63 protein-coding genes, 2 tRNA genes and 1 pseudogene (1 of these 66 running past the window's edge) are annotated in these 85,466 nt (G+C 58.8%); 38 read left to right on the top strand and 28 right to left on the bottom strand.

The annotated features are described in order from the left end of the window. The 16 genes from IB213_RS17195 to IB213_RS17120 form a co-directional block, all read left to right on the top strand. Positions 1–540, top strand: a 540-nt coding sequence (locus IB213_RS17195; protein ID WP_255501969.1) for an EF-Tu/IF-2/RF-3 family GTPase, incomplete at its 5' end; no start/stop codon positions are given. A 13-nt stretch (positions 541–553) separates the two neighbouring features. Then, positions 554–629, top strand: a tRNA-Trp gene (locus IB213_RS17190). Between the two features lie 88 nt (positions 630–717). Further along, the gene (secE, locus tag IB213_RS17185) at positions 718–1,101 is read left to right on the top strand and encodes a preprotein translocase subunit SecE (protein ID WP_192408045.1); all 384 of its coding nucleotides are present in this window, start codon (positions 718–720) and stop codon (positions 1,099–1,101) included. Further along, positions 1,101–1,691 (top strand): transcription termination/antitermination protein NusG, encoded by a 591-nt coding sequence (gene nusG, locus IB213_RS17180; RefSeq protein WP_191722165.1) that lies wholly within the window; start codon positions 1,101–1,103, stop codon positions 1,689–1,691. Before secE ends, nusG begins: the two co-directional genes overlap by 1 nt. Positions 1,692–1,786: 95 nt before the next feature. Continuing rightward, on the top strand, positions 1,787–2,218 hold the full coding sequence (gene rplK, locus IB213_RS17175; protein WP_191722166.1) for a 50S ribosomal protein L11: 432 nt from the start codon (positions 1,787–1,789) through the stop codon (positions 2,216–2,218). A 1-nt stretch (position 2,219) separates the two neighbouring features. Continuing rightward, a complete protein-coding gene (gene rplA / locus IB213_RS17170; protein ID WP_191722167.1) occupies positions 2,220–2,915 on the top strand; it encodes a 50S ribosomal protein L1 in 696 nt (231 codons plus the stop codon). 231 nt (positions 2,916–3,146) lie between these two features. Continuing rightward, a complete protein-coding gene (rplJ, locus tag IB213_RS17165) occupies positions 3,147–3,671 on the top strand; it encodes a 50S ribosomal protein L10 (protein WP_191722168.1) in 525 nt (174 codons plus the stop codon). Between the two features lie 36 nt (positions 3,672–3,707). Next, a complete protein-coding gene (rplL, locus tag IB213_RS17160) occupies positions 3,708–4,082 on the top strand; it encodes a 50S ribosomal protein L7/L12 (protein ID WP_191722169.1) in 375 nt (124 codons plus the stop codon). A gap of 282 nt (positions 4,083–4,364) precedes the next feature. Further along, positions 4,365–8,477 (top strand): DNA-directed RNA polymerase subunit beta, encoded by a 4,113-nt coding sequence (gene rpoB, locus IB213_RS17155; protein WP_191722170.1) that lies wholly within the window; start codon positions 4,365–4,367, stop codon positions 8,475–8,477. Between the two features lie 123 nt (positions 8,478–8,600). After that, entirely contained in the window at positions 8,601–12,806 is a 4,206-nt protein-coding gene (gene rpoC, locus IB213_RS17150; protein ID WP_191722171.1) for a DNA-directed RNA polymerase subunit beta', read from the top strand. A 172-nt stretch (positions 12,807–12,978) separates the two neighbouring features. After that, entirely contained in the window at positions 12,979–13,494 is a 516-nt protein-coding gene (locus IB213_RS17145; protein WP_192408043.1) for a hypothetical protein, read from the top strand. Then, positions 13,491–14,873: a 16S rRNA (cytosine(967)-C(5))-methyltransferase RsmB gene (gene rsmB, locus IB213_RS17140; RefSeq protein WP_192408041.1), complete on the top strand. Its 1,383-nt coding sequence runs from the start codon at positions 13,491–13,493 to the stop codon at positions 14,871–14,873. Before IB213_RS17145 ends, rsmB begins: the two co-directional genes overlap by 4 nt. A gap of 4 nt (positions 14,874–14,877) precedes the next feature. Then, entirely contained in the window at positions 14,878–15,528 is a 651-nt protein-coding gene (locus IB213_RS17135; RefSeq protein ID WP_192408039.1) for a DUF4390 domain-containing protein, read from the top strand. Further along, complete coding sequence (locus IB213_RS17130) at positions 15,525–17,828, top strand: ATP-binding protein (RefSeq protein ID WP_192408037.1); 2,304 nt, start codon at positions 15,525–15,527, stop codon at positions 17,826–17,828. Before IB213_RS17135 ends, IB213_RS17130 begins: the two co-directional genes overlap by 4 nt. Positions 17,829–17,873: 45 nt before the next feature. Next, entirely contained in the window at positions 17,874–18,584 is a 711-nt protein-coding gene (locus IB213_RS17125; protein WP_191722176.1) for a response regulator, read from the top strand. A gap of 97 nt (positions 18,585–18,681) precedes the next feature. Next, a tRNA-Phe gene (locus IB213_RS17120) sits at positions 18,682–18,757 on the top strand. An 866-nt stretch (positions 18,758–19,623) separates the two neighbouring features. Here IB213_RS17120 and IB213_RS17115 read toward each other — a convergent pair. Next, positions 19,624–20,025, bottom strand: coding sequence for a Rid family hydrolase (locus IB213_RS17115; protein ID WP_191722177.1), 402 nt, complete (start codon positions 20,023–20,025; stop codon positions 19,624–19,626). A 987-nt stretch (positions 20,026–21,012) separates the two neighbouring features. On the opposite strand from IB213_RS17115, the gene IB213_RS17110 reads away from it, so the two are divergent. The 12 genes and pseudogenes from IB213_RS17110 to IB213_RS17055 all read left to right on the top strand — a co-directional run bounded on the left by IB213_RS17110 (position 21,013) and on the right by IB213_RS17055 (position 38,728). Continuing rightward, complete coding sequence (locus IB213_RS17110) at positions 21,013–21,339, top strand: DUF3649 domain-containing protein (RefSeq protein ID WP_225561177.1); 327 nt, start codon at positions 21,013–21,015, stop codon at positions 21,337–21,339. Beyond that, positions 21,336–23,024 (top strand): PepSY domain-containing protein, encoded by a 1,689-nt coding sequence (locus tag IB213_RS17105; protein WP_192408035.1) that lies wholly within the window; start codon positions 21,336–21,338, stop codon positions 23,022–23,024. The genes IB213_RS17110 and IB213_RS17105 overlap by 4 nt, the downstream gene beginning before the upstream one ends. Next, entirely contained in the window at positions 23,021–23,362 is a 342-nt protein-coding gene (locus IB213_RS17100; protein ID WP_192408033.1) for a DUF3325 domain-containing protein, read from the top strand. The genes IB213_RS17105 and IB213_RS17100 overlap by 4 nt, the downstream gene beginning before the upstream one ends. 193 nt (positions 23,363–23,555) lie before the next feature. Further along, positions 23,556–27,104 carry an exodeoxyribonuclease V subunit gamma gene (gene recC / locus IB213_RS17095; protein WP_192408031.1) on the top strand — a complete coding sequence of 1,183 codons (3,549 nt, stop codon included), beginning with the start codon at positions 23,556–23,558 and terminating at the stop codon, positions 27,102–27,104. Continuing rightward, positions 27,101–30,784, top strand: a complete 3,684-nt coding sequence (gene recB / locus IB213_RS17090; protein ID WP_192408029.1) for an exodeoxyribonuclease V subunit beta — start codon at positions 27,101–27,103, stop codon at positions 30,782–30,784. Before recC ends, recB begins: the two co-directional genes overlap by 4 nt. Beyond that, positions 30,781–32,862, top strand: coding sequence for an exodeoxyribonuclease V subunit alpha (recD, locus tag IB213_RS17085; RefSeq protein ID WP_192408027.1), 2,082 nt, complete (start codon positions 30,781–30,783; stop codon positions 32,860–32,862). The genes recB and recD overlap by 4 nt, the downstream gene beginning before the upstream one ends. 107 nt (positions 32,863–32,969) lie before the next feature. After that, complete coding sequence (locus IB213_RS17080; protein WP_192408025.1) at positions 32,970–33,350, top strand: hypothetical protein; 381 nt, start codon at positions 32,970–32,972, stop codon at positions 33,348–33,350. 74 nt (positions 33,351–33,424) lie between these two features. After that, a complete protein-coding gene (locus IB213_RS17075) occupies positions 33,425–33,937 on the top strand; it encodes a copper chaperone PCu(A)C (RefSeq protein WP_192408023.1) in 513 nt (170 codons plus the stop codon). A 122-nt stretch (positions 33,938–34,059) separates the two neighbouring features. After that, positions 34,060–34,959 carry a PhaM family polyhydroxyalkanoate granule multifunctional regulatory protein gene (locus IB213_RS17070; RefSeq protein ID WP_191722186.1) on the top strand — a complete coding sequence of 300 codons (900 nt, stop codon included), beginning with the start codon at positions 34,060–34,062 and terminating at the stop codon, positions 34,957–34,959. A 66-nt stretch (positions 34,960–35,025) separates the two neighbouring features. After that, positions 35,026–36,294, top strand: coding sequence for an FIST N-terminal domain-containing protein (locus IB213_RS17065; protein ID WP_192408021.1), 1,269 nt, complete (start codon positions 35,026–35,028; stop codon positions 36,292–36,294). Then, positions 36,291–37,601, top strand: a pseudogene (locus IB213_RS17060) (MFS transporter); the annotation flags it as partial. The gene IB213_RS17065 and the pseudogene IB213_RS17060, both read left to right, overlap by 4 nt. A 65-nt stretch (positions 37,602–37,666) precedes the next feature. Then, the gene (locus IB213_RS17055) at positions 37,667–38,728 is read left to right on the top strand and encodes a zinc ribbon domain-containing protein (RefSeq protein WP_192408019.1); all 1,062 of its coding nucleotides are present in this window, start codon (positions 37,667–37,669) and stop codon (positions 38,726–38,728) included. Positions 38,729–38,816: 88 nt separating this feature from the next. Here the strand turns inward: IB213_RS17055 and IB213_RS18435 are convergent, their stop codons facing one another. After that, a complete protein-coding gene (locus IB213_RS18435; RefSeq protein WP_192408017.1) occupies positions 38,817–40,259 on the bottom strand; it encodes a diguanylate cyclase in 1,443 nt (480 codons plus the stop codon). Positions 40,260–40,459: 200 nt separating this feature from the next. After that, positions 40,460–41,632, bottom strand: coding sequence for a tRNA guanosine(34) transglycosylase Tgt (gene tgt / locus IB213_RS17045; protein ID WP_192408015.1), 1,173 nt, complete (start codon positions 41,630–41,632; stop codon positions 40,460–40,462). Positions 41,633–41,739: 107 nt separating this feature from the next. On the opposite strand from tgt, the gene IB213_RS17040 reads away from it, so the two are divergent. After that, a complete protein-coding gene (locus IB213_RS17040) occupies positions 41,740–42,222 on the top strand; it encodes a universal stress protein (protein WP_191722192.1) in 483 nt (160 codons plus the stop codon). Positions 42,223–42,233: 11 nt separating this feature from the next. Here the strand turns inward: IB213_RS17040 and IB213_RS17035 are convergent, their stop codons facing one another. The 3 genes from IB213_RS17035 to IB213_RS17025 all read right to left on the bottom strand — a co-directional run bounded on the left by IB213_RS17035 (position 42,234) and on the right by IB213_RS17025 (position 46,332). Further along, a complete protein-coding gene (locus IB213_RS17035; protein ID WP_191722193.1) occupies positions 42,234–42,665 on the bottom strand; it encodes a hypothetical protein in 432 nt (143 codons plus the stop codon). Positions 42,666–42,914: 249 nt separating this feature from the next. After that, positions 42,915–44,087, bottom strand: coding sequence for a phospholipase A (locus IB213_RS17030; RefSeq protein ID WP_192408013.1), 1,173 nt, complete (start codon positions 44,085–44,087; stop codon positions 42,915–42,917). Between the two features lie 178 nt (positions 44,088–44,265). Further along, positions 44,266–46,332, bottom strand: coding sequence for an ATP-dependent helicase (locus IB213_RS17025; protein WP_191722195.1), 2,067 nt, complete (start codon positions 46,330–46,332; stop codon positions 44,266–44,268). 191 nt (positions 46,333–46,523) lie between these two features. On the opposite strand from IB213_RS17025, the gene IB213_RS17020 reads away from it, so the two are divergent. The 5 genes from IB213_RS17020 to IB213_RS17000 all read left to right on the top strand — a co-directional run bounded on the left by IB213_RS17020 (position 46,524) and on the right by IB213_RS17000 (position 51,491). Then, complete coding sequence (locus IB213_RS17020; RefSeq protein ID WP_192408011.1) at positions 46,524–47,471, top strand: AEC family transporter; 948 nt, start codon at positions 46,524–46,526, stop codon at positions 47,469–47,471. 184 nt (positions 47,472–47,655) lie between these two features. Beyond that, positions 47,656–49,185, top strand: coding sequence for a glycosyltransferase family 39 protein (locus IB213_RS17015; protein WP_192408010.1), 1,530 nt, complete (start codon positions 47,656–47,658; stop codon positions 49,183–49,185). A gap of 31 nt (positions 49,186–49,216) precedes the next feature. Further along, a complete protein-coding gene (locus tag IB213_RS17010; protein ID WP_191722198.1) occupies positions 49,217–50,242 on the top strand; it encodes a glycosyltransferase family 2 protein in 1,026 nt (341 codons plus the stop codon). Then, positions 50,239–50,658 carry a GtrA family protein gene (locus IB213_RS17005; protein WP_191722199.1) on the top strand — a complete coding sequence of 140 codons (420 nt, stop codon included), beginning with the start codon at positions 50,239–50,241 and terminating at the stop codon, positions 50,656–50,658. The genes IB213_RS17010 and IB213_RS17005 overlap by 4 nt, the downstream gene beginning before the upstream one ends. After that, the gene (locus tag IB213_RS17000; RefSeq protein WP_192408008.1) at positions 50,655–51,491 is read left to right on the top strand and encodes a ChbG/HpnK family deacetylase; all 837 of its coding nucleotides are present in this window, start codon (positions 50,655–50,657) and stop codon (positions 51,489–51,491) included. Before IB213_RS17005 ends, IB213_RS17000 begins: the two co-directional genes overlap by 4 nt. Positions 51,492–51,540: 49 nt before the next feature. Here IB213_RS17000 and IB213_RS16995 read toward each other — a convergent pair whose 3' ends face one another. The 3 genes from IB213_RS16995 to hemE form a co-directional block, all read right to left on the bottom strand. Continuing rightward, complete coding sequence (locus IB213_RS16995; RefSeq protein WP_192408006.1) at positions 51,541–52,698, bottom strand: asparaginase; 1,158 nt, start codon at positions 52,696–52,698, stop codon at positions 51,541–51,543. A 179-nt stretch (positions 52,699–52,877) separates the two neighbouring features. Beyond that, the gene (priA, locus tag IB213_RS16990) at positions 52,878–55,067 is read right to left on the bottom strand and encodes a primosomal protein N' (RefSeq protein ID WP_192408004.1); all 2,190 of its coding nucleotides are present in this window, start codon (positions 55,065–55,067) and stop codon (positions 52,878–52,880) included. Positions 55,068–55,480: 413 nt separating this feature from the next. Then, the gene (gene hemE, locus IB213_RS16985; protein ID WP_192408002.1) at positions 55,481–56,596 is read right to left on the bottom strand and encodes a uroporphyrinogen decarboxylase; all 1,116 of its coding nucleotides are present in this window, start codon (positions 56,594–56,596) and stop codon (positions 55,481–55,483) included. A 224-nt stretch (positions 56,597–56,820) separates the two neighbouring features. Between hemE and gltS the strand changes: the two genes are divergently transcribed. Then, on the top strand, positions 56,821–58,047 hold the full coding sequence (gltS, locus tag IB213_RS16980; RefSeq protein WP_370551232.1) for a sodium/glutamate symporter: 1,227 nt from the start codon (positions 56,821–56,823) through the stop codon (positions 58,045–58,047). 251 nt (positions 58,048–58,298) lie between these two features. Here gltS and IB213_RS16975 read toward each other — a convergent pair whose 3' ends face one another. Together IB213_RS16975 and IB213_RS16970 are read right to left on the bottom strand one after the other, a co-directional pair. Continuing rightward, positions 58,299–60,572, bottom strand: coding sequence for a protein-disulfide reductase DsbD (locus IB213_RS16975; protein WP_192407998.1), 2,274 nt, complete (start codon positions 60,570–60,572; stop codon positions 58,299–58,301). Positions 60,573–60,631: 59 nt separating this feature from the next. Beyond that, the gene (locus tag IB213_RS16970; protein ID WP_192407996.1) at positions 60,632–62,128 is read right to left on the bottom strand and encodes an MATE family efflux transporter; all 1,497 of its coding nucleotides are present in this window, start codon (positions 62,126–62,128) and stop codon (positions 60,632–60,634) included. Between the two features lie 88 nt (positions 62,129–62,216). On the opposite strand from IB213_RS16970, the gene IB213_RS16965 reads away from it, so the two are divergent. Then, complete coding sequence (locus IB213_RS16965; protein WP_370551231.1) at positions 62,217–63,083, top strand: creatininase family protein; 867 nt, start codon at positions 62,217–62,219, stop codon at positions 63,081–63,083. Here the strand turns inward: IB213_RS16965 and IB213_RS16960 are convergent. Further along, positions 63,065–63,697, bottom strand: a complete 633-nt coding sequence (locus tag IB213_RS16960) for a hypothetical protein (RefSeq protein WP_191722208.1) — start codon at positions 63,695–63,697, stop codon at positions 63,065–63,067. The genes IB213_RS16965 and IB213_RS16960 overlap by 19 nt on opposite strands. 117 nt (positions 63,698–63,814) lie before the next feature. Beyond that, the gene (locus IB213_RS16955; protein WP_192407992.1) at positions 63,815–64,486 is read right to left on the bottom strand and encodes a histidine phosphatase family protein; all 672 of its coding nucleotides are present in this window, start codon (positions 64,484–64,486) and stop codon (positions 63,815–63,817) included. Between the two features lie 99 nt (positions 64,487–64,585). Here IB213_RS16955 and IB213_RS16950 point away from each other — a divergent pair, with 99 nt between their 5' ends. Then, complete coding sequence (locus tag IB213_RS16950) at positions 64,586–67,090, top strand: TonB-dependent receptor plug domain-containing protein (RefSeq protein ID WP_192407991.1); 2,505 nt, start codon at positions 64,586–64,588, stop codon at positions 67,088–67,090. 123 nt (positions 67,091–67,213) lie between these two features. Next, positions 67,214–68,395 (top strand): cytochrome-c peroxidase, encoded by a 1,182-nt coding sequence (locus tag IB213_RS16945; RefSeq protein ID WP_192407989.1) that lies wholly within the window; start codon positions 67,214–67,216, stop codon positions 68,393–68,395. Between the two features lie 98 nt (positions 68,396–68,493). On the opposite strand, the gene IB213_RS16940 is transcribed toward IB213_RS16945, so the two are convergent. The 15 genes from IB213_RS16940 to flgF form a co-directional block, all read right to left on the bottom strand. After that, a complete protein-coding gene (locus IB213_RS16940) occupies positions 68,494–69,627 on the bottom strand; it encodes a DUF1513 domain-containing protein (RefSeq protein WP_192407987.1) in 1,134 nt (377 codons plus the stop codon). A gap of 4 nt (positions 69,628–69,631) precedes the next feature. Further along, positions 69,632–70,636, bottom strand: coding sequence for an imelysin family protein (locus IB213_RS16935; protein ID WP_192407985.1), 1,005 nt, complete (start codon positions 70,634–70,636; stop codon positions 69,632–69,634). Beyond that, entirely contained in the window at positions 70,636–72,105 is a 1,470-nt protein-coding gene (locus IB213_RS16930) for a di-heme oxidoredictase family protein (RefSeq protein ID WP_225561176.1), read from the bottom strand. Before IB213_RS16930 ends, IB213_RS16935 begins: the two co-directional genes overlap by 1 nt. 230 nt (positions 72,106–72,335) lie before the next feature. Further along, positions 72,336–73,526: an imelysin family protein gene (locus tag IB213_RS16925; RefSeq protein WP_192407983.1), complete on the bottom strand. Its 1,191-nt coding sequence runs from the start codon at positions 73,524–73,526 to the stop codon at positions 72,336–72,338. Positions 73,527–73,613: 87 nt separating this feature from the next. After that, positions 73,614–74,552 (bottom strand): PhzF family phenazine biosynthesis protein, encoded by a 939-nt coding sequence (locus IB213_RS16920; RefSeq protein WP_225561175.1) that lies wholly within the window; start codon positions 74,550–74,552, stop codon positions 73,614–73,616. 241 nt (positions 74,553–74,793) lie between these two features. After that, positions 74,794–75,978 carry a PLP-dependent aminotransferase family protein gene (locus IB213_RS16915; protein WP_191722213.1) on the bottom strand — a complete coding sequence of 395 codons (1,185 nt, stop codon included), beginning with the start codon at positions 75,976–75,978 and terminating at the stop codon, positions 74,794–74,796. A gap of 227 nt (positions 75,979–76,205) precedes the next feature. Beyond that, a complete protein-coding gene (locus IB213_RS16910; RefSeq protein ID WP_192407981.1) occupies positions 76,206–76,805 on the bottom strand; it encodes a LysE family translocator in 600 nt (199 codons plus the stop codon). Positions 76,806–76,982: 177 nt separating this feature from the next. Then, positions 76,983–78,221 carry an HDOD domain-containing protein gene (locus tag IB213_RS16905; RefSeq protein WP_370551230.1) on the bottom strand — a complete coding sequence of 413 codons (1,239 nt, stop codon included), beginning with the start codon at positions 78,219–78,221 and terminating at the stop codon, positions 76,983–76,985. Between the two features lie 35 nt (positions 78,222–78,256). Continuing rightward, positions 78,257–79,534: a flagellar hook-associated protein FlgL gene (gene flgL, locus IB213_RS16900; protein ID WP_191722215.1), complete on the bottom strand. Its 1,278-nt coding sequence runs from the start codon at positions 79,532–79,534 to the stop codon at positions 78,257–78,259. A 23-nt stretch (positions 79,535–79,557) separates the two neighbouring features. Next, the gene (gene flgK / locus IB213_RS16895) at positions 79,558–81,525 is read right to left on the bottom strand and encodes a flagellar hook-associated protein FlgK (protein WP_191722216.1); all 1,968 of its coding nucleotides are present in this window, start codon (positions 81,523–81,525) and stop codon (positions 79,558–79,560) included. An 18-nt stretch (positions 81,526–81,543) separates the two neighbouring features. Further along, a complete protein-coding gene (gene flgJ / locus IB213_RS16890) occupies positions 81,544–82,503 on the bottom strand; it encodes a flagellar assembly peptidoglycan hydrolase FlgJ (protein ID WP_191722217.1) in 960 nt (319 codons plus the stop codon). After that, positions 82,500–83,645, bottom strand: a complete 1,146-nt coding sequence (locus tag IB213_RS16885; RefSeq protein WP_192407979.1) for a flagellar basal body P-ring protein FlgI — start codon at positions 83,643–83,645, stop codon at positions 82,500–82,502. Before IB213_RS16885 ends, flgJ begins: the two co-directional genes overlap by 4 nt. Positions 83,646–83,666: 21 nt before the next feature. Beyond that, a complete protein-coding gene (locus IB213_RS16880; protein ID WP_191722219.1) occupies positions 83,667–84,407 on the bottom strand; it encodes a flagellar basal body L-ring protein FlgH in 741 nt (246 codons plus the stop codon). Positions 84,408–84,525: 118 nt separating this feature from the next. Next, positions 84,526–85,308, bottom strand: coding sequence for a flagellar basal-body rod protein FlgG (gene flgG, locus IB213_RS16875; RefSeq protein WP_191722220.1), 783 nt, complete (start codon positions 85,306–85,308; stop codon positions 84,526–84,528). A 36-nt stretch (positions 85,309–85,344) separates the two neighbouring features. Continuing rightward, positions 85,345–85,466 carry the final stretch of a flagellar basal-body rod protein FlgF gene (flgF, locus tag IB213_RS16870; RefSeq protein WP_191722221.1) on the bottom strand. It continues 616 nt past the right edge of the window, so only the last 122 of its 738 coding nucleotides appear in the window; its start codon lies off the right edge, out of view — the gene reads right to left on this strand; it ends in the stop codon at positions 85,345–85,347.

Raw genomic sequence — 85,466 nt, 5'->3', positions numbered from 1 at the left:
GAAGACGTGTTCTCGATCTCCGGTCGCGGTACCGTGGTGACAGGCCGTATCGAGCGCGGCATCATCAAGGTCGGCGAAGAAATCGAAATCGTCGGTATCAAGGACACTGTCAAGACCATCTGCACTGGCGTGGAAATGTTCCGCAAGCTGCTGGATCAAGGTCAAGCTGGTGACAACGTGGGCCTGCTGCTGCGCGGCACAAAGCGTGAAGACGTGGAACGCGGCCAAGTGCTGTGCAAGCCCGGCTCCATCAAGCCCCACACACAGTTCACTTCCGAAGTGTATGTGTTGTCCAAGGACGAAGGCGGTCGCCACACTCCTTTCTTCAACAACTACCGTCCTCAGTTCTACTTCCGTACAACTGACGTGACAGGCTCCATCGAGCTGCCAGAAGGCAAGGAAATGGTTATGCCTGGCGATAACGTGTCGATCACTGTGAAGCTGATTGCTCCTATCGCTATGGAAGAAGGTCTGCGCTTCGCTATCCGCGAAGGTGGCCGTACTGTTGGTGCCGGCGTTGTTGCCAAGATCATTGCTTAATTAGTTCGGGTTTAGGGGTATAGCTCAATTGGCAGAGCGTCGGTCTCCAAAACCGAAGGTTGTAGGTTCGATTCCTACTGCCCCTGCCACCATGTAGTGGTAACGCTAAGCCCGCCAGTAAATGGCGGGCTTAAGTGTCTTGTGCTCCAGCATAGTTGGAGTGAGAAAAAGTGAGATATGGCCACATCGCAAGTAGAAACAGTTCGCACAGGTGCCGATAAGATCAAGTTGGTTGGTGCATTGCTTTTGGTGGTTGCTGCAGTAGCCGGGTTTTATTTGCTATCAAAGCAAGGATCTTTTGCTCAATGGGGTGCGCTGACGGTGGGGCTGGTTGCTGCCGCCGCCACATTCTTGGTTTCTGAGCAAGGCAAGCAATTGCTGGCCTTTGGTAAAGATTCTTGGAAAGAAGTCAAAAAAGTAGTGTGGCCAACTCGCAAGGAAAGCTTGCAGATGACCCTCTACGTTTTTGCGTTTGTAGTGGTCATGGCACTGTTTTTGTGGCTGACAGATAAAACGCTTGAATGGGCTCTTTATGATCTCATTTTGGGCTGGAGAAGCTAATGACTGATTCGATCGAACCTGTGTCGGGTGAGGCCGGTGCGTCTGCTCCTGTCAATCCTGATCTGCGTTGGTATATCGTGCATGCCTATTCGGGCATGGAAAAGGCGGTAGAGCGCAATATTACTGAGCGCATTAATCGCGCAGGTATGCAAGATAAGTTTGGTCGTATTTTGGTTCCCACCGAAGAAGTGGTGGAAATGAAAAATGGCCAGCGCAAGACAACGGAGCGACGCCTATTTCCTGGCTACGTCTTTGTCGAAATGGTCATGGAAGATGACACTTGGCACCTGGTCAAGCATACGAGCAAGGTTACTGGGTTTGTGGGCGGTGCAAAAAATCGCCCAGCACCGATCTCTGAAGCTGAAGTTCAGAAGATTGTGAGCCAGATGCAAGAGGGCTCCGAAAAGCCTCGCCACAAGATTGAGTTTATGGTTGGTGAGTTTGTTCGCGTGAAGGAAGGTCCTTTCACGGACTTTAACGGTAGCGTTGAAGAAGTGAACTACGAGAAAAGCCGGTTGCGAGTTTCTGTGGCTATCTTTGGACGCTCTACGCCGGTTGAGTTGGAATTCTCTCAAGTCGAAAAAACTTGAGATACGTTTTTAGTCCCGCGTATTGAAACAAAGGGGCTGTAATCACGGGGAGCTGCACTTTGCTGTGTAGCGTTACTACCCGTTAGGAGCTAAAAATGGCGAAAAAAATCGTCGGCTTCATCAAGCTGCAAGTGCCAGCTGGTAAGGCCAACCCATCCCCTCCAATCGGTCCTGCGCTGGGTCAGCGCGGCCTGAATATCATGGAGTTCTGCAAGGCATTCAATGCGCAGACTCAAGGTGTTGAGCCAGGTCTGCCTTTGCCAGTGGTGATCACTGCTTTTGCTGACAAGAGCTTTACATTCGTTATCAAGACGCCTCCAGCAACTGTGCTGATCAAGAAGGCAATCAAGTTGGATAAGGGTTCTTCGAATCCTTTGAAGGCTAAGGTTGGCAAGATCACCCGCGCTCAGCTGGAAGAGATCGCTAACACCAAGATGAAGGACATGAACGCTGCTAACGTTGACGCTGCTGTGCGTACGCTGGCTGGTTCTGCTCGTTCGATGGGTGTGATCGTGGAGGGTTTGTAAAATGGCCAAGTTGACCAAGAAGCAAAAAGCCCTGCAGGGCAAGGTGGACTCCACCAAGCTGTACGCATTCCCTGAAGCTGTGGCTTTGGTGAAGGAAGCCGCTACTGCCAAGTTCGATGAATCCATCGACGTGGCTGTTCAGTTGGGCGTTGATGCCAAGAAGTCGGACCAAGTGGTGCGCGGCGCTGTTGTGCTACCTCACGGTACTGGTAAGACGACTCGCGTTGCTGTGTTCGCTCAAGGTGCTAAGGCTGAAGAGGCCAAGGCCGCTGGCGCAGACATCGTTGGTATGGATGATTTGGCTGCGATGGTTAAGGCTGGCGACATGCCTTTCGACATCGTGATCGCTGCTCCAGATGCTATGCGCATCGTGGGTCAGTTGGGTCAAATCTTGGGCCCACGCGGTCTGATGCCTAACCCTAAGGTTGGCACTGTGACTCCTGACGTTGCTACGGCTGTGAAGAACGCCAAGGCAGGTCAAGTGCAGTATCGCGTTGACAAGGCCGGTATCATTCATTCGACCATTGGCCGTCGTTCGTTTGACAACGATAAGCTGCAAGCCAACTTGGCTGCGCTGATTGATGCTCTGAACAAGTCGAAGCCAGCAACTAGCAAGGGTCTGTACCTGCGCAAGGTGGCTGTATCCTCCACCATGGGTGTGGGTGTTCGCGTTGAGACACAATCCATCGCAGCTTAATTGCTAAAATCTTTAGCTCGCCAGAAATGGCGGGCTAATGTGGTGGGCTGAATGCGTTGCTTGGCAGCGTCTTCAGGCCATCCAAGACCGCTGGTGTGGCTTGCCACTTAATACTTCCAGCGCAGATGGCGATCCCGCTGCAGATGGATAAATGTCCTTCTAACAGTTGGTCGCTGCAATAAGAGCGCACACAAAGGGAATTCTCAGCGTGTGCATTTTAAGGAGTAGACCTTGAGTCTGAATCGCAGTGAGAAAGAAGCGGTCATCGTTGAAGTGACCAGCCTCGCCGCTAAAGCTCAAACGCTTGTGATCGCGGAATACCGTGGCATCACGGTCGCCGACATGACCAAACTGCGTGCTGATGCTCGCAGCAAGGGTGTGAGCCTGAGCGTGTTGAAGAACACGCTGGCCCGCCGTGCTGTCGCTGGTAGCGCGTTTGAAATTGTGGCTGACCAGATGACTGGTCCTCTGATCTATGGCTTCTCTGAAGACGCAGTGGCTGCCGCTAAGGTGGTGGCCGACTTCGCGAAGACCAACGACAAGTTGGTAATTCGCGGTGGCGCTTTCGGTGGCAAAGCCCTGGACGTGGACGGTGTGAAGCAGTTGGCAAACATTCCTTCCAAGGAAGTTCTGCTGGCGCAAGTGTGCGGCTTGCTGATGTCCCCCATGTCGCGTACAGCCGTTGTGCTGGGTGCTCTGGCGGCTCAGAAGAGCGAAGGCTCTGCCGAAGTGGCAGCCGAAACAGCCGAAGCCTAAGCGCTCGGCAAACCAACAAATTTGTTAGGAAATCAAATGGCATTCGATAAAGACGCATTCTTGACCGCCCTGGACAGCATGACTGTTCTGGAACTGAACGACCTGGTTAAGGCAATTGAAGAGAAGTTTGGCGTGAGCGCAGCTGCTATGGCCGCTCCTGCTGCTGCTGGCGGCGGTGCTGCTGCTGCTGCTGAAGAAAAGACCGACTTCAACGTCGTTCTGACTGAAGCTGGCGCAAACAAGGTTTCCGTGATTAAGGCTGTGCGTGAAATCACTGGCCTGGGTCTGAAGGAAGCTAAGGATCTGGTTGACGGCGCTCCTAAGGTTGTTAAGGAAGCCGCTCCTAAGGCTGACGCTGAAGCTGCTGTGAAGAAGCTGATCGAAGCTGGTGCAAAGGCTGAACTGAAGTAATTCAGTCCAATCCTGAGGCTGGAGTGTCTGAAAAGGCACTCCAGCCTTTGGCGCTTGTGGATATGACTTTTAGAGCACACCAGAAAGCCGTGTTATTTAACGGTTTTCTAGTGTCTTCTGACAACCCGACAGCAGAAGACGCCTTGGTTCGGGCGATGTGCAATGCACCGCCGTCAGCCATGGTTGGTAGTGGCCAACCGCCAAGCCGGCAAAAAAGCGCTCGCCCATTTGCTGGACCGTGTCGTCGCAGACCCAGGACTCATGTCTTTGCCCGGAGATCTCATGGCCTATTCTTATACCGAACGCAAGCGAATTCGCAAGAGTTTCGGCAGCCGCGACAGCGTGCTCGAAGTGCCTTACCTGCTGCAGATGCAAAAAGATGCCTATACCGCATTCCTGCAAGCAGATTCAGCCCCCAAAAAACGTACGATGGAAGGCCTGCAAGCGGCTTTTGAATCGGCATTTCCTATCGTCTCCCACAATGGATTTGTGGAGATGAAGTTTGTTGAATACAACTTGGCCAAGCCTGCGTTTGACGTGCGCGAGTGCCAGACGCGTGGTTTGACGTTCGCGTCGGCTGTGCGTGCCAAGGTTCAACTGATCATTTACGACCGCGAGTCTTCGACCAGCCAGTCGAAAGTCGTCAAGGAAGTGAAAGAGCAAGAGGTCTACATGGGCGAAGTGCCCCTGATGACTGACAAGGGCTCGTTCATCATCAACGGTACTGAACGCGTCATCGTGTCTCAGCTGCACCGTTCGCCTGGTGTGTTCTTCGAACACGACAAGGGCAAGACGCACAGTTCGGGCAAGCTGCTGTTCTCGGCACGCATCATCCCTTACCGTGGTTCTTGGCTGGATTTTGAATTCGATCCCAAGGATTTGCTGTATTTCCGCGTGGACCGTCGTCGCAAGATGCCTGTGTCGATTCTGCTCAAGGCGATTGGTATGTCGCCCGAGCAAATCCTGACGCACTTCTTCGTCAACGACAACTTCCGCTTGATGGACAGTGGCGCACAAATGGAATTTGTGGCCGATCGTCTGCGTGGTGAAGTTGCACGCTTCGACATCACCGACAAGTCGGGCAAGGTCGTGGTTGCCAAGGACAAGCGCATCACTGCGCGTCACACCCGCGAGCTGGAGCAATCGGGCACCAAGTACGTCAGCGTACCTGAAGACTTCCTGATCGCCCGCGTGCTGGCCAAGAACATCATTGACCCTGATACCGGTGAAATCATCGCCAAGGCCAATGAAGAGCTGACCGAAGCTTTGCTCAAGAAATTGCGCAGTGCTGGTATCCAGGACATTCAGTGCCTGTACACGAATGAGCTGGATCAGGGTGCGTACATTTCGCAAACCCTGCGCACAGACGAAACAGCGGACGAGTTCGCTGCACGTGTAGCCATCTACCGCATGATGCGTCCCGGTGAGCCTCCAACCGAGGACGCCGTACAAGCTTTGTTCCATCGCTTGTTCTACAACGCAGACACGTACGATCTGTCGCGCGTGGGCCGCATGAAGTTCAACGCCCGCGTGGGCCGTGATGGCGCAACGGGTGCCATGGTGCTGTCTAACGAAGACATCTTGGCTGTGGTCAAGTTGCTGGTAGACCTGCGCAACGGCAAGGGTGAGGTCGATGACATCGATCACCTGGGTAACCGCCGCGTACGCTGTGTGGGCGAACTGGCCGAAAACCAGTACCGCACAGGTCTGGCACGTATCGAAAAGGCTGTGAAGGAGCGTTTGGGTCAAGCAGAGCAAGAGCCTCTGATGCCCCACGACCTGATCAACTCCAAGCCTATTTCTGCGGCTCTGAAGGAATTCTTCGGTGCATCGCAGCTGTCGCAGTTCATGGACCAGACCAACCCTCTGGCCGAAATCACCCACAAGCGCCGTGTATCGGCCCTTGGCCCAGGTGGTTTGACACGTGAGCGTGCAGGCTTTGAAGTGCGTGACGTGCACGTGACTCACTACGGTCGCGTTTGCCCTATCGAAACGCCTGAAGGTCCAAACATTGGTCTGATCAACTCGCTGGCGCTGTACGCTCGTTTGAATGAGTACGGCTTCATCGAGACGCCTTACCGTCGCGTGGTCGATGGCAAGGTGACGATGGAAATCGACTACCTGTCCGCCATTGAAGAAGGCAAATATGTGATCGCTCAGGCTAACGCCGAGCTGGACACAGAAGGCCGTCTGGTGGGTGATCTGGTGTCGGCCCGTGAAGCGGGTGAATCGACGCTGCTGTCGCCTGAGCGTGTGCAGTACATGGACGTGTCTCCTGCACAGATCGTGTCGGTGGCTGCTTCCCTGATTCCTTTCCTTGAGCACGATGACGCGAACCGCGCGTTGATGGGTGCCAACATGTCGCGCCAGGCTGTGCCTGTGCTGCGTCCTGAAAAGCCCATGGTCGGTACCGGTATCGAGCGCGTTGCTGCGGTTGACTCGGGCACGGTCGTGACTTCCAAGCGTGGCGGTATCGTGGACTACGTCGACGCCACCCGTATCGTGATTCGTGTCAACGATGAAGAAGCGGTGGCCGGCGAAGTGGGTGTAGATATCTACAACCTGATCAAGTACCAGCGTTCCAACCAGAACACCAACATTCACCAGCGTCCTGTTGTCAAGCGTGGCGACAAGCTGGCCAAGGGTGATGTGATTGCTGACGGCGCATCGACCGACCTGGGCGAAATTGCCATTGGTCAGAACATGCTGATCGCGTTCATGCCATGGAACGGCTACAACTTCGAAGATTCGATCTTGATCTCGGAACGCGTGGTGGCTGAAGACCGCTACACCTCGATCCATATCGAAGAACTCGTGGTGATGGCGCGTGACACCAAGTTGGGTGCGGAAGAAATTACCCGCGACATCCCCAACCTGTCTGAGCACCAGCTGAACCGTCTGGACGAGTCCGGCATCATCTACGTGGGTGCAGAAGTGCAGCCCGGCGATACGCTGGTTGGCAAGGTGACGCCTAAGGGTGAAACCACGCTGACGCCTGAAGAGAAGCTGCTGCGCGCCATTTTTGGCGAGAAGGCTTCGGACGTGAAGGACACTTCGCTGCGCGTGGACCAGGGTTCGTCTGGCACCGTGATCGACGTGCAAGTCTTCACCCGCGAAGGCATCCAGCGTGACAAGCGCGCTCAGCAGATCATCGACGATGAACTCAAGCGCTTCCGTCTGGACCTGAACGACCAGTTGCGTATTGTGGAAGCCGACGCATTCGACCGTATCGAAAAGCTCTTGCTGGGTCGTACTGCCAACGGTGGCCCGAACAAGCTGAGCAAGGGTGCCAAACTGGACAAGGCGTACCTGGACAGCGTGGAGAAATTCCACTGGTTCGATATCCGTCCTGCGGAAGACGACGTAGCTGCTCAGCTCGAATCCATCAAGAACTCGCTGGAGCAAACGCGCCACGAATTCGATCTGGCCTTCGAAGAAAAGCGCAAGAAGTTGACACAAGGCGACGAGTTGCCTGCTGGCGTGCTGAAGATGGTCAAGGTGTACTTGGCAGTCAAGCGTCGTCTGCAGCCGGGTGACAAGATGGCCGGCCGTCACGGTAACAAGGGTGTGGTCTCCAAGATCGTGCCTGTGGAAGACATGCCTTTCATGGCTGATGGCTCCACCGCTGACATCGTGCTGAACCCATTGGGCGTGCCTTCGCGTATGAACATTGGTCAGGTGCTGGAAGTGCACTTGGGCTGGGCGGGTAAGGGTCTGGGCCAACGCATTGGCGACATGCTGCGCGATGAAGCGGCAGTGGCTGAAGTGCGTGCCTTCCTGGAAGAGGTCTACAACTCGCGTGGCCGTAAGGAAGATCTGTCGCTGCTGAGCGATACGGAAGTCCTGAACATGGCTGAAAACCTGAAGACCGGCGTGCCATTCGCAACGCCAGTGTTTGACGGTGCCAACGAGCAGGAAATCAAGGACATGCTGAAGCTGGCATACCCTGATGACCTGAAGGCGCGCAAGGGTCTGACCGAAGCCCGCACACAGGCTTACCTGTTTGATGGCCGCACTGGTGAGCAGTTCGAGCGTCCAACGACCATTGGCTACATGCACTACCTGAAGTTGCACCACTTGGTGGACGACAAGATGCATGCCCGCTCCACAGGTCCTTACTCGCTGGTTACGCAGCAACCTCTGGGCGGTAAGGCTCAGTTTGGTGGCCAGCGTTTCGGTGAAATGGAAGTGTGGGCGCTGGAAGCTTACGGCGCCGCTTACGTTCTGCAGGAAATGCTGACCGTCAAGTCCGATGACGTGGTGGGCCGTACTAAGGTGTACGAATCCATCGTCAAGGGCGAGCACGCCATCGAAGCGGGTATGCCAGAGTCGTTCAATGTGCTGGTCAAGGAAATCCGTTCCTTGGGCTTGGACATCGAACTCGAGCGTTCCTAAGGCCTTATAAAAAAGTAAGCAGCCATCGCTGATAAGCAAAGGATTTGCGCATGATTGAATACGGAAATCAGCGCAAATACAGCGATGGCAGCTATTAATTTGGATGAAAAGGGAAAGAGTTACATGAAATCGCTACTCGACCTGTTCAAGCAATTCACGCCGGATGAGCATTTCGATGCCATCAAGATCGGCATGGCTTCGCCCGAGAAAATTCGTTCGTGGTCTTTCGGTGAAGTTAAGAAACCAGAGACCATCAACTACCGCACGTTCAAGCCCGAACGCGACGGCCTGTTTTGCGCCAAGATCTTTGGCCCTATCAAGGACTACGAGTGCCTGTGCGGTAAGTACAAGCGCTTGAAGCACCGCGGTGTGATCTGCGAGAAGTGCGGCGTTGAAGTCACACAGACCAAGGTTCGCCGCGAACGCATGGGTCACATCGATCTGGCCGCACCTTGCGCCCACATCTGGTTCCTGAAGTCGCTGCCATCGCGCCTGGGCCTGGTGCTGGATATGACACTGCGCGACATCGAACGCGTGCTGTACTTTGAAGCATATGTGGTGACCGATCCCGGCATGACCCCGCTGAAGAAGTTCGGCATCATGACCGAGGACGACTACGACGCTAAGCAGCAAGAATTTGGCTACGACGAATTCACTGCCAAGATGGGCGCTGAAGGTATCAAGGACCTGCTCGATGGCATTGATATCGACAGCGAAATCGAGCGCCTGCGCGGTGACTTGACCGGTTCTGAAGTCAAGGTCAAGAAAAACGCCAAGCGCCTGAAGCTGCTGGAAGCGTTCAAGAAGTCTGGCATCAAGCCCGGCTGGATGGTGCTGGAAGTGCTGCCTGTGCTGCCTCCAGACCTGCGTCCGCTGGTGCCACTGGACGGTGGCCGTTTTGCTACGTCCGACTTGAACGACCTGTACCGCCGCGTTATTAACCGTAACTCGCGCCTGCGCCGCCTGCTGGAGCTGAAGGCTCCAGAGATCATTGCTCGCAATGAAAAGCGCATGCTGCAAGAAGCGGTGGATTCGCTGCTGGATAACGGTCGTCGCGGCAAGGCCATGACGGGCGCTAACAAGCGTGCCCTGAAGTCTCTGGCCGACATGATCAAGGGTAAGAGCGGTCGCTTCCGCCAGAACTTGCTGGGTAAGCGCGTCGACTACTCCGGTCGTTCCGTGATTACCGTGGGTCCTTACCTCAAGCTGCACCAGTGCGGTTTGCCCAAGTTGATGGCGCTGGAGCTGTTCAAGCCCTTCATCTTTGCCCAGCTGGAACAGCGCGGCATTGCCACCACCATCAAGGCTGCCAAGAAAGAAGTCGAATCCGGTACACCCGTGGTTTGGGACATCTTGGAAGAGGTCATCAAAGAACACCCGATCATGCTCAACCGTGCGCCTACGCTGCACCGTTTGGGTATCCAGGCGTTCGAACCTATCTTGATCGAAGGCAAGGCCATCCAGCTGCACCCACTCGTCTGCGCGGCGTTCAACGCTGACTTTGACGGTGACCAGATGGCTGTTCACGTGCCTTTGTCGGTTGAAGCACAGATGGAAGCCCGCACTTTGATGCTGGCCTCCAACAACGTGCTGTTCCCCGCTTCGGGCGAGCCTTCCATCGTTCCTTCTCAGGACGTGGTGCTGGGTCTGTATCACGCCACGCGTGACAAGATCAACGGCAAGGGCGAAGGCATGGTGTTCATGGACACCAACGAAGTGCAACGCGCTTTGGATTCTGGCGAAGCAGAACTGCACGCCAAGATCAGCGTGCGCCTGCCTGAGTGGACCAAGGACAAGGAAACAGGCGAATTCGTCAAGACCGTCAGCCTGGTGGAAACCACCGTGGGCCGTGCGCTGTTGTCGGAAATTTTGCCTAAGGGCCTGCCTTTCAGCCACATGAACAAGGCGTTGAAGAAGAAAGAGATCTCCAAGCTGATCAATTCTTCTTTCCGCAAGTGTGGCCTGAAGGCGACCGTGGTGTTTGCTGACAAGCTGCTGCAAAACGGCTTCCGTCTGTCGACCCACGCGGGCTTCTCGGTGTCGATCGACGACATGCTGGTGCCTCCACAAAAGGCCGGCATTTTGGCCAATGCCGAATCCGAAGTGAAGGAAATCGAGCAGCAATACGTCTCCGGTCTGGTGACGTCGGGCGAGCGTTACAACAAGGTGGTGGACATCTGGGGTAAGGCTGGCGACGACGTGTCCAAGGTGATGATGGACCAGTTGAAGGTTGAAAAAACCATCGACCGCCACGGCAACGAAGTGGACCAGGAGTCGTTCAACGCGATCTACATGATGGCGGACTCGGGTGCTCGAGGCTCGGCCGCTCAGATTCGCCAGTTGGCAGGTATGCGTGGTCTGATGGCCAAGCCAGACGGCTCGATTATCGAGACGCCTATTACCGCGAACTTCCGCGAAGGCCTGAACGTGTTGCAGTACTTCATCTCGACCCACGGCGCCCGTAAGGGTCTGGCCGACACGGCGTTGAAGACAGCGAACTCGGGTTACTTGACACGTCGTCTGGTCGATGTGACGCAAGACTTGGTCGTGACCGAGCTCGATTGCGGCACCTCCAATGGCGCGCTGATGCGTGCCATCGTTGAAGGCGGTGAAGTGATTGAGTCCTTGCGCGATCGCGTGCTGGGTCGTACCACGGTGGAAGAGGTGCTGCACCCTGAAAACCGTTCGGTGCTGCTGGCTGCGGGCGTCTTGCTGAACGAAGACATCATTGAAGCGCTGGAAGCTCAGGGCGTAGACGAAATCAAGGTTCGCACTGCGCTGAACTGCGAAACACGCTACGGCTTGTGCGCCAAGTGCTATGGCCGTGACCTGGGTCGCGGCGGTATGGTGAACCTGGGTGAAGCAGTGGGTGTGATTGCTGCGCAGTCCATCGGTGAACCCGGTACCCAGCTGACCATGCGTACGTTCCACATTGGTGGTGCGGCTTCGCGTGCAGCGGTGGCCTCGAGCGTTGAAGCCAAGTCCAACGGTGCTGTCAGCTTTAACGCCACCATGCGTTACGTCAGCAACTCCAAGGGTGACCTGGTGGTGATTTCCCGTTCCGGCGAAATCGTGATCAGCGAAAACGGCCGTGAGCGTGAGCGTCACAAGGTGCCTTATGGCGCCATCTTGACCATCAAGCCTGACGAAACCGTCAAGGCCGGCAAGATTCTGGCCAACTGGGATCCATTGACCCGCCCGATCATTACCGAATACGCCGGTCAGGTGAAGTTCGAGAATGTGGAAGAAGGCCTGACTGTGGCCAAGCAGGTGGACGATGTGACCGGTCTGTCGACCCTGGTTGTGATCGACCCCAAGCGCCGCGGTTCTGCCAAGGTGGTACGTCCTCAGGTCAAGCTGATCGACGCCAACAACCAAGAAGTCAAGATTCCAGGCACCGATCACTCGGTGACGATCGGCTTCCAGGTGGGCGCGCTGATTCAAGTGCGCGACGGCCAAGAAGTGGGTCCTGGCGAAGTGCTGGCACGTATCCCTGTTGAAGGTCAGAAGACCCGAGACATTACCGGTGGTCTGCCTCGTGTGGCCGAGCTGTTCGAAGCACGTACACCCAAGGACAAGGGCACACTGGCTGAGATGACTGGTACCGTGTCGTTCGGTAAGGAAACCAAGGGCAAGATCCGTCTGCAGATCACCGATCTGGAAGGCAAGGTCTGGGAAGAGCTGGTTCCTAAGGAGCGCAACATTCTGGTCCACGAAGGCCAGGTGGTGAACAAGGGCGAATCGATTGTGGACGGCCCAGCTGATCCGCAAGACATTCTGCGTTTGCTGGGTATCGAAGAGCTGGCCCGTTACATCGTGGACGAAGTTCAGGATGTGTACCGTCTGCAAGGCGTGAAGATCAACGACAAGCACATTGAAGTGATTGTTCGTCAGATGCTGCGTCGCGTGGTGGTCGAGAACACGGGCGAATCCACTTACATCGCTGGCGAGCAAGTGGAGCGTTCGGAAATCCTGAACACCAACGAAGCGCTTCAAGCCCAAGGCAAGATCCCTGCCACGTACTCCAACGTGCTGCTGGGTATTACCAAGGCTTCGCTGTCGACCGATTCGTTCATCTCTGCGGCTTCCTTCCAGGAAACTACCCGCGTCTTGACCGAAGCTGCGATCATGGGCAAGCGCGACGAGTTGCGCGGCCTGAAGGAAAACGTGATCGTGGGTCGTCTGATCCCTGCCGGTACAGGCTTGGCTTACCACCAGGCGCGCAAGGCCAAAGATGCCATGGACGACGCAGAGCGCCGTGCCATTGCCGACGCTGAAGCCGCTGAAATGGCTGGCGAGGTGAATGCTTCTGAAGACAACGCCGCCTAATCGCCGCGTTGCCTGATTAGGCACCATCGCCCTGCGCTCCCTACTTGCCTTATGGTGGGTAGGGAGCGTTTTTATTGGTATTTATCCTGTGTTTTCGACCATGTGGATCTTGTCGCTCGAATGGCTATTGCTCGCGCTGCTAGTGTTTTGGATCACTGGCGCATGGAAGCGCATGAAACGCATGCGTGCTGCCTGCAAAACGGCCTTTGTCGCTGTGGAGGTGCAATTTGTGCAACTGCTCGACCTGCTGCGCAGCTGTGCCAACGCACAGTTGCCTGAACAAGAGGTGCAGCAGTCTTGTTTGCAGCACGTCAGGCAGGCACTGCTACCCAGTGCGAACCTGCTGGAAGCGGCGTTGCACCAGGCGAAGCTACAACCACTGCGACCGGAGACAATTGCAGCGCTGGATAGTGCATGGCAAGGTGTCCAAGTGGCATGGCAGGCGTATGTGCAACTGCATGGCGCGCAGGCACAAGCGCAGTCGGATGAGCAGCAAGAATGGGAGCTGCGGTGGACGCAATTGATTACCTTGCAAAGCCACAGCACAGAGCAGTTCAATACAGCGATTCATGCATACAACGAGGCAATCGCTCAGTTTCCTGCATGTGTCATCGCACGACTTAGTGGCCTGAAACCTGGCCGAACTTTTCAGAAAGATGCTGCATTGCTGATGCAGCCACCCGCATGACGCGAAAGATTTTTCAACACGATGCTGCTGCAGCGCAGGCTGCAGCACCGATTCCTTTGTGGCAGCAACTGGCGGCGGTTGCTCAAGCCCTGCAAATGATTTTGTCGGGCCAATCCGGCACAGCAGCTTTGGCCGAAGTACCCGTGCGTTTGCGCCCCGGTGTGCAGGCATTGCTGTTTCAGGTGCTGCGTCAATTGGGGCGTGCGCAAGCGCTGCGCAGGCAGCTTGCTCCAAAAGCGCCGCCAGCCAAAGTGGATGCATTGCTGTGCACCGCGCTGGCTTTGGCGTGGGATGCAGATCAGGCCCCCTATGAACCCTTTACCCTGGTCAATCAAACCGTAGAAGCAGCCAAGCGCGGTAGCTTGCTGCGCCAGGCGGGCTTTTTGAATGCATGCTTGCGTCGTTTTTTACGAGAACGTGATGCCTTGGTGGCCGCTACGGACAACGACAGCCTGGCGCGCTGGAGCCACCCGCAATGGTGGCTGGATCGGCTGAAAAAAGACTACCCCCAAGACTGGCAACGCATTCTGAAAGCCAACAATGCACAGGCTCCGATGAGCCTGCGAGTGAACCAGCAAAAAACCACTCCACAGCAGTATCAGAAAGCGCTGGCAGCCATAGATATTGAATCCACGCTGTTTGGTCAAAATGGTGTGCAGCTGGTACGGGCGCAGCATGTGCAAGCGCTGCCAGGCTTTTCAGAAGGTGTGGTTTCGGTGCAGGATGGCGCTGCACAAATGGCAGCACCACTGCTGCTGCAGGGTCTGGACCTGAGCTTGCCGCTGCAGGTACTGGATGCCTGTGCAGCACCTGGAGGCAAGACCGCGCATTTGCTGGAGTTTGCCGGTGCAACTTCACCCCTACAGGTGACCGCTTTGGAAGTGGATGCCCAGCGCAGCGAACGCATTCACGACACCTTGCTGCGCACAGGCCTGCAAGACCATGCCAAGGTCATCGTGGCGGATGCCGGGAAACCCTCGCAATGGTGGCAGCAAGCCAACGGCAGCCAGCAATTTGACGCCATCTTGCTGGATGCGCCCTGTACCGCGTCTGGCATTGTGCGCCGCCACCCGGATGTGCGCTGGTTGCGTCGTGAAAGCGATGTGGACCAGCTGGCCGCAATTCAGGCGCAGATCCTGGACGCCTTGTGGCCGTTGCTCAAAGCAGGTGGACGCATGTTGTATTGCACTTGCTCTGTCTTTAAAGCCGAAGGGGATGAACAGGTGCAAGCGTTTCTTGCACGCAACACACAGGCGCAGTTATTGCCGTCACCTGGACATTTAATTCCGGGAATTACGGCGCAAACTGACCTGCTCCCGGACAATGACGCAGGTGACCACGACGGCTTCTTCTACGCACTGCTGCAAAAAAACGTCTGACTCTTTGTCTGCACAAGGAGAGCAGCGCCGTGCTTTGGCACTAGCGATGGTGGCTGCGGTGGGCGCAGCCACCATCACGCCGTGCATTGCGCGTGCGCAAGACGCGGACGCACATGGTTCAGAGCTGATGGACAAGGATGGCAGGTCTGGGGTTCAACTGCTGCGCGATGGCGATGCGTTGCTGCTGACGACCACCTTGAACTGGTCATTGCCTGATCTGGTGCAGGATGCTTTGCTCAAAGGTATTCCTGTGCACTTCATTGCTGAAGCCGTCATGCTGCGCGAGCGCTGGTACTGGAGCGATCAGGAGCTATTGCGGGCTGAACGCTTTATGCGGCTGAGCTACCAGCCATTGACCCGCCGCTGGCGGCTGTACACGGGCAGTCAGCCCTTTGAGGGGCAAGGGTTGGGTGTCGCGTTATCCAGCTCTTTTGAAACCTTGCAGGATGCGGTGCAAGCCATGCAGCGCATTGTGCGTTGGCGGATCGGCCGGACGGCAGATTTGCTCTCCAGCGGCAGTGCCATCTTGCAGCTGCGCTTTCGGATTGATCTCTCGCACTTTCCCAGACCTCTACAAATTGGTGTCTTGGGTCGGGCGGATTGGAACTTGCTGGTGACGCACCGCGAGCGTGTGGATTTGAGTCAGTTTCAATGAGCGCTTCTTCAATAACGACATCTTCTGCATCGCGCAGGTCAACCCGCTGGGCTTTGGGCGTGGCGGGTGCGGTGATGTGTGCGATCGGACTGGTGCTGCTGTTTTTGCTGATGCAGGCCACGAACAATCGTGAGCTGTATGAGCGCCACTATGCCTGGCTGTTTGGCTTGAATGTGCTGGTGGCAGTGGCGCTGTCTTTGGTGTTGCTGTGGATGGCAGTACGTCTGGCAGTGCGCTGGAAGCAACGCAAATTTGGCAGCCGGTTGTTGTTCAAGCTTGCAGCCATCTTCGGGTTGGTGGGTGTGATACCCGGTCTGTTGATTTATGTGGTGTCCTACCAGTTTGTATCGCGATCGATTGAAAGCTGGTTTGATGTCAAGGTCGAAGGGGCGTTGAGTGCCGGCGTCAATCTGGCCAGCGTCACGTTGGAAACCATCGCCAATGACATGGCCAACAGCACGCGCACGGCGAGTCAGCAATTGACCCAGGTACCAGATGCTGGGGCAGGTCTGGTTCTTGAGCGTATTCGCGAACAATTAGGTGCCACCGACGTGGTGCTGTGGAACGACGCTGGTGTGGCCGTGGCCAGCGCGGGAACTTCTTTGCTGGAGCTTTCGCCAGCCAGGCCCAGCAGCCAGCAGTTGCGCAGCTTGCGCTCGGGCTTGAAAGCCATGGCCAACATCGAAGGCTTGGACGAGGTTGCGGCCAGCAATACGCGTGAAAACATGGACAGCGTGCATGTCAAAGTTCTTGCTTTAGTGAGCAACTCCCGATTGGAGTTGCTGGCAGAGCGACGCTTTTTGCAGGCCTCTATCCCTTTGCCCAGAGCGCTGGTGACCAACGCCCTTGCGGTGCAAGACGCCAATCGTGAGTACCAGGAGCGCGCCTTGGCACGCCAGGGCCTGCAGCGAATGTACATTGGTACGCTGACGCTGAGCCTGTTTCTGGCCGTGTTTGGTGCCGTATTGCTGGCAGTGCTGCTGGGCAATCAGCTGGCTCGCCCTTTGCTCGTGCTTGCACAAGGCGTACGGGATGTGGCACGGGGTGACTTGACCCCAAAAATTGCGCTGCAGACCAAAGATGAACTGGGGGGGCTGACCCGGTCGTTTGCCTTGATGACGCAGCAGTTGCTGGACGCGCGCACCGCAGTCGACAAAAGCATGATCGAAGTGAATGCTGCACGGACCAATTTGCAGACCATCTTGGACAACCTGACATCAGGCGTTCTTGTCTTGGACGATCGATGGCATGTACTGACCATTAACCCTGGCGCTACGCGCATTTTGCGCATGCCCATGGCGGTTTACATAGGTCGGAAATTAGAGGATGTACCGGGCTTGAGCACATTGGCAGACATGGTGCGCGAGCAGTTCGATATCTTTTTAGGGGAGCGTGGGGCGGCCAGCGGGCGTGACCGCTGGCAGCAAGTGCTGGAGCTGTCGCTAGACCACGTGACCAGTGGGCAAGATGGTGAGGCAGCGCAAGGAAAAACCACCTTGGTGGTACGCGGCGCGGAGCTGCCACAGTCACGGCGGCTGATTGTGTTTGACGATATTTCAGAAATTGTTTCTGCACAACGCTCAAAAGCGTGGGCAGAAGTTGCGCGCCGTGTGGCCCACGAAATTAAAAATCCGCTGACCCCCATTCAGTTGTCTGCCGAGCGGCTGGCAATGAAACTGACGGACAAACTGGAGCCGCCCGAGCAGGCGCTACTCAACCGTTCCGTCAAAACCATTGTGGATCAGGTCGCCGCCATGCTGCGTCTGGTCAACGAGTTTCGTGACTATGCACGGCTGCCAGCCGCCGAGTTGCAGCCCGTGGATTTGAATGCACTCGTATCTGACTTGATGCAGCTGTACGGCGAAGAAAACGCGCAGGTGCCGGTGCATGCTCAGCTGGATGGGCTGGCCCCATTGGTGGCGGGAGATGCACAGCAATTGCGCCAAGTCATTCATAACTTGGTGCAAAACGCGCAAGATGCGACACTTCAGCAGGCAGAAGCTTTGGGCATTGCGCCCGCGCCGGTAGAAATATCTACCCAATGGATTGAAAGCAGCAAACGTGTTCGACTGAGCATCTGCGACAGTGGAGCGGGTTTCCCTCCGCATATCTTGCAGCGTGCGTTTGAACCGTATGTGACAACCAAGGTGCGGGGCACGGGCTTAGGCCTGGCGGTAGTCAAAAAAATTGCGGATGAGCATGGCGCACGCATTGATTTGGCCAACCGTATGGATAACGGCATAGTGCAAGGTGCACAAGTGTCGCTATCATTTGTCCCTGTAAACACCGAGGCACCGTGAGGGGCGGTGAACCTAAAACCTGTAGACATAGGCTTTTCGAAACTCATGGCAAACATACTGGTGGTGGATGACGAACTGGGCATCCGAGATCTCTTATCTGAGATTTTGAATGATGAAGGGCACAGCGTGGAGCTGGCAGCCAATGCCACGCAAGCGCGCGTGGCCCGCAATGGCGGCATATTTGATTTGGTGTTGCTGGACATCTGGATGCCCGATACCGATGGCGTATCACTCCTGAAAGAGTGGGCGGCTTCGGGCCAATTGACGATGCCAGTGATCATGATGAGTGGCCACGCCACCATTGATACGGCTGTTGAAGCAACGCGGATTGGCGCGTTGTCATTTTTGGAAAAGCCCGTCACCATGCAAAAACTGCTCAAAGCGGTGGAGCATGGTTTGGCAAAAAATGCCAGCACCCCTGCGGCCAAACCTGCGGTCGCATCCATTGGCATGCCTTCCGCGGGAGCTGCGCATGTGAACGATACGGTGGGCAGCATCAATGATGTGGGTGTTCGTCCGCTGGCAAGCTTGCGCAATCAGGCAGACAGCATGCCGGACGCGCACCAGGACTTTGATCTTGATCGCCCCCTGCGTGAAGCACGTGACGGGTTTGAAAAGGCTTACTTTGAGTTCCATCTGGCCCGCGAGGGTGGCTCCATGACCCGCGTGGCTGAAAAAACTGGATTAGAGCGTACCCACCTGTATCGCAAGCTGCGCCAATTGGGCGTGGACTTGGGGCGCAGCCGCCGTGGATAAGAAATTTTGAAAAATTTTCGGAATTTTCTTTGAAGGCTTAAAAGTGTGCCTATAATCATGGCTTCGGCACAACGACAGACTACTCTGAAGTTGCAAAGGCCCGGTAGCTCAGTTGGTAGAGCAGCGGATTGAAAATCCGCGTGTCGGCGGTTCGATCCCGTCCCAGGCCACCAAATACGATTCCACTGGAGTCCGGTGGAATCAAAAAGCCCTAAGTTTTCATAAGCTTAGGGCTTTTTTGTTTCTATCGTAGGTCGCAAAAGTTCATAGGCTTCCACGCAATCGTGCAGTAACTTTTGCAGTAGCTCGTGCGAAACGGCTTCTAGGCCAAAAAAGTTACTGCATTTCCCTCTGCAGGCAGGGCAGGCGGTTACTGCACACCACCGTCTCAGGCCTGGCGCGTGGAAGGTGGGCGCCAAGGGCAATCTCTGCGCTCACTTCTGGTCAGCACGCCCAAGTTGGCCCCCAGTTCCTTCTTAACCCCCTGAGTGTTGGTCGGCACAGCCTGCACACCTGGCCAAAGCCACTTCTGGGCATACCAATCTTTATTTAAGCCTCTTAGGCGACGCACGCAGCACAGGCAGAGAGTGCGGCTCGAATTACCCGCTCCAGGGTTCTTTGGGCAAGGGCCCGCGGCCTTGGGTCACCCAAGCCCTTTAGGTTCATCGCCAAACACTGGACGGGCGCGTCTCGAATGGCCTGCATCCACAGATTCATGCGTTTGCCACGCCGCTCTCTGCGACACGGCTAGCCCTTGGCATAACGTCAAGCCCGCCAACAAGAAAGCATGGTCAGCCCCGTTGTTTGCAATGCGCTCGGCTAACGTTTTTCGGTCGTATGCTCTTTTTTTCGGGGGGATACTGCGAGAAAACTCAATAGAACACTAATAAGCTGTTGATATATAAGTATTAATTTAATCCCGTTCAGCCGTGGGGGCAAGCGGCTTGGGAGGGGGTGGAAGCAAAATACTCCTCAAACGACAGCTCATCGGCTTTAAGGCTCAATCGCCGGTGAATATGTGTCGCTTGAGGGGGGCTCACTAGCCAGTGACAGCCTGTGCCTCAATCTCTATGAGCCAGTCTGAAACTGCAAGTCCAGACACTAGTACCCAAGAAGATGCGGGTAGTGCTTCTCCGAACGCATCAAGCAGTGCTCTTGAAATGTCATTTTGAGACTGCTGATTGCTCGCGTCTGCTCTGATATATAGCCTGAGCATCGTCACATCGCTGAGACTGGCAGGCACTTGTGCCAACAACTTTTCAATGCTTTTTAAACATTGGGTAGCTTGCTCATACATGCCCGTACTATGCAAAGACTGGTCTGAGTTGGCTGCAACTTGCCCTGATAAGAAGATGTGATTTTTCCCTGTTGATACAACTGCTTGACTGAATCCGTACTGGGTGCTGTTGAATAAAAAATCTGGATTGATTCTTTTGTGCATGAATGTTTACACCAATGTGTAATGCCTTAGTTGAGACTGTTTTCCGTTCAGCTGCTCCATGAGTTAAGTCATGGTTGCCGGGGTTAACGACTGTTGAATGGCCGTTACCGCCTGTTTGCAGCTCGTTAATGGTATGTCACCCTGCAAATATGCGGGTATGCAGCAGCAGGAAATGGCCTCCTGAAGAAGCCCCTTTATCTCATCCACGAGAGCTGCAGGTGCTCAAGCATTCACCTGTGAGGGAGCAGTTACTTGGCGTTGGCTCTCTCCGCCTGGGTGAAGGCCGCGACTTGTTGGTTCATGTGAGCAGCGTGGCAGTGATCGCGCCAAACTGGTCACGGCCTGCTTTTTGAGGGTTGATGAACCCACAGACTCAGCGCTGGGTGCTTGCAATGGCGCGCTGCCCACGTACACCGTGCGTGACACGGAATCACCAAAAGAGATGCTGGTTTCTGGGGCGTACTCAGCGAGAGGGTTTTGTGCCCACCATGGATGGCGCAGTAGAGTCGCCAGTCGTGGGCGCCGCCTTTGACGGAAAGCAGTAACCAAAGATTCTGGCTGCCGGTTGAGCGCTTGCGCGGGTCGCCGGGCTTGACTCCGCCAATGGCGTTGTCAGGCAGGGGGTAAATTGGAAATGCAGTAACTTTCGCAGTAGCTACTCCAGCTCAGAGTCCCTTGTTCAGTATTCGTGCGGCCTGGCAGGAATGATCCGATCTCGTCCGAGCCACCACAATCTAAGCCCCAGATCAACAATGATCAGGGGCTTTCAGCTTGTGATTTTGATATCTGCTGCCCGTAAAGCTTGCGTAAAGCATCGTGAGGACTTTGTTGGATGGCTAGGCAAGCGGGATGTATAACTTTAGAATAAGAATAATTATCATTTATAACATTCTGGGAGCTCGCAGGTATGCGAAACAATCGGAACTCCAGCACGCCTTGCGCAGGTGATCGCTGGTTTTTTTGTGTCTGCGCATCGTTGGAGGCGCGATGAGCAAGCAGGCTGCAATGTCGCGCAGCGCGTCGCTCGTGCGCTATCGCTTGACGGTGGCTTCGCGCGTGCTGGCGGCTTTTGGTGGGGGCTACGGTTTGAGTGCAGTATTTGCTGCCGCCTGTGGGCTAGTGTGCGTGCGCTGGCTGGGTGTGACAAGGGCCGATGCGGTGACGCTGTCGACCATGCTGTCATTCGTGGTCTTTACCGTGGCGGTGCTGTGGGCTTTTGCCTGTAGCAGTAGTCGAAAGGCATGGCTGGGCATTGTGGTGCCTGCAGCAGTTCTGGGCGTGTGCACCTGGGCTTTGTACGGAGGCCAAGCATGAGAGTGGATGGAAAACCTGAAGGCTTGCGCCAGTCCATGTCTTGGCTGCATACATGGAGCGGTCTGCTGCTGGGGTGGCTGCTTTACGCCGTGTTCTTTACGGGGACGTTGAGCTATTTTGTCGATGAGATCAATGACTGGATGCGGCCAGAGCTGCATGTGTCTGTGGCACAGGCCGACACTGCCGAGAAAGCCATGGCCGGCATGCAAAAGCTTGCCCCAGACGCCAGCAGCTGGAGCATCAACCTGCCTGATGAACGCCATACGGCCGTTGAGGTGTCGTGGCGCCCCAAAGGGGCTGCACAGGGGCGCGAAGGAACGAAGCGTGCGCAACTGGATGCATCAACGGGGGATGTAATTGCGGTGCGTGAGACACGTGGGGGCAGCTTTCTGTATCGCTTTCACTTTGAGCTGTATGCCATGCCGCGCGTCTGGGGGCGGTGGATAGTGGGCATTGCCACGTTTGTGATGCTGGTGGCCATCATCAGCGGTGTGATCACACACAAGAAGATTTTTACGGATTTCTTCACTTTCCGTCCGCGCAAGGGACAGCGGTCGTGGCTGGATGCGCACAACGCCACAGCAGTGCTGGCCTTGCCGTTTCACATTGTCATTACCTTTAGTGGCTTGTTGCTGCTCATGACCATGCTGATGCCCTGGGGGGCCTACGCGGTTTATGACGGTGAGCCGCAGCGCTTTAATGCAGAACGCAGAGGCATGCAGGCGGCCCCGGCACAACAAGGCGGGCCGCAGCAAGCTGCGCGTGAAGGCCGGGGTGAGGGCCGTGAGCGCAAAGCGGCTGAGCCTCAGGCCATGGCTCCGATTGGCCCCATGCTGCAGTTGGCGCAGGCGCATTGGCAAGGTGGGGCGGTGGGCAGTATCTCCGTACAAAACCCCAACACACAGCGTGCGAGCGTTGAATTGCGCGCAGAAAGGGCCGATAGCCTGCTGCTGGGCCGTGCAGGCAGTCAGAAGGTGGTGCTGGACGGGGTGACGGGTACGCTGAAAGAGACACCAGAGGCGCGCCAGCCCTCCGCTGCGATGGCGGTGATGAACAGCATGGTCAGCCTGCACCTGGGGCGTTTTGCGGGGCCTGCGGTGCGCTGGCTGCTGTTTCTGTCGGGGCTGGTGGGCACTTGCATGGCGGCCACAGGGCTGGTGCTGTGGGTGGTGAAGCGCCAGCCTGATCGACGCAAGCTGGGCTACACGCCCAAGGGGCACAGGCTGGTGGAGGTGCTGAACGTGGCGGCCATTGCGGGACTGTCTGTCGCGGTGGCAGGGTACTTCTGGCTGAATCGCTTGCTTCCTGTGGGTCTTGAGGCGCGCAGCAACGCAGAGATCAATGGCTTTTTTGCGATCTGGCTGGCTTGCCTGGTGCACGCCGCGTTGCGTCCACATGCCAAGGCATGGCTGGAGCAAATGGCGGTGGCGGCGCTGGCGTTCGCCTTGCTGCCTTTGCTCAATGTATGGACAGGTGGCGCAGGGCTGTGGCTGACCTTGGCACACAGTCAGTGGAGCGTGGCTGGATTTGATTTGATGATGCTGGCACTCGGGCTGGTGCATGCCGCTGTGGTGATCAAGCTGTGGCAGCGCAGAAAAAAATCGGATGCCGTAGCGGTGTCCGCTGTGCGCCAGGGTGTGGCATCGCAAAAAACCGTGCTGCAGGCACCGGAGAGTCAATCATGAGCGCGTGGATTGCATTGTTGCTGGCAGTGCCCGCGTTTGCGGCACTGAGCCAGGCCATGGAGCGCCATGGCGCGCAAGCGCGCAGTGGCCTGCCTTGCGCCCGCGTTTTATGGGGCTGGCGTGCAGCGGGCGTGCTGCTGCTGCTCATGTCGCTGGCCGCGTGCCTGCACGCGTGGGGCACGTCTGTGGCAGTGGCCGCGTGGCTGGGTGTGCTGACGTTTGCTGCGCTGGCTGTGGCACTGGTGCTGACTTATGCAGAGAACAGTTTGCGTGCCATAGCGTGGTGCAGCTTGGTTCTAGCCATCTTGGCAATGGTGGCAAGTGGGTGGCTGCATTGATGTAAAAATGAGCGCCCATCGCTTGTGTATAGGCTATTTCAGATACTTTTAATGCTGAAGTTGGCTTTGCGTATACGTTGGCAGCTCATTTATTTAAATCTCTCCTGACTGTATTACGCTTGCTTGCTCATCATGAGCCTCCGCAGTCTTGCGGACTTGATACCAGCAACGACATCCACAGGGAGAGGCTTCTTTGGCAAGCTCAATCGCACCGGGCCTTGTGGCCTTGCACGGCAACTGCACCGAAACACTGGCTGACACGCTGATGGCGTGGATGCAAGCCCATCCCCTGGAGCCGCTGGAGCAAGAAACCGTGCTGGTGCAAAGCAATGGCACGGCTGAGTGGTTCAAGATGCGCATGGCCGAACAACTGGGAGTGTGCGCTGCCGCCAAGGTGGAGCTGCCTGCGCGCTTTATCTGGCGCACCTACCGACAGGTGCTGGGCAAGCACGAGGTGCCACCGTCTTCTCCGCTCGAAAAAATACCGCTGACCTGGCGCCTGATGCGCTTGCTGCCCGCATGTCTGCATGCGCCAGCTTTTGCCCCGATTGCCAATTTTTTGCGCCCAGGTGAGCCCGAGCGTCTGCTGCAGCTGGCAGAGCGCCTGGCGGACTTGTTTGACCAGTACCAGATTTACCGCAGCGACTGGCTGGATGCCTGGCAAGCTGGGCGCGACGTGCTGCCCCAGACCGGCAAGCCAGATCAGACCATCCCCGCTGGCCAGATGTGGCAGCCCCAGCTGTGGCGTGCGGTGCTGGCTGACCTGACGGAGTCTGAAAAAGCCGCTACACGCACGGCACTGCAAGCTTTGGTGTTGCAGCGCCTGCGCGAAACTGCACCGGGCGCTCTGGTCACCCCCCGGCGGGTGGTGCTGTTCGGGCTGAGCCATGTGCCCTTGGCCATGCTGGGGTTTATGGATGCGCTGTCGCGCCACTCACAGGTGGTGCTGGCAGTACCCAACCCCTGCCGGTACCACTGGGCGGATGCGATTGATGGGCGCGATCTGCTGCGCATGCAGCGTCGGCGCCAGCCTCTTAAAAATGGCCAGGATCTGGCGGCGGTACCGCTGGAATCCATGCACACCCATGCACACCCGCTGCTGGCGGCCTGGGGCCGGCAAAGCCGTGACTATGTGCGCTTGCTCGACGCGTTTGACACCACGCTGGAAACTGCCAACGCTTCGATCTGGCCGCGTGTAGATTTGTTCGACGATACCCCTGCCGATCAAGGCACGCTGCTGCAGCAGGTGCAGCGCAGCATGCGCGATTTGTTGCCGCTCAGTGAGCATCCGCGTACCACCCAGCCTGGTCACCACATTCCTGCCAGTGATGGATCCATCGTTTTTCACAGCACCCACAGTCTGGTGCGTGAGCTGGAGGTGCTGCACGACCAGTTGCTGCACATGCTGGCACAACCGGCCGCTGCGGGGCAGGTGCCGCTGCAGCCGCGCGATGTGATCGTCATGCTGCCCGATATCGAGAAAGCGGCACCGTCAATTCGTGCGGTGTTTGGCCAGTATGGTCGCACCGATGCCCGCTACATTCCCTTTGATATTGCCGACCTGAGCGCCCGCGCCGCCAGCCCCATGGTGGTGGCGCTGCAATGGCTGCTGTGTCTGCCCCAGCAGCGCTGCCGCCTGAGTGAACTGTGTGACCTGCTGGATGTCCCTGCCATTGCCGCACGTTTTGGGCTGGCGGCGCAAGATGTGCCGCAGCTGACGCAGTGGATGGCGGGCGCAGGCATTCGCTGGGGCTTGAACAGTCAGCAGCGCGAGAGTCTGGGCTTGGGCAGTTGTGGCGAGCACAACAGCGCCTGGTTTGGCCTGCGGCGTATGTTGCTGGGCTATGCCAGCGGCAGCCGCAGCGTGCAGACAGAGGCAGGCCTGCAGCAGGCCGCAGCATGGGCAGAGATTGAGCCTTATGACGAGGTTGGCGGGCTGGATGCGCAACTGGCAGGTGTGCTGGCTGCCGTACTGGAGCGCTTGATGCACTGGTGGAATGAGGCGTTGCAGGAGGCGGTGCCCGATGTCTGGGCGCAGCGATTGCGTCAGTTGGCACAGGACATGTTTGACCCGCAAGATGAGGTCGAGCAAGCCTTGCTCGATGGGTTGGAGCAATCCTTGTCACGCTGGCAGAGCGCTTGTGAGGAGGCCGCCTACGCCCAGCCCATTCCTTTGGCGGTGGCGCAAGAAGCGTGGCTGCAAGCGCTGGAGCAGCCTTCGCTGGAGCAGCGTTTTCGCGCAGGTGGCGTGACTTTTTCCACCCCCATGCCCATGCGCGCCATTCCGTTTGAGGTGGTGTGTCTGCTGGGTATGAACGATGGGGACTATCCCCGCCGTGCAGCGCGCAATGACTTTGATTTGATGCAGCAAAGCGGCCAGTACCGTCCCGGCGACCGTGCCCGCCGTGACCACGATCGCCAGCTGATGCTGGATGCCGTGCTCTCTGCGCGGCGCACGCTCTACATCAGCTGGGCGGGCCACCATGTGCGCGACAACAGCGAGCAGCCTGCGTCGGTGCTGGTCTCGCAACTGCGCGAGTATCTGGCTGCTGGCTGGCGCGGCGAGCAGGACTTGCTGCAAGAGCGCACGTGGAGCTATCCACTGCAGCCTTTCAGCCGCCGTTATTTTGAGGTGGGTGCACCGCTCACCACTTACGCCAGCGAATGGCGTGCTGCCCATGCACAGGCCTTGCAAAATGCGCCCGTGCCCGAGATGCCCGCCTTTGTTCCTGATCCGCAAGTGCCTTTGACCGTGGCGCAGCTGACCGCCTTTGTGCGCAACCCTGCCAAGGCGTTTTTCCGTGAACGCCTGAGCGTGCACTTTGAGCAAGATGACAGCGTCGTGGACGATGACGAAGTGTTTCAGCTCGATGGCCTGCAAGCCTATGGGCTGGTGCAAGAGCTGCAGCAGCAATTTGTCGCGGACTGGGAGGGCTATGGTGCACCCAGACACACGAACACGCAGTACATCGATGGCGATGCCACGGCGCAGTTGCTGCAGGCCCGCATCCAAAGTCTGCAGCGTGCAGGACGCCTGCCATTGGCTGGACTGGGCGAACGTGAGGCACAGCAGTTGCAAGCTACCCTGCTGCCGGGTTTGCGCACATGGCAGCAGCTGCGCACGGACTACCCCCTGCCTGCCGAGCGCCAGCGCCTGCACTTCACACACCAGAACGTCGTGCTGCAAGACTGGCTCGATCAGCTGTGGTTGCCGTCTGCGCAGTCGGCGGGCGTGCTGCCCATCTGGTTGTTGATAGACCCGCGCGATGTGCTCGACGCCAAGCGCCAGCCCCGGCGCGATCGGTTGCTGCCCGTGTATATCCGCAGCCTAGTGGCCGCGGCATGCGGCGCTGAGGTGCAAGGCATGGTGGTGGGGCGTGATGCCTGTCTGCACGTACAGCCGATGGATGAGGCCGAGGCGCGCAGCACCTTGCAGACCTTGCTGCAGCTGTGGGTGCAGGGCCATGACCAGCCTTTGCCACTGCCTGCCAAAACCGGGCTGGCACTGGCAATGTCTGATCTGAATGCTGCCGTCAGTGCTTACGAGGGCGGCTTTAAACACCGTGGAGAGTGTGAAGACATGAGCTGGCAGCGCCTGTTCCCTGATTACGCCGCCTTGGCTGAAGACGGCCAGCTTGAACCCTTGGCACAGTCCGTGTATGCCCCGATGCATGCCTGGTGTGCCAGCAGCCTCGCGGTGGTGGACTGGACGCAAGATCTGGCGCAAGGAGCTCCGGCATGAGTGAGCGCCAGATTCTGGATGCGGCCAGCTTTCCGCTGCATGGCAGCCGCCTGATTGAAGCCAGTGCGGGCACCGGCAAGACCTGGACGATTGCTGCGCTGTACCTGCGCCTGGTGCTGGGCCATGGAGACGCCAACGGTTTTGGCAGGGCCTTGATGCCCTCTGATATTTTGGTGATGACCTTCACACGTGCAGCCACGCGGGAGCTGTCAGACCGCATTCGGGCGCGGCTGGTGGAGGCCGTGGCCTGCTTTCGGGGCCAGCAGGCCGTGGCCACGCACGACAGTTTCTTGCAAGCACTGATTCACGCCTACCCTGAAGGTGTGCAGCGCGAGCAGGCCGCATGGCGCTTGGCGATGGCGGCGGAGTGCATGGATGATGCTGCCATTTTCACCATCGACGCATGGTGCCAGCGCATGTTGCGTGAGCATGCATTTGACAGCGGTAATTTGTTTGATGAAGTGCTCGAGAGCGACGAAAGTCAGCGTTTGCTGGATGCCTGCCATGACTACTGGCGCCAGCAGTGCTACCCCTTGAATGGTGTGCAGCTGGAGGTGGTGCTGGATGTCTGGAGCGGTGTGTCGGCGTTGCTGCAAGACATGCAGGCCCTGGGCCGTGACAGCGTGGATGTACAGCACGGCGCAGGCAGCTTGGCGCAGTGCGTACAGCAAGCGCAGCAAACCCACGAGGGTACGCTGCAGACCTTGGCACAAGGCTGGGCGGACAAGGCGCAACGCCTGCAGCATTGGCTGGATGCACAACTGGATGGGCAGGCCTACCTGTGGGACAAGCGCAAGCTGCAGCCCGCGCGCTATACCGGATGGCTGCAGGCGCTGCGCGCATGGGCGCAAGACCCGCTGAACACGCCCCTGGCGCTGACAGAAGCTGCACGCCATCGCCTGAGTCCACAAGGCATGGCCGAAGCCTGCAAAGGCTCCACCATGGACGTGCTGCTGCCTACCGAATTTTCCGAGCTGCAGCAGTTGCTGCAAGAGCTGGACCGTCTGCCGCCATCTTCTGTTGCCATTCGTCTGCACGCGGCGGCACAAGTGCAGGCGCGTATGCAGTGGCTCAAACGTCAGGCCGGCACCTTCGGTTTTGCCGATATGTTGCAACGTCTGGATGTGGCACTGTCATCAGAGAATGCGGCCAATTTGCGCAGCAGCATCCTGGCGCAATACCCGGTGGCGCTGATTGATGAATTCCAGGACACCTCGCCGCTGCAATACCGCTTGTTTGACCGTATTTACAGCACCGCTGACAACCACCCGGAAAGTGCGTTGCTGCTGATTGGCGACCCCAAGCAATCAATTTATGGCTTTCGGGGGGCTGATATTTACAGCTACCTGCGCGCCCGTCAGGCCACGCAGGGCAGGCACTATGTGCTGGATGTGAATTACCGTTCCACGCATGCAATGGTGCGGTCGGTGAACCAGTGGTTTGCGCAGGCAGAAGTCCGGCCGGGGCAGGGCGCTTTCATGTTCCGCAAGCAGCAAGAGGGTGCAAGCACCAACCCCTTGCCGTTCGACCCTGTGCGTGCCCATGGCCGCAAAGAGCAGCTGGTGCACCAGGGGCAAGTGGTGCCCGCGATGCACGTACTGTGGCATGACGCAGAGGGCGAGCCGGTGAGCAGTGAGTTGCTGCGCCAGCACATGGCGCAGGCATGTGCCCAGCAGGTGGTGCAGTGGCTCAATGATCCCGAGGTGGGATTTGCACAAGACGGTCAGGCTTTGCAGCGTTTGCGCCCACGCGATATGGCGGTACTGGTGCGCACAGGGCGTGAGGCTGCAGCTGTGCGCCATCAGTTGCAGCGCCGTGGCGTGGCTTCTGTCTATTTGTCTGACCAGGAATCAGTATTTGGTAGCGACGAAGCACAGGACTTGTTGCTGTGGCTGCGTGCGGTTGCATCCCCCCTGGATGTGCCGGTTGTGCGCGCCGCACTTGCAACACGCATGATGGGCTTGAGCCTGCCCGAGCTGGCCTGGCTGGCCGCCAATGACGAAGCCTTTGACAGCTACAGCGAGCAATTGCGACACTTGCACGGGGTATGGCAGCGACAGGGAGTGCTGGCCATGCTGCGCCAGAGCTTGCACCGTATGCAGCTACCCGCCCGCTGGCTGGCGGACATGGGCGGCGAGCGCCGTCTGACCAACGTCCTGCACTTGGCGGAGTTGCTGCAAAACGCCAGTGCCACATTGGAAGGCGAGCAAGCGCTGATTCGCTGGCTGGCCACGCAGATTGAAGACCCGGGTGCCGGTGTCGAAGAGCAGATCGTGCGGCTGGAAAGTGATGCCGATCTGGTGAAAGTGGTGACCGTACACAAGAGCAAGGGTTTGGAATACCCCGTGGTGTTTCTGCCGTTTGCGGCGGACTTTCGGGCCTATAGCGATGACTTGGTGCGCTTGCCTCAGACTGATGGCAGCAAGCTTTTGAAGCTCAACGCCAGCGAGCAAGACAAGCAGCTGGCAGATGCCGAGCGCCTGCGTGAAGATTTACGGCTGTTCTATGTGGCGCTGACGCGCCCGCGTCACACCTTGTGGCTGGGATTGGGCGCACTGCGCAAAGGCAGTTCCAGCCGCTGTGTGAACCACCAGGGGGCCAGCGGCTATTTGCTCAATGGTGGTGAACAAGCACCCGCCAGTGCGTGGTGGAGTGCGCTGCAGACACTGGCGGGGCAATGCCCGGATATGTCATTGCAGCGCTTGGAGCTGCCGGTACACAGCACCAGAGTGCATGCTGCAGACCAGGCGCTGCCCTTGCATATGCCAGCAGCTTATGACGGTGAATTTGATCGCAGCTGGGGCATTGGCAGCTTTACGGCCTTGGTGCGCGGAGCCAGCAGCAAAGCCAGCGTAGTGTTGCCTGTGGCAGCTTTGCGCCCGGCCGATGATGAACGCATGGCGCTTGAGCTGTTGCCTGCCCAGCCCAGCTTGCTGAAAGCACAGGCCGATGCACCCGTGTGGCACCGCTTTAAACGAGGAGAGCTGGTGGGCAACTTCATCCACGACCAGCTGGAGTGGCTGGAAGGTGAAGACTTTGCCCTGTCTGCGGACGGTCAGGGCCCATTGGCGCAGCGTTTGGTGCGCCGCTGCGAGCATGCAGGCCGTGGTGATGAAGCGCAAGACGTGGTCACCTGGCTGTCTGCTGTGGTGCACCACCCATTGCCTGTCATTGACTGCAGCCTGGCGCAGATCGCCAAACGCCTGCCGGAGATGGAGTTTTGGCTGCCACTGGCGCAACTACCCGCTGCGCGGGTGGATGCTTTGTGCCATACCTTTATCCTGCCCGGCCAAACCCGGCCTGCCCTGCCGCAGCGCAGCCTGCACGGCATGCTCATGGGGTTTGCAGACCTGGTCTTTGAGCACCAAGGCCGGTACTGGGTGATGGATTACAAAACCAATCATCTGGGTGTGGATGCCGCAGCCTATACCGACGCAGCCCTGGCGCAAGCCATGCTGCAGCACCGGTATGACGTACAGGCAGCCTTGTACATGCTGGCACTGCACCGATTGCTGCAAAGCCGCATGGGCGCAGCCTATGCCCCCGATGAGCACCTGGGGGGAGCGCTCTACTTCTTTTTGCGAGGCATGGATGGTGCCGCGCGTGCCATACACACCGTACCGCCTGTACTGCCTTTGCTGCAGGCCCTGGAAGATTTGCTGCAAGAGGTGAGTGCATGATCCGCAAGCGCACGCGAGATACCGATACGCTGGATTTGTTTGCCGCTGCAGTGGTGCAGGCTCAAACCCTTTGCACAGCCGATACGCTGGATTTACTGCGCCACTGGGCAGATGCGGGTGTGCTGCGTCGGCTGGATGTGGCGCTGGCAGCATGGGTGCACGAGCAAGATCCACATATCGCACCCTGTGCTGTGGTGGCGGTCACGCTGCTGGCACACATGGAAGGGCGTGGTTACAGCTGCCTGCCTCTGGCCGATCTGGTGCATACCCCGAATGCAGTGCTGGGCTGGGAGGCGCAAGAGCTGCCGGCATTGCAGGCACTGTGGACGCAATTGCCATTACGTTTGGACGATTGGTTGCAGGCCTTGCAAGCCAGTGCCCTGGTGCGTGACGTGGGGCTGCAGGCTGACCATGCACAGCCTTTGGTGCTGGCCGCATCGGGTACGCCACAGCCGCTGCTGTACCTGCGCCGCTACTGGGACTATGAGCGCATGGTGGCAGCGCACATTCTGCAGCGCAGTCAGGCACCCACCGTGGCACTGGATGAACCTTCGGCACGGCAGTGGCTGGACAAGTTTTTTCCAGCCACACCAGATGCTTGTAACTGGCAGAAGGTGGCATGTGCCTTGGCGCTGCGCGGGCATTTTTCGGTCATTACGGGGGGCCCTGGTACCGGTAAAACCTACACTGCGGCCCGGTTGCTGGCCTTGCTGTTTGCCACTACGCCGAATGCCGATCAGCTGCGCGTGGCACTGGCGGCGCCCACGGGCAAAGCGGCGGCAAGGCTGAAGCAGTCGATTGAATCTGCTTTGCAGCACTTGCAGGTCAGCGTGGGCTCCGCGCTGAATCTGCCTGCGCTGGTGCAACGCGTGGGGGCAGCACGTACCTTGCATTCACTGCTGGGCGCACGCCCTGGCACGCGGCACTGGGGCTACCACGCAGGGCGGCCGCTGGATGTGGATGTGCTGATCGTGGATGAGGCCTCCATGGTGCATCTGGAGATGATGTCCGCGCTGCTGGAGGCGTTGCCTCCCAATGCGCGGCTGATTTTGCTGGGCGACAAAGACCAGCTGGCATCGGTGGAGGCGGGGGCAGTTTTGGGTGACCTGTGCCGCGACGCAGCGGCTGGGCGCTATGGCACGGCCACGCTGGGTTTTGTGGAGCGCGTGGCTGGTGAAACGATTCCGCAGAGTTTTCATGCGCTGGGCGCCGCCCCTGCGTTGGCGCAACACACGGTAATGCTGCGTGCCAGCCGCCGTTTTGATGGGCCGATTGCAGTCCTGGCCATGGCGGTGAACGCAGGCGATGCGGCAGACAGCCTGCAAGTGCTGCAAGACGATGTGACGCAACACGGAGAACGCGCGCGCATTGCGCTGCGCCAGGACGGATACCTGCCCGCAGTGCATGCACTGGCTTTGCTAGGGCGCGGTGATGCTCCGGGCTACGGGGCCTATGTGGAGGCATTGCAACGCTGGGCGGATGTGAAAAACGGTGCAGAGATAGAGGCGGTCCACCACCGCTGGGTGTGCGATGTGTTGCAGGCGTTTGACCGCTTTCGCTTGCTGTGTGCGGTGCGTGAAGGTGCGTGGGGCGTGGCAGGTCTGAACCAGTCCATTGTCAGTGCCTTGCGTGCGCAAGGCGTGATTGCGCCAGAAGGGGAGTGGTACGCGGGGCGTCCTGTGATGGTCATGCGCAACGATGCCGCACTGGGTGTGTTCAACGGTGACATCGGCATGGCCTTGCCCAGTGCGGCGGCTGGCAATCCTTTGCGGGTGTATTTCCTGCAGGGCGATGACTTGCGCTCTGTGAGCGTGGCGCGTCTGGCGCATGTTGAGACGGCCTTTGCCATGACGGTGCACAAAAGCCAAGGCACCGAGTTTGAACATACGGCGCTGGTGCTGTCTGCACATGCGGGCGGCGTGCTTGGGCGTGAACTGGTCTATACCGGTATCACCCGGGCACGGGAGCATTTCACGCTGATGGCGGAGCGCCCCGGATTGCTGAGCACCGCCATTGCCAGCCCGACGCGCCGTGCCAGCGGGCTGCTGCGATTTCTGCAAGGGGAGTTGTACTCCTGAAATGAGCGCTTCCAGTTTGGAGGGAGACGGCGCTGAAGACGGATTGCATGGAAAGCATGGGGGTGATGTTTTCATACGCTTTGCCCGCTGTATCTAAAATGCCTTCCATGCTTTTTTTGCCCGCTTCGCACCTGTCGCGCCGCACCATCACTGGTGTGCTGGCGCTGTGGCTGTGCGTGGTTGCGGCAGGGGTATGGGCACCGCTGGCGCGTGCGCACATGGCTGCCCAAGGGGTGGAGCGCCTGTGCTCTGGCGAGGTCGTTCCGCAATGGGCGCCCAATCCAGTGGCGCACGCAGAGCATGGCGACGCTGGTGCACTGCACCATTTGATCGATTGCCCTTTGTGCTTGCCGGTGCTGGCACCACCGCCCGGGGTGCACAGCAGCCCGCAGCATGCAGCGCCGCAGCTGGTGCCGCCAGAGCCAGTGGCAACTGCGCACAGGGCCATGCCTGGACAGTGGCCACCGGCTCGCGGACCACCTGTCTAGACACACTTTCTTTGCATGAATGTGCGGTGCAAGATGTGCACTGCGGGTGTTGGATTTTTTGAAAGAACTTTGTGATGTCTAAGACAACAACATGGCTGTCCTGCGCGCTGCTCAGCGCTTGCTTTGTCGCCCCTGCGTGGGCCCACCCAGATGCTGCCCATGTGCAGGCAGACAACGCATGGGCGCGTGCCAGCGTCACGGGGCAGCAGGCCTCAGGGGCCTTTATGCAATTGACGGCACGAGAGCCATTGCGGCTGGTAGGGGTAGAGACACCCGTTGCCGCTTCGGGTGAAATCCATGAAATGAAGATGGACGGCGATGTGATGCGCATGCGCCAGATCGACGCGCTGGAGCTGCCCGAGGGGCAGATGGTAGAACTCAAGCCCGGTGGATACCACTTGATGTTCCAGCAGCTCAAAGCGCCTTTGAAAGATGGCTCCGACGTGCCTGTGACCTTGGTTTTTCAGGACGCCAAGGGCGCTACGTCGCGGCTGCACCTGCAAGTGCCCGTCAAGCGCACAGCCCCAGCTACCGGGCAGCCAGGCAAGTCCACGGCTCCAGCGCATGGACATGGGCACGGGCATTAAGCACAAAAGTCACAAGATGTACGTGCGCTGCAAGGCGTGAGCACTTGTGCATTAAGCTTGTCATAAGCAGCCCGGGTATCTTGGTGCCCGGGCTTTTTTCTGGCTTAGTGCAGGAGGTAGGTATGAGCGATTCATCGGCTTTTGGCTTTGGCAAATTCATCCCGGGTTTTGATTTTCTGCAAAACCTCGGCACAGCCGGGCAGCCTCCAGCAGCCATGCCTTCTTTTTCGCACTGGGTGGCACCCACCATGAGCGTAGAAGAAATCGACAAGCGCATTGAAGAGCTCAAGGCTGTGCAGTTCTGGCTGGAGCAAAACAACCGCGCACTGAGCGCCACGGTGCAGGCGCTGCAGGTGCAGAAGATGACGCTGTCTACGCTCAAAGGCATGAACGTCAATCTGACTGATCTGGCCAAAGCATTTCCTTTCGCGGCCGGCGCAGCGGCGGCAGTAGCTCCAGCGGACGCGGCCAGCCATCTGTCGGGCTGGCCCCTGTCGGGTGCAGCACAGCCTGCAGCAGAACCCCCAGCCCAGCCATCAGCAGCGCCTGAGCCAGAGGCCCCCAAGCCAGAGACGCCAAAGACCGAAGCAGCAGGTGCAGCGCCAGATTCGGCAGCGCAGGCAGCCAACATGGCCACGGCCATGCAATGGTGGGGCGCGCTGACGCAGCAGTTTCAGCATATTGCGCAGCAGGCAATGCAAGACCCCGCGCAGCAGCAAGCCATGGCCAAGGCAACGCAGATGGGTTCAGAGTTTGCCAAGACTGCGGTGAAAACGGCTGGCGACATGGTACGCAAAGCGGTAGCGCAGGTGCAGCCTGCCAAGGCAGCATCGGGGGCAGCGAAGGCAGCGCCCAGCAAGGCGGCACCCAGCAAGGCGGTGCCGGCCAAGAAGGCGGCTGTCAAGCGCAGCGCGCCAGCGAAGAAAGCGGTGCCTTCTGACAAGAAACCGGTCTCTGCGGCCGCCAAAAACAAGGGTGCTGCGGCTAAAAAATCAACTGCCAGCAAGACACGAGCGCGCTGATCGTTTCCAGCCTCCTGCCGGAGAAGCGTCGCGCACGCCATGCATGCGCAAAGGAGTCGTCGCTTGATGCCGTTTTTCCCCTGTGCCCATGCTGGACACCCGCTGTGGCCACACGCTGTCAGGCAAGTGGTGGTGCAGCTGGGTGCGCAAATCAGCATGCAAAATCTGCAAGCTCCAGCAAGTCTGGGGCTGGTGTATGTCTCAGCCTCGTATGCCGAGCATGCGGGCGAGATTGTGGCTACGCTCTCCAAAGCCTTTCCTGAAGTGCAGCACTGGGTGGGGTGTGCGGCCCATTCGGTGCTGGCAGGCGACATGGACTATGGGCACACCGGAGCCATTGCGGTCATGTTGCCGTACCTCAATACGCAGGATTACCAGGTTTTTTCTGGCATTGCGCCCTGGCACCAGGGTGCATTTACTCCGCACTGTGCATTGATTCATGGGGATGCCTCTTGGCCCAGCATCGGGCAGCAGGTGCACGCCTTGGGGCAGCACATGGGTTGCGATGCACTGGTTGGCGGTCTGTGCCATTTGAGCCATGAGCACAAGCAGTGGTCCTGGGGCGCACGCGCCACGCCCTCCAGCATGGGAGGCGGCCATGGAGGCATTCAGATGGGTGGTTTGTCCGGTGTGGCCTTTTCTGCCAATGTGGACTGTCTGACCGTGGGCATGCAGGGGTGCAAGCCTGTCGGTGCCACCCACACCATGACCCGGGTAGAGGGCGATACCGTGCTGGAGCTGGATGGGCAGCCTGCATTGGAGGTGTTTTTTGGCGATATGAACTGGGGTGAAGTGCTGGCACAGCAGCACCCCAACATTGAGGCAGTCTGGCGCAAGGTACAGAACACCTTGCTGGCCACAACGCCCTCAGGTCGTTATGTGCAGGGGGGGTGCCTGGCCTCTGATGCCCGGGTTGTGCGTGTGGCGGGTGTGAATCCATGGCGCCAGACCATTGTTCTGGAAGGCACACCGGTTCAGGGGCAGTCTTTGACCATTTGCCAGCCTGATGCGCTGGCCGCACGGGCAGATATGCGGCGTGCTTGTGCTGAGCTGTGGGAGTCTCTGACAGCACCGGTGGCCCAGACCTGGCTGGATAGCGAGCCTGTGGCAGCGAGTGGACGCAGCATTTGTGGGGCGGTCTATATTCGCAACCAGCAGCGCCAGTTATTACCGCGCAGTCCTCGGGTGGATGCAGAGCTGCAATGGATTCGCCATGCCTTGGGGCCGGTACCTTTGCTGGGTTTTTCGTCGACCCATGAAATTGATGCCGGTCAGGTGCAGCATTTGAGTGCACAGTTGCTTGTTTTTACCCAGCCACTTCAGGCTTTGTCATGAGTGATCACACCCCGCAGTTTGGGCTGCTGCGCCAGCGGCGATTTGGCCCTTTTTTTGCCACCCAGTTTCTGGGAGCCGCAAACGACAACATGTTCAAGTTTGCGTTGACGGTTTTAGTGACCTACCAGTTGCAGGTGGGCTGGCTGCCTGCCTCGGTTGCGGGGCTGGTGATTGGCGCTTTATTCATCCTGCCTTTCGTGCTGCTGTCGGCCACAGCCGGCCAGCTGGCAGACCGGATGGACAAAGCCGTGCTCATGCGGCGGGTGAAAGACTGTGAGGTAGCCATCATGGCCACCGCCTTGCTGGGCTTTGTCATGCAATGGCCTGCATTGTTGCTGGTGTGTCTGGTGGGCATGGGTGTGCACTCCACGTTCTTTGGCCCGGCCAAGTTCGCCTATTTGCCGCAGGTGCTCAAGCCCTCAGAGCTGACAGGCGGCAATGGCATGGTGGAGATGGGCACTTTTGTGGCCATCTTGCTGGGCAACATGGTGGGTGGTGTTTTGATTGCGACCCCTGAAGTGGGGCGCGTGCACGTGGCGATTGCCTGCCTGTGTCTGGCGCTGGTCGGGTGCTGGACGTCCCGCTCGATTCCCAACCAGGCCAAGCCCGAAGTGGTGCAGCGCATGAACTGGAATCCATGGTCAGAAACCATGGCCAATCTGCGTTTGGCCCGTACCGATGGTCTGGTGTTTCGCGCGGTACTGGGCATCAGCTGGATGTGGTTTTTCGGCGCAGTGTTTCTGGCGGAGTTCCCGGTGCTGGCCAAAGAGGTGCTGCATGGCAATGAGCAGGTGGCAGCATTGCTGCTGGTGGTTTTCTCACTGGGGGTAGGTACGGGGGCATTGCTGTGTGAATCGCTCTCACGAGGGCGTGTGGAGCCGGGGCTGGTGCCTATCGGTGCGCTGGGGATGACGGTGTTTGCCATTGATCTGTGGTGGACATTGGAAGGCCTGTCTGCGGTCACGCACGTTTTGACGCTGAGCGCATTTATCCATGCTCCGGGGCGCTGGCATGTGCTGCTGGATTTATTCGGCTTGTCTCTGGCAGCCGGTGTTTACAGCGTGCCTTTGTATGCACTGATTCAGCAACGCAGCCCAGTGACACACCGTGCGCGCATCATTGCTGCCAACAATATTTTGAACGCCCTGTTCATGGTCTCTTCTGCCGTGCTGGCAGGTGGCTTGCTGGCAGCGGGGTTGAATGTGCCGCAGCTGTTCTTGAGCATGGGTGTGGCCAATGCGGTGTTTGTGGCCCTGATGTGCTGGCGCGATCCGCAATACCTGCGGCGCAGTAAAAACTGGGTGCTGCGCAGTTTGGGACGCATTCATACCCCATCCGCATAATGCACACCAAGATGTGGAGGAAATAAGAAATGGCGAAGTCTTTGCGATTGTCGGAAAAGTGGTTCCAGCGTGGACTGTGGGTGGTAGCACTGGTTTTTGCCAGCTTTCTGATTGGCTTGGGTTCTGCCGTGGTGGACGATCTGCCGCAGGTAGAGCAGCGGCTGGAGCTGGATGATTTTCTGGATCTATCCTCAGTACAGCCTCTGCGCCTTGAGCAAGAAGCTTTGCATAGCGTGCAGCGTAAAACCATCGAGGCGCGCGATCAGGCGCAGTTGCAGTGGCAAAAGGCGCGCAGTGACACGCAGGCCGCACGCGATAACTTCAACAGCTGGATTGCCACACGCTCTGCCACACAGCGCAGCGAGCAAGACCCCGACGTCATTCGCCGCACGCAAGAGCTTGAGCAGTTGCGCGCGTTAGAGCGCAAAGCCCAGCAACAGCTGCAAGATCAGGAGCAGATTTTGCTCAACACCCGCCAGCAGGCGCAGCGTGTCAGCAACACGCTCGGCGAGATCGAACGTGATGCACACGAGCGGCTTAACAAGGCAGAGCGTGCCCAAGAGCTGCGCGTGTTTCTGTACCGTCTGGCCATCACCTTGCCTTTGCTGGCTCTGGCTGGCTGGTTGTTTGTGAAAAAGCGCAAAAGCACATGGTGGCCCTTTGTATGGGGTTTTATCTTTTTTGCGCTGTTTGCCTTCTTTGTCGAGCTGGTGCCTTATCTGCCCAGCTATGGCGGCTACGTGCGCTATGCCGTGGGCATTGTGCTGACCGTGCTGATAGGGCGCTGGGCCATTGTGGCGTTGCAGCGTTACCTGGAGCGCCAGCGGCAGGCAGAAGCCTTGCCTGCCAGCGAGCGGCGCACGCAGATGACTTATGACAAAGCCTGGACGCACCTGAGCAAAGGGGTGTGCCCCGGCTGTGAGCGCCCTGTGGATCTGAAAGATGGGGTGACCGATTTCTGCCCCCACTGCGGCATTGGCCTGTTTGAGCCATGTACCGCCTGCAATGCGCGCAAGAGCACGTTTGCCAAGTTCTGTTTCAGCTGTGGCACCCACGCGCCAGCCGCATCGCTAGAAGAACGTAAAACTTGAAAAATGAGCGAGCATCGCTTGTCTATAGGTGATTTTAGATATAAATCATATTGAATCCCTTTGATTTCAAGCGATGCAAGCTATCTTTTTAGATGGCTGATGGTGCCAGTGCCGGACCATATTGGCGAACCTGATCGCGCCCGCTGTTCTTGGCCACATACAGCGCCTCGTCGGCCTTGGACAGCAAATGCTCCATGCTGTCTTGCGGGCCAATGCAAGAGACCGAATGCATGCCAACGCTGAGCGTGATGCGCATCTGGCCCTGATTGGGCAGCGGAAAGACGTGCTCACGCAAGCGCTCGCACAGGCGCTGACCTACCAGCAAGGCCTGGTCGTGGGTGGTGCGCGGGAGCATGATGGCAAATTCTTCTCCGCCCATGCGCCCGATCAAATCTTCGGGGCGCAGCGCATCGCGTGCGAGAACGGCGAACTCCTGCAGCACCACGTCGCCCTGAGAGTGACCATAGCGGTCATTGACGGCCTTGAAGTGGTCAATATCCACCATCAGCATGGCAACTTGCTGGCCTTCCTCTTCCAGGCGTGTCAGCAGTTTTTGTCCACGCTCCATCAAGGCACGCCGTGCCAGCACGCCCGTCAGAAAATCGTGATTGACCGCATGGTTGAGCTTGCGCAGCGCCTGTGTGCGCAGCGAGTAGGCACAGGCGACAGCCAAAGGGGCCAAAGAAAGCAGCGCCAGCCCTGTGCGGTAAGAGGTCGATTCCATCAAATTACTGGGGGCAAATCCGAAGGCGTCGCTGGCTAGGAACAGCGATGCCGCCTTCCATGAGCAGACCAGCAGGCTGAGCACTGTGGTTGGAAATACGCCGTACGCAATGGCGCACCAGACCATGGCCGGCATGATGAAAGCAATCGCCCCGGGGCCGCCAATGAGCAGGCTCATAGCCTCGCTCACGAGCAGCGCCAGCAAGGGAAGCACGTTGGCTAAAGACCGTTGTGTGGTGCTGCACTTCCATTGCCAGAGCCAGCCTTTTGGGGATGCCAGAAAGACGGGGATCAGCAAGATGTAGTTGTAGAACTCTGAGGAAAACCACAGGAAGAAGGAGCGCCACAACGGCAGGTTGAAAGCAATGCTGCCTGGCCAGGCACCCACAGCCATGCAGCTCAGTGAGGCCAGCAGGCACCCCGTGAACACCACCAGTACCGAGCGCTGGCGCTGAAAATGCAAAACCTCTGACGATTGCCGGTGCAAAAAGAGCCAGCCCACCCAGACGCCTGCGACATTGGCGATGTTCAAAATGACTGCGACAAAAACGCTGGCACCCGTCAGCAGGTCTGCGCTGATGTAGGTCAGCAGGGCAAGGGCCCAGGTACTGGCACTGCGTGCCCATGCCGGGTGACGCAAAAGCAGCCCCAGCATGATGGCGTTGGCGGGCCAGAAAGATGCCAGAAAACCGACGGGGCGACTGAAGATGCCTGCCAGACAGGCGGCAAAAATGCAGGCTGCCAACGCCAGTTGCCCGTGCCACAGGGGGGGCTCGTTGCTGCTGATAGAAAAATTGGTGGTCTGCACAGACTGAGGATCTTTCGGGAGGCGAGGATAGGCAGGTTTGCCACATGCACGCAAGATGCACCTCCCATTGGATGGGCGCTTGTGCTGAGCATCAAGCGCTCTGGAGACACTGGGGCTCAGGTGCTGCAATGGTTCAAGTTTGGCGCAAAAAAAAAGCCTCCCAAAGGAGGCTTTTGTTGTGCATGTGTGCCAGCAAAAGCTTACACCCCGCGTGCGCGGTCTGCTTTGAATTTGGCGCGAAAGGCCGTGAAGCTGCCAGCATCCAGCGCATTGCGAACTTCCTGCATCAGGTTCAGGTAGTAGTGCAGGTTGTGGATGGTGGTCAGCATGGGGCCCAGCATTTCGCCGCAGCGGTCCAGGTGGTGCAGATAGGCGCGGCTAAAGCCGTCGCGCCCGCCGTCGTCCCAGCTCACGCCGCTGGTACCTGCGCATGCGTGGCAGGTGCAGGTGGTGTCCAGTGGCTGGTGGTCGGTCTTGTGGCGTGCGTTGCGCAGCTTCAAATCGCCGTAGCGGGTGAACACGGTGCCATTGCGTGCATTGCGCGTGGGCATCACGCAGTCGAACATGTCCACGCCATCGGCCACGCCCTGCACCAGATCTTCTGGAGTGCCCACGCCCATCAGGTAGCGAGGCTTGTTGGCAGGCAGAAGGTGCGGCGTGTGCGCCATGATCTCCAGCATCTCGTCCTTGGGCTCGCCCACAGAGACACCGCCCACGGCATAGCCGGGGAAATCCATTTCCACCAAAGCGTCCAGTGACTCCTGGCGCAGATTGGTGAACATGCCCCCTTGCACAATGCCGAACAGGGCGTTGGGGTTCTCCAGGCGCTCAAACTCGTCTTTGGAACGCTTGGCCCAGCGGCGGCTCATTTCCATCGACTTGCGTGCTTCGGCCTCGGTGGTTTTGTGGCCGTTGGTCTCGTACGGTGTGCACTCGTCGAGCTGCATGACGATGTCTGAGTTCAGCAACGTTTGAATCTGCATGCTCACTTCGGGCGACATGAACAGTTTGTCGCCGTTGACGGGGCTTTGGAAATGAACACCTTCTTCGGTGATCTTGCGCATGGCTCCCAGGCTCCACACCTGAAAGCCGCCGGAGTCGGTCAGGATGGGCTTGTTCCACTTCTCAAAACCATGCAGGCCGCCAAAGGTCTTCATGATGTCCAGTCCCGGGCGCATCCACAGGTGGAAGGTGTTGCCCAAAATGATCTGCGCCCCCATCTCTTCCAGGCTGCGAGGCATGACACCCTTGACGGTGCCATAGGTGCCCACTGGCATGAAGATAGGTGTTTGCACCTTGCCATGGTTGAGGGTCAGGGTGCCACGGCGTGCGTGGCTGGATGGGTCGGTGGTGAGGAGGTCAAACTGCAGCATGATGGCCTGCATTGTCCCTCAAGCGCACTTGGCTGCGCTGAGCTTGCCCGTGAGTCGGGGTGGTCTATAGTGGAATCAAACGTGAACTTCATACAAGGAAAACGCCCATGTACACCCAAATCATGATTGCCGTGGATGGCTCCCCAGAGTCGCTGGAAGCAGTGCGCCAGGCCTTGGCTCTGGTCGCGCGCGGTTTGCGCGCTGAGATTGCGCTGGTGAATGTGCAAGAAGCCGCCTCTTTGCTGGAGCTGGCAACGCATGACTCCGATGCCATCGCCGCAGCGGCAGTCGCTGCGGGTGAGCATTTGATGGCCGAAGGCGCTGCGCTGCTGGATGCGGCAGGCGTTGGTTACTCCATGGAAGTGGTGCTCGGTGAGCCCGGCACCGCACTGGTGGACCTGGCAGAGCAGATCAATGCAGACATGGTCATGCTCGGCGCGCGCGGTATGGGTGCAGTAGAGAGTGTGCTGGTGGGCTCTGTCTCTAAGGCGGTGCTGCACCGCTGCAGCAAACCGGTCTTGATTGTGCGTGTACCTGAGGAGCTGGAGGTTCCGACAGACGAGGCAGACGCCGAGCCAGAGGCGGCGTAAGCAAGGCGGCTTTATGCCGCTTTGCGCTGCCAGTTTTTGGCACCGCTGTGTGTCTTGCTGTAGCTGCTGTGCTGTGGCGCGGGGCGTTGCTGGAGCTTGCCGTGGGGCAGCTGAGACAGTCGCTGCAACAAGCGTCGGCAGTAGCCTTTGATCCACAGGCACTTGTTGATTTCTTCGACGGGAAAGGGGCCGCTGATGACCACAATGTCTTCGGCCTCTTGCCACAGCCCTGCGGCACGCAGTCGACGCCGCGTGTTGCTGGCCCACGACTGAATGCGTGAGGGGGTGCCGTGCTGGTGCACTTCCCCGGTGTAGCTGTCAAAGGCGATGGCCAGAAGATCTGTTTTGAGCTTAAAGCGGCGCTCGCCTGTGACTGCGCTGGGGGTGTCGCGCATGTCGTACAGGTAATAGCTGCCGGCCTTGAGCTGGTATTGCAGGTTCATGGTCATCCTTGGTGTCGCATTGTCTGCGACGGGCCAGGTATCCAAACACATGAAATGGCGGTACAGCGACGGCCAGTTCACGGGAGTGCTTTGGGCTTGCCAAAACGTGATGCAGATTCTGCGCCAAGAGCGCGGGTGCTACAAGCACCGCCAGTGCGCTGATGCGGTGCGGTGACGATTGTCTACAAAAAAGCTTCAAACGCTTGTGAATCAAGCGCTTGAAGCTATATTTTTTTACAGGCTGGGGATTTAAAAATCGAGCAGGCTCAAGCCCACTGAAAGCGAAGTTCGCTTGCGGTTGTAGTCGATCAGGCTTTCTCCATAGCCGCTGAACAGCTGAACATGCAGACGCAGATTGCTTTTTCCGCCATTCCAGCCCTGGCCGATGGTGCGCAGCCACTCCAGCCGTCCTGAGCCATAGCCTTTGCCCACGCTGCCGCGTGCTGTCAGCCCCAGCGTGTTGTTTTCGTTGGGCTGCCAAAGCAGCTTGAGTTCGCCACGACCCCAGTAGTTCTGAATGCCGGGGTTGTCATCGTCAGGGGTGCTTTCTGCCATGCGCTTCCACAGCTTGGCATGCACTTGCCAGCGGTTGCTCAGCTCGGCTCCGGTCATCAGGTACCAGCGGTTCCAGCTGCGCGAGAGTGGTTCGCTTTGCCCGTTGGAATGGTGCACCATGCCAATGCCGCTGTAGCGCAACTGCCAGCCAAAGGGCAGTTTGGCCTGCGTGGGGTAGACGTAAAACACCTCCGGCTCGTGGTCGGTGGTGCGAAATGGGCGCGAGAGGGCGGGGCTGAACACCTGCCAGTACGACTGCTGGGTGTAGCCCACCCAGACAGAATCCTGCAAGCCCGATGTGGGGTTGGTCAGCAGGCCTGATGCGACTTTGGTGCGTGCAGACAGCTGGATGCGCAACTCTTCCGGACGGTAGTTCTGTGCCGTTGCGGGGGGCTTGCCGGGGCTGCTCGGCTGTGTGTTGACGGTGTCGGCAGTGATCACGGCAACCGACAGTGGCTTGTAGCCACGGAAGGAGAAAGTGCCGCAGTCTGTGCCTGTTTCCAGTTCAAAAAAGCGGGACATTTCGCTGTAACGCGGGTCACGGCACCCGCCGTTGGTGGGCACCAGGCCTGGGTCAGCGACCACGTCAGCTTGCACCATGGGCGCATTGGCAGCCTGTGTGAGTGCCGCAGGTGTCTGTTGCTGGGCTGATGCAGCTGGCGCCTGCCAGCTGGTGGCTGGCGGCGGGGTCAGCGGTTGCTGCTGGCGCGCCCAGGTATCAAAGCAGGCCAGGCGTGTGGCATTGTCGGTGGTGGCAGCACATTGCTGCCATGCCTCGGTCGGGACAGTGGCGGCAGGCGCCGTTTGCGCCTGTGCGGCTGGCACAAGTGCTGCGCAGGCGAGTGCCAGCCATGTGTGTGAAGTCATTCGGATGTGGATGGTGTGCATGCAAGGCCCTCTCCGGCGTAGATTCGCGTTGCGCAGCTTACTGGGTCTGCAGGCTGCGCTGCGTCAGTCAACAACGCGCGACAGGGGTTACGGGATTGACGTCGGCTGCAAACTCGGGCTGGGTATGCGCTGGCAGAGGTGCAATGCATCAGTGGCTTCAAATCTGTTTCGGTGCCGCGTCGACTTTGCGCGCCAGTTGCTCGCGCAGCTGGCGCAGTTTTTCGCGCGGGTCTTCGCGGGCGGTGCTGGCATCGAGATTCATTTCTTTGATGAAACGGCTGGGCTGGCACTGCACCATTTCACGGCCTTTTTTGCGGCGCTTGGTCCAGCTGACGGCCAGCGTACGCTGCGCACGGGTAATGCCCACGTACATCAGGCGGCGCTCCTCTTGCAAGCGGGCGGCAATGTCGTCGCTCACCTTTTGCTGTTTGCCATCGTCATCGTCGAGCTTGAAGGGCAGCATGCCTTCGGTCACGCCCACGAGCATGACATGCGGCCATTCCAAACCCTTGGAGGCGTGCAGCGTTGACAGGATCACCATGTCTTGCTCTTTTTCACGCTCACTGATGGTGGACAGCAGGGCAATGTTTTTCGCAATTTCCAGCAGGCTTTTGGTTTCTGTCTGTGTGGTGGTGCCTGCCGCATCTTCAATCTGGCCCCCGGCGCGCTGGCTCATCCAGTCACAGAATTCCAGCACATTGGTCCAGCGGGCTGCGGCCACGGTTTCGCTGTCTTCACTGTCGTACAGGTACTGCTCGTAGCCAATTTCCTTGAGCCAGTCGAGCATGAAGCTGCGTGAGGCCTCGGCCCCCAGCGTGTGGCGGGCCCGGTATTCCAGGTCATTGATGTAACGACCAAACTCCAGCAGGCCTTCGTGTGCTTTCTTGGGCAGAACGGCTTCAAGCATGTGGCTGAACAGCGCGCCAAACATGGACAGCTTGTGCTGGCCAGAAAATTCCCCCAGCTTGCCCAAGGTAGTGTGGCCGATACCGCGTTTGGGTGTACCAATGGCTCGCAGGAAAGCGGGGTCATCGTCGTTGTTGATCCACAGGCGAAACCACGCGCACAGGTCTTTGATTTCAGCCCGATCAAAGAACGATGTGCCGCCCGAGACCTTGTAGGGAATGTTCAGTTTGCGCAGCGCTTTCTCAAACGGTTTGGCCTGATGGTTGGCGCGGTACAGGATGGCAAAGTCTTTCCACGCGGGCTGTGGATTGGTTTGCGCGCGCAGGCTTTGAATGCGCAGGGCCGCACGCTCGGCCTCGTGCTCTTCGGTGTCGCAATCCACAATGCGCACGGGCTCACCCTCACCCAGTTCCGAGAACAGGGTTTTAGGGAAAAGCTTGGGGTTGGGGCCAATTACGTTGTTGGCCGCACGCAAGATGGCGCTGGTGGAGCGGTAGTTCTGCTCAAGCTTGATCAGCTTGAGCGCGGGGTAGTCCAGGGGTAATTTCTTCAGGTTATCCAGCGTGGCACCGCGCCAGCCGTAAATGGACTGGTCATCGTCTCCCACGGCAGTGAATTGCGCGCGCTCACCGACCAGAAGTTTGAGCAACTCGTACTGGGTGGCGTTGGTGTCCTGGTATTCGTCAACCAGCACATGGCCCAGCAGGCGCTGCCATTTTTCACGTACTTCAGCGTGGTTTTTCAGCAGGCGCATGGGCATGCCGATCAGGTCGTCAAAGTCCACGCTCTGGTAAGCCGTCAGGCGCTCTTCATAGCGCTGCATGATCAGGGCAATGCTGCGCTCGTGGTCGTCCTGCGCCATGGCCAGGGCGGTGCGGCTGTCCCAGCCGGCGTTTTTCCAGTTGCTGATGGTCCACTGCCACTGGCGTGCCGTGGCTGCATCGGTGCCGCCGCCGGCACAGTCCTTGAGGATGCTGGTGACATCGTCCGTGTCCATGATGCTGAAGCTGGGCTTGAGGCCCAGCGCATGCCCATCTTCACGCACCATGCGTACACCCAGTGAGTGAAAGGTGCAGATCAGCACATCTTTGGCCGGCTTGCCAATCAGCCCCTTGGCACGCTCGCGCATTTCAGCGGCGGCCTTGTTGGTAAAGGTGATGGCCGCAATACGCTTGGGGGCCATGCCGCCTTCGATCAGGCGGCCAATCTTGTGGGTAATCACGCGGGTCTTGCCCGAGCCAGCGCCCGCCAGCACCAGGCAGGGGCCTTCGGTGTAATGGACAGCTTGAAGTTGGGCGAGGTTAAGACCAGCGGACATGGCAATCGTTCTAGGCAGAGAAAACAAACGCCTGAAAAGCAGGCGCGAAGCCATCATACGCAAGCCCATGCGGGCAGACCCCTGGCGTGTTCCATGCCCGTGCCACTCAGAAGTTTGCACATCGCAACACTTGTCGCCTCGGCGTAAGCGATGTAGCGCAAAGCACCCATGCAACTGCGAAAATCTGCAACGTGCTGCCTATTCTTGCGATCACCTTTCCTTTCTTTGCCCTCGTGCTATGCGGCTTTGTCGCCACGCGCCGGGGTGTTCTGCCGCTGGCGGCCATCCCCGGCCTGAACACCTTTGTGCTGTACTTTGCGCTTCCATGCATGCTGTATCGCTTTGGCGCGCAAACACCGCTTGCGCAGTTGCTTGACCCCGTGGCCGCCAGTGTCTATCTGCTGTGCGGGCTGCTGATGGTGGCCGGCACCATGGTTGTGACGCACAAAAAATGGGGCTGGAACGATGCAGCCTTCGGGGCTTTGGTCGCTGCGTTCCCCAACTCGGGCTTTATGGGAGTGCCGCTGCTGGTGGCCCTGCTGGGTGCTGCCAGTGCGGGTCCCGTGATTTTGACCATGGCGATTGACATGGTCATCATCAGTTCGCTGTGTATTGCGCTCTCGCGTCTGGGGCAAGGCGAAAAGGGCGTGGCACAGGCGCTGCGCAATGCGCTCAAGGGCATCGTGACCAATCCCATGCCGTGGTCGATTGCTTTGGGTGCTGTGGCATCGGCCTGTGCCTTTGAATTGCCTGGCCCCATCGATCAAACGGTGGCCATGCTGGCAGGGGCAGCGTCTCCTGTGGCTTTGTTCACCATTGGTGCGGTGCTGGCGCGTTCGCAGTGCAACCAGCACGAGCATGTAGCACCGCGTCACTATGTGCCGATTGCTTTGGCCAAACTGCTGCTGCACCCGGCGTTGATGTGGCTGGCTTGCCAGGCCGTGATGGCTGCTGGCTGGCACATGTCTGCGTTGACCGTCACCGCTTTGGTTCTGGTGGCCGCGCTGCCCAGTGCCAGCAATGTGTCGCTGCTGACCGAGCGTTTTGGTGCCCACGGAGGCCGCGTTGCACGCATTATTTTGGTGAGTACGGCGCTGGCGTTTCTGACATTTTCTGCCAGTGTGGCTTTGCTGGTGTAACCACCGTATGGTGTGAACCTGAGTCACATCGTGTCCTGCCCTTGTGAATTGGGGCAAACTACGCGCAGTTTTGCTTGCCAAAACCCACAGCGACAGCCAGTGCATGGGGCGTTTTGTGGAGTTTTTGCGCGCTGCGTGTGATCCGCTCATGGGCTGGGCACAGCGCATATCTTTGTTTGTCACTATGTCTTCATCTTCCACTCCGACCCCGCAACCCCTGCTGACGCGCTGTCTGTTGATTGCTGCGGCACTGTATGTGCTGGTGTGGTCACTGCTGCCGCCTTTGCTGTCACAAAGCTTGCCACTGGATGTGGTGGAGAGCTTGTCCTGGGGGCGGGAGTGGCAGTGGGGCACGTACAAGCACCCCACGCTGGGTCCCAGTGTCTTGCACGTGTTTTACATGGCGTTTGGCAAGGTTGGCCCTTTCTTGCTGAGCCAGCTGTGCATCGTGGCGACGCTGTGGATGGTGTGGCTTACCGGCTGTCGCCTGATGAGCCGTGAGCGCGCTTTTCTAGGGACGGTGCTGACCATGGGCGTGGCCTATTACGGCTGGCCCGCCATTGAGTTCAACCACAACATTGCGCAGATGCCTACGTGGGCTGCGCTGGGCTATCTGTATGTAGCGGCCCTGCAGGATGGCCGTTTGCACCAATGGCTGCTGCTTGGTTTGATGGCTGGTTTGGGCATGCTGACCAAGTATTCCATCGGCATCATCTTGGCCTGTATGGGGCTGTACATCTTGCTGTCTGCGTACCGCAAGGTGCTGTTAGGCCCGGGCCCATGGCTGGCCCTTGTGGTGTTGTGTGTGGTGATGGCACCGCACCTGTACTGGCTCAAAACCTCTGAGTGGCTGCCCTTTGCCTATGCGGGCGAGCGTGCTGCCACCGCCAGCGACAGCCCGCGTTTGGCGGCGCTGGGTTTCTTGCTCACCCAGTTCCTGAATCATTTGCCTTTGCTGTGTATTGCGGGCTTTGCCGCACTAAAGGCCCACAAGCAGTGCCAAAAGGAAGGGCTAGTTGCCTCGCCTTGGCACCTGCATACCCAGCATCCTGCCTTGTTGCTGGTGCTGGCGTTGGGCCCCGGCTTGCTGGTAACGGTGCTGGGCGTGACTTTGGGTATGCGTTTGCGTGACATGTGGGGCACCACCATGTGGGCCTTCAGTGGCCTGGTGGTAGCCGCCTGTGTGCCGACGGCCTGGCTGGGTGTCATGCGGCCCAGGGTTGTGCGTGGCGTGGGTGTGTGGCTGGTGCTGCTGACGATTTTTGCAGGCATCTACCTGACGTACGGCGCGCAATTGCGCAAGCGCCCTGCGCGCATGGACTGGCCTGCGGTAGCTTTGGCGCAGCAAGCCCAGCAAACCTGGAGCCAGGTGAGCAGCTGTCGTCTGGATGTGGTGGCGGGGGACTATTGGCTGTCCGGTCTGGTGGCTACGGCGATCGGCTCCCATGGCCCTTCGGTGCTCATCACGGGGGATGCGCGCTATTCACCATGGGTAACGCCACAGCGATTGCAGCAGCATGGTGCCCTGTGGCTGCGCCAGGAAAAGGACATGGATGTCTACACCAGCCCCCCTCAGCCGCTGGAGGCTGTGGCGCAATCGACGGACTTTACGGTCATTGACGGGACATGGAACATTGCCTGGGCTTATGACTCCAAAGCCCAGCCCTTGACGGTGCGCTGGCGCGCATATGTGCCCGCATCCTGTGTGAAATAAGAAGTCAGGCAAAGCGATGCAAAAAAATGAAATGAGCCAGCCTCAGCCCTCTGTCGATGTCTGCCACGCAGCCTATATGCCGGCAGCCCCGCATGGCGTCGTGCCCCGTGCACCTTTGCTGCTCAGCTGTGTGGTGCCCGCCTACAACGAGCAAGAAAACCTGGAGGGTTTCTTGCGTGCCTTGATTCCGGCTGTGCAAGCCCTGACGCCGCACTTTGAGGTCATTGTGGTCAACGACGGCAGCAGCGACGCCACGCACGATGTGGCGATGCGGCTGGTCAATGAAATGCCTGTGCGCTATCTGGCGCTTTCGCGCAACTACGGAAAAGAGGCCGCACTGTCTGCAGGTATTGACCATGCGCGCGGCAACGCGGTGCTGCTGATTGATGCCGACTTCCAGCACCCGCTGGAGCTGTTGCCAGAGATGCATGATTTGTGGCTGCATGGCTACGAGATGGTGTATGGCGTGATTGCCGATCGAGGTGCCGAAAGTGGTGCCAAGCGGCTGGGTACCGAGCTGTTTTACAAGCTCATGAATTCGGGAAGCAGCGTCAAGGTGCCGCCCAATGCGGGCGATTTCCGCTGGATGGACCGCAAAGTGGTCGATGCACTCAAGGCCTTGCCTGAACGCAATCGCTTTATGAAGGGTCTTTATGCTTGGGTGGGCTTCAAAACGGCGGCTTTGCCGTTTGTTCCCAAAGACCGTGCGGCTGGGGCATCCAGTTTCAACCTGCGCCGTCTGGGTGCGCTGGCCTTGCTGGGGCTGACCTCATTTACCACGCTGCCACTGCGCGTGTGGAGCGTGATTGGCGGGCTGGTTGCCTCGATTGCACTGGCTTATGGCGCATGGATCACGATTGACACGTTTTTGTTCGGTGCGGACCTGGATGGCTGGCCTACGCTGGCGGCGGGCATCATGCTGTTTTCTGGCGTGCAGCTGATGTCCATTGGTATTTTGGGTGAATACATTGGCCGTATCTATGACGAAGTCAAGTGCCGGCCCACGTATTTGGTGGCGCGTGACGAGGATCACAGCCCTTTGCGCGATCAGGCATGACAGGCTGGCGTTTGGTATTGCAACGCCTGCAGGCGCTGCCCCAGTTGCTGCAGTTCATTGTGGTGGGCGGCAGCGCTGCGGCCACCCATCTGGCGACGGTTGGCGTTGTGGTAAGCCTGACGGGCATGCCCCCTTTGTGGGCCAATGTGCTTGGCTTTCTGGTGGCATTTATCGTCAGCTACAACGGCCATGCATGGTTGACTTTCTCCGCTGCGCAAGCGCGTGGCTGGGCCACGGTGGCACGGTTTTTTGCCGTGGCGTGCCTGGGTTTTGTGGCCAATGAATCGTTGTACGCCATCGCCTTGCATGGTTTGCACTGGCACTATTTCTGGAGCCTGGCAGGCGTCTTGGTGCTGGTGGCAGCAGGGACTTTCGTTTTGAGTAAGTTCTGGGCTTTTAAAGCGCGAACAGCATGACCCGTCCGAATGCGCTGCGTGCGCTGATTTTGTGTGCAGATGATTACGCCTTGCACCCCCTGGTGGATGCTGCGGTGGAGCAACTGACGCTGGCCGGCCGCCTGTCGGCCACGAGCTGCATGACCACGTCGCCGCGCTGGGTGCAAGCGGCCCCACGTCTGAAAGCACTGCGCCCCCGCTTGTCTGTGGGGTTGCATTTCAATCTGACCGAAAGCCACGGCGGTGCCGTGCCTGCGTATGCGCTGGGCGATGTCATCAAGAAATCCTATACCCGCCAGTTCTCAGCGGCCGCGCTGCGCCTGCAGTGGCAGCAGCAGCTGGATGCGTTTGAGCAGGCTCTGGGCACAGCACCTGATTTTATTGATGGCCACCAGCATGTGCACCAGCTGCCGGGCATGCGCGATGCCATGCAGGAGGCGCTGCACCAGCGTTATGCAGGCTCAGAAATGCCGTGGGTGCGATCGACCGCACCAGCCGGTGGTTTGTGGCGCAGCCCCAAGGCGGCCATCATTGCGTTGCTGGGGGGCTGGACCACCACGCGCCAGTTGCAGCAGGCTCATGTGCCTGTCAACACAGGTTTTGGCGGTGTGTATGGGTTTGATGCCCCTGATGCCGCCAGCTATGGCGCACAGATGGCGCAGTGGCTGCCACAGCTGTGTGATGGCAGCCTGGTGATGTGTCACCCGGCCACCGATGTGGTGCAGGGCGATGCGATTGGCAGGCAACGCCCGGTAGAGTTTGCCTATCTGATGTCTGAGGCCTTCGCTGCGCTGTTGCAGCAGCACCATGTACAGGTGGCACAAGGTCCCTTGCGCCACCTGATGAAAATGTAAAAACAATAGCTGCCAGCGATTGTTTATCAAGCACTGGCAGCCGGTTTTATCAATATTCCCAGAAGATGCGTTGCAACTGCTTGGTGTCCTGTGTCTGAGTCAGCGCCACTGCAGTCAGCAAGCGGGCTTTTTGCGGATTCAGATCGTGGGCCACCACCCAGTCGTACTTGTCGTCAGGTTGCTCGGCATTGCGCAGTACAAAGCCTGCAGGAATGCGTGAACTGCGCACGATGATGGTGCCTTTGCCACGCAATTCATTGAGCTTGGGCACGATGCGGTCAGCGACCGAACCATTGCCCGTGCCCGCGTGCACGATGGCTTTGACGCCCGCTTTGCCCAGCGCCTCGATGGCGGTGGGCGGGACGTTGCCGTAACCGTAGACGATATCTACAGCGGGCAGCTCGTTGATCTGCTCAATGTTGAATTCGCTGGCGCTGGTGTGGCGCTTGACGGGTGCGCGGAACCAGTAGGTCTTGCCTTCCACCACCATGCCCAGTGGGCCCCACTGGCTGGCAAATGCATTGGTCTTGATGTTGGTGAGCTTGGCCACATCGCGCGCGGTGTGGATGTCGTCGTTCATGCTGACCAGTACCCCCTTGCCGACAGAATCCTTGGCCGCAGCGGTGGCGACTGCGCCCAGCAGATTGAGTGCACCATCTGCTGAGATGGCGGTGCCAGGCCGCATGGAACCCACCATTACGATGGGTTTGTTCGTGCGCACGACCAGATTGAGGAAGAACCCGGTTTCTTCCAGGGTGTCGGTGCCATGGGTGATGACGATGCCGTCCACATCGGCGCGCTTGGCCAGCTCGTTCACGCGCTTGGCCAGTGTGACCAGTTCTTTGTTGGTAAAGCTTTCCGAGGCAATCTGAAAGACTTGCTCGCCTGTCACGGTGGCCAGATTGCCCAGCTCTGGCAAACCGGCCAGCAATTTGTCGACCGGTACTTTGGCTGCGGTGTAGGTGGCGCTGTTGACGGCGCTGGCACCCGCGCCGGCAATGGTGCCGCCGGTAGCCAGCACCACCACGCGCGGTTTGGCGGCGGCGGCGGCAGGGGCAGGGGCAGGGGCAGCGCTGGGCGCTGCGGTGGTTACAGGGGCTGGCGCTGCAGCGGTGGAGGCTGCAGGTGCGGCGGTCTGGCTGGCACAACCGGCCAGTGCCAAGGCCACGGAAATCAGGGACAGGCGAAATGCGGAAGGAAAGCGCATAGGTGCTCCAGAGATGCACCACCCGGCGGGTGGTTGCTGGTGGTGCACCTTGCAACATCTGCGCCTGACTGGCATTCGGACAAACACCAAGAGCTATTTTTCAATACCCACACCGGGCTGCCAGTGCCTGCTGTGGTGAGGGTGTTGGCCTGAAAGACGGCAGCCATGAAAAATGCTTTTCAAAGCGACAGCGGATCTACATCGACCAGCCAGCGCACCACGCCTTTGTGCTGTGGCTGCCCGCGCACCCAGTGCAGCCACGGCTGCCACGCATGCAAAAATCTTTGCAGGGCGCGGCGGTCGGCGGCCTCAATCAGCATCTGGGCGCGCTCCACATTGGCTACGCGCTGCATGGCCATGGGAATGGGGGGGTAGACAAATACATCGTCCAGACAGGGCAACTGCCCCTGGCGCGCGGCATCGGTGGCGGCACGCAAAAAAGCCTGGGCGGTTTCCTGTGTCTTGGCATCGGCACGGACCAGCGCCTGGAATGCATAAGGAGGCATGCCCGCGTCCTGGCGTTCCCGCAACTGCTGTGCCGCGAAGGCCGGGTAGTCATGCTGGCGCAGGGCGGCGAATACGCTGTGCTGCGGCTCAAAGCTTTGCACCCACATTTCTGGCTGACTGCCTTGGTCGCTGACATAGGCGGCATCCCGGCCAGCGCGGCCAGCGGCCTGCATCAGCAGGCAAAACAGGCGCTCGGGTGCCCGGAAATCGCTGGAAAACAGAGCGCCATCGGGCTGTACAGCTGCCACCAAGGTGATGCGCCGAAAGTCATGGCCCTTGGCAACCATTTGGGTGCCCACCAGCACATCCACCTCGCCACTGTGCACCAGCGCCAATTGCTCTTGTAATGCCCCTTTGAGCTTGGTGGTGTCGGCATCAATGCGTGACACACGGGCCGGCTGGCCGTCTGGGCGTTGCACGTTGCGCAGCAGACGCTCCAGCTCTTCTTGCAACTGTTCCGTACCTTTGCCCAGGGGAAGGATGTCCGGGTTGCCGCAGCTGGGGCAGGCGTGTGGCACACGCTGGGTATAGCCACAGTGGTGACAGCGCAAGGTGCGGTCACCCTTGTGAAAAACCTGGTGGGCGCTGCAGTGCGGGCAATCGCTTTTCCAGTTGCAGTCTGCGCAGTACAGCACCGGGGCAAAACCGCGCCGGTTCAGCAAGATCAGGCTTTGCTCGCCCCGTTGCACCCGCTCGGTGATGGCTTCCAGCAGGGGCTGTGAAAACACGGTTTTCTTGGGCTGCTGGGACATGTCCACCAGGCGCACCCGCGGCAGTGCGCCTGCACCAATGCGGCTGGGCATGTGCAGCCGCAGGTAGCGAGCCGGCCCGCCACTGCTGGCTGGCTCGCTGGCGTGCCAGCTCTCCAGCGAGGGTGTGGCGCTGCCCAAAATGACCTGTGCTTGGCAGGCATGGCCGCGCCACAGCGCCAGGTCACGTGCGGAGTACCGCGCACCCTCTTGCTGCTTGTAGCTGGGGTCGTGCTCTTCGTCGACCACAATGACTTTCAGCCCGGGAAGGCTTGCAAAAATCGACATGCGCGTACCCAGCACAATGCGTGCGGCCCCAGTGTGGGCGGCCAGCCAGCTTTTCAGTCGCTGCACATCGGTCATGCCGCTGTGCATGCTGACGACGGCTTGAGCGCCAAACATGGGCATGAAGCGCGATTCAAAGCGCTCTTGCAATTGGGGCGTCAGGTTAATTTCAGGCACCATGACCAGCGCCTGTGCCTGCGGGCTGGCCTCCAGCGCCTGTTGCACCACGCGCATGTAGACCTCGGTCTTGCCACTGCCGGTGCTGCCGTACAGCAAGAAGGGGCCTGGATTTTGGATGATCTGACTAAAAACGCTTTGCTGTTCAGCACTCAGTGCTATCGATTCTGAATTGTCTTGAGATGGCTCAAGACAGTTATCCACAGCCTGCTGTGCAGCTGCTGACGTTGCTGCTGCGGCTTTTTTGGATGGTTTTTTTGGTTTGGGCGGCTGCAGCCGTTTGGCCAGTTGCTCGGCCGTCATGTCGCGCAAGGCTGGTGGCAGGCCCGCCATGGCGATTTCGCCCACGCTGCGCTGGTAGTAGCGGGCTGCAAAGCTCACCAGACGCTGCCACGTGGCGTCCAGCGCAGGCAGCCCCTGCATGACGGCTTCAATGGCACGCAGTTTGGCGTGCTCAGGCGGCGGGGCTGCGTCCTGCGGTGCTGGCCACACGACGCCCAGCAGCTGGCGCGTACCCAGCGGCACGCGCACCAGCGTGCCAGGGGGCAACGGGTGGCTGTGGGTGTAGCTCAAGGGGACTCCCACGCCGCTGTGCACAGGGGTGTGGACTGCCACATGGACCACATGCAATGTAGGAATCGGGTCAGACATCAGCGCCAGAGGGGAAAGAAGTCGAGGCTATCCAAGTTTCTGTGGATAACTTTGTGGGGATTGTTTACCACAGCCGCTGTGGCTCAAAGTGAACATGACAGCTTTTATTTTTGTGTGACAAGATTGTCATGAAATTTATTGATTGAAAACAACGACTTATTATGCTGGCTCGTGTTTTTTTGCTATCGCCTTGTGAACACTGAAGTCAAGCCACCGCACGCACCAAGTTGTGCATAAGTTGAAATCTGTGCCCCTGTCAAGTGCGTGAAAGTAATAAGCAGATGCGGTAAAAAAGCGCGAATTTGTTGTTTTTTGCGCGGATGAACGAGAATTCTGAAGGCAGCGAAAAAAAACGACCCGTAGTCCAGTGCCTACGGGTCGAAGTTGGTAAGTACTTATTTATCGGTGAAGCATTAGACCGCTTGGCGCTGCTGGCGAGAGTGGCTGTGCACGGCCTCTACCAGCGCAGCCACATGCTCGGGCGGGGTGAACTGGCTGATGCCGTGGCCCAGATTGAAAATATGGGTGGGGCCGTTCGTCGTTTTGTCGGTGTGGGGCTTGCCAAAGCTGTCCAGCACGGCGCGGGCCTGCTCGGCGATCTGCTCGGGAGATGCAAACAGCACATTGGGGTCAATATTGCCCTGCAATGCCTTGCCGGGGCCGCCGGCTTGACCGCCCACAATGGCGCGGGCCTTGCCCAGATTGGCTGTCCAGTCCAGACCCAGCACTTCGCAGTCCATGTCCTTCATGTCCTGCAACCAGATGCCGCCGCCCTTGGTGAACACCAGGCGGGGCACATCGGTGCCGTCCACGCCGGTGCGCTTGAGCTGGGCCAGCACACGCTTGGTGTAGGCCAGACTGAATTGCTGGAAAGCGCCGTCGGCCAGCACACCGCCCCAGCTGTCAAAAATCATGACCGCTTGTGCGCCGGCGTCAATTTGTGCGTTCAGGTACGCAGCGACGCTGTCGGCATTGACCTGCAAGATCTTGTGCATCAGGTCGGGGCGGCTGTACATCATGGTCTTGACCATGCGGTAGTCGCTGCTGCCTTTGCCTTCCACCATGTAGCAGGCCAGCGTCCAGGGGCTGCCCGAGAAACCAATCAAGGGCACACGGCCATTGAGCGTCTTGCGGATGCTGGTGACGGCATCAAACACGTAGCGCAGCTTGTCCATGTCCGGCACGGCCAGCTCGGCCACGGCGGCTTCATCACGCACCACCTTGGCAAAGCGCGGGCCTTCGCCTTCGGCAAAGGACAGGCCCAGGCCCATGGCGTCAGGCACGGTCAGGATGTCGCTGAACAGGATGGAAGCATCCAGCGCAAAGCGGTCCAGCGGCTGCAGCGTCACTTCGGTGGCGTAGTCCACGTTCGTTGCCAGGCCCATGAAGCTGCCGGCTTGCGCGCGGGTGGCTTTGTACTCAGGCAGGTAGCGACCGGCCTGACGCATCAGCCACAGCGGGGTGTAGTCGGTGGCTTGACGGCGGCAGGCGCGCAGGAAGGTGTCGTTCAAAAGGGGGGCAAAAGACATGGGCGCTCACACTGAGAAAGGGCCAGCACCACAGCGAAAGGCTGCGGCGCAAGGGCGGTTCTTGGGAACCGGGCAGTTTAACGGAAGGCCTTGGACTACCTTGTGCTCAGGGGCTAGTGCGGCGCGCTGTCTGCACGTGTCCTGATGCAAAGCAAGGCAAAACGCTCTGCATGGCGTGTCATGCACAATCGCAGGCTTTGTTTTGTGACCTACTTTGCCACGCCGTGACACTACCTGAAACCCTGCACATTCCCGCTTTCCAAAGTTTTACCTTGGCCATCTTGCTGTTTTTTGCAGGGCAAAAAATCGCCGAGCACTGGAGCGTGGTGCGCCGCTACAGCATTCCAGAGCCTGTCGTGGGCGGTTTTCTGTGTGCATGCGTGGTGGGGCTGATGTACCTGACGCTGGGAACCAAGGTGGAGTTTGATCTGAATGTGCGGGACACCTTGCTGCTTTACTTTTTTGCAGCCATTGGGTTGCGCTCTGACCTGGCGACGCTCAAGGAAGGCGGCAAGCCTTTGCTGATCTTGCTGGTGCTGGCTACGGTCTTCATTGCGCTGCAGAACATGCTGGGCATGGGTGTGGCGCAGTGGTTTGGGCTGGATGCGCGAGCGGGGTTGATGACGGGTTCCATCTCGCTGACCGGTGGTGTTGGCACCACGCTGGCCTGGGGGCCGGTCTTTGTGGAGAAACTGGGCATCAGCAACGCAGTGGAGCTGGGCATGGCCAGCAACATGGTGGGCATGATTGCGGCCTGCACCATTGGTGGCCCTATCGCCAGTTACCTGCTGCGCCGCCACGGCATTGCGGGCAGCAATTCACGCGCGCTGGATGTGGGGGTGGCCGTGCAGCGCACCGCAGTCACGCTGGACTATTACGGCGTGTTGCGTGCCTGGCTGTGGCTGAACATGGCACTGATGATTGGCGGTGTGATCACCCCGCTGTTTCATGAGGCGGGCCTGCAGTTGCCCATGTTTGTGGGGTGCTTGCTGGGCGGCATTATTTTGCGCAATACGCTGGGGCAATGGATGCTTTCGCGCAAGCGCCGCAAGCTGGGGCAGTTCCACTGGAACAGCATGCGCCAGGGGTTGCTCATGATTTCGGATATTTGCCTGGGCATGTTCCTGACCATGGCGCTCATGGGCCTGCAGCTGTGGGCCTTGCAGGGCGTGATGGGCTTTGTGATGACGGTGCTGGTGCTGCAGATTTTGATGACCATCGGGTTTGCGCTGTTCGTGGTCTTTCGCTGCATGGGCAAAGACTATGAGGCCGCAGTCATTACCGCCGGCTTTGGCGGTATTGCCCTGGGTTCTACGGCAACAGCGGTGGCCAATATGACGGCCGTGGCGCGCAGCCACGGGGCAGCGCACCGCGCCTTCATTGTGGTGCCGCTGGTGTGTGGCTTTTTTGTAGACATCGTCAACGCCGTGATTATTCAAGCGCTGATCTGAGCGTCACATGCCTGTCATGCAGGCCGTCAATAATTGCCAGCGTGGGCCGATGAAGAAATTTGGGTGAAGGCAGGGAGATCCCCTTCACAGACACCGAACCTTGGTCCACGCCAATACCGAGCCGCTGTTTGCATGCATTGCAGACAGCGGCTTTTTTATTAAAGATAGCTGTCAGCGCTTGTGTTGCAACGATTTCGGATAGTTTTATATCTGAAATCGTTGTATTTAATGCCTTGGTAGCTATTATTTTGTTAAAGCATCTGAAGTGCGTTGTGCACTTCTTGCTTGCTGGGCAGCTCACTGAGCACCACGGGCGCTTGCCCCGGTGCCAGCAGCACATACACGGGCACACCGCTGCGGCCCAGCTGGGCCAGCGCCTGGGTGATGGCCGGGTCACGGCGTGTCCAGTCGGCACGCAGCAGCGCAACGTTGTGCTGTGCAAAGTTGGCCAGCACGTCACTGTCAGACAGCGTGGTGCGCTTGTTGTACTGGCAGGTCACGCACCAGGCGGCGGTGTAATCCACAAAAACGGGGCGGCCCTGGGCCAGCAGTTCGGCTTGTTTGGGGGCTGACCAGGCTTGCCAAACATCTTGCTGCTCGGCAGCAGCAGCGACAGGCGCAGGCTCGACCAGGGTGCGGCCCGTGCCAACCATCAGCAAGCCGCCGCATACCAGTACAACAGCGGCCAGCAGCACGCGGGTTTTGCCGCGCAGCGTCAGGGCCCATGCCAAGGCGGCCAGGCACAGCAGCAGGGCCAGCAAGGCGGCAGCGCCGTCAATCCCGGTTTGCTGGCCAATCACCCACACCAGCCAGACCACCGTGGCGAACATGGGAAAGGCCATGGCACGGCGGAAGGTGTCCATCCAGGCACCGGGACGGGGCAGCCAGCGCATCAGTGCAGGCACCCAGCTCACCAGCACATAAGGCAGGGCCATGCCCACGCCCAGCGCTACAAAAATACCCAGTGCCTGCGCTGCAGGCATGCCCACAGCAAATCCCAGCGATGCGCCCATGAACGGTGCGGTGCAGGGCGAGGCAATGGCCACCGCCACCACGCCGGAGATGAATGCATCGCCCAGCGGATGGCGTGCGTGCAGGTTGGCAATGCGGTCGGGCACCACGTGGCCCAGCTCAAACACCCCGGCGAGGTTCAAGCCAATCAAGGTAAACAAGGCCGCCAGCCCGGCCACCACCAGCGGCGACTGCAGCTGAAAGCCCCAGCCCAGTTGCTCGCCAGCCGCACGCAGTGCCAGCAGCACAGCGCCCAGCGCCACAAAACTGATGATGACCCCGGCTGCGTAGGCCAGGCCATTGCTGCGCTGTGCGCGCACGTCGCTGCCATGGCGCGCAAAGCCCATGAGTTTGATGGCCAGCACGGGGAACACGCAGGGCATCAGGTTGAGCAGCAGGCCGCCAATCAGTCCTCCCAGCAAAGCGGCCAGCCAACCGCTGGTGCTGACACTGGTGCTGGGTGCGGGCAAGGGGTTGGTGCTTTGTGATTGCTGATTGGCCGCCAATGCCGCTGCCAGCGCGGGCGACACTTGTGCCAGATCGGCGGATTTCCACTGGCCTTGCACGGGGCCGCTCAAGCGCCAGGCCTGTACGGGCGGCGCATGGGCCACATCACCGCCTTGTGCAGGCAGGCCGAGAACAAAATCGAGCTGAGCAGGGGTGTCGCCCCGCATGGCTGACAGCGGCAGCTGCGCCGTCCAGGTGGTGCCTTCCCAGGCCTGTGTCCAGTCTTGCCCCAGCACCGCTGCGTGGTGGAAGGTGTCGGCCGCTTCAGGGTAAAACGCCAGCGTCTGTGCGTGGGCTGCAGCAGGCAGCCCATCCACACGCAACTCAACCCGGTCGCCGCTGGGCAGGGCCGTGAAGCTGGCCTGGGCCTGCGCCAGTGCAACGGGGGCCTGAGCGTGAGCGGCGGCAAACTCAGTGGCCCACTGCGTGTCAGCGACATCTGCAGGGACCCGCAGCTGGAACTGCCCGTCTTCTGGAATGCATTCCACACGGCATACCAGCCACGAGGCCGTCAGGCGAATGTCGATGTTGCCATCTGGGTCAGGCCGAAAGTCATCGGTAACTTTGACCGTAACGGGCAGCAGCACCGTGCCTTCGTAGCCATAGTTGAGCATGTCTCCAACGCGGATCTGCTGGGGAACAGGCCATGCTATGTCTGTGGCCTGCATGCCCGCTGGCAGTTGCCAGTCCAGCTGTGTAGGCAGGCCAGAGTCACCCGCGTTCTTCCAGTAGGTGTGCCAGTCAGGCTGGTGCTGAATGCGCAACCCCAGCTCCAAAGGCTTGCCCGGGGCAATACCTTGCGGTGCCAATGCCACCAGCTGGGCCTGCACGCGCGGGGTGACCACGGTGTCAGACAGAGCGGTGCTGGCGCTGCCCAGTTTGAGCTGAATTTGCGCGCTGGCAGTTGCAGGCAGTAGCACGGCGCACAAGGCCAGCAGGCTGAACAGCCAGACAGCAGCGAAGTGGTGGGCGCAACGAAGGGGGCGAAGGAGGGGAGAAATTGGCATGACGAAGCTTGGAGCCATAAACCGCATTGTGGTTCCTGTCATCGTAGCGTGCGGCTATTTCAGCGGGTGTCCGAAGTGGTGGTGGGTGTTTGCGCAGACAAAAGTTGACGTGGCGCACAGACCGGGTTGGGCGGCTGGGCGGCCACCTCCGACGGGGTTGCCACGGTTTCGGCATCGTCTGGAGCCGGGTTGAGCATGCGCGCCTCGCGCCAGCGCCCCCATTTGTAGTAGGCCATGCTCATCAACATGGCGCAGATGGAGCTGGCTGGAAAGCTCCACCAAATGGCATCAACACCCAGCCATGGCTGCAGCAGCTTGGCCAGCGGCACGCGCACGCCCCATAGTGCAATGCCCAGAATGATCAGCGGGGGAATCACCGCGCCCGTAGAGCGCACCACGCCCGAGAGCACAAAGGTGACCCCAAAAAACACGAACGAGCCCACCGCAATGTGGTTGAGGTGGCGCGCAGATTCCAGTGCAGCGCTGCCATCGGGCAAGAACAGCGCCAGCACATGGCGGTCCAGCAAGAGCATGGGCACGATGAGTGCGCCCGTCATCAGCACATTGCACAGAACACCTGCTTTGGCGGTGCCATCGACACGTGCCCATTGCCCGGCCCCCACGTTTTGCGCCGCCATGCTGGAGCAGGCCGCCCCAATCGCCATGGCGGGCATTTGCACATAGGTCCACAGCTGCAGCGATGCGCCGTAGGCAGAAGAGGTTTCAACGCCATAACCGTTGACCATGGTCATCACCATCAGCATGGCCATGGAGATCATCACCATCTGCACCCCCATGGGCAGGCCTTTGATGACCAGGGCTTTGACAATGACTGGCTGGGGCACGAAAAAATGCAGCTCATGGCTGCCAATCCACAGCGGGTGCTTGCGCCAGTACAGCCACAGCAGCATGGCCACAAAGCTGATGGCGTTGGACACCAGCGTGGCCATGGACGCTCCGGTGATGCCCATCTGGGGGAATGGGCCTAAGCCAAAAATAAGCACCGGGTTCAGGACAACATCCAGCACCACGACCAGCAGCAAAAAAATAAACGGGGTGCGGGTATCGCCTGCGCCGCGCAAGATGGCCGAGACAAAGGCAAACAGGTACAGCAGCGGCATGGCCAGAAAGATGACGCGCAAATAACTTTCGGCCAGCTGTAAAGCCACATCGGGTGTCCCCATCCACTGCAAGATATGGCGCGAGAGTGGATAGCCCAGCAAGGCAATGAGCAGCGAGATAGCGCCAAACAACGTAGCGCTAGAGCCAATCACTGTGCGCGCTTGCGTGAGATTTTTGGCCCCCATGCTTTGCGCCACCAAGATGGTGGCCGCCATGCCCACGCCAAACACCAGGCCAATCAGCAAGAACATGATGTTGTTGGCATTGGTGGTGGCGGTGAGGGCCGCCTCTCCCAGGTATTTGCCCACCCACATGGCATTGACCGAACCATTGAGGGACTGCAGCACATTGCCCGCCAGGATGGGCAGAGAAAACACCAGCAAGGTGCGAGCGATGGGGCCCTGGGTCAGGTCACGGGTTGGGGAGGAAGACATGCAGGGATTGTGGAGCGGCTTGCTATCCAGTCTGCCGGACAGCGCCTAAGATTGCAGCATGTGCCAAAAAACCCATGCCCATTTTTCAGTGGATATTTCTGATCAGCCTGATTTGCAGCGCTGGCCTTCGCGCCGTTGGGCAGAAGTGTCTGCACGTGATTTTGCGCTGGCGCAGCGCAATGGCCTGGCCGCACAGACCGTGGCGGTCTTGCCGGTAGGGGCGGTGGAGCAACACGGCCCGCATTTGCCTTTGAGCGTAGACACGGCGCTGGCCGATGGCATCCTGGCAGCAGCTTTGCCGCAGGTGGCTGCTGATATCCCGCTGCTGGTCTTGCCCACCCAGTCGATTGGATTGAGCCTGGAGCACCAGGACTATGCCGGTACGCTGGGCCTGTCGCCCGCTACGCTGCTGGCTCTGTGGACCGAGCTGGGCGTCTGTGTGGCTCGCGCGGGGATTCGCAAACTGCTGATTTTTAATGCGCACGGCGGCAACGTCAGCAGCATGGACATCGTGGCGCGACAGCTGCGCATGCAGTGCGGTCTGCTGGTGTACCACTGCAGCTGGTTCAACCTGCCGCAGCCGGCAGGGGTCAATGAATCCTTTAGCGCGCACGAGCACCGTTTTGGGGTGCATGGCGGCGAGACTGAAACCTCCATGATGCTGCACTTGGCGCCAGAGCTGGTGCGCATGCCGTATGCGCAAAACTTTGCCAGCACCTCGCAGGAGCGTGCCCAGCGTTTCCCTATTTTGGGCAATGGCAAAAGTGCCAAGCTGGGCTGGGCCATGCAGGACTACAACCCTCTGGGCGCAGCTGGCAATGCCGCTGCAGCCGATGCGCAGCGGGGTCAAGCCTTGGTGGAGGGCGCAGCGACGAGTCTGGCACAGTTGCTAGAAGAAATGCACGCCTTGCCTGCTGCAACGGTCGGTGCGCAGCCTCAGCCTTTGGGTGATTGAAACGGGACGGGCAGGTGAGGCAGCAGACGAACCGCACCCAGCTGCCAGTGGTGCAGTACCTCGCGCAAGATCAATAGCGCGGCGGCCCAGCGTGGTGACTGGGGTAAGTCACCCAGTGGCGCATGCGGATGGCTCGCCTGGCGTGCGAGCAGATCAAATTGCGCTTCAATCGCCTCGCGGCTCAAGACCGGCAGCCGCCCGGAACTCTGCCATGCATCCTGCAAGTCTCGAATACCCAGTGCATGCTGGGCCACCTCCAGCAGGCAGGGGTCGTGTGTCACGAACACGTTGCTGCTAGGAATCAGGCGCGCCACGGGCATGACCGCATCTTCTACCAGCATGATCCCTTGCTCCAGCTGCGCTTCACTGGGCATGTGCTGCTTGAACGTGCGGGTGGCCAGCAAATCCATGCCCAGTTGCAGGTGGTGGAACACCGGCTGAGGATGACCGTTCTCTCCCTCGCTGATCATCAGGCGGCAGCGCTTGTCACCAACGTCCAGCATGGCAATGGCCTGGTGGCTCTGGATGGCATCGCCCAGCATGGTGCGCAAAGAGGCCATGTCTGCCGCAGAAAGCTGGGGCTCCAGCGCATCATCGTCGCAAGGGGTCAACATGAAAGCTCCATAAGGCGGACGTGTTTTCTAGCAAGGAATCATCGTAAACCTTGCGCAAAAAATGCGCTGCTGTGGGCCGCAAAGCATGCGCATGCATGCCTGAGCAGCTGTGCTTTTTTATGCGAATGTCACCCAACTGCGGGTCTCGGTGGTGTCGAGGTGGTTGAGCGTATTAAAGGTCTGCAGCATCAGGCGTTTGGGGCTCATGCTCAGCTCTGTCACCGCCGTATTGCGTATGCGCATATTGAGTGCGATCGACACCTCGGGCGGGCTGCCCAGCACTAAGCTGGTGGCGGTGGAGATGGGCCCGCCACTGCTGACGAGCAGCACATTGCCTGAGTGGTGCTGGTGGCGTATTTGCTCCAAGGTGTGGCGAATGCCATCTGAGAAATCTTCCCAGCTGGGCATGCCTTCAGGGCTGATGACGCCCGACATCCACTGTGCAATCGCATCACACAGCAAACGAAAGTGCGCGCGGTAGGTCTCAGGTGTATCTGCCGGACCCAAAGGCTCCGGGTGTATGCAGCGAATCAATGCGTGGCTGTCGTATTCATTGAGGGCAGGTAAGGCCTGCGCCTCAGGCAGGCCTGGCAATGCCTCACGTATGCCCGCCAATGTTTGTACGTGGCGTTTAAGTGTGCCGGTATAGACCGCATCGAAGTGCATCGAGCGTTCTTGCCAGTAACGGCCCAGCTGCTGTGACTGCTGTGCCCCCAAAAGGCTGAGCTGGTCATAGTCTTTGGCCCCAAACGATGCCTGGCCGTGGCGTACAAGGTAGATGGTTCCCATGGAACGGAATTGTGGGGAATCTAGGTATGCAGGGCTGTCTTGCGGGCGACCTGTTTAGACAGGAAGCACAAGATGTAAAATTGAATGATAATTGTTATCATGCGCATTCATGTGCTTTGTGGTGATGAAGACGGTACGGGCCGTCTTTTTTGTTTTCTAAATCTTTATCGGCGCGAGATTCTGCGAAAAATGAAATTGGTTAGAACGTCGCAAGTGCGGCCTGTCGTGGCTGCTGCTGCATTGCTGTTGGGTGGCGCTGCCAGCGCTCAAGAACACTCTTATGACTCCGAAGATGTTCTAGAAAAGAGCATGCCAACAGTGGATGTGAAGGCCCAGAGCCTAGATTCCAGGCTGTACACCCGCCAGGAGATGGATGCGATCCCGCAAGGAAACAGGGATCTGACATCCTTGATTGCAACCCATCCTGCGGTCAGGCAAAACCCAACCGTCGCAGGCTCAGGAAACCGCGGCAGCTTGGAGCCAGAATCATTTTCTATTCATGGCGAGAGTCCTTACCAAAACCAATTTTTAATAGATGGTATTGGCGCAACCAATGTCATAAGTCCTCAAAACGATAATAGAAACTTACAAATCGGCAATGTGCCTGGTTTCTCTCAAGCCTATAACCTAGATACAGAGCTTTTGGATGCTGTTGAAGTTTACGAAAGTCGCGTGCCTGTGGAGTTTGGGCATTTCACCGGGGGGGTTGTCGATGCGCGCATTAAGACGCCACTAGGAATAAACAAGATTGGTGTCAAGCGTAGCTTTAATAGCTCAAACCTGACGCAGCAAAAGATGCCTCCAAAGGTGTCTGAAAAGTGGGAGGCAGGAGAGCCGGGTTATTCAGCAATATGGAAGAAGCATTTCTCCAGTATTAATGCAGATCTGCGAATTTCAGAAAGTACGGCCGCACTTTTGTCTTTCTCTCGCAGGGAGTCTGAAATTCAAAGAACGGGGAAAGTACTGGACCGTTCATCCGGTATTCCGAATGGCAAAACAACGCGCCTGGTATCGACTGATCAAAACGATCAGGTAGATAACATGTTTGCAAAATTCCACAAGGATTTTAATGGCGGATTAGAGGCGAACGTGACGTTGAAGTATGCAGATCGGCAAGAGAACTTGGTAGATAATTTTTTTGCGGATACGAACTGGATTAATCGTCAAAAAGCATATGGCTTGGGTATTGATGCGATGCAGAGGTCAGATCAGGGTAAGCTGACATTAAAACTTGGAATTGATCAATTGGATGCACTTCGCGAGTCCAACGCGACCGAGTTTGTGACGCAGCAGTTTGCAGATAAATCGTTAAGTCAATATACCTATGGCGGTTATGGCACAGAGGCTTTGGAGCAGCGCCAAATGACTGCCAAGTTGCGCATGGACTGGAATAGTTTTGCAACAGGCAACGTTCAGCACAAAGTCTATGCCGGTGTAGATTTACAAAGTATTGAAGCGAAGTTTGATCGCAAGAACGATGCGTATAGCTCTCGTGCAGTACAGCAGCTGGATGGTTCACAGAAATACTTCAGCAGGACCCATTACATGGCAGGAACAGCTGAGGCCGGTTACAACAGCCTTGGCATGTATGTCAGTAATACGATGCAGCTGGGAAACTGGGGGTGGACCTTAGGTGCTCGTATTGATCATGACAATTTTTTCAAAAATACCAATTTTTCACCTCGCAGCCGAATTGATTGGGATGCGTTTGGTAATGGTAAAACTCAAGTAAGCATGGGTTGGTCTCGTTACTATGGTCTGGACCTGCTGGGTTATGCATTAACTCAGGAAAAGAGCAAACTCAAGCGAACCTTGGTGGACTCTAAAGGCAACGTGGTCAATACGCCTGCTGTTGCTGAAGTGCATATTTTTGATGGTATTAAAACCCCACGATCAGATGAGTGGGCATTTAGCGTGACCCAGCAATTATCTGAATACGTTGAAGGTGGTGTCTCATATGTTCGGAGAGCAAGCCGTGACTCGGTCACGCAAGACAAAATTGATGGTAATTATGTGTATGTGAATGGTGGATATGGCAATGCTGAGACAGCTGTATTGAGTTTGCGTTCATTAAAAACATTCAATCTATTGGCTGCACGGTGGAGTGGCCGAGTAGACTTCAGCTGGCATGATGCATGGCGCAACCATGACACGGCAGAGGCCTGGGAGGCAGGGGCAGAATCACCAGATGATTTGATACTTTATGACGGAAAGAAAATTCAACGGAAAGATAAGCCAGCAAGCGACTTTAGCCAGCCACGAAAGTTGAGTTTTGCGTTTTCCGGTAATTGGCTCAACCAAGGTTTGACCTGGGGTAATCGCATCAATTGGAATAGTAGTAAAAGTGGTGTTGCTTACCTTGGAATTTCTGCTAAACCTGAGCAATTGGAAAAATATGGCGTGCAGAAGATCCCAGCTTACTGGACATGGGATACCTCCATTACCTGGAAACCCAGACAAATGAATGGGTTGATTTTGAATGTGGATATTTTGAATATGTTGAACAAGATCCAACCTATTGCAGTTGCTAATCCATCGGCAGCCAATAATGTTCGTTATAAAATTGGCCGTGAAATCTGGCTCAATGCAGGATACGAGTTTTAAGTATTAAGTATTTTTAGTTTTTTTATCCAGCATATATGAGAGCATAGTGCGCAGCCACCGCGATGGCTGCGCTTTTTACATATGAGAAAAATGAAAATAAATCTCGCGAAAAGCAAGCGATATATGTGCAGCTTTGTATGTGTAGCGGCCATCGCCATGGCGGTGTCGAGCGCCATGGCACAAGTCGTGCGTGCTCCTGCCAACGCCACGACTAAGCTTGCCAAAGAAGCAGCAGCCAATACAGCGGTAGCACGATTGCTCAACGTGGTGAGCAATGAAAATTTTGAATGCGGCATGCCAGCGGGCTGGGACAGCTCCTGCCTGCGAGACAGATACCAGAGAACGCCCGAGCACTGGCCGCGCCCTGTGATTGATTCAGGCAAATTTTGGCAAGAAATGACACAAGTGCCGGCCGTACAGCCGCCAGTCAACGCCAAGGATGCGGCGAGACGTGCTTTGGGGGCTGCTTTGTTTTTTGACCCTGGCTTATCTCGAAAAGGTGGGGTTGCGTGTGCGTCGTGCCACCAGTCGGACAAGTCGTTTGGCGATGGGCTGGCGCTGAGTGTGGGTGAGGACAAGCTCATGGGCCGTCGCCGTGCGCAGACGCTGTTTGCAGCACCTTTTGCAGACAAGCTGTTCTGGGACGGGCGAGCAGGTTCACTGGAAGAGCAATCCAAGGGCTCCATTCAGAACCCGTTTGAGATGAACAACTCCTTGGACGCAGCGGTGGCACATGTGAATGCACAGCCTCAGTACAAGGCGCTGATGCACACGGCATATGGCGCGCAGTCCATCAGCGTGGACGACATGGTGGCGGCGATTGCCAGCTTTGTGCGCACCGTACGCCCGCCCAAAACGCTTGCTGACCAGGTGATTGCGGGTGACACCAAGGTGCTGACAGACCAGCAACTGCTGGGATTGCACCTGTTCCGCACCAAGGCGCGGTGCATGAATTGCCACAGCGGACCGTTGCTGACTGATAACGAGTTTCACGACATCGGGCTGTCGTTTTATAGCCGCCGTAACCAAGACCTGGGCCGTTTTGAAGCCACGCGTGACAAGGAAGATCTGGGCAAGTTCCGCACCCCCAGTTTGCGTGGCGTGATACATGCCGGTCCGTGGATGCACAACGGCTTGTTTCCGGATTTGCCGGGCTTGATGCGCCTGTACAACGTTGGCATGGGCGTGGTGGGGGGCGATCCGGCCAAAGATCCCTACATTCCACCTAAGTCTCCGCACATGAAAGCCATTCACTTGAATGCGCAAGAGATTGATGCCTTGGTGGAGTGGCTTCGAATTTTGTAGCGATTTTTGTCGCCATTAGCACTGAAAGTGCTGATGAGTAAACCGCAGAGTCAGTGCTTGTTGCGGACTGACTCCACGGTTTCTGAGCGCTGTAGCGTTTAAATCTGCACCCAGTGGTTATCGAGTGCCAGATGGGCGGTGCTGGCGACGGTGTTGCGCTGAGGCCATTGCAGCACTTGCTGGGCACCGCCAGACCACAGGGTGCTGGTGCTGGGTTGCAAGGGGTGGATGACGCTGTCGTTGCTGACGCAGTACACGCCTTGCTGACTGTCCTGGCGCAGGCACTGGCCTGTGGCTTGCGCAGTGGCGGGCACTTGCCACCATGTGAGCTGATCTGCACGGGGACAGCTCACAGCAAAATGCAGACCGTGGCAACTGATGTCACCGCCGTAGCCTTGCCATTGAGCACCGGTGGGCAAGTCTGCGGCATGCAGTTGCTGCCCATCAAACAGAGCCAAAACGGGGGCTTGCTGTTTTTGCTCGGCACTGTCGTGTTCGGCCTGCAGCGCAATGCCCAGCCAGCGGCGCTCTGTGGCCCAGGCCACCTCAGGCCCCCAGGCCAGGTGGCGCAAACTCAGCCGGGTATCGGTCAAGCGCCATTGGCCAGCAATCTGACCATCTTGCGCAGGCAGCAGGCGCGCAATGGAAGAGTCCATGTGCGTGAGCTTGAGTTTGCGCCGGCCCGTTTCAGGCTGGGTGGGAATGCCGCCGTTGGCCACCATCAGGCTGCCGTCACGGTCCAGCAGCAACTGGTGGGGGTCCATGCCGCCGGTGCGCCATTCGGCGATTTTTTCCAGCGTACGCACATCGCGCACACCGATCAGCCCCTGGCTGTCGGCCAGATCTGTCTCGGTGGTGTACAGGTGCCTGCCATCATGGCTGGCAATGACATGGCCGTTGAAGGCGCGGTCAGCTTCAATCCAGTGCCACTGTTCTTGACCGTTCGGGTCTACGCGCAGCAGCCAGTCCCCGGGGCGGCGGCTGGCAAACAGCAAGCTGCCATCGGCCAGTTGTGTCATGCCATGTGCGCGGGTGGGTATGGCGTGCGCATGCTGAATGCGCAGACTTTGATCGGGGGAGGCAGGTAGCTGCAAAACCCCCACATAAAGCTCTGCGCCCACGGCCCATGCGGCTGCGAATCGGGGTGCGTTGTCGGTATTGGCCCAACTGGCCAAAGGCATGCTGGCCAGGACTGCCATGCCCTGCAGCCATTGCCGGCGCGTGCTGTGCATGGGCCTAATCCCCGTCTGCGTCAGAAAAACCAATGGTGACGTCCAGCGACAAGGCGACGTCGTTTTCCACCAGGTGCTTGAGCTGCTTGAGTGCCTTGTTGGCAGGGGTGATGGCGTTGAGCGAAACCTTGTCGATCGATTGCATGGCGCTGTCAGCTTGCTGTACAGCAGCGCGCAGCTCATCAGCCAGGTGCTGCCAGCCCTGTACTTCCACCAGTCTGGCAAGGCTGACGTTGTCAGGCATTTGCGGGTTGCCGATGGCCAGTGCGCGCAGGCCGCTCCATTGTGCTTTCCAGCTGGCCAGGGTGCCTTCGCTGGCGGCACGGGTGACTTGCGCCGGCTTGCTGGCAGTGGCGCTGCGCAGGGGTTTTTCCATGGCTTGCCAGCGCAGTCGCTCGACGCCGCCAATCCACTGGTTCAGAAATTCAGCCGTACTGTCAAAATCCAGCGCCGTGAAGTTGGCCGCTGCCTGGTTGGCTTGGTGAAGCTCTTGCAGCTCCTGCGTCAGGTCGGCAGCCACCAAGCGTGCGTACTGGCATGTTAGTGTCTTGGGTGCAGCCACGTCGGCCCACAGCAGATGCTCAAGTGCAGGAAAACCTTTGGCAGGGGCCCCGATGGTTTCCATTGCCGCGAGATCTTTCGGCGCTTTGCGCAGCGCCGCCTTGAGCAGCGGCAGGCGCATGGGCTGAAAGTCCACCATGCGGGCGGTACGGTGTTCAATCTGCGGACCCATGGCGACCGCAGACAGGCGCTCCCAGTCTTGGCTGGCCTGTGTGAAGTTCTCGCGCACTTTCTCCAGGCTGGCTGTGCCAGTGCAGTACTGCTGCAACTGGCTGTGCAATTGCTGGGCTGAGGTGCTGGCCTGTGCAGACTGCGGCACAAACCATTGTGCGTATAACGCCTGCGCAGCTGCGCCCGAGGTCAGAGGCGGCGCTGGCGGTGTTGCGGCATGGCTGCTCACAGCCATGCACAGCACGGCCAGACTCAAAGAAAGTGGGGCAATACGCATTACAGGGATTCCACAAATTGAACCAGGGCTGCGCGGTCAGGCGCAGGCATGTGGCGGAATTGTTCACGCGCTGGCTCGGCTTCACCGCCGTGCCACAAAATAGCCTCGGCAACACCACGGGCACGGCCATCGTGCAGCAGACGCTGGTGGTTGTTCACTGCGGGCAGCAAACCAATGCCCCACAGGGGCGGGGTACGCCATTGCTGGCCGTTGGCGGCAAAGTCAGGGCGGCCATCCGCCAGCGCCGGACCCATGTCGTGCAGCAGCAAGTCGGTATAGGGCGTGATGTCCTGTCCGGACAAGGCCTTGCTGCTCAGACTTGGAAACAGTGCCCCACTGGTGCGATAGCTGGGGCGGTGGCACTGGGCACATTGCGCGGCATGGAACAGCGATTCACCACGCAGCACTTGTTCATCTTGTGCGTTGCGACGTGCTGCAGGGGCCAGGGTGGATTGGTAGAAGATGACCTCGTCGAGCACATAGTCTTCAATTTCGACGCCGTTTTTGCCTTTGGCATTTCCTGTGGGGGCTTCCAGACAGTCTTTTTGTGCAGGGGTGCAAGTCTGTTGCGGAAAACGTTTGGACGTAATGCCGATATCGCCCAGAAAAGCGGCGGACGACTGGTGCGCCACGCTGGCGACATTGGCCTTCCAGCCAAAACGGCCAAGCATCATGCGCTCGCCATAGGCATCCCAGACATAGTTGGGCTGGCCTTTGATGGTGCCTGCAGTGGCCGCCTGTGCCTTGGCATTGGCCAGAATGTCTGATTCGGCAATGGCTTCCAGCAGACCCAGGCCAATCACCTGGGGTGCAATCCGGGGGCTGACCATGACGTCGGCCGCCATGGGGCCGTAACCCAGGTCCGTGAGATGGTAGATGGGCTTTTCCAGGGCATATGCCGTGCCATCTGCGTATTGACCGGGGATGGTTTCGTAGCTCAGAGTGAGCGTGCCTTCACCTTTGACCCCGTTCACACCCATGGTGTTGAATTGATCGCCATACACGGGTTCATGCTTGGGGCCGCCGTGTGCATCGGTGCCTGGCACCGACAGGCGCATCAGCAGGCCAGCAAAAGGCTGTGGTGCCAGTGGATTGTGAAAATCAGGCGGCTGCGCGCGTCCATCTTGTACATGGCAGCCAGCGCACGAGCGCGCCAGGAAGTGGGGGCCCAGTCCATCACGCGCAGTGGTAGACGCCGGGGCTTGCACCCAGTTGCGTTTGAAAAACGAGTTGCCCACCACAAAGCGTGTGCGCTCTGCATCGTTCAAATTGGCGGCGGGCAGAGAAAACGCATTGCGCCCATTGGAGTACACCGTCGTCTTGCCGCCGGGCTGTGCGTCGGCGGCAGGGCGATCAAACAAAGCGCTGGGGGCTTCAGAGGCAGTGGAGCTGGGGGCCGATTGTGCAGTGCAGCCTGCCAAAACCAGGGCAGCGATCAATGCCGAACCGTACATGTGCAAGGGCGTCATAAAGCGTTCAGAATTTCTAACAAATACACCGCAGGTTCAGACCTGCTCACACCCACACTTGAAGTGTGGTTGCTTGGCCTTGGCGTACTGCTTGTACTGCGTGCGGCTTCGCGCTCTGTCCCCCGCGCAAATCTTTGATTTGCTGGGGAATGTGAGTTTGTGTGAGTGGTTCTTAATATGCCCAACGGGCGGCAGCGGTGTATGGCAGACGCAACCGAAGTTGCGTGCGATCAGGGTTCAACCAGATTCAGTTGCTCAATGCCGACAGCCTTGGCAGCATCGACCAGGTCTTTGCTTTGCTGAGTCAGCGAGTCGATGGTGGCTTGAATCTTGGCGCGTGCAGCACTGTCGCGTGCGCCTTGAATGGCTTGGTCAAACGGTGCTGGAATGGCTTGGGCAGAAGCTACGGATTTGGCAATTTGCAGCGAAGTCTTCTGAGCCGCGACTGCGTCGTGTGCTGCCACCCAGTCGCGCAGACCGGGGCCCTTGAGTTCAGAGCCGTCCAGGCGCTTGTAGCTGCCTAGCCAGACGTTCTGGATGCCTTGTGCGTTGGTGACTGCATCGCGGTGCGTGTTGTCAGAAAAGCACGAATGCTCATCTTCCTGGTCACGGCTGGCCATGGCCACTTCCAGGCGTTCACCAGCCAGCTCTCCGCGCGACAGTGAACCAAGGCCTACAAAAATCTTGCGCAGTGACTCTTCTCCCCCCTTGGAGAACTCTGCGCGAAAGTTCTTCTTCATGCCCGGTTTCCACTGATCAGCCACCGACTGCAGATCATCAATCAGCAATTCGGTGACCACCTTCAGGTAGGCACGGCGGCGGTCGGCGTTGGGTTTTTTACCGTCAATGAAGTCGGTAAAGGGGCGTGCGCCGGGGCCGGTGTCGCTCAAATCCTGCCCCCACAGCATGAACTCAATGGCGTGCCATCCGGTGGAAATGTTCTCTTCGCCATCGTGCTCGTTCAGATCTGCCAGGCGCTTTTTGGTGATGGGGATTTTGCGGTTGTTGATCAAGCCGGCGTTGTCATCACCCACCACGTAATCCACGTATGACTCATCCATGGGCCATGCATTGATCTGGCCTTCGGGGCCGTCTTCGTTATCGATAGGGCCGTCATAAAAGCGAAAGGCTTCCGTCTGGCCGTAGAACTCGCGGGCATCCAGCCATGCCTGACGGGCTGCATCCTGCGTGGCCTGGCTAGGTTGGGCCAAAAAAGCATGGATGGCTTTTTGCATCTGCTTGGCCGCAGTGATGGTGTCGCTGTAATTGGCATACACCAGCGTGCTGTAGTGCTGTACCACGTCCTGTGCCTTGAGTTGACTGGCGCTTGCGCTGGCGGCGGCTACGGGTTGAGCGGCAAAAGCGGGCGTCGCAGTGACGGCACCCAGGGCGAGCGTGCTGGCAATCAGGTAGCGGTACATAAGGGCAATAGATATGAGTGGAAGAAGGAAATGGGTATTTTATGCGATTGATAATTATTTTTATTTGCCTTTGAGCAAAAGGAGCGTTTACAAAAGGACAGTGCCATTCACGCAAGTGACCGTGTGGCCGCCGATCCAAAGTTGTTTTTTTGCGTCACGCTGGACAGACACCCAGCCGTCACGGCCCACGCAGGCACCTTGATTGGCCATATAGGGCGGGGATAGATGCCCCTGATTGATGAGCCACTGTGCCAGGCTGCCGTTGAGGCTGCCGGTGACCGGGTCTTCCATGCCCGTGGTCGAGAAAGCGCGCACTTCCAGCTGTGCGGGGGCCTGTGCAGGACGGGCCCGCAAGCCAGTGGCAAAAGCCTCGGCTTCCCGGCAGGCTCGCCCAATCAGGGGCGTGGCATCGCTGTCTTGGTAGAGGCTGGCAACGCCGACTTTGTGGCCCAGCGCTTTGATCTGGGCCATGTCTGGCTCCAGAGATAGAACGGTATCGGGGCTGTCCAGCAGCAGGCACAGCCACTGGGGGCCGTTGTCCAGATAGGCTGCATCGATCACTTGTTCGGTGGTAATTCCCAGTGCGCGATACACCTCGTGCAAATTGTGAGGCAGCGGCAAGGCGCGGGAGTCAGGGGTTGCAAAGGCCAGCCCGGCGGGTGTGCGCTCAATGGTGATCAATCCTTTGGCGCACTCTTGCACGATGGTGCCCGTTGACTGTGGCTGTCCGCCACTGGCTAGCCACGCGTGGCAGGTGCCCAGCGTGGGGTGGCCAGCAAAAGGCATCTCTGCCGCCGGCGTAAAGATGCGCACGCGGTAGTCTGCACCTTGTGCGCGGGCAGCATCGCTGGGGGGCAGAACAAAGGTGGTTTCCGACAGGTTGGTCCAGCGTGCAAAGGCCTGCATGACCGATGTATCCAAACCTGTGGCATCCAGCACCACTGCAACCGGGTTGCCTTTGTAAGGGATGGCGGTGAAAACATCCACGGTCATGAACGGGCGCGATAGGGTGGCAGTAGTGGGCATGTGATGAACTGCTGAGGAAAGCCAAAGAAAAGACAAAGAAAAAGCGCATCACCTGCGGCAGGGGATGCGCTTGGAACGATACGCCACTTAGTGTCGCTAGCACACCACCCTGGATACGTCGTTGCTTTGCCTTGTCGTAGGCCTGTACTGCCTGCGGCTTCGCGCCTCGTCTCCAGCACAAATCAAAGATTTGCTGGATGGTGTGAGCGGCTTTTCAGGCCGCGCCGTTGAGGGCAGTGAATTACTTGGCCAGCTGCGCGCGGATGGCCGCAGCCAGCGCGGCAATGCCCTTGTTGATTTGCTCAGGCGACACGGTCACGTACGACAGGCGCAGCGTGTTGTGCTCTGCCTCATCTGCATAAAACGGAGCGCCCGGCACAAAGGCCATGCCACGTTCCACAGCCTCAGGCAGCAGGTCTTGGGCATTCATGCCCTGGGGCAATGTGACCCACAGGAACATGCCGCCAACGGGGCGTGTCCAGTGCACATCCAGACCTTCCATTTCACGCTCCAGCGCCACCAGCATGACATCGCGCTGCACCTTGTACATGGCGCGGATGGTGGGGATATGGCTGGCCAAGAAGCCATCCTTCATCACCTCTGCCACCACGCGCTGGTTAAAGCTGGGGCTGTGCAGGTCAGCAGCCTGCTTGGCCTGGGTCAGCTTGCCGTACACCGACTTGGGAGCCACGATAAAGCCCACGCGCAAGCCGGGGGCCAGCACCTTGGAGAACGAACCCATGTAGATCACGCCCTCAGGGTTACGAGCCGCCAGAGGCAGCGCAGGCTCGCCCTCGTACCACAGGTCGCCGTAGGGGTTGTCCTCTACCAGCGGGATGTCCAGTTCCTTGGCTTTGTCCACCAGGGCCTGGCGACGTTCCTCGCTCATGGTGCGACCGGTAGGGTTCTGGAAGTTGGGCAAGATGTAGGCAACGCGCGCCTTGTCTTCGCCAGAGCCAACTTTGGCGGCAAAGTCGTCAATCAGCATGCCTTCGCTGTCGCTGTTCACACCCACTGCCACAGGTTCAAAGGGGGTGAAGGCTTGCAGGGCACCCAGATAGGTGGGTTTTTCCACCAGGATGCGGCTGCCCTTGTCCATGAAAATCTTGCCGATCAGGTCCAGTGCCTGCTGCGAGCCCGTGGTGATCAGGATCTGCTCAGGGCTGACATCCCAGGGCAAGAAGTCCGCAATTGCCTGGCGCAGCGCGGGAAAACCTTCGGTGGTGGAGTATTGCAGTGCCGCGGCACCATCACGCTCCATGACCGTGTTGCACGCTTGTGTAAAGGCAGAGATGGGGAAGCTGGCAGGCGCTGGCAAGCCGCCGGCCATGCTGATGATGCCGGGGCGGTCAGTCAGCTTCAGGATCTCGCGGATCGCGGAGGAGTTCATCTTGGCAGCACGTGCTGCCAGTGTCCAGTTCGTCATAACTACTCAATTTCAATAAGCAGCGCGCGCACTGTGCGCGTGCTGGCGATGGCTTGTTGCAAAGAGCATACCGTTGTGCAGCATGGCCAGATAGCCCCTGAAAGTACGGATGTCTGGGGCGCATTGGCATTGGGCGTCAGACCGCAGGGTAGGCGGCGGCGCCGGTGCAGCTATTGTGGAGCCAAGCGCCACAGCTTGCAGGGCTGCCACAGAAAAAAATGCGCAATTTAGGCGCGCAGCATCCAGATGGCGGTGGCGATCAGCAACACAGCCATGCCACGGTTGAACCAGAGCAGGCGCTGGCCGCGTGCCAGCCATTGGCGTAAAACCGCGCCAATACAGGCATACAGCAGGTTGCTGGACAGGGCGTAGAACGCCATGACGGGCAGCACCACCAGCATGCGGGCGGTGAAGTCGACTTGGCCTGCCACCCAACCTGCGACGATGGTCAACGCCAAAAGCCATGCCTTGATGTTGACAAATTGCAGCAAAACCCCTTGCACAAAGCCCACTTGCAGCTGCGATGGCCGCGCTTGCGCCAGTTGCTGGCTGGCCGACAGCTTCCATGCCAGCCAGAGCAAGTAGCCAATGCCCCCCGCTTTGATGCCCCAGCGCAGTGCAGGCACGCTGGTGACCAAGGCTCCAACGCCCAGGGCGCACAGGATGAGCAGCAAAGTCCAGCCGACGGGCACAGCGACCACAAAGCGCAGGCTGCGGCGCAGGCCGTGGTTGGCGGCAAGCGCGGTTGACAGGGTGGTGTTGGGGCCGGGCGAAAAGCTCATGGCGGTAGCCAGAAGGAGCAAAGCCGAAAATTCTTGCAAAGACATGGCGCACAAAAAATGAGTGCCTTACTTTAGAGGGGCAGGTGCAGCGCTGCCAGCGCGTTTGTACCGATGCTAGGCGTGAAAGAAAAAACAGAAGCTGTTAGCGCTTACCCAGCCTAGATTTCAGATAGTTTTAATGCTGAAATGCTTATGTATAAAGCGCTGACAGCTCTTATATTTTTATGGACGGCCAGCCCAGCTGGGGCGCTGGTTGGGCCATTCGCAGACCAGGCGCAGCAAGCTGCGGTTGACGTGCTCGATGGAGATGTCGTGTTCTTCGCACAGTGCACGAATGGTGTCTGCGCCATCTTCGCGCTCCAGGGCCTGTGCCAGTTGCAGGCTGGGGGCGTAGGGGCCTTGACCGCGTACGGCGGCATCGGGAATGCGTTCGGACAGCGGCAGCCGCGTGAGCGTGGTCTCCAGCGGTTCATCGAGCACTTCATGCAGGCGCGAGAACAGGCCGCACAAATAAACTTCGCTGCGCAGCTCCTGGCTGACGCCGGCATCCAGCAAATGCGAGGTGAGCTGGGCGCGCATCACGCTGGACAGGCGGATGGGTTGCAGGTCTTTTTCGTGGCTGGCGTGCACCAGTTGCGTAGCCAGCCATTCTTTCAAGGTGCCGTAGCCGAGCATGACCAGCGCGCGGCGCAGTGAATTGATCGGGTTGCGTGCCCCCAGAGCTGCCGAGTTGGCGTACAGCATGAACCGGTAGGCCAGCAACGGGTCTTCACTGAGGATGGCTTCAAATGTTTCCAGCGACTGGTCGGCGTCGACCGCTTTCATCAGGCGCAGCACGTGTTCGTGCGAAGGGTGCAGCACACGGGCACCACGGATGCGGTGCAGCACGTCTTCGGTGGGCCAGCCCGCAATGGCGCTGGCGTGGTAGTGCTCCAGGCAGCGACGCGCCAGCGACTGGCTGTGGATGTCTTCATACATCTGGCCTTCCAGCAAGGCCAGGCGCTGCGGCACGGGCTGGTCAACGGTGGCGCGCATCAGGATCAGTGCGTCTTGGGGATCCAGGTGCAGCAAACTGCAGGCGTAGTCATTGGCTTCAGCGGTGGTGGGCAAATGGTTCATGCCGCCACGCCACACCAGGGCAATACCGCGCTGCGCCGCCTGTGCCACGCTGGCTTGCAGATCGGGAGAATGCGCCAGCCAGGCCGATTGCACCTCCAGCACCCATGAGGGGCAGGGCGTGATGTGCGACAGCAACGCCTGCAGCAATTGCGGCGATTGGGGCGACAGCAGCAGCAGCGGTGAGGCCGGGGCCCACATTTCGCGCAAGATGCGCAGCAAATGGGCGCTGTCCACCGGCGTTTGAGGGTCGTCGTGCAGGAACAGCTGCACGCCGCTCAAATGCCGCTCGGCATTCCACAGTGGGCGATAGCCCATCACCAAAGCATTCAGAACAAATTCCACGTTGCAGCCCTAGGGTGTCAGGTGATGGTGCCAGCTTATCGGATGTAGTCGAACAGCGACAGCTTCTGGATAGATGCGTAAGACTGCAGGGCTGCTGACACCGCGGTTTCCTGCGACTTCAGCTGCGACAGTGCCTTGACCATGCCTTCAGCATCGTAGTCCTCCGCCGCCACACGCTGTGCTTCCATCTGCTCGTCGCGCAGCAGCAGGGTGTTGCCCATGCGTTTGGCCTGGTTGAGCAAGTCACCAGCAACACCACGCACGGTAGAGACACGGTTGGCTGCGGTGTCAATTTCGGCCAGCGATTTGGCAATGCCATGCGCCAGTCCACCATGGGCCGTGGTGCCGTCTGTCTTGACGTTGTTTTTGACGCCAGCAATGGCCTCATCCAGTACGTCAAAGATCGACTGTGTTTCGCTGGGCTTGACCGTGAAAGTGTCACCCGCTTTGGGCTCACCAGTGATGGTCAGCTTCATGCCCGCCACGTTGATGGCCTCGCCAGACTTGTAGGCCACATCGGTCACTGGGTTACCGTTGGCATCCTGCCAAGGAACGGTCAGGAAGGTGCCGGGGTTGGCGGGGTCTTCTTGCTGGTAGGTGATGCTGTAGGTGGGCTTGCCATCAGCGTCTACGCCGAACTTGATGTCCAGTGGGCCAGTGGCGGTCAGGTCTGTGGCAGCAGGGTCAGAGATGGTGCCGATATCTGCCCAGGCCGTGCCGGTGTTGCCACTGCCAATGTCGACAGCCAGCACACCGTTGCCCGTTTTGCCATTGAAGAATGCCAGGCCACCATCGAGCGAATTGGTGATGGTGTATTCACTGCTGTTGGGCTGGCCGGTCTGGATGCCATTGCCGCCGTTGGGGAACGGGGTATTGGTTTCCGTGTCCAGACCGCGAAACAGAGGCAGGCCATTGCTGTCTGTGCGGTTGCTGTACTTGAGGATCTGGTCGCGCAGACTTTGCAGCTTCTCGACCAGCGTATCGCGTTGTGTCTGGTTGTAGGTGCCATTGCCGGCTTGCACCAGCAGTGAACGGAATTCCTGCACGGCATCGGTAATTTCGCCCAGTGTGGACTCGCCGTATTCGATGGTGGCGGTTTGCGCATTCAGCATGCGCTTGTCGGTTTCGATGCGGTCCATGCGCGTGCGGGCACGCTCGGCCTGCGCAGCTGCAACCGGGTCATCACTGGCGCGCAGCACGCGCTTGCCGGCAGAGGCATGCTCCATCTGGCTGGCCAGGGTGGCTTGCTGCTTGCTGATGTTGCTGATGGTGCGGTCATACATGTTGGCCGTACCCAGGCGTGAAATGCTCATGTGGAACTCCTAAAACCTAAAAATCAGCCGCCAACGGCGTTCAGCACGCTGTCGAACAGGGATTGCGCTGTTTGAATGATCTTGGCCGATGCCTGGTAGGCCTGCTGGTATTGCAGCAGGCGGGCAGCCTCTTCGTCCATGTTGACGCCAGAGACGGCGGTGCGATCGGCATTGAGATTGGTGGCCACCGTGTCAGACAGCTCGGCAGCGAGTTTGGCGCTTTGGGTGCGCGTGCCGATGACTGCCATGGCTGTCGAGAAACCGTCGCTCAGCGTGGTGCCACCGTCAAAGATCACGGCATCGCGCAGACCCAGGAAGGCCGAGGCGTTGCCTGCGTTGAGCTTGTAGCCATCGCCCAGGTCCAGTGAATTGCTGACTGTGACCGTGTCGTTGGCATGGGGCGTGCCTGTCAGGGTAATGCTCCAGCCATCAATGGTGATGGGCTGGCCCGTGGTGAAGGGCTGAGGTGCAGATGCCGGGCTCCACGCATCCGTGGCTGCGTCATAGGTGGAGTAGCTGAAGTTGCCAGCACCGTCAAAAGTGATGCGCACGGGCTCGCCCTGTGCGGGCGCTGGCAGCGTCTGCATGGTCAGGCGCGACAGTTGCAGCGTTCCCTTGTTGCCGCTGGCAATTTCTGCGGTCACCGCGTTGGAGACGGCCAGATCACCGGGGCTGTGCACCAGTGGCTGGATTTCGTCTGCGGCCTTGTTGAAAGGCTGGAACAGAATGCTCTGGCCTTTGGCGGCCGCACCAGTGACGGTGGCCGGTACGTTAAATTGCAGGCCATCGACCTCGACGCTGATGCCCGTGACCGGGTCCACCGTCAGGTCAGTCGTCTTTCCGTCAGACAGGCGCACCAGCTGGGCTGTTCCGCCGCTGTTGAACAGAATCTTGTAGTCTGAGGCCACCAGATTTTTCGAGTTGGTGACATCAGCACTGGCTCGGTTGGCTGCATTGCCCACGTCATAGCCTGCAATGTTGCTCCAGCCCACAGTCTGGGTGGTGAGCTTGAACAAATCACCGCCGTAGTTACCCGACAGTGTCAGCCCCAGCTTGTTCTGGTTATTCAGCTCTGTACCAATGGCCAGCGCCAGGCGCCCCAGCAGGTTGCGGCCTGCGACCAGATCGTCGTTGTTGAACTTGAGCAGCCCGGCAATCTCGCCACCACCGACCATGGCTGGTGGCAGCTCCACCTTGTCTCCATTGGGCTGGCTGAAGTACAGCGACAGCTTGCCGCTGCCGGGGTATTCCGTGGTTTCGGCCACGCTCAACTGGCCCGTGCTGCTGCCCAGCACCAGTGGCTGGCTACCGCCAATAAACAAGTTGATGCCACCGCCATCGGCGTCGACCTGGCTGGTCTGTACGTACTGGTTGATCTCGCGGATCACCTGGTCGCGCGCATCCAGCAGATCATTGGGCTGGTGGCCTGTGGCCAGCGCACGGCTGATCTGGGTATTGAGCGCAGCCACCTGGCTGGCCAGATTGTTCACCAGCGTGACGTTGTTGGTGATTTGCTGCTGCGTGCTGTAGTCCAGCTCTTTGAGGGTGGACGAGGCGGCGCGAAAGCGTGAAGTCAGCTCGCTCATGCGGGTCAGCACAACGTTGCGCGCCGTGCCGTCAGAGGGGGCTGCCTCCACATCGGCAAACGCGTTCATCATGCTGTTGATGGCGGCACCCAGACTGCTGTCGCCGCCAGAGTACACATCCTGCATTTGCATGAGTGACTGGTAGCGCATGGCATCGGCGGAGCTGGCTGCATTGGCCGCGTTGGACTGCCTGCTGAGCAATTCGTTGTAGTGGCGCATGACCGTTGCCACCTGAACGCCCTTGCCTACGTAGCCAGCGCCTGTGTTTTGACCGATCAGGGCTGAGGTTGCAACCGTCTGGCGGGAGTAGCCCGCCGAGTTCACGTTGGCAATGTTGTGCCCCGTGGTGGTCAGGGCGTTCTGGTTGGCAACCAGGGCTGAAATGCCGACGTTCATCAAGCTCATTGGTATATCTTTCTAGCTTTAACCTTGGGTGCCCTGCTGCGCGTTCTGTGCACTCTGGATGGCACGTGACAGCTTGCTGGCGTAAAGAGGATCGGTGGCGTAGCCCGCCTTTTGCAGTGCCGTGGCGTAGGCCGTGGCGCTGCCGGTGCTTTGCACAGCCTGGGCGTAGCGCGGGTTTTCGGTGATCAGCCGTGCGTAGTCGCGAAACGAGTCTTCGTACGAGTCATAAGCGCGGAATTTGGCCTTGACCTTGCGGGGCGCTCCGTCGATGTATTCGGTGGTGGTGATTTCGGCCACCTTGCCGCTCCAGCTGCCCGTGGCTTTGATGCCAAACAGGTTGAAGGAGTTGGTGCCGTTGTCACCACGAATCTCGCTTTTGCCCCAGCCGGTTTCGTGACCTGCCTGGCCCAGCATGTAGCTGGCGGGAATGCCGCTTTCACGTGCCACACGCTGTGCGGAGCCGCTGTGCGATTGCACAAAGTTGTCGCGCCCTTGTGGCGATGGTGCATAGGCGTCCAAAAAGGCGGTGTTGCCGCCCACGGGTGATGCGCCGGACAGGCCCGGATAGCGTGCGCTTCGGCCCGCAAAACTCACGGTCGATGGAATGCTGAAACTGCGCTCCATCCCGCCCAGTGCAGTGGCTGCGCTGGTGCCAGAGTCATCAGGGTCCAGCCCCATGGAGCGGGCGATCTGTGCGGTGATGGCATCGGTCAGACCGCCGGGCATGCCAGACATGGAGACGGACAGCTGCTGGTCCATCATGGAGTCGGCCAATTTGGAACTTTCGTTGTCCAGCAAGCCACTTTTCATGGTGGCCTGGCGCATGCTCTTGATCATCTCGTGCATGAACAGCGACTCAAGCTGCTTGGCGGCTTCCCGGGCGGCTTGCGGATTCTTGGCATTGGCCTGATTTTTCAACCCGTTCAGCGAGTTGACATCGGTGGCCAGCGCATTGTTGGCATTCAGCATCATGCTCATATCACCTCCAGCTCTGCGTTCAGCGCACCCGCTGCCTTGATGGCCTGCAATATGGCCAGCAAATCCTGGGGCGTAGCACCCAGCGCGTTGAGTGAGCGCACCACATCGGTCAGCTGTGGCGACGAGGGCACGCGAATGATCTTGCCGGGCTCTTGCGTGACGTTGATGTTGGTTTTCTCTGCCACCACCGTCTGGCCTTGCGAGAAGGCACCGGGCTGGCTGATCACGGGGGTGGAGTCAATCGTGATGGCCAGATTGCCGTGCGCAATGGCGCAAGGGCCCAGCGTAACGGCCTGGTTCATCACGATGGAACCTGTGCGTGCGTTGATCACTACCTTGGCAGACGGCTTGTTGATGGGCAGATTCAGCTCCTGAATGTCTGCAATAAACCCAACGCGTGCGCCCGGATGCTGCGGTGCCCGCACTTCCACGGTGCGCCCGTCCAGAGCCATGGCCGTGCCTGCACCGTGGCGGTTGTTGATGGCGTTGACCACCTGATTGGTGGTCTGGAAATCGGTGGTGTTCAGACCCAGCTTGATCGTGTCGCCATCGTTGATGGGCGTGGGAATGGCACGTTCAACCTGTGCGCCCTGGGGAATGCGGCCTGCGCTCAGGTGATTGATCTGTACCCTGGAGCCGCCTTGCGACGCCCCCGCACCGCCCACCACCATGTTGCCTTGGGCCAGCGCGTAAATTTCACCATCTGCACCGCGCAGGGGGGTGGTGATCAGGGTGCCGCCCTTGAGCGATTTGGCGTTGCCCATGGACGAGACGTTGATGTCAATGTGCTGGCCGGGGGTGGCAAATGCTGGCAGCTCGGCCGTCACGATGACGGCAGCAACGTTCTTGAGCTGCAGATTGTTGGTGTTGGCCGTGGCGGGCAGCGTGATGCCCATTTGCTGCAGGTAGTTGGACAGCGTCTGGGTCGTGTAGGGCATCTGGGTGGTCTGGTCACCCGTACCATCCAGACCCACCACCAGGCCATAGCCGGTTAACTGGTTGGACCGTACGCCCTGTACCGAGGCCACTTCCTTGATGCGCAAGGCGTGGGCGGGTGACACCAGCATGCCGCCGCTGAGGGCCAGCAACGCCAGGGCCAGGCGTGCGGTGCGGAATGTGGGAAGCGTGGACAGTACTTTCATACTGCCCGATTTTGGAGAGCTTTAGAAAGGGATAAAGCTCAAAAAGAAGCGCGACAACCAGCCAATTGCCTGTGCTGAATTTTGCTGGCCACGGCCACGCGATTCCACGCGCACATTGGCCACCTGGGTAGAGCTGATGATGCTGTTGGGTGCCAGCTGGTACGGGTCTACCGTGCCGGTAAAGCGCAGCACGTCCACGTTCTGGTTCACGCCAATCTGCTTTTCGCCAGTCACGACCAGATGGCCGTTGGGCAGCACTTCGGTCACGGTGGCGGTGATGGCTCCGGTGAAGGTGTTGGCGCTGGTGGTGCCGCCGCCGCCTTCAAAGTCAGCATTGCTGCCCACGCCCAGTTTGCCCAGTCTTTGGGCCGTAGCCAGCGCACCACCTGTGAGTACGGGCAAGTCGGTGATGCCGGCGGACATGCTGCTGTCGCGATTGACTGTGGACGAGGACTTCTGGCTGGCGGTGACTTTTTCAGCAATTTGAATGGTCACCATGTCCCCCACCAGACGGGCTCGACGGCTTTCAAACGGGGGGCGGTAGCGGTTGGACTGGAACAGCCCGCCCGTGGCTTGCTGCTGCTGCTGAGGCACGGCAATGGCAGAGGAAGGCAAAGGCCGCGTCTGGTCGTACAAATCCACTGGCGGCGGGTCATTGAACGCACAACCGCTGACCACCAAGCTGGCTGCACCCCACAGCGTGATGCGAGGGGCACGCTGAGACAACGCAAAGACTTGGAACAAGGTGCGAGAGGCGGACATAAACGCTCCGAAGAAATATAAAACTAGAGCGGGTAGCGCAGGAGCATCAAGCGTTTCAATGTGTTTTCTATTTGAAAGCGTTGATGGGCTTGCGCTAAGCGCTATCCATATAAATTGATTACAGCTGCGACAGCTTGGCCAGCATCTGGTCGCTGGTGGAGATGGCCTTGGAGTTCATCTCGTAGGCGCGCTGGGTCTGGATCATCTGGACCAGCTCTTCCACCACGTTGACGTTGGAGGACTCCAGAAAACCCTGCATCACCGTGCCCAGGTTGTTGGTGCCTGGTGTGCCTGTTTGTGGCGCACCCGAGGCGGCACTTTCGCGGTACAGGTTCTCGCCAATGGGCTCCAGACCGGCTGGATTGATGAACGAAGCTGTATTTAACTGGCCAATTTGCTGGGGCAAAGGGTTGCCTGGCACGGTGGCCGAGACCACGCCACTCTTGCTGATGCTCAGCTTGGTGGCGTCTTGCGGCACGGTAATGCCGTCCAGCAGCGGGTAGCCGCCTGCGGTCACCATCTGGCCGTTGGCATCTTTGCTGAATGTGCCGTCGCGGGTGTAAGAGGTGGTGCCATCAGGCATCTGTACCTGAAAGAAACCGTCACCGCTGATGGCCACGTCCATGTCTTTGCCCGACTCCAGGGGCGTGCCCTGTGTGAAGTTGCGGGTGGTGGCAACGGTGCGCACACCCAGACCCAGGTGCATGCCGGTGGGCAGAATGTTTTGTTCGTCGGCTTGCGAGCCGACCTGGCGCAGGTTTTGATAGATCAGGTCTTCAAACACTGCGCTCTGGCGCTTGTAGCCGGTGGTGGAGACGTTGGACAAGTTGTGCGAGACCACGTCCATTTGGGTCTGCTGGGCAGACATGCCGGTCTTGGCAATCCACAGGGAATTCATCATGGTGAAGTTTCCTTCCGTATTCGTTGGTCAGCGGCCTTAGCCGTTCATGCTCAGCAATTGGCTGGCCGTCTTGTCATTGGTTTCTGCCGTGGTCAGCAGCTTCATCTGCTGCTCAAACTGGCGCGAGGCGGCGATCATGCCCACCATGGCTTCCACCG

Source organism: Comamonas sp. CMM02, from assembly GCF_014851485.1.
Classification (GTDB): domain Bacteria; phylum Pseudomonadota; class Gammaproteobacteria; order Burkholderiales; family Burkholderiaceae_C; genus Comamonas; species Comamonas avium.
This window is presented reverse-complemented; position numbering and strand designations above follow the sequence as displayed.

Coding starts and splice junctions, on each gene's coding strand:
- IB213_RS17110 (WP_225561177.1), top strand. CDS start 21,013: ATGAGCAAGCAGGCTGCAATGTCGCGCAGCGCGTCGCTCGTGCGCTAT.
- IB213_RS17075 (WP_192408023.1), top strand. CDS start 33,425: ATGTCTAAGACAACAACATGGCTGTCCTGCGCGCTGCTCAGCGCTTGC.
- hemE (WP_192408002.1), bottom strand. CDS start 56,596: ATGTCTTTTGCCCCCCTTTTGAACGACACCTTCCTGCGCGCCTGCCGC.
- flgK (WP_191722216.1), bottom strand. CDS start 81,525: ATGAGCTTGATGAACGTCGGCATTTCAGCCCTGGTTGCCAACCAGAAC.
- IB213_RS17030 (WP_192408013.1), bottom strand. CDS start 44,087: ATGACTTCACACACATGGCTGGCACTCGCCTGCGCAGCACTTGTGCCA.
- IB213_RS17040 (WP_191722192.1), top strand. CDS start 41,740: ATGTACACCCAAATCATGATTGCCGTGGATGGCTCCCCAGAGTCGCTG.
- IB213_RS16995 (WP_192408006.1), bottom strand. CDS start 52,698: ATGCGCTTTCCTTCCGCATTTCGCCTGTCCCTGATTTCCGTGGCCTTG.
- IB213_RS16880 (WP_191722219.1), bottom strand. CDS start 84,407: ATGTCCGCCTCTCGCACCTTGTTCCAAGTCTTTGCGTTGTCTCAGCGT.
- IB213_RS17070 (WP_191722186.1), top strand. CDS start 34,060: ATGAGCGATTCATCGGCTTTTGGCTTTGGCAAATTCATCCCGGGTTTT.
- flgJ (WP_191722217.1), bottom strand. CDS start 82,503: ATGAGCATGATGCTGAATGCCAACAATGCGCTGGCCACCGATGTCAAC.
- nusG (WP_191722165.1), top strand. CDS start 1,101: ATGACTGATTCGATCGAACCTGTGTCGGGTGAGGCCGGTGCGTCTGCT.
- IB213_RS17065 (WP_192408021.1), top strand. CDS start 35,026: ATGCCGTTTTTCCCCTGTGCCCATGCTGGACACCCGCTGTGGCCACAC.
- IB213_RS17115 (WP_191722177.1), bottom strand. CDS start 20,025: ATGCACAAAAGAATCAATCCAGATTTTTTATTCAACAGCACCCAGTAC.
- IB213_RS16885 (WP_192407979.1), bottom strand. CDS start 83,645: ATGAAAGTACTGTCCACGCTTCCCACATTCCGCACCGCACGCCTGGCC.
- IB213_RS16970 (WP_192407996.1), bottom strand. CDS start 62,128: ATGTCTTCCTCCCCAACCCGTGACCTGACCCAGGGCCCCATCGCTCGC.
- IB213_RS16940 (WP_192407987.1), bottom strand. CDS start 69,627: ATGCACAGCACGCGCCGGCAATGGCTGCAGGGCATGGCAGTCCTGGCC.
- flgG (WP_191722220.1), bottom strand. CDS start 85,308: ATGATGAATTCCCTGTGGATTGCCAAGACCGGCATGTCTGCCCAGCAG.
- tgt (WP_192408015.1), bottom strand. CDS start 41,632: ATGCTGCAGTTTGACCTCCTCACCACCGACCCATCCAGCCACGCACGC.
- IB213_RS16950 (WP_192407991.1), top strand. CDS start 64,586: ATGCGCATTCATGTGCTTTGTGGTGATGAAGACGGTACGGGCCGTCTT.
- IB213_RS17080 (WP_192408025.1), top strand. CDS start 32,970: ATGCTTTTTTTGCCCGCTTCGCACCTGTCGCGCCGCACCATCACTGGT.
- rplA (WP_191722167.1), top strand. CDS start 2,220: ATGGCCAAGTTGACCAAGAAGCAAAAAGCCCTGCAGGGCAAGGTGGAC.
- IB213_RS17035 (WP_191722193.1), bottom strand. CDS start 42,665: ATGAACCTGCAATACCAGCTCAAGGCCGGCAGCTATTACCTGTACGAC.
- IB213_RS17125 (WP_191722176.1), top strand. CDS start 17,874: ATGGCAAACATACTGGTGGTGGATGACGAACTGGGCATCCGAGATCTC.
- IB213_RS17055 (WP_192408019.1), top strand. CDS start 37,667: ATGGCGAAGTCTTTGCGATTGTCGGAAAAGTGGTTCCAGCGTGGACTG.
- recB (WP_192408029.1), top strand. CDS start 27,101: ATGAGTGAGCGCCAGATTCTGGATGCGGCCAGCTTTCCGCTGCATGGC.
- IB213_RS17025 (WP_191722195.1), bottom strand. CDS start 46,332: ATGTCCGCTGGTCTTAACCTCGCCCAACTTCAAGCTGTCCATTACACC.
- IB213_RS16925 (WP_192407983.1), bottom strand. CDS start 73,526: ATGTACCGCTACCTGATTGCCAGCACGCTCGCCCTGGGTGCCGTCACT.
- IB213_RS17000 (WP_192408008.1), top strand. CDS start 50,655: ATGACCCGTCCGAATGCGCTGCGTGCGCTGATTTTGTGTGCAGATGAT.
- IB213_RS16935 (WP_192407985.1), bottom strand. CDS start 70,636: ATGCGTATTGCCCCACTTTCTTTGAGTCTGGCCGTGCTGTGCATGGCT.
- secE (WP_192408045.1), top strand. CDS start 718: ATGGCCACATCGCAAGTAGAAACAGTTCGCACAGGTGCCGATAAGATC.
- IB213_RS16955 (WP_192407992.1), bottom strand. CDS start 64,486: ATGGGAACCATCTACCTTGTACGCCACGGCCAGGCATCGTTTGGGGCC.
- IB213_RS16960 (WP_191722208.1), bottom strand. CDS start 63,697: ATGTTGACCCCTTGCGACGATGATGCGCTGGAGCCCCAGCTTTCTGCG.
- rpoB (WP_191722170.1), top strand. CDS start 4,365: ATGGCCTATTCTTATACCGAACGCAAGCGAATTCGCAAGAGTTTCGGC.
- IB213_RS16915 (WP_191722213.1), bottom strand. CDS start 75,978: ATGACGAACTGGACACTGGCAGCACGTGCTGCCAAGATGAACTCCTCC.
- IB213_RS17130 (WP_192408037.1), top strand. CDS start 15,525: ATGAGCGCTTCTTCAATAACGACATCTTCTGCATCGCGCAGGTCAACC.
- flgL (WP_191722215.1), bottom strand. CDS start 79,534: ATGAGCATTTCACGCCTGGGTACGGCCAACATGTATGACCGCACCATC.
- IB213_RS17145 (WP_192408043.1), top strand. CDS start 12,979: ATGAAACGCATGCGTGCTGCCTGCAAAACGGCCTTTGTCGCTGTGGAG.
- IB213_RS17010 (WP_191722198.1), top strand. CDS start 49,217: ATGAGCCAGCCTCAGCCCTCTGTCGATGTCTGCCACGCAGCCTATATG.
- rplL (WP_191722169.1), top strand. CDS start 3,708: ATGGCATTCGATAAAGACGCATTCTTGACCGCCCTGGACAGCATGACT.
- IB213_RS16930 (WP_225561176.1), bottom strand. CDS start 72,105: ATGACGCCCTTGCACATGTACGGTTCGGCATTGATCGCTGCCCTGGTT.
- IB213_RS17100 (WP_192408033.1), top strand. CDS start 23,021: ATGAGCGCGTGGATTGCATTGTTGCTGGCAGTGCCCGCGTTTGCGGCA.
- IB213_RS16910 (WP_192407981.1), bottom strand. CDS start 76,805: ATGTCTTTGCAAGAATTTTCGGCTTTGCTCCTTCTGGCTACCGCCATG.
- IB213_RS17015 (WP_192408010.1), top strand. CDS start 47,656: ATGTCTTCATCTTCCACTCCGACCCCGCAACCCCTGCTGACGCGCTGT.
- IB213_RS16945 (WP_192407989.1), top strand. CDS start 67,214: ATGTGCAGCTTTGTATGTGTAGCGGCCATCGCCATGGCGGTGTCGAGC.
- IB213_RS16920 (WP_225561175.1), bottom strand. CDS start 74,552: ATGCCCACTACTGCCACCCTATCGCGCCCGTTCATGACCGTGGATGTT.
- IB213_RS17005 (WP_191722199.1), top strand. CDS start 50,239: ATGACAGGCTGGCGTTTGGTATTGCAACGCCTGCAGGCGCTGCCCCAG.
- rsmB (WP_192408041.1), top strand. CDS start 13,491: ATGACGCGAAAGATTTTTCAACACGATGCTGCTGCAGCGCAGGCTGCA.
- IB213_RS17105 (WP_192408035.1), top strand. CDS start 21,336: ATGAGAGTGGATGGAAAACCTGAAGGCTTGCGCCAGTCCATGTCTTGG.
- recD (WP_192408027.1), top strand. CDS start 30,781: ATGATCCGCAAGCGCACGCGAGATACCGATACGCTGGATTTGTTTGCC.
- IB213_RS16975 (WP_192407998.1), bottom strand. CDS start 60,572: ATGCCAATTTCTCCCCTCCTTCGCCCCCTTCGTTGCGCCCACCACTTC.
- rpoC (WP_191722171.1), top strand. CDS start 8,601: ATGAAATCGCTACTCGACCTGTTCAAGCAATTCACGCCGGATGAGCAT.
- rplK (WP_191722166.1), top strand. CDS start 1,787: ATGGCGAAAAAAATCGTCGGCTTCATCAAGCTGCAAGTGCCAGCTGGT.
- priA (WP_192408004.1), bottom strand. CDS start 55,067: ATGTCTGACCCGATTCCTACATTGCATGTGGTCCATGTGGCAGTCCAC.